General features: G+C 36.6%; 108 protein-coding genes, 3 pseudogenes, 3 CRISPR repeat arrays and 3 riboswitches (1 of these 117 cut by a window edge). Of the genes and pseudogenes, 29 read left to right on the forward strand and 82 right to left on the reverse strand.

Translation table 11 applies throughout. The features are described from left to right. Positions 1-167 precede the first annotated feature (167 nt). Positions 168-285: riboswitch (FMN riboswitch) on the reverse strand. A gap of 83 nt (positions 286-368) precedes the next feature. Beyond that, positions 369-486: riboswitch (FMN riboswitch) on the reverse strand. A gap of 572 nt (positions 487-1,058) precedes the next feature. Both TY13_RS05875 and TY13_RS05880 read right to left on the reverse strand, forming a co-directional pair. Beyond that, positions 1,059-1,577, reverse strand: coding sequence for a hypothetical protein (locus TY13_RS05875; protein WP_042473038.1), 519 nt, complete (start codon positions 1,575-1,577; stop codon positions 1,059-1,061). Then, positions 1,574-2,053, reverse strand: a complete 480-nt coding sequence (locus TY13_RS05880; protein WP_042473041.1) for an RNA polymerase sigma factor — start codon at positions 2,051-2,053, stop codon at positions 1,574-1,576. The genes TY13_RS05875 and TY13_RS05880 overlap by 4 nt, the downstream gene beginning before the upstream one ends. A gap of 232 nt (positions 2,054-2,285) precedes the next feature. Between TY13_RS05880 and TY13_RS05885 the strand changes: the two genes are divergently transcribed. The 3 genes from TY13_RS05885 (at position 2,286) to TY13_RS05895 (ending at position 6,698) form a co-directional block, all read left to right on the forward strand. Further along, positions 2,286-4,004: a hypothetical protein gene (locus TY13_RS05885; RefSeq protein ID WP_195891667.1), complete on the forward strand. Its 1,719-nt coding sequence runs from the start codon at positions 2,286-2,288 to the stop codon at positions 4,002-4,004. 329 nt (positions 4,005-4,333) lie between these two features. Further along, a complete protein-coding gene (locus tag TY13_RS05890) occupies positions 4,334-5,527 on the forward strand; it encodes a winged helix-turn-helix domain-containing protein (RefSeq protein WP_042473047.1) in 1,194 nt (397 codons plus the stop codon). Positions 5,528-6,065: 538 nt separating this feature from the next. Then, a complete protein-coding gene (locus tag TY13_RS05895; RefSeq protein ID WP_042473050.1) occupies positions 6,066-6,698 on the forward strand; it encodes a hypothetical protein in 633 nt (210 codons plus the stop codon). 4 nt (positions 6,699-6,702) lie between these two features. Here the strand turns inward: TY13_RS05895 and TY13_RS05900 are convergent, their stop codons facing one another. The 3 genes from TY13_RS05900 to TY13_RS05910 form a co-directional block, all read right to left on the reverse strand. After that, the gene (locus TY13_RS05900; protein WP_042473054.1) at positions 6,703-7,104 is read right to left on the reverse strand and encodes a hypothetical protein; all 402 of its coding nucleotides are present in this window, start codon (positions 7,102-7,104) and stop codon (positions 6,703-6,705) included. A gap of 474 nt (positions 7,105-7,578) precedes the next feature. After that, positions 7,579-10,602 (reverse strand): DEAD/DEAH box helicase, encoded by a 3,024-nt coding sequence (locus TY13_RS05905; protein WP_042473058.1) that lies wholly within the window; start codon positions 10,600-10,602, stop codon positions 7,579-7,581. Positions 10,603-10,991: 389 nt separating this feature from the next. After that, positions 10,992-11,717 carry a Fic family protein gene (locus tag TY13_RS05910; protein WP_042473061.1) on the reverse strand — a complete coding sequence of 242 codons (726 nt, stop codon included), beginning with the start codon at positions 11,715-11,717 and terminating at the stop codon, positions 10,992-10,994. A gap of 824 nt (positions 11,718-12,541) precedes the next feature. Here TY13_RS05910 and asnB point away from each other — a divergent pair. Together asnB and TY13_RS05920 are read left to right on the forward strand one after the other, a co-directional pair. After that, on the forward strand, positions 12,542-14,368 hold the full coding sequence (gene asnB / locus TY13_RS05915) for an asparagine synthase (glutamine-hydrolyzing) (protein ID WP_042473064.1): 1,827 nt from the start codon (positions 12,542-12,544) through the stop codon (positions 14,366-14,368). 24 nt (positions 14,369-14,392) lie between these two features. Then, positions 14,393-15,382, forward strand: a complete 990-nt coding sequence (locus tag TY13_RS05920) for a C39 family peptidase (RefSeq protein WP_052344241.1) — start codon at positions 14,393-14,395, stop codon at positions 15,380-15,382. 137 nt (positions 15,383-15,519) lie between these two features. Here the strand turns inward: TY13_RS05920 and TY13_RS05925 are convergent, their stop codons facing one another. After that, positions 15,520-16,482 (reverse strand): S41 family peptidase, encoded by a 963-nt coding sequence (locus TY13_RS05925; protein ID WP_042473067.1) that lies wholly within the window; start codon positions 16,480-16,482, stop codon positions 15,520-15,522. 1,052 nt (positions 16,483-17,534) lie between these two features. Here TY13_RS05925 and TY13_RS05935 point away from each other — a divergent pair. Continuing rightward, positions 17,535-17,759, forward strand: coding sequence for a hypothetical protein (locus tag TY13_RS05935; protein WP_042473072.1), 225 nt, complete (start codon positions 17,535-17,537; stop codon positions 17,757-17,759). Positions 17,760-18,412: 653 nt separating this feature from the next. Here the strand turns inward: TY13_RS05935 and TY13_RS05940 are convergent. After that, the gene (locus TY13_RS05940; RefSeq protein ID WP_042473075.1) at positions 18,413-19,117 is read right to left on the reverse strand and encodes a CPBP family intramembrane glutamic endopeptidase; all 705 of its coding nucleotides are present in this window, start codon (positions 19,115-19,117) and stop codon (positions 18,413-18,415) included. Positions 19,118-19,204: 87 nt separating this feature from the next. On the opposite strand from TY13_RS05940, the gene TY13_RS05945 reads away from it, so the two are divergent. Continuing rightward, positions 19,205-19,936 carry a MerR family transcriptional regulator gene (locus TY13_RS05945; protein WP_042473078.1) on the forward strand — a complete coding sequence of 244 codons (732 nt, stop codon included), beginning with the start codon at positions 19,205-19,207 and terminating at the stop codon, positions 19,934-19,936. A gap of 335 nt (positions 19,937-20,271) precedes the next feature. On the opposite strand, the gene leuD is transcribed toward TY13_RS05945, so the two are convergent. The 10 genes from leuD to TY13_RS05995 form a co-directional block, all read right to left on the reverse strand. Next, positions 20,272-20,862, reverse strand: coding sequence for a 3-isopropylmalate dehydratase small subunit (leuD, locus tag TY13_RS05950; RefSeq protein ID WP_042473081.1), 591 nt, complete (start codon positions 20,860-20,862; stop codon positions 20,272-20,274). Positions 20,863-20,875: 13 nt separating this feature from the next. Continuing rightward, positions 20,876-22,282, reverse strand: coding sequence for a 3-isopropylmalate dehydratase large subunit (gene leuC / locus TY13_RS05955; RefSeq protein ID WP_042473083.1), 1,407 nt, complete (start codon positions 22,280-22,282; stop codon positions 20,876-20,878). A 15-nt stretch (positions 22,283-22,297) separates the two neighbouring features. Continuing rightward, positions 22,298-23,398 (reverse strand): 3-isopropylmalate dehydrogenase, encoded by a 1,101-nt coding sequence (leuB, locus tag TY13_RS05960; protein WP_042473086.1) that lies wholly within the window; start codon positions 23,396-23,398, stop codon positions 22,298-22,300. Between the two features lie 62 nt (positions 23,399-23,460). Continuing rightward, entirely contained in the window at positions 23,461-25,002 is a 1,542-nt protein-coding gene (locus tag TY13_RS05965) for a 2-isopropylmalate synthase (RefSeq protein ID WP_042473089.1), read from the reverse strand. A 2-nt stretch (positions 25,003-25,004) separates the two neighbouring features. Next, the gene (gene ilvC, locus TY13_RS05970) at positions 25,005-26,018 is read right to left on the reverse strand and encodes a ketol-acid reductoisomerase (protein ID WP_042473092.1); all 1,014 of its coding nucleotides are present in this window, start codon (positions 26,016-26,018) and stop codon (positions 25,005-25,007) included. 51 nt (positions 26,019-26,069) lie between these two features. Next, on the reverse strand, positions 26,070-26,585 hold the full coding sequence (gene ilvN / locus TY13_RS05975) for an acetolactate synthase small subunit (RefSeq protein ID WP_042473094.1): 516 nt from the start codon (positions 26,583-26,585) through the stop codon (positions 26,070-26,072). Beyond that, positions 26,582-28,336, reverse strand: coding sequence for a biosynthetic-type acetolactate synthase large subunit (ilvB, locus tag TY13_RS05980; RefSeq protein ID WP_042473097.1), 1,755 nt, complete (start codon positions 28,334-28,336; stop codon positions 26,582-26,584). The genes ilvN and ilvB overlap by 4 nt, the downstream gene beginning before the upstream one ends. Positions 28,337-28,700: 364 nt before the next feature. After that, positions 28,701-30,371 (reverse strand): dihydroxy-acid dehydratase, encoded by a 1,671-nt coding sequence (gene ilvD, locus TY13_RS05985; protein ID WP_042473100.1) that lies wholly within the window; start codon positions 30,369-30,371, stop codon positions 28,701-28,703. Positions 30,372-30,777: 406 nt separating this feature from the next. Then, positions 30,778-32,094 (reverse strand): D-arabinono-1,4-lactone oxidase, encoded by a 1,317-nt coding sequence (locus tag TY13_RS05990; protein ID WP_042473103.1) that lies wholly within the window; start codon positions 32,092-32,094, stop codon positions 30,778-30,780. Further along, entirely contained in the window at positions 32,082-33,269 is a 1,188-nt protein-coding gene (locus TY13_RS05995) for an alanine racemase (protein ID WP_042473105.1), read from the reverse strand. Before TY13_RS05995 ends, TY13_RS05990 begins: the two co-directional genes overlap by 13 nt. 386 nt (positions 33,270-33,655) lie before the next feature. Between TY13_RS05995 and TY13_RS06000 the strand changes: the two genes are divergently transcribed. Both TY13_RS06000 and TY13_RS06005 read left to right on the forward strand, forming a co-directional pair. Next, positions 33,656-34,198 carry a cysteine hydrolase family protein gene (locus TY13_RS06000; RefSeq protein ID WP_042473107.1) on the forward strand — a complete coding sequence of 181 codons (543 nt, stop codon included), beginning with the start codon at positions 33,656-33,658 and terminating at the stop codon, positions 34,196-34,198. Between the two features lie 94 nt (positions 34,199-34,292). Continuing rightward, positions 34,293-34,550 carry a GlsB/YeaQ/YmgE family stress response membrane protein gene (locus tag TY13_RS06005; protein ID WP_042473109.1) on the forward strand — a complete coding sequence of 86 codons (258 nt, stop codon included), beginning with the start codon at positions 34,293-34,295 and terminating at the stop codon, positions 34,548-34,550. A gap of 185 nt (positions 34,551-34,735) precedes the next feature. On the opposite strand, the gene TY13_RS06010 is transcribed toward TY13_RS06005, so the two are convergent. Beyond that, positions 34,736-35,446: a lytic transglycosylase domain-containing protein gene (locus TY13_RS06010; protein WP_042473112.1), complete on the reverse strand. Its 711-nt coding sequence runs from the start codon at positions 35,444-35,446 to the stop codon at positions 34,736-34,738. A 186-nt stretch (positions 35,447-35,632) separates the two neighbouring features. Here TY13_RS06010 and mscL point away from each other — a divergent pair, with 186 nt between their 5' ends. The 3 genes from mscL (at position 35,633) to TY13_RS06025 (ending at position 38,690) form a co-directional block, all read left to right on the forward strand. Then, on the forward strand, positions 35,633-36,016 hold the full coding sequence (mscL, locus tag TY13_RS06015; RefSeq protein ID WP_042473115.1) for a large conductance mechanosensitive channel protein MscL: 384 nt from the start codon (positions 35,633-35,635) through the stop codon (positions 36,014-36,016). Positions 36,017-36,420: 404 nt separating this feature from the next. Next, positions 36,421-37,536 (forward strand): methionine biosynthesis PLP-dependent protein, encoded by a 1,116-nt coding sequence (locus tag TY13_RS06020; protein ID WP_042473116.1) that lies wholly within the window; start codon positions 36,421-36,423, stop codon positions 37,534-37,536. Continuing rightward, complete coding sequence (locus TY13_RS06025; RefSeq protein ID WP_042473118.1) at positions 37,536-38,690, forward strand: aminotransferase class I/II-fold pyridoxal phosphate-dependent enzyme; 1,155 nt, start codon at positions 37,536-37,538, stop codon at positions 38,688-38,690. Before TY13_RS06020 ends, TY13_RS06025 begins: the two co-directional genes overlap by 1 nt. 54 nt (positions 38,691-38,744) lie before the next feature. On the opposite strand, the gene TY13_RS06030 is transcribed toward TY13_RS06025, so the two are convergent. The 4 genes from TY13_RS06030 to TY13_RS06040 form a co-directional block, all read right to left on the reverse strand. Continuing rightward, on the reverse strand, positions 38,745-39,359 hold the full coding sequence (locus TY13_RS06030) for an SCO family protein (RefSeq protein WP_042473120.1): 615 nt from the start codon (positions 39,357-39,359) through the stop codon (positions 38,745-38,747). Positions 39,360-39,692: 333 nt separating this feature from the next. Beyond that, positions 39,693-39,824, reverse strand: coding sequence for a YvrJ family protein (locus tag TY13_RS20060; protein ID WP_074432933.1), 132 nt, complete (start codon positions 39,822-39,824; stop codon positions 39,693-39,695). 69 nt (positions 39,825-39,893) lie between these two features. Continuing rightward, complete coding sequence (locus tag TY13_RS06035; RefSeq protein ID WP_230199390.1) at positions 39,894-40,115, reverse strand: DUF2922 domain-containing protein; 222 nt, start codon at positions 40,113-40,115, stop codon at positions 39,894-39,896. A gap of 34 nt (positions 40,116-40,149) precedes the next feature. Beyond that, a complete protein-coding gene (locus TY13_RS06040) occupies positions 40,150-40,371 on the reverse strand; it encodes a DUF1659 domain-containing protein (protein ID WP_042473125.1) in 222 nt (73 codons plus the stop codon). A gap of 146 nt (positions 40,372-40,517) precedes the next feature. Between TY13_RS06040 and TY13_RS06045 the strand changes: the two genes are divergently transcribed. Further along, complete coding sequence (locus tag TY13_RS06045; RefSeq protein WP_195891668.1) at positions 40,518-40,943, forward strand: DUF2621 domain-containing protein; 426 nt, start codon at positions 40,518-40,520, stop codon at positions 40,941-40,943. A gap of 59 nt (positions 40,944-41,002) precedes the next feature. On the opposite strand, the gene TY13_RS06050 is transcribed toward TY13_RS06045, so the two are convergent. From TY13_RS06050 to TY13_RS06100, 11 genes are all read right to left on the reverse strand, one after another. Next, the gene (locus tag TY13_RS06050) at positions 41,003-41,506 is read right to left on the reverse strand and encodes a CDI toxin immunity protein (RefSeq protein ID WP_042473128.1); all 504 of its coding nucleotides are present in this window, start codon (positions 41,504-41,506) and stop codon (positions 41,003-41,005) included. Between the two features lie 87 nt (positions 41,507-41,593). After that, positions 41,594-41,824 (reverse strand): hypothetical protein, encoded by a 231-nt coding sequence (locus tag TY13_RS06055; RefSeq protein WP_042473130.1) that lies wholly within the window; start codon positions 41,822-41,824, stop codon positions 41,594-41,596. Positions 41,825-41,924: 100 nt separating this feature from the next. Next, positions 41,925-42,413, reverse strand: a complete 489-nt coding sequence (locus TY13_RS06060; protein ID WP_042473132.1) for a CcdC family protein — start codon at positions 42,411-42,413, stop codon at positions 41,925-41,927. 46 nt (positions 42,414-42,459) lie between these two features. Further along, entirely contained in the window at positions 42,460-42,828 is a 369-nt protein-coding gene (locus TY13_RS06065) for a response regulator (RefSeq protein WP_042473134.1), read from the reverse strand. An 18-nt stretch (positions 42,829-42,846) separates the two neighbouring features. Continuing rightward, positions 42,847-43,563: a cytochrome c biogenesis CcdA family protein gene (locus TY13_RS06070; RefSeq protein ID WP_042474165.1), complete on the reverse strand. Its 717-nt coding sequence runs from the start codon at positions 43,561-43,563 to the stop codon at positions 42,847-42,849. Between the two features lie 173 nt (positions 43,564-43,736). Beyond that, positions 43,737-44,642 carry an EamA family transporter RarD gene (gene rarD, locus TY13_RS06075; protein ID WP_042473135.1) on the reverse strand — a complete coding sequence of 302 codons (906 nt, stop codon included), beginning with the start codon at positions 44,640-44,642 and terminating at the stop codon, positions 43,737-43,739. A 234-nt stretch (positions 44,643-44,876) separates the two neighbouring features. After that, the gene (locus TY13_RS06080) at positions 44,877-46,379 is read right to left on the reverse strand and encodes an S-layer homology domain-containing protein (protein WP_042473136.1); all 1,503 of its coding nucleotides are present in this window, start codon (positions 46,377-46,379) and stop codon (positions 44,877-44,879) included. Between the two features lie 73 nt (positions 46,380-46,452). Beyond that, on the reverse strand, positions 46,453-46,875 hold the full coding sequence (locus TY13_RS06085) for a hypothetical protein (protein ID WP_042473137.1): 423 nt from the start codon (positions 46,873-46,875) through the stop codon (positions 46,453-46,455). Positions 46,876-47,370: 495 nt separating this feature from the next. Beyond that, entirely contained in the window at positions 47,371-48,732 is a 1,362-nt protein-coding gene (locus TY13_RS06090) for a DUF6241 domain-containing protein (protein WP_074432934.1), read from the reverse strand. Continuing rightward, the gene (locus TY13_RS06095) at positions 48,722-49,249 is read right to left on the reverse strand and encodes a sigma-70 family RNA polymerase sigma factor (RefSeq protein ID WP_042473138.1); all 528 of its coding nucleotides are present in this window, start codon (positions 49,247-49,249) and stop codon (positions 48,722-48,724) included. The genes TY13_RS06090 and TY13_RS06095 overlap by 11 nt, the downstream gene beginning before the upstream one ends. 465 nt (positions 49,250-49,714) lie before the next feature. Further along, complete coding sequence (locus TY13_RS06100) at positions 49,715-50,416, reverse strand: class I SAM-dependent methyltransferase (RefSeq protein ID WP_042473140.1); 702 nt, start codon at positions 50,414-50,416, stop codon at positions 49,715-49,717. Positions 50,417-50,729: 313 nt separating this feature from the next. On the opposite strand from TY13_RS06100, the pseudogene TY13_RS06105 reads away from it, so the two are divergent. Further along, positions 50,730-51,050 (forward strand): annotated as a pseudogene (locus TY13_RS06105) (IS3 family transposase); the annotation flags it as partial. A gap of 112 nt (positions 51,051-51,162) precedes the next feature. Here TY13_RS06105 and TY13_RS06110 read toward each other — a convergent pair. The 7 genes from TY13_RS06110 to TY13_RS06140 form a co-directional block, all read right to left on the reverse strand. Then, the gene (locus tag TY13_RS06110) at positions 51,163-51,675 is read right to left on the reverse strand and encodes a cysteine hydrolase family protein (RefSeq protein WP_042473142.1); all 513 of its coding nucleotides are present in this window, start codon (positions 51,673-51,675) and stop codon (positions 51,163-51,165) included. A 233-nt stretch (positions 51,676-51,908) separates the two neighbouring features. Beyond that, positions 51,909-53,681, reverse strand: a complete 1,773-nt coding sequence (locus TY13_RS06115) for an ABC transporter ATP-binding protein (protein WP_042473143.1) — start codon at positions 53,679-53,681, stop codon at positions 51,909-51,911. 1 nt (position 53,682) lies between these two features. Beyond that, positions 53,683-55,434, reverse strand: a complete 1,752-nt coding sequence (locus TY13_RS06120) for an ABC transporter transmembrane domain-containing protein (protein WP_042473145.1) — start codon at positions 55,432-55,434, stop codon at positions 53,683-53,685. 225 nt (positions 55,435-55,659) lie between these two features. Beyond that, positions 55,660-55,935 (reverse strand): hypothetical protein, encoded by a 276-nt coding sequence (locus tag TY13_RS06125; RefSeq protein ID WP_042473146.1) that lies wholly within the window; start codon positions 55,933-55,935, stop codon positions 55,660-55,662. Positions 55,936-56,019: 84 nt separating this feature from the next. Further along, entirely contained in the window at positions 56,020-57,252 is a 1,233-nt protein-coding gene (locus TY13_RS06130; RefSeq protein ID WP_042473148.1) for an ABC transporter permease, read from the reverse strand. Continuing rightward, complete coding sequence (locus TY13_RS06135) at positions 57,245-58,141, reverse strand: ABC transporter ATP-binding protein (RefSeq protein WP_042473150.1); 897 nt, start codon at positions 58,139-58,141, stop codon at positions 57,245-57,247. Before TY13_RS06135 ends, TY13_RS06130 begins: the two co-directional genes overlap by 8 nt. A gap of 84 nt (positions 58,142-58,225) precedes the next feature. Next, complete coding sequence (locus tag TY13_RS06140; RefSeq protein ID WP_042473151.1) at positions 58,226-59,869, reverse strand: MutS-related protein; 1,644 nt, start codon at positions 59,867-59,869, stop codon at positions 58,226-58,228. Positions 59,870-59,982: 113 nt separating this feature from the next. Between TY13_RS06140 and TY13_RS06145 the strand changes: the two genes are divergently transcribed. Beyond that, positions 59,983-60,846 carry a helix-turn-helix domain-containing protein gene (locus tag TY13_RS06145; protein WP_042473153.1) on the forward strand — a complete coding sequence of 288 codons (864 nt, stop codon included), beginning with the start codon at positions 59,983-59,985 and terminating at the stop codon, positions 60,844-60,846. A gap of 44 nt (positions 60,847-60,890) precedes the next feature. Here TY13_RS06145 and TY13_RS06150 read toward each other — a convergent pair whose 3' ends face one another. From TY13_RS06150 to TY13_RS06170, 5 genes are all read right to left on the reverse strand, one after another. Beyond that, a complete protein-coding gene (locus TY13_RS06150; RefSeq protein ID WP_052344242.1) occupies positions 60,891-61,418 on the reverse strand; it encodes an N-acetylmuramoyl-L-alanine amidase in 528 nt (175 codons plus the stop codon). 88 nt (positions 61,419-61,506) lie between these two features. After that, positions 61,507-62,100 carry a pyroglutamyl-peptidase I gene (pcp, locus tag TY13_RS06155; RefSeq protein ID WP_042473155.1) on the reverse strand — a complete coding sequence of 198 codons (594 nt, stop codon included), beginning with the start codon at positions 62,098-62,100 and terminating at the stop codon, positions 61,507-61,509. Beyond that, a complete protein-coding gene (locus TY13_RS06160) occupies positions 62,097-63,392 on the reverse strand; it encodes an SMI1/KNR4 family protein (RefSeq protein ID WP_042473157.1) in 1,296 nt (431 codons plus the stop codon). The genes pcp and TY13_RS06160 overlap by 4 nt, the downstream gene beginning before the upstream one ends. Before the next feature lie 29 nt (positions 63,393-63,421). Further along, positions 63,422-63,814 carry a hypothetical protein gene (locus TY13_RS06165; RefSeq protein ID WP_042473158.1) on the reverse strand — a complete coding sequence of 131 codons (393 nt, stop codon included), beginning with the start codon at positions 63,812-63,814 and terminating at the stop codon, positions 63,422-63,424. A 115-nt stretch (positions 63,815-63,929) separates the two neighbouring features. Then, entirely contained in the window at positions 63,930-65,078 is a 1,149-nt protein-coding gene (locus TY13_RS06170; RefSeq protein WP_042473160.1) for a toxic anion resistance protein, read from the reverse strand. Positions 65,079-65,346: 268 nt separating this feature from the next. Between TY13_RS06170 and TY13_RS21240 the strand changes: the two are divergent. After that, positions 65,347-66,318: pseudogene (locus TY13_RS21240) on the forward strand (cache domain-containing protein); the annotation flags it as partial. 132 nt (positions 66,319-66,450) lie between these two features. After that, entirely contained in the window at positions 66,451-67,278 is an 828-nt protein-coding gene (locus TY13_RS21245) for a methyl-accepting chemotaxis protein (RefSeq protein WP_407637712.1), read from the forward strand. Positions 67,279-67,618: 340 nt separating this feature from the next. Here TY13_RS21245 and TY13_RS06180 read toward each other — a convergent pair whose 3' ends face one another. From TY13_RS06180 to TY13_RS06230, 11 genes are all read right to left on the reverse strand, one after another. Then, positions 67,619-68,815: a serine hydrolase domain-containing protein gene (locus TY13_RS06180; protein ID WP_042473164.1), complete on the reverse strand. Its 1,197-nt coding sequence runs from the start codon at positions 68,813-68,815 to the stop codon at positions 67,619-67,621. A 53-nt stretch (positions 68,816-68,868) separates the two neighbouring features. Then, positions 68,869-69,303: a MarR family winged helix-turn-helix transcriptional regulator gene (locus TY13_RS06185; protein WP_042473167.1), complete on the reverse strand. Its 435-nt coding sequence runs from the start codon at positions 69,301-69,303 to the stop codon at positions 68,869-68,871. Positions 69,304-69,567: 264 nt separating this feature from the next. After that, on the reverse strand, positions 69,568-69,756 hold the full coding sequence (locus TY13_RS06190) for a hypothetical protein (protein WP_042473168.1): 189 nt from the start codon (positions 69,754-69,756) through the stop codon (positions 69,568-69,570). A 384-nt stretch (positions 69,757-70,140) separates the two neighbouring features. After that, a CRISPR array of direct repeats spans positions 70,141-70,713; the repeat unit is 33 nt. Positions 70,714-70,999: 286 nt separating this feature from the next. Further along, a CRISPR array of direct repeats spans positions 71,000-71,706; the repeat unit is 33 nt; unit sequence ATTTCAATCCATTCACTCTATAAAGAGTGAAAC. Between the two features lie 415 nt (positions 71,707-72,121). Then, complete coding sequence (locus TY13_RS06195; RefSeq protein ID WP_042473171.1) at positions 72,122-73,849, reverse strand: TIGR03986 family type III CRISPR-associated RAMP protein; 1,728 nt, start codon at positions 73,847-73,849, stop codon at positions 72,122-72,124. Beyond that, positions 73,839-74,396 carry a type III-D CRISPR-associated protein Csx19 gene (gene csx19, locus TY13_RS06200; protein WP_042473174.1) on the reverse strand — a complete coding sequence of 186 codons (558 nt, stop codon included), beginning with the start codon at positions 74,394-74,396 and terminating at the stop codon, positions 73,839-73,841. Before csx19 ends, TY13_RS06195 begins: the two co-directional genes overlap by 11 nt. Beyond that, complete coding sequence (locus tag TY13_RS06205; RefSeq protein ID WP_042473176.1) at positions 74,393-75,715, reverse strand: RAMP superfamily CRISPR-associated protein; 1,323 nt, start codon at positions 75,713-75,715, stop codon at positions 74,393-74,395. Before TY13_RS06205 ends, csx19 begins: the two co-directional genes overlap by 4 nt. Next, positions 75,702-77,780: an RAMP superfamily CRISPR-associated protein gene (locus TY13_RS06210; protein ID WP_042473179.1), complete on the reverse strand. Its 2,079-nt coding sequence runs from the start codon at positions 77,778-77,780 to the stop codon at positions 75,702-75,704. Before TY13_RS06210 ends, TY13_RS06205 begins: the two co-directional genes overlap by 14 nt. After that, the gene (locus tag TY13_RS06215; RefSeq protein WP_042473182.1) at positions 77,762-80,122 is read right to left on the reverse strand and encodes a DUF6602 domain-containing protein; all 2,361 of its coding nucleotides are present in this window, start codon (positions 80,120-80,122) and stop codon (positions 77,762-77,764) included. Before TY13_RS06215 ends, TY13_RS06210 begins: the two co-directional genes overlap by 19 nt. Then, on the reverse strand, positions 80,119-81,051 hold the full coding sequence (locus TY13_RS06220; protein ID WP_154661541.1) for a DUF6602 domain-containing protein: 933 nt from the start codon (positions 81,049-81,051) through the stop codon (positions 80,119-80,121). Before TY13_RS06220 ends, TY13_RS06215 begins: the two co-directional genes overlap by 4 nt. Positions 81,052-81,061: 10 nt before the next feature. Next, a complete protein-coding gene (gene cas6 / locus TY13_RS06225) occupies positions 81,062-81,967 on the reverse strand; it encodes a CRISPR system precrRNA processing endoribonuclease RAMP protein Cas6 (protein ID WP_042473187.1) in 906 nt (301 codons plus the stop codon). 261 nt (positions 81,968-82,228) lie between these two features. Next, positions 82,229-82,908: a CRISPR direct-repeat array (repeat unit 33 nt; unit sequence ATTTCAATCCATTCACTCTATAAAGAGTGAAAC). A gap of 301 nt (positions 82,909-83,209) precedes the next feature. Continuing rightward, the gene (locus TY13_RS06230) at positions 83,210-83,605 is read right to left on the reverse strand and encodes an NUDIX hydrolase (RefSeq protein WP_326583269.1); all 396 of its coding nucleotides are present in this window, start codon (positions 83,603-83,605) and stop codon (positions 83,210-83,212) included. Positions 83,606-83,895: 290 nt separating this feature from the next. On the opposite strand from TY13_RS06230, the gene crcB (TY13_RS06235) reads away from it, so the two are divergent. Then, complete coding sequence (crcB, locus tag TY13_RS06235) at positions 83,896-84,276, forward strand: fluoride efflux transporter CrcB (RefSeq protein ID WP_042473194.1); 381 nt, start codon at positions 83,896-83,898, stop codon at positions 84,274-84,276. Further along, entirely contained in the window at positions 84,273-84,620 is a 348-nt protein-coding gene (gene crcB, locus TY13_RS06240; RefSeq protein WP_042473197.1) for a fluoride efflux transporter CrcB, read from the forward strand. Before crcB (TY13_RS06235) ends, crcB (TY13_RS06240) begins: the two co-directional genes overlap by 4 nt. Positions 84,621-84,683: 63 nt before the next feature. On the opposite strand, the gene TY13_RS06245 is transcribed toward crcB (TY13_RS06240), so the two are convergent. The 6 genes from TY13_RS06245 to thiM all read right to left on the reverse strand — a co-directional run bounded on the left by TY13_RS06245 (position 84,684) and on the right by thiM (position 88,520). After that, positions 84,684-85,097 carry a hypothetical protein gene (locus TY13_RS06245; protein WP_042473200.1) on the reverse strand — a complete coding sequence of 138 codons (414 nt, stop codon included), beginning with the start codon at positions 85,095-85,097 and terminating at the stop codon, positions 84,684-84,686. A 27-nt stretch (positions 85,098-85,124) separates the two neighbouring features. Beyond that, positions 85,125-85,559, reverse strand: a complete 435-nt coding sequence (gene aac(6'), locus TY13_RS06250; RefSeq protein WP_042474177.1) for an aminoglycoside 6'-N-acetyltransferase — start codon at positions 85,557-85,559, stop codon at positions 85,125-85,127. After that, entirely contained in the window at positions 85,559-86,161 is a 603-nt protein-coding gene (locus TY13_RS06255; RefSeq protein WP_042473203.1) for a hypothetical protein, read from the reverse strand. The genes aac(6') and TY13_RS06255 overlap by 1 nt, the downstream gene beginning before the upstream one ends. A gap of 174 nt (positions 86,162-86,335) precedes the next feature. After that, positions 86,336-86,956 carry a thiamine phosphate synthase gene (gene thiE, locus TY13_RS06260; RefSeq protein WP_074432936.1) on the reverse strand — a complete coding sequence of 207 codons (621 nt, stop codon included), beginning with the start codon at positions 86,954-86,956 and terminating at the stop codon, positions 86,336-86,338. Further along, complete coding sequence (gene thiD, locus TY13_RS06265) at positions 86,953-87,768, reverse strand: bifunctional hydroxymethylpyrimidine kinase/phosphomethylpyrimidine kinase (RefSeq protein WP_195891669.1); 816 nt, start codon at positions 87,766-87,768, stop codon at positions 86,953-86,955. The genes thiE and thiD overlap by 4 nt, the downstream gene beginning before the upstream one ends. A 5-nt stretch (positions 87,769-87,773) precedes the next feature. Further along, complete coding sequence (gene thiM, locus TY13_RS06270) at positions 87,774-88,520, reverse strand: hydroxyethylthiazole kinase (RefSeq protein WP_042473205.1); 747 nt, start codon at positions 88,518-88,520, stop codon at positions 87,774-87,776. 87 nt (positions 88,521-88,607) lie between these two features. After that, positions 88,608-88,708: riboswitch (TPP riboswitch) on the reverse strand. 115 nt (positions 88,709-88,823) lie between these two features. Here thiM and TY13_RS06275 point away from each other — a divergent pair. From TY13_RS06275 to TY13_RS06285, 3 genes are all read left to right on the forward strand, one after another. After that, complete coding sequence (locus tag TY13_RS06275) at positions 88,824-89,396, forward strand: YdcF family protein (protein WP_042473207.1); 573 nt, start codon at positions 88,824-88,826, stop codon at positions 89,394-89,396. A gap of 115 nt (positions 89,397-89,511) precedes the next feature. Beyond that, positions 89,512-90,387, forward strand: coding sequence for a helix-turn-helix transcriptional regulator (locus TY13_RS06280; protein WP_042473209.1), 876 nt, complete (start codon positions 89,512-89,514; stop codon positions 90,385-90,387). A gap of 101 nt (positions 90,388-90,488) precedes the next feature. Next, positions 90,489-90,773 carry a hypothetical protein gene (locus TY13_RS06285; RefSeq protein ID WP_042473212.1) on the forward strand — a complete coding sequence of 95 codons (285 nt, stop codon included), beginning with the start codon at positions 90,489-90,491 and terminating at the stop codon, positions 90,771-90,773. Between the two features lie 324 nt (positions 90,774-91,097). Here TY13_RS06285 and TY13_RS06290 read toward each other — a convergent pair whose 3' ends face one another. After that, complete coding sequence (locus TY13_RS06290) at positions 91,098-91,631, reverse strand: NADPH-dependent FMN reductase (RefSeq protein WP_042473214.1); 534 nt, start codon at positions 91,629-91,631, stop codon at positions 91,098-91,100. Between the two features lie 360 nt (positions 91,632-91,991). Between TY13_RS06290 and TY13_RS06295 the strand changes: the two genes are divergently transcribed. Continuing rightward, the gene (locus TY13_RS06295) at positions 91,992-92,390 is read left to right on the forward strand and encodes a DUF4830 domain-containing protein (protein WP_042473216.1); all 399 of its coding nucleotides are present in this window, start codon (positions 91,992-91,994) and stop codon (positions 92,388-92,390) included. A 123-nt stretch (positions 92,391-92,513) separates the two neighbouring features. On the opposite strand, the gene TY13_RS06300 is transcribed toward TY13_RS06295, so the two are convergent. The 10 genes from TY13_RS06300 to TY13_RS06345 form a co-directional block, all read right to left on the reverse strand. Beyond that, on the reverse strand, positions 92,514-93,611 hold the full coding sequence (locus tag TY13_RS06300) for a C39 family peptidase (protein WP_042473219.1): 1,098 nt from the start codon (positions 93,609-93,611) through the stop codon (positions 92,514-92,516). An 896-nt stretch (positions 93,612-94,507) separates the two neighbouring features. Further along, positions 94,508-95,437: an ABC transporter permease gene (locus tag TY13_RS06305; protein ID WP_052344243.1), complete on the reverse strand. Its 930-nt coding sequence runs from the start codon at positions 95,435-95,437 to the stop codon at positions 94,508-94,510. After that, positions 95,415-96,338: an ABC transporter ATP-binding protein gene (locus tag TY13_RS06310; protein WP_042473221.1), complete on the reverse strand. Its 924-nt coding sequence runs from the start codon at positions 96,336-96,338 to the stop codon at positions 95,415-95,417. Before TY13_RS06310 ends, TY13_RS06305 begins: the two co-directional genes overlap by 23 nt. A gap of 1 nt (position 96,339) precedes the next feature. Continuing rightward, a complete protein-coding gene (locus TY13_RS06315; protein WP_407637707.1) occupies positions 96,340-97,050 on the reverse strand; it encodes an ATP-binding cassette domain-containing protein in 711 nt (236 codons plus the stop codon). Then, entirely contained in the window at positions 97,047-97,403 is a 357-nt protein-coding gene (locus TY13_RS06320) for a GntR family transcriptional regulator (protein WP_154661570.1), read from the reverse strand. Before TY13_RS06320 ends, TY13_RS06315 begins: the two co-directional genes overlap by 4 nt. Then, positions 97,397-98,173 (reverse strand): hypothetical protein, encoded by a 777-nt coding sequence (locus tag TY13_RS06325; RefSeq protein ID WP_042473230.1) that lies wholly within the window; start codon positions 98,171-98,173, stop codon positions 97,397-97,399. The genes TY13_RS06320 and TY13_RS06325 overlap by 7 nt, the downstream gene beginning before the upstream one ends. Positions 98,174-98,495: 322 nt before the next feature. Then, positions 98,496-99,182: a cyclase family protein gene (locus tag TY13_RS06330; protein WP_042473232.1), complete on the reverse strand. Its 687-nt coding sequence runs from the start codon at positions 99,180-99,182 to the stop codon at positions 98,496-98,498. A gap of 26 nt (positions 99,183-99,208) precedes the next feature. Next, positions 99,209-100,654: an aldehyde dehydrogenase family protein gene (locus TY13_RS06335; protein ID WP_042473234.1), complete on the reverse strand. Its 1,446-nt coding sequence runs from the start codon at positions 100,652-100,654 to the stop codon at positions 99,209-99,211. A 24-nt stretch (positions 100,655-100,678) separates the two neighbouring features. Beyond that, complete coding sequence (locus TY13_RS06340) at positions 100,679-101,422, reverse strand: SDR family NAD(P)-dependent oxidoreductase (RefSeq protein ID WP_042473236.1); 744 nt, start codon at positions 101,420-101,422, stop codon at positions 100,679-100,681. A gap of 19 nt (positions 101,423-101,441) precedes the next feature. Then, positions 101,442-102,527: a tartrate dehydrogenase gene (locus TY13_RS06345; protein WP_074432937.1), complete on the reverse strand. Its 1,086-nt coding sequence runs from the start codon at positions 102,525-102,527 to the stop codon at positions 101,442-101,444. A 187-nt stretch (positions 102,528-102,714) separates the two neighbouring features. Here TY13_RS06345 and TY13_RS06350 point away from each other — a divergent pair, with 187 nt between their 5' ends. Then, on the forward strand, positions 102,715-103,413 hold the full coding sequence (locus tag TY13_RS06350) for a FadR/GntR family transcriptional regulator (RefSeq protein WP_042473239.1): 699 nt from the start codon (positions 102,715-102,717) through the stop codon (positions 103,411-103,413). A gap of 158 nt (positions 103,414-103,571) precedes the next feature. Here the strand turns inward: TY13_RS06350 and TY13_RS21110 are convergent, their stop codons facing one another. The 4 genes from TY13_RS21110 to TY13_RS06365 all read right to left on the reverse strand — a co-directional run bounded on the left by TY13_RS21110 (position 103,572) and on the right by TY13_RS06365 (position 106,682). Then, positions 103,572-103,694, reverse strand: coding sequence for a hypothetical protein (locus TY13_RS21110; protein WP_268258003.1), 123 nt, complete (start codon positions 103,692-103,694; stop codon positions 103,572-103,574). Positions 103,695-103,916: 222 nt separating this feature from the next. Continuing rightward, entirely contained in the window at positions 103,917-104,387 is a 471-nt protein-coding gene (locus TY13_RS06355; RefSeq protein WP_042473242.1) for a dihydrofolate reductase, read from the reverse strand. A 213-nt stretch (positions 104,388-104,600) separates the two neighbouring features. Continuing rightward, on the reverse strand, positions 104,601-105,257 hold the full coding sequence (locus TY13_RS06360) for an exosporium glycoprotein BclB-related protein (RefSeq protein ID WP_042473245.1): 657 nt from the start codon (positions 105,255-105,257) through the stop codon (positions 104,601-104,603). Positions 105,258-105,596: 339 nt separating this feature from the next. Further along, the gene (locus TY13_RS06365; RefSeq protein WP_042473247.1) at positions 105,597-106,682 is read right to left on the reverse strand and encodes a hypothetical protein; all 1,086 of its coding nucleotides are present in this window, start codon (positions 106,680-106,682) and stop codon (positions 105,597-105,599) included. A 227-nt stretch (positions 106,683-106,909) separates the two neighbouring features. Between TY13_RS06365 and TY13_RS06370 the strand changes: the two genes are divergently transcribed. The 4 genes from TY13_RS06370 to TY13_RS06385 all read left to right on the forward strand — a co-directional run bounded on the left by TY13_RS06370 (position 106,910) and on the right by TY13_RS06385 (position 109,106). Beyond that, positions 106,910-107,563 carry a BMQ_0737 family morphogenetic spore coat protein gene (locus TY13_RS06370; protein ID WP_042473251.1) on the forward strand — a complete coding sequence of 218 codons (654 nt, stop codon included), beginning with the start codon at positions 106,910-106,912 and terminating at the stop codon, positions 107,561-107,563. Between the two features lie 80 nt (positions 107,564-107,643). After that, positions 107,644-108,219 carry a hypothetical protein gene (locus TY13_RS06375; protein ID WP_042473254.1) on the forward strand — a complete coding sequence of 192 codons (576 nt, stop codon included), beginning with the start codon at positions 107,644-107,646 and terminating at the stop codon, positions 108,217-108,219. Continuing rightward, positions 108,206-108,454, forward strand: a complete 249-nt coding sequence (locus TY13_RS06380) for a hypothetical protein (protein WP_042473256.1) — start codon at positions 108,206-108,208, stop codon at positions 108,452-108,454. The genes TY13_RS06375 and TY13_RS06380 overlap by 14 nt, the downstream gene beginning before the upstream one ends. Further along, entirely contained in the window at positions 108,444-109,106 is a 663-nt protein-coding gene (locus TY13_RS06385; RefSeq protein WP_042473259.1) for a coiled-coil domain-containing protein, read from the forward strand. The genes TY13_RS06380 and TY13_RS06385 overlap by 11 nt, the downstream gene beginning before the upstream one ends. Before the next feature lie 75 nt (positions 109,107-109,181). On the opposite strand, the gene TY13_RS06390 is transcribed toward TY13_RS06385, so the two are convergent. From TY13_RS06390 to TY13_RS21250, 5 genes and pseudogenes are all read right to left on the reverse strand, one after another. Further along, positions 109,182-110,123 (reverse strand): thymidylate synthase, encoded by a 942-nt coding sequence (locus TY13_RS06390; RefSeq protein WP_042473263.1) that lies wholly within the window; start codon positions 110,121-110,123, stop codon positions 109,182-109,184. An 85-nt stretch (positions 110,124-110,208) separates the two neighbouring features. Beyond that, the gene (locus TY13_RS06395) at positions 110,209-111,069 is read right to left on the reverse strand and encodes a DnaD domain-containing protein (RefSeq protein WP_042473265.1); all 861 of its coding nucleotides are present in this window, start codon (positions 111,067-111,069) and stop codon (positions 110,209-110,211) included. A gap of 240 nt (positions 111,070-111,309) precedes the next feature. Then, complete coding sequence (locus TY13_RS19735) at positions 111,310-112,359, reverse strand: DUF4352 domain-containing protein (RefSeq protein WP_052344244.1); 1,050 nt, start codon at positions 112,357-112,359, stop codon at positions 111,310-111,312. A 94-nt stretch (positions 112,360-112,453) separates the two neighbouring features. Beyond that, positions 112,454-113,164 (reverse strand): hypothetical protein, encoded by a 711-nt coding sequence (locus TY13_RS06410; RefSeq protein ID WP_195891670.1) that lies wholly within the window; start codon positions 113,162-113,164, stop codon positions 112,454-112,456. A gap of 113 nt (positions 113,165-113,277) precedes the next feature. After that, positions 113,278-113,352, reverse strand: a pseudogene (locus tag TY13_RS21250) (YpjP family protein); the annotation flags it as partial. 169 nt (positions 113,353-113,521) lie between these two features. On the opposite strand from TY13_RS21250, the gene TY13_RS06415 reads away from it, so the two are divergent. Further along, positions 113,522-115,343, forward strand: the 5' portion of a protein-coding gene (locus TY13_RS06415) for an MMPL family transporter (protein ID WP_042473271.1). 356 nt of this gene lie beyond the right edge of the window; 1,822 of the gene's 2,178 nt are visible here — the first part of the coding sequence; it begins with the start codon at positions 113,522-113,524; the stop codon falls past the right edge of the window.

A 115,343-nucleotide genomic window follows, 5' to 3' on the forward strand; every position in this document is an offset into this window, starting at 1 on the left:
CGGAATTTCACAGAATCCTGCTTTTAAAAAGCTCGCGGGCTTTACCGCCGATTGGGACTTACACCCGACCCCGAAGGAATATTATTCAATTAAAAAAAGACCTCACGTTTTTTGTGGGGTCTGAAAAAAGGCATCTTCAAATAAAGCCACTTTTATGTCGCTTTTTTGCCTACCTTCTCTCATCCAGACTGTTACTGTCGGCTTCGGAATTTCACCGAATCCTGCTTAAAAAAGCTCGCGGGCTTTACCGCCGATTGGGACTTACACCCGACCCCGAAGGAATATTATTCAATTAAAAAAGACCTCACATTTTTTGTGGGGTCTGAAAAAAGGCATCTTCAAATAAACCAGCATTATCGCCAGTTTTTGCCTACCTTCTCTCATCCAGACTGTTACTGTCGGCTTCGGAATTTCACCGAATCCTGCTTAAAAAAGCTCGCGGGCTTTACCGCCGATTGGGACTTGCACCCGACCCCGAAGGCAATATTCATGTTGCGTCTAATTATACAGCAATAATAAAAAAAATCTAGTCACTTAACAAGCAAAAAGTCTCAACAGTTTTCTGTACAGCCTAAATTTCCTCATATGAACTTCATCAAGTTACTATTATTTCAAAGAATTATATGCTTTTTTATTTGATAAAATGAAACTTCATTTAAGATTATATAAACTAACTCCGAGTATTTACCGTTAATTACCATCAATAAAAAAGAACGTTTGTACGCATAATAAATACAAACAAACGTTCCTTTTCTATGATCATGTTGTAAAAATTACAACTTAATGACGCAACTCAAAGACTAAAAGTTACAGACAGTATTGTTTTTCATCAATTTAATCATTACTTTACATTTCTATGTAAAAAGAACGGAGATGTTGATTATGACGGTATACGAATCATTAATAATCGCCCTAACTTTTGTTTCGGTAATTATTTCCTTGATTACTTTATCGTATAATTTTTCACGAAAGAAATAGTCATACCAATCGTTTTTCATGGTGAAAGAAAACAATCAGTAGGGGATGATACTCCCCACTGATTGAAGTTTCACTCGATCTCATCGCATAGGGTTATCAAAATTCCAGTTTGTATAAATAGCCGCTGCGCTAATAGGGTCTGAGGACGTATTTTCTGTAAAGCCAGCTATTAAATTGCCTACTCTAAATGTAGGCTCAAATAACTGCTCCTCCTTAGGTGCTGCTGTCGGTCCATTTATACCCAATTTTGTATCGTCTGTTACAACTACTTGCATTCCATTATCCAATGTAAAGCTCAGTCCATCTTCTCCGACTTCCGTTATGACCCCTTCTATATTGACAACTGCACTTGAAGCTGGAGCTGAGTGATCCACCACAATTCTGTCCGTCAAATCTAATGTTGCATCATTGTTTATAGTTATTAAAGCAACTACTGCAATTACTGCACAGGCTACTAAACCTCCAATTAGATACCTTATATTTTTCATAAAGCCCCTCTTTTCTTTTTGTTCATATCCCAGCATTTCTTTTTGCATTTTACTTTTAAATTCTTCAGAAGCATGAATCTGCTTCATTGCCTTCTTATAAGCATTCATCATACCTTACCCCCTTCATCTAAAATCACTTTTAACTTCATTCGCGCCCTTCTCAGCTTTGAGCCTACTGTATTTGCATTTATTCCTAACAGATTAGCAATTTCAGCAGTCGTGTAGCCCTCATAATAATGCAAATAAACAATGACTCTCTCATTTTCATTAAGTTCAAAAATTTCAGCGAGAACCTCTTGTTCCTCTTTGGCAATAAACGTCATTTCTTCTGTTATTGGTATTGTTTTCTTAACACGGGAGGACTTAAAGTAATCCTTGCATTTATTAAATGTCACTTTTATAAGCCAAGCCTTTAAATACGCTTCATTATCAAAGACTTTTTTCTGTCTCATTAGTGTCATATAAACCTCTTGCACAATATCCTCTGCCTCAGACATACTTTTTGTCTGCTGCACTGCAATTCGTATTAAGGTGTCGCTATATGTTTGAACAATCTCTTGAACGTCTAAACCCGCAAACTTTTTCATGTTTTTTATCTAACCTCCTTCACTTCATAATACGATTCATCTTTGTTTATTCGTGCAGCGGATGAATTTTTTCGTTGAATGTATTTTATTGCCGTTAAAACAGATATTATCTTCTTTAACATAAATGTTATAATCCAAATAGGACTCACCAAAAATGGTGAGCCCTCCCTTTGTTATTGATTCTTTAAATAGCGGAATTAAACAATGTATTAAAACGGACGGTGAATATTACATGCACTACCTTAAAAATCGCTGGGATTATTGGAAACTAGTGTTCATACCTATTCTAATATTTTTCTTCTTAATATACATAGCATTCAGGCCAGAAATTAATCCACCAATCATGCTCAATTTTTTTAAAGCAATTAAAGACCAAACAATATACCCTATTTTAGATAAGAAAATCAATAACTTCCTTAATTCGCAAAATTTACATTTTATGATTAATTATTTCGCTTTGTTAGTTAATTATCTATCTATAGTAAATATTTATGTTGTGTTGATATTTACCATTTCCACCTTAATATCGAAGCACCCTATTCTATTTATTAGTAATCTCTACCTGAAAATCAATTCATATTTTTTGAAATTTATAGCAGATTTTAAACAATCTCTTCCTATTGTCATATTTATCAGCATACCATTTTTATTACTTTTATCTACTCATAATGCAATGATTGCAATTATTATCATTTCTATAATTATTTCTTGGTTATTAAGTTTCATTCTTAGAAAAAAGAGTCCTTATTTTAATTGGTTCTTTCAGAAATGGCTATGGAAAAATCTAGTCATAACCATCATGCTAATATACACGATAAGTGCCCAAGTTATTGATTTTAAAAATCACAGTAAACTCTGGTTACCACTTTTTTTGAATTTATATCCATTTATATCGCTTTTAATGCTCACTTTCTATATGGTTATATTTCTAATTAAAATTGAGTTTATTCAAGCAAAAAAACATAAAGAATTCCTATATGAATTTAGTTCCTATTTATCATTTCCTAAAATCATAGAAAATGAAAATAAAGAAGATGTATCAAAATTGGTCGACACAATTAAAAATAAGGATATTTTCCATTCTAAATTTAATCAAATGACTCAAAAAGGTGACATTATAAAAGATAGAAATGTTATTAATTTAACGATTTCGTCATTTTGTACGTTTATTATGATAGCTATCGTGTTATATCAACTTTACAGTCCTTCTAGCAATGAAACTATTGATGAAGCAACACTTAAAATTATTGTGTTTTTTATTGTTATTTTATTAACTAGATTGCTGTCCCGTAGCTATGAAATAATAATGGCTTTTACAAGTGATGTACTATCACAAGCACCGAAAAAATCAAATCTTACTGGTAGCGACCGCATTAAGCTGATACTTAAAAGCCTTTTGGAAATAACAGTACTCTCATTTGGTTTAAAAATATTGTATCTTATTTTTTTAGATCCTTTATCATTACCATATACTTCTCTATCAATTAAAGACACGCTTCTTCGCTTCTTTGAAACATATGCAATTCAATTATTTAATGTTTCATTTGATAGAAAGTTTGGCCTTTTCTTTGCTATCATTCATATTATTCAAATTTCAGTCTCAGCAAGTTTGATTCTCCTTAGCCTCGCTATATACAGTGGTGGTAAAAGCAATCAAAGAATGTATGAGTTGAAAATAGAAAATGGCGAGTATATCTTTTCTGAAATAAATGTTATTAATAATAAAGCTTTTACTCGAACGATTTACTCAAAGAAAGATTTTAAAAGCTTTCAGGATGACTGGGAAAATAATTGTATTGATTCTGAAATGTTTGAGCAAATTCAAATCGCTTATCAAGAATTGCAAGAGAATAATGCCAAATATCAAAAGCAAACAGAAGATATTATTCAAATATTTGATAACTACAATAAAATAGAACGTTTCTTTAAAAAGATTTTAGGCCTTGTTTAAAAGGATTCGCCAGATTTGGCGGATTCTTTTTTAGTTATTTTAAATACTACCAGTACACTCCTATAACTCGTTGTTTTTGCTGCTATCACTAAGACTTGAACTGTTTAGTGGATATAGATGTTTTTTGTACACACCTACCAAGAACAAACGTTTGTATTTTTCCTTTTCTTTTGAGCAAATATTTTGTATGATAAAAGACAAGTAGATGATTTTTTAAGGAATGGGCAGTCGCAGCAAAAGGGATATTGCAAGTGTTATAAGCCGATAAATTATCACAAAACACTTTCCCCTACTGTAATAAAAAATCTAAACAAGAGGTAGGTCCAAATATGATTCAATTAACAAACCGTCAGGCACGGCAATTTCTGTTGTTAAAGCATGGGCTTTTGGGTGAACATAAATTTATTGGGAAGCAGGGCGTACTGGACTTTGCTCGACAGGTTAGCTGTATTCAATATGACCCCATTGATATTTGTGGAAAAAACGCCGAATTGGTGCTGCAATCGCGAATCAAGGGATTTATCAAGGAAATGCTCGCCGATTTGCTGTATAAGGATCGAAGCCTTGTCGATTATCCCGACAAAAACCTAGCCATTATCCCTGTCGAGGACTGGCCGTATTTTGAGCGTTACAGGCAAGCTGCCCGACAAAATGCTAGACGCTATCCCGAAATGGAAGCATTGGCAGTGCAAGTGCGGGCTCATATCGAAAATCACGGTGCGTTAAGTTCGAATGATTTAAAATTGGATGGGGATTTCTCTTGGCAATCAGCCATCCATTGGAGCGGTGGAAACAATTCATCTCGATCGGTGCTTGAGCAGATGTATTCGACGGGCGAGCTGATTATCCATCATAAAAAAGGAACGCGTAAATATTACGATATCGCCGAGAAGTTTATACAGCCAAATCTGCTAAATGCGCCAGAGCCATTGGAGGATGAGCTTGAGCACCATAAGTGGCGAGTACTACGTCGAATTGGCGCTGTTGGTCTCTTATGGAATCGTGCGTCAGATGCATGGCTGAACATATGGGGTTTGAAAGCAGCACAGCGCAACGAAGTTTTCCGCCAGCTCTTACACGAGGCTCGCATTGTTGCTATTGCTGTGGAGCAAATGAAGGATACACTGTACTGTCTTATTGAGGATTTACCGCTTATTGAAGCCGTTCTGCAACATCAGGAGCCGAAATTGCGTTGTGAGCTTATTGCCCCACTAGATAATTTTATGTGGGATAGGAAACTTATAAACGAATTGTTTGACTTTGATTACACCTGGGAAATTTACACACCTGCAAGTAAACGAAAATTCGGTCATTATGTGCTGCCCTTATTATACGGAGAGCGCTTTATTGGACGAGCTGAGATAATTGCAGAGCGAAAAACTAGAACGCTTATTGTTAAAAATGTCTGGTACGAAAACGGTGTGAAGCAAACTACACAATTGCGAAAAGCCTTAAACAATTGTTTTCAAAGGTTTGCGGTATTCAACGAGTGTAAGTCGATTTTAGTAGAGTCCATGAACTGATATAAATTAAACACCCAATAGCACGGCAAAATATTAAGCTTACTTCATGGTGAATACTTTATATCAAGCTTCAAAAGTTCAAGATGGACAACTTATCATATATTATTCGGAAAAAGAGGTACCTGATGTGAACTGACCCATAAAAGTTAAACATCAATGTAACTTTTACGGGGCAGTTCATCTTAGAAAAACAGTCTTCCCCCTTGTGCATCAAGAAGTTGACCAACAGCATAGTTTTTAGGCATAATAATTTACCACAGATTTTTGCAAAAATAGTATGCATTTTGTTCACAAATCATTCACGTTACCTTCGCAAATGCTGATTTTATATGGCTTTCCTCTCTTAGCAACGTGTTTTGCAAAATAAGAAACACATAAAAAAGGAATTAACATCATTTACATATCGTAGAATGTAAATAAAGCTACTCAAAATGAGCAGCTTATTTTACAACTATATGGATGAAAATGGGTCTAATTTCTCTTCTTTTATAACAAAACATACCATATAGTTCAATATACTTTCAAGGAGGTGTTTGTTTTGTCAAAGAAGAAATTGATACTTCTGTTAGGGATAATAGGTATCTTTTTTGTTTTGTTAGCCAATCCATTTCTTAACTTTGCTAAAGAACCTGAAACAACTCCATACACTTACAATGAATTATTACCCTACATTGAAAAATATAAAAGCCTAATTTTCTACATCAATAAAGATTTACGCGATCAAGGCTACCCTTCAATTGTAGACTATGCGCTGTTAAGTGATGAAAAAATTGAAATCCTCATTAAGTTAAAGGAAAACAATGAAAGAGTAGCCTCAAAAAACATCCAACAAATAGTTAAAAGCGTTATAGAGAAACAAAATTTTAATCCTGCCATATTTCAAATTAATATATCAAATATGAATAAGCCAACTGTAAAAAATGAAAATAGACTAAGTTATTATGATTTGATGGGTTATATCCTTTTAGATATGATGGAGAAAAACTTTGAAGCATTTAGTTTAGATTACGCAATTTTGCCAGAAAACACTGAAATCATAGTAAAACTAGCCGACACAATCGACGAAAACTCAAGAAAAGAAATCCAACAAATTGTCAGTAATATTTTAAAACAAAATAACTTTGATTCTAACATGTTTCAAATTAATATAACTAATTACAAAGCACAATAATCAATTAGATTACGAAGAAAAGTGGACCAGCTTGACTTGCACATGGGCTCATTTGTTCTACCGTTGCTTCATATGCCCCATCTACACTAATCTCGAATGTGACGTAAGCAACTCCACTTGTTGGAATAGTGGTATAGTTAAAGGATACCCCTCCACCACTTGCATATTTAAAAATACCTACCAATATATTATTTCCAGGATTTCCTGTTACCTTAAGTGTTATTACATTTGTACTGTTATTTTGATAATAGATAGACATACTTACATTTTGGCAAGTAGCTAATAAAGTAACTTCTTCTGAATCTTCAGCGTTAGAGATAGCAGTTGCACTCACTTCATTTCCAAAGAATAAACTAAAGTTCAGTAATCCAAGTAGACTTAATAAAACTAATCTTCTTTTTAACATAATAACACTCCTCAATATTTGTTTAATTCCATAAATTAGACAAATATTCTATAAATCCTCTTTTTTATAAATATATTTTTAAAAAGTTTAGAGTCTTGCTACATATAAAGCAGGACTCTTTAGTGTTTTTTCAAATTACCACCACTTTTAATACAATCGACAATAATATTTTCACTTATTGCTAGAATTAAATTGTTTATTGGATAAACTCCGAAATATTATGAAACAGCAAAAGTGAATGGTGTCGACTTTTATCAATACCTCATGATGTTCATGACAAAGTTACCAAATTTATCGCTCCATCAGCAGCCAGAAATTTTAAACGAATAAATATCTGGTCGAAAAAGATACAGTAACATATGCAAAATAGCCGCTTATATAAAAATTCCTTCAGGTAAACAGCTATTTGTTGTGTGTACCAAAAAGGGACATTTTTTATATTTCAGAGTACAGCAATAAAAAATAACAACCTCTCTAATTACTAAAATAACAAGTTAAACGTAACCCATAAGTATCTTTTAAATAAGTATCCGTGGCTAAAATTATTTGTTTCATTGAACTTGTAATCTTTGCTATCGAGACTCCAGGCTGAATAATTGATATTTCAAATTCTGTTTCAAAACCAGATTTCACAATCTTTTTTAACATATGCAGGATTTGTACATCTCCTTTTTCAAACCGTGTTTCATCATAATCTTTCTGTCTTATTTTTTCTCGTTCAATCATTCTTTGAATAATTTCTAAAACATTATCATTCCACATAATTGATTTTTCAGCTTGGCCACATACTTCATACAGGTCTAAAACCCGAGCACCAGGATGTTCTCCGTGGGAGTATTTACAATGATACAAGTGAAATAAGACTTTTTGCTGTTCCATATCAATTTTGATTGAAACAATATCTGCAATTTCACCTGATCCATCATCATCAAAGATAATGTCCGCTGTCTGATCTACAATATTATGTATCGTAGCGTATTGAATTGAATCAGCCTTTCTTTCTCTTCCTTGGGACTCAGATCTAATATTTACTCCCAATCCATTCCAATCGATAGCGAAAAAAGAATCCTGCGATAATTCAATACCACTTTTTGGTTTGATAACTGTTTTTAGATTTTCTTGGACCACAATAACAGTCCCATCACTTTGTATAAACGATATTTCTGGTGAATATTCGTACAGATAATCAGTCATTTTAACTGTTTTATTACTGTACTTTACTGTTAGTTCTTCACCCTCAATTTGTTTGAAACTATATGAGGTTTCACTAATAATCTGCTCAAAGATACATTTTCTTTCGTTTATCCAAAATTCAAAGTGAAGATTCCCATTAATTATGCTAGGATTCTTTATATTTGCTTGAAAGAATGGAAATGCTTTTTCTTCTTTAGAGATATACAACTGCTTTGAAGAAGAATTAGAAATTTCGATAATTTCCGGCAACAACATTTTATAAGGTACACCTTCTGGAAATTTATTAATTACTTCTAAAGTGAGGGAATTATTTAAGATATGATTTGTATTGATAGTATTATCTAATACCTTTTTCCCTATTTGCTGACACCAAGCTGTCCAAAAGTTTATCCGTTCTACCCAGCGCATCCACACTTTCCCTTTATATGAACAACCAATACTAATACGTGATCCATCTTGATATCCATAACCAAATAAATTAGATTTGGTTGAACCAGAAGCAATTGCCTCACTGATTCCAGATTTAATATCAGCCCCCGCAAACATTCTAAAGCTAATCCTCCCGCTAGGCTGCTGCTTCAATCCTAAAGTTCCAATCATTAATCGATTAATTCCATCTAAACTTCGATATATTGAATCACCTTTTATTGCCCATGCTGATGGGAATAAACTTTCCACAAGTCGATTTCCTTTTCCGGCATCAGTTTCATTTATATGAATGATGCCATTATCTTTATCAAAAAACAGTACAAAGAAATCATAATCATATTGCACAATATCTTTTTGATCTGACCAGACTACTTTTGTTTCAATTTCCTCGATGAAAATGTAAATGCCATCTTCTTGATTTATTAATGGCGTCGTTCTATCTGAATCCAAAACCTGTCTCCATCCATCGATAATAACTTTTTTTGAAGAGTATCGAAACATTCGTGTACTTATTTTCATCTTTAATTGCGATAAATCTATATCCTTCACATGGCCTTTTTCAAACTTACCAATGAATTCACCTAGTTCAACTTCTTTGTCAATAGCTTGATGTGAATGTATATTTAGAAGTTGATTCCAATCTGAATCTTGACGATATAATTCTTCAATCGATTCTTTCAAATCTTCCATTGCCACATTTGTAATGAGCTTTGCATTCCCCAAATTATTACCACTTGTTCTAGCGAATCTTCCAATGAATTGAAGTGTAATTGGAAGTGATTTGTATTTATCATGAATTGCTGCAATTTTCAGTGTTGGAATATCAATGCCTTCACCAAACATATCTACGCATACCACAATTTTTGCATTACCTTCTTTAACTTGCCTCAAGTATTTATTTCTTTGCGCAACTGGGATGCCAGTATGAATTACAACCGGATTATACTCTTTATACTTGGAATATATTTTTTCATATAACTCGTCCGCACGTTTACGGCTCTTTGCTCTCGCTAGAAGTACATGTTCGTATCCTTGTTTCAAATCTTCCTCCAAATACTGTATTGCTATTTTCGCGATTTCTTCATCAGATTTTCGTTCATCAAATTCTTGAATTGGATAAAAATCAATTGGTTTGAAATATCCAGCTTTTTGTGCTAACCCCAAACTATAATTAAAAATTATTTTACCATCAACCTTTTTACCGTCGTTTCTAAACGGTGTTGCAGTAAATTGTAGAATCTTTTTCCCTGCAAACTTTTCCTTTACCGTTGCCCACTCAGGTGCTGCAAGATGATGTGCTTCATCAAAAATTACAACTTCTACTTTTTCAAACAGTTTACCCCAAATAGATGAAGGCATATTTTTAATCATACCAGGGGTAGAAACAATTATATTTGCCTCCTCAAGTGCTCCAACCATAGCTATTTCATTCTCATCTTCTACCTTTGATTTATAAAGAAAAGTAGTAGGAAAAATAACTTCATCAGAAACCATCCCCAATTTTGGAAGTATCCCAAAATGACTCGCTCCTTCGAAGATTTGTTCCCTCAATAGATTAGATGGTACAATGATTAGTGTTGAAGATATCCTTTCAGAAATAATCGTGGCATACATTGTTTCAGACTTTCCTGTTCCAGTTGGTAAAACAATTGTTGCAGGAGAGTTTGATGTCGCCCAATGTGCACGAATTGCAGATAGTGCTCCAAATTGAGGCAAACGTAAACCAATCTCTTCTTTATTTCTAGATACTCTCTCTTGATACGATAATTTCCAACTTTCAACGACTTCTTCTCTACTAAAGATTCTTTCCTCATTGTCTTTATAACGGCTCAGCCTATTTCCCCGACCAATTGTTGAAATTATATTTTTATACATTACGAAACGCCTCCTTCTTTCTATTAATAAAATTTAACAACTCATTTATTAAATATATTTTAACATTTAAAAAAATTACTTCCATTTAGAACTATCACCATAAAAATCTTTTAATTTATCCTAATAGTCACCTACATTGAATAAAATACATGGATTTTATTGTTGTCCCATTCTTGTCCATGATATTATCTAATAGATATCCTCTAGAGTTTCAGGTTACAATAGTTATTCAAATGAGTAATATAGATTTCGATAAGATTGAAAACCCTGATAATTACTTGCCAATTTTAAAACCACCTGAAACTCATTATTCCAACGTTTCAGGTGGTTCTTTTCATTAATCAAGTTTACTTATGTTAAGGTTCACTGTAATATATCTAAGTGCGGTTTTAAATAGCACTTAAATATAAATCCAAAGAAGTTTCTACTTCTTTCGAAACAAGCTCTACAAAATCATGATAATCTTCTGTTGTGTGAGCCTTATCAAGTGCATTGTAGTAAGCTAATCGATTTTCTACCCGAATGATAATAGGTGGATACCCCACTTTCATAAGTTCTAAATTTAATAACAGTCTAGAAGTACGACCGTTTCCATCGATAAATGGATGAATGCCGACAAAAATCGCATGCAGCATTGCACCGCGTACAATCGGATGTAAACTTTGTGCTTCATCATCATACCATCTCATTAAAGCATCCATTTGTTCTTGAATTTTAAATGGCGGTGGCGGCGTGTGAACAGCTCCTGAAATAAATACTTGCTGATCGCGATATACACCTGCGTATCCATCATCAATACCTTTCAAAACAAGACGATGTAAGTTTTTAATTTGCCATTCTGAAAAAGGCTCTTCTTTATGAACAACGTCTTCAACATATGATATTGCATCTCGGTGGTTAATGACCTCTAAGTGCTCTCGCATTGTTTTACCGCCAACTGTAATACCCTCTAATACCACTTTTGTTTCGTTAATTGTTAAAGTATTACCTTCAATTGCATTTGAGTTATACGTCCATTCTAAAAATAGCTTTTCTCTTAAGCTTTGAGCTGTATATTTTGGTAAAGGGAGCTTGTCATCTAATTGGGCTTTTTTCTTATCAATCATTTTAAACATGACAACACTCCCTATTCAATTCTTTTTATATATTATAACGATTAAAATGAGCAACTGTATATTGATAATATTGTTTATCTGAAATAATTATTGCCTAACTTCTTTAAAACTAAATTGCTATACATAATACCAAGCTTGAAAAAGAATGATTAGGATGAGTTTTTTATATCTTCAAATTTATCCTTACTTTAACGCAAAAAAGCTGTGGGCTCTCTACATAAATAATATGATGTATCGAGAAAAGCAGTGTGAAAGCCCTATTTGAAGAGAAGGCTGCTCCGCTACGTAGTGTGTCCTAATTATTAAATAATTGGCTTGAAACCCCCTCGAAGCCTTCAACAATACTACAACACAAAACAACAAGTAATACGCCTGAAATAATTCACACAGTATACGGTCATGTAGTAAAAGAAACTGAAGATGTTTTTGTAAACGTTTTCAAACTTACTCTAAATGAAAGTAGGGCTAATACTTAATAAAACAGCCCCTCCCCTTACGCATCAAGCAGTTGACCAATGGCATAGTTTTTAGGCATAATACATAAAGTAAGCTTTTTATAAATTATGATAGATAGAAATATATTTATTAAACTATAAAATTGTAAAAATAGCGTGGAACCTCATTTTATAAATATTTAAAGATTTTGCGTGAAATTGACTGCTTAAAGGATAGATAATTTTATATTAAGTAAAATAAATATGTACAAACATTGCTTGCAATATATAAAGTGAAACTTCAATTAGTGGCGCTTCGCACGTCACTGTCAATGCTGACGAAACTGAGCTTTATTGAAAAAGATTAATTATTAAGGGAGATTATTAATTATGTGTGGATTTACTGGATTTATCGGTGAGGTTGAAAACGCCTCCTCCGTTTTAGAAAATATGATGAATCAAATTATTCACCGCGGTCCTGATAGCGGTGGCCAATTTAATGAAGGAATCGCAAACCTTGGCTTTCGTCGTTTAAGTATTATCGACTTAGAGCATGGCTCGCAGCCTTTATTTAATGAGGATGACTCGCTTGCATTAATTTTCAATGGTGAGATTTATAACTACCAAATGATTCGTGAAGATTTAATCGAAAAAGGTCATATTTTTACAACACAAACAGATAGCGAAATTTTATTACATGGCTATGAAGAATACGGTCCAAAGCTTGTGCAAAAGCTGCGCGGTATGTTTGCCTTCGTTATTTGGGATCGCAAAAAGCAAAAACTATTTGCGGCACGTGACCATTTTGGTATTAAACCATTTTATTATGGGCAAATGAACGGGACATTATTATTTGGCTCAGAAATTAAAAGCTTTTTACCGCATCCGCATTTTATCAAAGAGCTAAACAAAGATGCCTTAAAGCCATATTTAACATTCCAATATCCCGTGTTAAATGAAACATTTTTCAAGGGGATTTTTAAATTACCTGCAGCGCATCATATGACTTATGAGGATGGACAGTTAACAATTGAGCGTTACTGGGAGCCAACATATGCACCAGAAGAGCGTCCACTTGAAAAAATTATTGAGGATATCGATGATGCAGTGCGTGAATCTGTTGAGGCGCATACAATCGCAGATGTGAAGGTTGGATCATTTTTATCAAGTGGTGTTGACTCTAGCTATGTAGCAAGTGTGCTTCGTCCAGATAAAACATTTACTGTCGGCTTTAGTGCTGAAAACTTCTCTGAAATCGACAATGCTGTGGAACTGTCGAAGGAGCTTGGCATTGAAAATGTGAACGAAACTTTAAATCCAGATGAGTGCTTTGCTGATTTAGGAAAAATTCAATATATGATGGATGAGCCACATTCAAATCCGTCGATTGTGCCCCTTTATTATTTGGCACGTTTAGCGCGTGAGCATGTAACTGTTGTACTTTCTGGTGAAGGTGCTGATGAATTATTCGGTGGCTATGATGAATATACAGATACACCAAATATGAAGAAATTTAAAAGCCTGCCATCTCCAATTCGCGCTTTAGCAAATATAGCTGGTGCTATTATGCCAAATAGTAAAATTGGTGGTTTAGCGAGACGTGCACAGCTACCTGTTGAACAAACATTCATCGGACAAGCGCGCATTTTCGAAGAGCATGAATCAGCTGCTCTTTTAACAGCAGACTTTAATAACGCGCCTTCTGTTGCAGATATCGTAGGTCCTTACTATAAAAAATTCCAAGGTCACGACGATGTAACGAAGAAGCAGCTTTTAGATTTAAATTTATGGCTAGTGGATGATATTTTATTAAAAGCAGATAAAATGTCGATGGCCCATTCAATTGAGCTTCGTGTACCGCTTCTTGACCGCGAAATGATGGATGTTGCGGCATCTGTGCCAACTCGCTACCGCGTTAATGAAGAAAATACAAAATATGCATTCCGTCAAGCAGCACGCGAGGCATTGCCTGAAGCATGGGCGAACCGTAAAAAAATCGGCTTCCCTGTACCGATTCGTCACTGGTTGCGCGATGAAAAATATGTAGCACAAGTTCGAGCACTGTTTAGCAGTGAAGAAGCAGCGCAATTTTTCAACCGCGACAAAATTTTAGCGTTACTTGATTCACATGCAGCAGGCACAACAAATAGCCAACGTAAAATTTGGTCTATTTATATGTTCCTTGTTTGGCATAACGAATATTTCGTGAAGCAATAATTTTTTAGAAAGGATGACTACGAATTGAAACATTCAAAACAATTATTTTTAATGATGTTACTTTTCACTGTAGTCATCCTTGCTAGCTGTCAAAACGGCGTGCTGTTACCTGTAACAGTACAAAACCATGAGACAGCTAATTTTTCAGATGAGCTAACTATTTATTCAGTGGAATATTATAGCCGCGTAGCCGTTCCAAATGTGCTAATTGCAATCGAGCTTGCATCTACTGGCGAAGAAATTGCACGTGCTACAACATCTGTTGAAGGTGTTGCCACATTTGATAAATTACTAGAGTATGAAAAATATGAAGCAATCGTTTATCAGCCTGATGGTCAAGAACAATCACGAGTTGCTTTTACCTTTGATAAAAGTAAGCCAAATATATTTATTGAAACGCTCTACCCTAAATCTGAAACAGGTTTAGCTGTTCCAATCGTGCTACAAAATCCTGAGCTACCAAATGGCTGTGAAATTACTTCTTTAACGGCCATGCTCAATTATTTTGGGATAGCAACTGATAAAATGACAATGAAGCGCGACTATTTGCCACGGCAAGATACAGAAATTCGCAATGGTGTAAGATATGGGCCTAATCCAGAGCTTGCATACGCTGGCAATCCTGCTAGTTTAACAGATGGATTTTATGTATTTGCCAACCCTATTATGGAGGCGGCGAATACCGTTTTAACAGAAAACTCCTCTAATTTACGTGCTAGCAATATTACAGGTGCCTCGAAAAAAGACATCCTTGAGCTCGTAAAAAAAGGTTTTCCTGTTTTAGCATGGGTCACAATTGATTGGCAAACGCCACGCACAAATAGCTTCTGGATTGTCGAGGAAACAGGTGAAAAACACCCAATTTATAGCAATTTACATGCGGTTGTTTTAACAGCATCTAACAAAAATTCAGTTACGATTATGAACCCGTTATATGGTGATGAAACAATCGATATCAATACTTTCTTTTCGAGCTATGAAGCACTTGGCTCGCATGCGGTTGTGATACAATAAAAAAAGCCACTTCTTTTCAAATTAAAGAAGATTGGCTTTCTTTTCGTTGTTGTAAACTGATGTTATCTGAAATAAAGTTGTCTTTAAACGATTCGTAATTTACCTAGTTTCTCAGTCAAATAAGTTAAAAAGCTTTTTTATTCGCTTAACCACTTCATTGCTTCCTCTAGTGGAGAATCTGTTTCAACATCTGGAGGAACTGGATTATCATAAAATAATTCTCCATCTAATGTTTTATTATAAGCTGCTGTAATGTTAATTAATGTACCATCGTACAAAGAAAATGTCATATTTGCAGATGCATACCCTGCAGTAGGTTGACCAAATGTTTTTGTATTTGATAGCCCCATAAATGCCATTAATACGGCTTCCCCTGAACTTGCTGTTTTATTATCGATTAACACTGCTACTGGAACGTCAAGTTTAAAGGCTGGAGTGTCTGGTGTAATCTGTGTGCCACCTCCGATAGATTTTCCATCTTCTAATTTTACAGGCCATTCACTATCTATAAAATCAAAGTAAACAAGATCCCCATCTTTTAAAAATGGAGAAACCGCGGTAATCATTGGTCCCATATCCCCACCAGTATTTCCGCGAAGATCAATAATGGCTCCTTTTATGTTCATGTTGTTTTTAATCTCTTGTAGAACAGTGTCAGCATATTGTTTTCCGTTTGCAGCAGCATCTGCATGCCCCGGTAATTTTATAGTAAGTATGTCACCTTCACGTGTAATGGCAGGCATCTCATCTTCTGCAGAAAGAGCTTGACGTTTTTCTTCCGTTATTAAAAATGAATGTTTTCCCCCTCCTGCTTGTAACGCTTTTTTGATAACAGGATATGTATCTTCGTAATCAGAAGCATTTTTCAACTCATTTTTAAGTTCTTCTTTTGTTTTTTCCCACTGCTCACCATTTGCATAATAACCATTTAATTCAATTATATCGATTGCTATTTTTCCATATCTTTCGGCGCTTGGAGCGAATAGATAAATTGGTTTGCCAAATTGTGCGCCAACTGTTGGACCGAATAGATAAACTAAAAAAAATCCTACCATCGTGAAAATACCAAGTATAATAGCGATCCACTTTATAAATTTCAACAGTACCTCTTCCTTCCTCTGAATAAATTTTGCAATACTAATTATGCTCAATTCTCCTTATCTCGTTTATAGTGCAAAAAGTCGCTAAAGTGCTTCCTCCGTTTAGCAGCTATAGACACCTAAGCTAATCGAGCTTTAGTATATAACTTTATTACGTAATACCCCCAAAATAAGTTTCAAGTTTTCTCATTTTTTCCAGAAAGATTCCTAATACAAGCACTCAAGGTTTTTAAATAATTGTTTTCTTCTAACTAATTTTCGAAATACATATGGTATAAAATTCAATTATATTAATCTTATAGCAAAAATAGTTTAAAATATATTTACATGCAAATCAAAATAGTTTATTGTTGTATAAATTATATGAGTAAAAAAAGTAAAAATAAGGGATGTTTTTGGGAAGAAAATGTTTAAATTTTTATTTGCACTAACTTCTTTTATTCTAGTATTTGCTTCTATTCCATTTGCAAACAATGTTTCCGCAAGTACTATGCAAACAGTTAATAACATTTCACTCAAAAAAATGTTTATAGCAAACTTGATCTCAAAACAATATTAAACAATCAAGTTGATGATTGGTTGTTTAGTAGTAAACCGAACTAATTTATAAAAAATGAGGTGAACTTCTTGGATTTAAAATACCTCCCCCTGTTGCTCTCCTCTTTATTACTATTTGTATTTGCATATCGCGAAAGAAATAAAGAAAAAAAGAGCTTAAAAAACCCAATTATACTAGGTGTAATTGGGTTGCTCTATATCTCACTCATGTCTTTAGATTATAGCTTTATGGTATTACTCGTTGGTCTAGCAGGTTTGATAATTTTAATTATTAATATTTTTCGTTAGTATTTCATAAATTACGACTGCATTTTCAGTCTTATATTTCCTAATGTTTAACAAAAAATAACTAAGGTGATTTAAATATGAAAAAAGTTTTTATATTAGCATAGCAATACTTAGATTTTTTTGATATGGAAGACATTGGATATAGGCAAGGCATCTGCTCAAAATAGAGAACAAATGCGTATTACTCGAAAAGTGAGGTGAACTTCTTGGAAATAAATAACCTAGGGTTGTTGCTCGCTTCTTTAACACTATTTGTAATTGCATATCGCAACGGAAATAAAGAACCAAAGGAATTAAAAACCGCAATTTTATTAGGTATAGCTGGATTGCTTTATATCTTATTCAAGTATTTAGATTACAGTTTTATGGCATTACTCGTTGGTGTAGTAGGTGTAATAATTTTATTTATTCATGTATTTTCCCGCAAATGATGTAGATGCTTGTTACGCTTGTAATATAAACTTTGACGCATGCAACAGAGACTAAAAAACTGCATGAGGCCCTATCTCCTTTGATTTTTCGTAACTAAATGTTTGTTGGTTTCCATGTATATTTATCCATACGATTTGTCCTTTATAATGGATTGGGATAATTTCCTATCACAAACCATTATAAAGGCTTTTTTATGTGAATTTGTAATCAAACAATGCATATAAAACGCCAGATACAACGTATCATTCAAAGGAGGTACCAATCTTCTGTTCATATGAATATGTATTCCAATAAAGATGCTATATAAATTCATTGATATGAAAATATTAGCTAAGTTTGAAAAAGGAAAACCAGAGGATTACATAAAAAATTTTAAGTGAAGTTGAATTAAATTATATAACTTTATATTCCACTAATATCAATTCAAATTGATTGTAAGTAAGCATACGTTATGAAATTGATTAAATCAAGATAATATGGAGCTGTAAAGTAAATTTACTTACAGCTCCTTTATTTTATTTAATCCGTTTATAATAACCTCGTACTGGATAATAGCAGCTAAATCATAAACAGCATTTGCCACAATAAAATTTCACGGCTATTTGCTGTTTTCACTTAAAATTCCACATTTCAGCTTATCCTATCATCAATTTCATCCCGAAATTGTCAACAAAACCATAATTCCATTCGTTAAACCATGAATAATAACGGATGGCCATATCGAACCTGTTCGTTCATAGGCTAAAGCGAAAATGATGCCGCTGAAGAAATTTACTGGCATTGCATTATATGCTGGAATATGGACAATCGTAAATATTAGTGAGCTTATTAGAATAGCGCCAGTAAATCCTGTGCGTGTACGTAACCAGCGGTATAAAAAACCGCGATAAAAAATTTCTTCATATATTGGTGAGATAACTGCTGCGGAGATAAAGGCGATTAGAACCGTAAAGAAAGTTACATTTTGTTGTATGGCCTCTGTTTTGCTATTTTCCCACGAGTTCCCTAAAAAGCTAGTAAGCACTACAATTATCACTGCACCAACCATTAAGATTATAGAAAATAGAATAATGATTTTCCATTCCTTCACAGCAAATGGTTTTACCCCTACCTCACTCCAAGATAGTTTTTTTGGATATAGAGCAATAAAATAGACACCTAAAAGTAAAATTATCGCTATTGTTAGCCCCGTTAACGTTCCAGCGTATAAATCATTGTCAAGCCACCTTAAATAAATTGGTTTAACAAAAAATTTAATACATCCTATTACAAATACAAATTCAAGTAACATTAATAATATGAATTCTTTCCAACTCCAAAAGTCTTGCTCTTTCCAGTTCATTTGTTTTATTTCCATTTACTATTTCTCTCCTTATTTCTGGTATAATCAGAGTATATTAGATGACGTTACGTCACCTGCAATCTTTTTTTTGGAGGAAATGAAATGAAACAATGGACGACAGGTGAGGTCTGCAAACAGAGGGATATTTCCATTCGCACACTTCGTTATTATGATCAAATTAATCTCCTTACACCAAGTTTTAAGGATGCCAATGGACGACGCTACTATTCAGAAGATGATTTGTTTAAATTAGAGAAAATCCTCCTTCTAAAATCACTGTCACTTCCACTGGAAAATATACGCGATTTATTAGACAAATTATCCTATAAGCAAATTTTAGTTTCGCACCATAATTACTTACAAGAACAGCTCTCCAAACTACAATCAAGCATCTCCAATACAACTTCATTAATTAATATGATGGATTTGGAAGATTCTCTATCTTGGGAGCATGTCGTTAAGCTTGTTCAAAATTCACAAAATCCCCCTAAAAAATGGATTGACTATTTCCAAGAGGATGAAAAATCCTTTTTACAAGGGGCAATCCCTAGCATCAGTAACAATGATAAGACAACCCATCAATATATTTTATTGATACAACGAATTGAATGGTGCATTAAACATAATATTAAGGCTGAATCAGACGAAGGCCTTCAAATTGCTTCTGCGTTAATGGAGCTATCTAATGATACTTTTCAAGGGGATACAGAATTGATGGAGCAATTTTGGGAAGTTAGGAAACTACCCGCCGAAGAAACTGGATTCTATCCAATTTCAGAAGAAGTATTGGAGTTTGTGGAACGTAGTATTGCTTATGCAGAAACACTAGCGTAAGTGGATTAACAGTAATTTAAATGTATTCAGTATTAATAGTAACTAGCATGTAACGTAAGTTTATATTAGCAAATTAAAAACAACCTTTTGAGAGGATACCACTCTAAAAGGTTGTTTTTTATTAATCTTTATTCCGTATTAACAGGCTGTACTTTTGCGACGAGTAACCGCAGGAGCAGATGTTTTTTGCGACGAGTAACCGCAGGAGCACCAGACCCCCGCTTCAAAACAACAGATAAAATCGAGATGTTTAAGTGAGGGATCAAACAGCCTGTAAAAACTAAGGTTGGTGAAACTACCAATCCGTGAACCCCCCCACTGATTGAAGGTTCACTTTATTCAAACACCACGCGCTTCGCCTCATAGGCTGCAATCGCATCTTCATATTTAAACGTTAAGGCAATTTCATCCCAGCCGTTTAACAGCATTTCCTTGTAATACGGGTCGATATTGAAGCTGTATACTTTAGAAGGTGTTGTTACTGTTTGTGCCTCTAAATTTACTTCAATTGCTTGTGCTTCTTGTAAGCCTTGTTCTAACAGCTCATCACATTCTGCCTCTGTCAATTTAATCGGTAAAATACCATTTTTAAAGCAGTTGTTATGGAAAATATCTGCAAAGCTCGGTGCAATGACTACGCGGAAGCCGTAGTCTAAAATTGCCCAAGGTGCGTGCTCGCGTGAGGAGCCACAGCCGAAATTGTCCTGTGCAATTAAAATTTCTGCGTCTTTATATTGCGGCTTATTTAAAACGAAATCTGCCACTTCATTACCTTCTTTATCAAAGCGCCAATGGTAAAATAAAAATTGGCCAAAGCCTGTGCGCTCAATGCGTTTTAAAAATTCCTTTGAAATAATTTGGTCTGTATCTACGTTTTTTCGATCAAGCGGTGCATATACGCTTTTCACAATATTAATTGGTTCCATCGTTCTCTCTCCCCTACGCTTCTTGCTTCTCTAGTTGTCGCACATCGACGAAATGTCCATAAATGCCTGCTGCTGCTGCCATTGCAGGGCTTACTAAATGCGTGCGTGCGCCAGCTCCTTGACGTCCTTCAAAGTTGCGGTTTGATGTAGAGGCACAACGCTCGCCAAATGGAATAATATCCTCGTTCATGCCTAAGCATGCAGAGCAGCCTGATTCACGCCATTCAAAGCCCGCTGCTGTAAAGATTTTATCTAAACCTTCTGCTTCCGCTTCTTTTTTCGTTGAATGTGAGCCTGGTACGACAATGCCTTTCACATTTGGATGAAGCTTATTGCCTTTTACAACGCTTGCGGCTGCACGTAAGTCTGATAGACGAGAGTTCGTACAAGAGCCGATAAAGACGTGCTGGATTTCGATTGATGTAATCGGCTGCCCTTCCTCTAAGCCCATGTAAGCAAGTGCATTTTTCAATGCTTGTTTATCGGATTCGCTGACATAATCAGCAGTCGTTGGTACAGCTTTTGATACACCTGTACCCATCGCTGGATTCGTTCCCCATGTAACAACAGGCTCAATTTCATGTGCATCAATTTCAAGGACAACATCGTATGTACTGCCCTCGTCTGATGCAAGGCTTAGCCAGTATGCTGCTGCCTCCTCAAATTGCTTTTGTGGGGCAAAACGGCGACCACGTAAAAACTCAACCGTCTTTTCATCTGGTGAAATTAAGCCTGCTTTAGCACCAGCCTCAATCGACATATTACAAATGGTCATACGCTCTTCCATTGATAATGCGCGAATTGCTTCACCTGTGTATTCCACGATATGTCCTGTGCCTACACCGATACCCCATTTTGCAATAATCGCTAAAATAATATCCTTCGCCGTTACACCTACACCTAGCTTGCCATTTACGCGAATTTCCATTGTTGGTGGCTTCGTTTGCCATAGCGTTTGAGTAGAAAGCACATGCTCTACTTCCGATGTACCAATACCAAATGCGATTGCACCAAAGGCACCGTGTGTAGATGTATGTGAGTCACCACAAACAATTGTTTTTCCTGGCTGTGTTAAGCCTAGCTCTGGTCCAATCACGTGGACAATCCCTTGATCTGGATGTCCCATATCCGCAAGCTGTACACCAAATTCCTTGGCATTATCCGCTAAAGTGGTAATTTGTTTTTTCGCGATAGGGTCATTAATTGTCGGTAAATTTTTCGTTGGAACATTATGATCCATCGTTGCAAAGCATAAATCTGTTCGACGCACTTGACGATTATTTAAACGTAAGCCTTCAAATGCTTGTGGGCTAGTTACTTCATGAATTAAATGTAAATCGATATAAAGTAAGTCTGGCTTACCTTCTTCACGATGTACAATATGTGATTCCCAAATTTTTTCAATAATATTTTTTGCCATTGTACTCACCAATCCTTAAATATACGAAATCATAATGCTATCTGAAACGAAGCTCGTATCAATTTCATTAATTACTTTGTCTGTCCATTCATCTGTAGATAAAACGCGTGTACCATCTTGTGCTAAGTCTGCTGTGAAGTAGCCATCATCAAATACCGCACTTACTGCGCGCTCGATTTCTGCCGCCTCTTCTTTTAAACCAAATGAATATTGCAGCATCATTGCAACGGATAAAATCGTTGCAGCCGGGTTGGCGATACCTTGACCTGCGATTTCTGGTGCAGAGCCGTGGACAGGCTCATATAAACCGAAATTATCGCCGCGAATTGAAGCGGATGGTAGTACACCTAAAGAGCCTGTAATAACAGATGCTTCATCGCTTAAAATATCCCCAAACATATTTTCAGTTACAACCACATCATAATGACCAGGATTCGTAATCAGCTTCATCGCTACTGAATCCACTAAGTTATGCTCTACTTGCACATCTGGATAGCTTTTCTTCTTCTCTTCTACAATTTCACGCCATAAACGTGATGTATCTAATACATTCGCTTTATCTACAGAGCAAAGCTTACCTCGACGTAATCTCGCAAGCTCAAACGCATTATCAACGATACGTTCAATTTCCGCGCGAGAATATACACATGTATCAACAGCAGCTGTGTCTGTTTTTATGCGCGGTTCGCCGAAATAAAGACCACCAGTTAACTCACGTACAATCATTAAATCAACGTTTTCCGCAACCTCGCGCTTTAATGGAGAAGAAGCAAGTAAACTTGGGAACGCCTTCACTGGACGGAGGTTCGCGAATAAGTCAAAGTGTTTACGAATTTGTAGCAAGCCTTTTTCTGGTCGTAAATGTGATGGGTTATTATCCCATTTCGGACCACCTACTGCACCTAATAAAATAGCGTCACTCTCTTCACACATTTGAATCGTTTCATTTGGAAGTGGGTTATTAAATTGATCGATTGCTGCACCACCAATCGAAGCATAGCCTAAATGAAATGTATGATTGAAGCGTTTGCCAATCACTTGTAATACTCGAACTGCTGAAGCAATTACTTCAGGTCCAATACCGTCTCCAGGTAATACCGTAATTTTCTTTTCCATAAAAAACACCTATCCTTCTCGCGTATATCGTCGCGTTATTCTTTGATGAAACATACTATTTGTTATACGGTTGGTTGGTGTACGCGAATGCTTTGCTGAATTAATTGGCGATTAATTGCATTTAAATATGCTTTAGCAGATGCCTCTAAAACATCCTGTGCCGCGTCACGACCAGTTGTTGTGTAGCCGTTGTAGCGTAAATTAATAACTGCTTCACCTAAAGCATCGCGCCCTTTGCCAACAGATGTCACACGATAATCTAAAATATTTACTGTACCACCGACTACTTGCTCTAATGTGTTGAAAATCGCTTCCACTGAGCCTGAGCCTGTTGCGGCTGATGTTTGTATTTCACCATTTGGTGTCGTGACAGAAACAGTTGCTGTTGGAATATTTTCTGTTCCATATTGCACTTGTACACTTTTCAGCTCATATAATGGAACATCCTCCACTAAAACTTGTTGCTCTGTTAATAAAGTAACTAAATCTTCTTCTGTAATCTCTTTTTTGCGGTCAGCCAATTTTTTAAACTCAGTAAATGCTTTGTTTAGCTTTTCGTCTGATAGATCGTAGCCCATTTTCACTGCGCGGTCGCGGAATGCCGCACGTCCTGAATGCTTTCCTAATACTAACGGCACATCATCCTCACCAATTAATGCCGGGGAAATAATTTCATATGTTTCAGGATTTTTCAGCACGCCGTCTTGGTGAATACCTGATTCATGTGCGAAGGCATTGCGGCCAACGATTGCTTTATTCGGTTGAATAACAACACCTGTTAAACGGCTTACCATTTGAGATGTACGCTTAATTTCCTTTAAATTCAAGCCCGTTTCAAATGGATAAATATCTTTGCGAATATGTAATGCTACCCCAATCTCTTCTAAGGAAGCATTACCAGCACGTTCGCCAATCCCATTTATCGTACATTCCACCTGATCTGCGCCGTTTTGAATGGCCGCAATCGAATTTGCTGTTGCCATACCTAAATCATCATGGCAGTGTGCTGAAAATTTCACATTGTCTGCTCCATGAACATTTTCACGTAAAAACTTGAATAGTTCACCGTATTCTTGTGGTGATGCATAGCCGACTGTATCTGGCACATTAATTGTTGTTGCACCTGCTGCCACAACTTCGCTAATAATTTTCACAAGGAAGTCGCGATTCGAGCGGAAGCCATCCTCTGCTGACCATTGCACAAGTGGGAAAAATTTCTTTGCATATTTCACTGCCGCAACTGCCTGCTCCACAACTTGCTCAGGCGATTTTTTTAGCTTGTATTCCATATGAATTGGCGAAGTTGCTAAAAATACATGAATATGCGGCTGCTCGGCTACTTTAATCGCTTCCCATGTAGCATCAATATCCTTTTGAACGCAGCGAGCTAAGCCTGTAACAATTGAATTTTTCACCGTGCTTGCAATACGATTTACTGCGTCAAAGTCACCTGGGGATGAAGCAGGAAAACCTGCTTCAATAATTGTGACACCTAAACGTTCTAGCTGTTTAGCGATTTCGATTTTTTCTGCTGTATTTAAATTAATACCTGCTGATTGCTCCCCGTCGCGCAGCGTTGTATCAAAAATATCAATTTTTCGCACTACTATTTCACCACTACCTTCTCTTTACCTGCTTGAATAAATGGCATCATCGCACGTAGCTTGCGGCCAACTTCTTCAATTTGATGATTCGCGCCTGCTTCTTTATATTTTGTATAGCGAGGACGACCTGTTTCGTTCTCTTTAATCCAATCTTTTGCGAATGTACCGTCTTGAATGTCTTTTAATACGTCTTTCATATTCGCTTTTACTTCATCCGTAATGATACGTGGACCTGTTACATAATCGCCCCACTCCGCAGTGTCTGAAACAGAATAGCGCATTGTTTCCATTCCACCTTCAAACATTAAGTCAACGATTAGCTTTAGTTCATGTAATGTTTCGAAATAAGCTAATTCAGGTTGGTAGCCTGCTTCAACTAATGTTTCAAAGCCTGCTTGCACTAATGCCGTTGCACCACCGCAAAGCACTGCTTGCTCACCGAATAAGTCCGTAACTGTTTCCTCAGCGAATGTTGTTTCTAGTAAACCACCGCGCGCAGAGCCGATGCCTTTACCATAAGCAAGTGCTAAATCCTTCGCTTGACCAGTAGCATCTTGGTGGATAGCGAATAAGCCTGGTACACCAGCACCTTCTGTATATTGACGACGCACTAAATGACCTGGGCCTTTTGGTGCTACTAAAAATACGTCTACATCAGCAGGTGGTGTAATTTGACCGAAATGAATGTTAAAGCCGTGTGCAAACATTAACGCTTTACCAGCAGTTAAGTGAGGTGCGATTTCCCCTTCATAAACAGACTTTTGACGCTCATCTGGTAATAAGATTTGGATAATATCTGCTGCTTCTGCTGCTTCTGCAACGGACATTACGGCTACGCCATCTTCTTTTGCTTGATCGAATGATTTACCTGGACGTACGCCCACAACTACATCAAAGCCAGATTCTTTTAAGTTTAACGCGTGCGCATGACCTTGTGAGCCATAACCGATAATCGCGATTTTTTTACCTTTTAATACTGCATCATTGATATTTTGTTCATAGTACATTTTTGACATTGGAAGTTCCCCCTAAATTTTAAATGAATATTATATATGCAAACTATTTTGTTATTTCAAAATAGAGAGCTGCGGTACATCAGCTTTTTGAATTTCACGTACGGCAGCGGTTGCACCTGTACGTGTTAATTCCTTAATGCCATATGGACGAATTAATTCGATAAAGGCATCAATTTTTTCTGGATGCCCAACAACTTGATACGTCACAACATTTTTCGCTGTATCAATTATTTGTGGGCGGAATGGCTCGATAATCGAGTTCATTTCTAATCGCAAGTTCGGTGGCGAAATCACCTTTACTAATGCAAGCTCACGAATGACAATCGATTTATCCGTTATGTCATTCACCTTTAAAACATCAATTTGTTTCGACAATTGCTTGATAAGCTGCTCGATTTTATTCTCATCCTCAACGTTTACAACAAACGTCATTTTTGAAGAATTCGGCTGCTCTGTATGACCGACTGTAATGGACTCGATATTGAATTGACGTTTCATCAAAAGCCCCGTTACGCGGTTTAACACGCCACTTTGATTAAGCACTGTTACTGTAATAACACGTCTCATCCTTTTTTCACCCCAATCATTTCATGTAGCCCTTTACCAGGTGCTACCATTGGATAAACATTTTCGATTTGCTTGACGCGACAATCGATTAATGCTGGTTCATCTGAATTAATTGCCTCTGTAAAAATACGCTCTGCTTCGTCTAGTGTGTCAATGCGATAGCCTTTAATGCCATATGCATCCGCTAATTTTACGAAGTCTGGTTGAACAGGCATTAATGACGATGAATAACGCTCTTCGTAAAATGTTTGCTGCCATTGGCGTACCATGCCTAAGCAGCTATTGTTTAAAATAACTATTTTCACAGGCAAATCGAATTCTTTTAATAAGGCAAGCTCCTGTGCTGTCATTTGGAATCCTGCATCACCACAAATAGAGATTACTTTTTTCTCAGGCCTAGCAAATTGTGCGCCAATTGCTGCTGGGAAGCCGAAGCCCATCGTACCAAGTCCACCAGATGTTACCCAGTTATGACCATTATTTAATGCATAATATTGCGCTGCCCACATTTGATGTTGACCAACATCTGTCGTAACAATCGCATCGCCACCTGTAATGCGATGAATCATTTCTATCGCTTGCTGTGGCAATACTTCCTCACCAGCTTCTTCATACCATAATGGATACTCTGTTCTGTTGTTGTTTAAATAAGCAAGCCACTCTGTCACGTCTGGTGCATCAAAATCTTTTTTCAATAGCGCTTTTAATGCTTCCTTCGCATCCGCTACAATCGGAATATCTGTCGGTACATTTTTGCCAATTTCAGCCGGATCAATATCGATATGGACAATTGTCGCATTCGGCGCAAATGTTGCTAAATTTCCTGTTAGGCGGTCATCGAAGCGAGCGCCAATATTTATAAGTAAATCAGCATTTGTAATAGCATCATTCGCTGTAAATGTTCCATGCATCCCTGCCATCCCATAAAACAGCTCATGTTGACCGTGAATACCGCCTAAACCTAGTAGTGTATTAACCACTGGCAATTCGTACTTTTCTATAAATTCAGTTAATTCTTCGCGTGCATCTGCAAAAAGTACTCCAGCCCCTGCTAAGACAAGCGGCTTTTTAGCCTTTGAAATAGCTTGCATTGCCTTTTGAATTTGTAAGTAGTTCGGTTTATATGTTGGCTGATAACCAGGTAAATAAATTTCTTCTGGTGCTTCTGGCATATCACCTTCTGTAAAAATCGCCTGTGACACGTTTTTTGGGAAGTCGATAACGACTGGTCCTTTACGTCCCGTATTGGCAATATGGAATGCCTCTTTGACGATGCGCGGAATATCACGAATATCCTGCACCTGATAGTTATGCTTTGTAATAGGTGTTGTAATTCCCATAATATCTGCTTCTTGGAAGGCATCTGTACCAATGACAGATGTCGCAACCTGCCCTGTGAAAATAACAAGTGGCAAAGAATCAATCATCGCATCCGCAATACCCGTTACTAAGTTTGTTGCACCAGGTCCGCTTGTTGCAATCACAACACCCGTTTTATTTGTTACACGTGCATAGCCTTCTGCTGCGTGAATTGCGCCTTGCTCATGACGCGTTAAAATATGACGAAGTGGGTTGCGGTACATCGCATCATAAATTTGTAATACCGCACCACCTGGATAGCCGAAGACAATTTCAACGCCTTGATCGTGTAAAGCTTGAATTAAAATATCCGCACCATCTTTTGGTTTTTTTATTTGTTCAACTTGTGTTTCCTGTAGCCCGATATCGTTTACCGAAACATTTGCAGTCATAATAAACGCCTCCTATTTTTAAAATAAAAAAAGTCTTTTTTCTCCGCACGCAAAAGAACACCTCTTGCGTAGGGATGAAAAAGACTTTCCATGGTACCACCCTTGTTTATAGCATGACGAAATCATGCTACCTCAAGAATAGTGTTACTTCCTGTCATTCCACAAAAATTGTGTGCAACTAAACGACAGGACACTATTCATTAATAACGAGCACTTTGATTATGCCCGGAACTATCTAATGGCAAATTGCGTTTAATAGCTCACTCCGAGGGGATGTCGGAATTAGTTGTACCGCCGGCTTCCAGCAACACCGGCTCTCTGGTAGATACAAGTCTCTAATTCCTTTAACCTCATCAACGATTTGTTATATTTTCATCACGCCGCCTTGGGAAGCATTTGTTACTAATGCTGAGTAACGTGCTAACCAGCCGCGCTTAATTTTTGGTTCAAATGGTTGTAATTTTTGTCGGCGCTCCGCTAACACTTCGTCCGACACCTGTAAATTAATTGTTCTGTTTGGTAAATCAATGACGATTATATCGCCGTTCTCTACTAAAGCAATTGGACCACCTTCAGCAGCCTCTGGTGAAATATGCCCGATTGAAATACCACGTGATGCACCTGAGAAACGTCCATCTGTAATAAGCGCGACTTTTGTTCCTAAGCCTCTGCCTTGAATTGCAGAGGTTGGTGCTAGCATTTCAGGCATTCCCGGACCACCTTTTGGCCCTTCGTATCGAATGACTACGACATGCCCTTCTTTAACTGTTCCATTATCAATTGCAGCCTGTGCCTCTTCTTGTGAATCAAAGACGATTGCTTCTCCAGTAAATTCTTTGATGGAAGGATCTACAGCACCCACTTTAATAACAGAGCCTTCAGGAGCAATGTTGCCAAATAATACTGATAACCCGCCAACAGGTGAATATGGATTATCTTTTGTACGAATCACTTGGTCGTTCGTAATATGGTCATTTTTAACGAGTTCGCCCATCGTGACACCTGCAATCGTTGGACGATTAGGATGTATTGCACCTGGGATTTTTGTAAGCTCGTTAATAATCGCTTGGACGCCACCTGCTTTATTAATATCATCCATTGATATATCACTCGCTGGCATGATTTTTGCTAAGTAAGGTACGCGCTCTGCTACTTTATTAATATCTTCAATGTTATAGTCAATTTCCGCTTCGTTTGCAATAGCTAATGTATGTAACACTGTATTCGTGGAACCACCCATTGCCATATCTAGTGCAAATGCATCGTCAATTGCTTCCTTCGTAATAATATCGCGTGGCTTAATATCTTCTTTTATCATTCGCACTAAATGGTGCGCTGCTTCCTTAATTAAACGATGACGCTCCTCGCTTGTTGCGACGATTGTTCCATTGCCTGGAAGTGCTACACCGAGCATTTCCATTAAGCAGTTCATCGAGTTTGCGGTAAACATACCTGAGCAAGAGCCACATGTTGGGCATGCATTGTTTTCGATATCGAGTAGCTCTTCTGCTGACATTTTACCAGACTTATGTGCGCCAACTCCTTCAAAAACAGATGTTAAAGAAAGTTGTTTGCCGTTTGATGAAGTACCTGCCTCCATCGGCCCACCTGAAACGAAAACAGATGGTACATTTGTGCGAACAGCAGCCATTAGCATTCCTGGTGTAATCTTATCGCAGTTCGGAATATAGAAAACACCATCAAACCAGTGAGCATTAATAACTGTTTCAGCAGCATCTGCAATAATTTCTCGGCTCGGTAGCGAATAACGCATACCAATATGCCCCATCGCAATGCCATCATCGACACCAATTGTATTAAATTCAAATGGAATGCCGCCTGCTTCGATAATCGCTTCCTTCACGACATCTGCAAACTCACGTAAATGCACATGCCCTGGAATAATATCAATATAGGAATTACAAACACCGATAAAAGGCTTATCTAAATCTCTCGCTTTCACTTTTCCCGTAGCATAAAGCAAACTACGATGAGGAGCACGGTCTACCCCTAGCTTAATCATATCACTTCTCATTTTACAAACGCCCCTCACGTTTTTCCATTTGGTTATTTTGATTCAGTAAATGTTTTGGCATTTACTGAATTAAATTAAAGCTCCCGCATTACAGCGAGGCGTAATTGATTTATTGATTGTCGCTATCATAGTACGAAAAAATGGGGACGTCAACAGGGTTTTTCTAAATTTTTTAACAATTTAAAAAAATCAAACAATTGGAAAGCGTTTTCATTGCGATAACAGTGCGATTTATTGTATTCAAATAATTTTTTCGAAATTATGACAAAATAAAGGCAATTCTATTTTCCTTATAGATTGCTTTTACATTTACTAGATATTTTGAATTCCTGAAGGTGTTTTTCATCAACAATTTCTATACTAAAATTTTATATTTAACATGCTTGTTGATTAATTTCGGAACTATTTACTGAAAAATACGACGGAAATAGGTTGTAACGAAAATATTGTTTGGATCATGTACTTCTCTTATTGCTGCAAATTTATCAAAGTTTGGATAATAGTCACGTATATTTTCAGCATGGTAATCATTTACTTTGCCCCAGTGCGGTCTGCCATTATACTTTTTCATTAACGTGCGAACCCATTCAAAATACGGGGTTTCATCCATCCCTTTGTACATATGGAACGCTAAAAATGCACTTTCATTCCCTTGTGTAGGGCTGAGCATCCCAGCTTCTCCTTTTGTTGTACGGCATTCTATCGGGAAATGCACATCAAATTTTCCACTTTTCATTGTTACATGTATTTCCTCCATACAAGCTTCAAAATGCTGTAAAGGTATTGCGTATTCTGTTTCATTGAATTTTACGCTACGTGGTGAAGGAAACATGCGATAGCTTAAATCCGTGCGCACGCCTTCTGAAACAAGCTTCGAGCTAAGCTTGCTGACAGATGCGCTTGCCCTTGGCTGCCATTTACAAAGCTCTGATATCAAGTAAAATAAACCATTTTCAACGAGCTGTAAATTTGCCTCATTCAGACGGCGCTCCCATTTATTTTGCTCAACTGGCTCAACAGCATCCATCTTTTTTACTTGTATTAAATCGCTTCCGGGAAAATAAAACCATTCTACATGTCGATGTGCTTGAATTGTGTGCTGAAAGTTTTTAAGCTCCTCCATTAAATTAACTTTTTCTGACACATAATGTAGGCTATAAAGTGGCATTACTTGTATTGTTACGGTTACTAAAATACCGAGCAGACCAACTGATACATGGAGTGCCTCTGATAAATCATCCGTAGCTCGCTCATGCTCAATATATTCTCCTAAGCCGTTAATAAAGCCCCATTTTGTTACCATGGAGGAAAATGAGCCAAGTGTAATGCCTGTACCATGCGTACCAGTTGCAATAACACCTGCTAATGTTTGTGCTTGGATATCGCCCATATTAATTAAAGCTAAATTATGCTGTGCAAGCAGTGGACCTATTTCATATAAATAGGTCCCCGCATAAAAAGTAGCAGTCAAATTTTCTGTATCGACAGACAGCAAGCCGCGCAAATTATGTAATGTAAGCGCTGTCTCTTCAGGCATTGCAACAGGGCTAAAGGAATGAGCTGCTCCTGTAACACGCAATGTTTGCTTCGTTTTCATATTTTTAATAATTTCCCCGATTGCATCGATTGATGTTGGTGCAAAATATGTCGATGGATAAGAAACGATGTTATTCGACCAATTTGTCCACCTTTTACCTTCTTGCCAATTTTTCATAGAAAACATTGTTGTTCACCTCGATAAGTTAATATAGGTCCCGTATATGACATGCCGCGCGTGCCATGCAATACTGTAAAGCGCTCACATAGTTCTCCTGCTTTAGCGTGTCTTAAATAAACTGTATCACCAACTTGCAATGAGCCAGTCGAATCAATGAAAGGTGTTTGGACTTCCCCAGCACCTTCTAATGGCAGCAGTCGATAATTTTCATTTAAAAATACAGGGGCGCGGTCCTTACCAATTGCACCTGACGCAATATAACCTCCGCCTTGGCAAACAAACGTATGCTTGTCAAATTGCCTTGTCACTCGAAGTGCAAAACCGACAGCGGGCTGCAACTGCAAACTTACATAATCATCAAATAACGCAGGAGCAAAAAATGCAGAGCCGACTGTTATTTCTGTAATTTCCTGCTGCTCACAAGTGTATGTAATGCTTCCTGATCCGCCACCGTTAACAAAAGCCAAAGGGGCAACAGATTTCACATGCGCAACAGCAAGTCGTCTGAAAGATGTTACCTTCTCTACAGATTGCTTTTTCAACTGGCGCACTAATAAGCCTTTAGCTCGTACTTTTGCTGATGATGCCAAGGATAAATCAGGCACACCTGCTAATTGTGCTTCGTAGCCCATGGCAGCATGAATACGAACATTTGGGTAATCAATCATCGCGTCAGTTAAATTTTTTAATTTTTGAATGGAATTGAGCGGTGAGCGCTTTGTACCGAAATAGATCCATTTATAATCCGTTGAAACATTAATATCGATGCATACTTTTGCTGTTGTCTGCAAATGCTCTGCACAGCTTTGTAATAGCTGAATTTGCTCAAGCGCATCAACCATAAACGTAATATTTTTTCCTTCTTTACTGTATGTGAGTAATTTTTTTATTTTATTCTCTTCAAAGGTTGGATAACCGAGCAACAAATTATCCAATCCTTGCTCAATTAAATAAACGCTTTCTGCCGCTGTAAATGTCATAAAGCCTGTACAATTCGTTAATTTTTCTTGAATGTATTTCAGCATAGCTACAGAACGAATGGATTTTGTCGCGATTCTTACAGGCTTTGTTGCTAAACGATTCACAAAGTCAATATTGTTATCGAGCGCATTAAAATTTAACCAAGCGAATGGGCGCTCAATATGTTGAAAGATTTCTTCAAAGTTCTCCAATAAATTCATCCCCCTTTACAAAATTAGATTCGACTTTAGTGGAGAAAAATCCTACCATTCAAAAAAGTTGATGAAAAGCTACAATATTGCGCACTTTTCATCAACTTTTTCTGTTACATTTTTAGGATAAGTAAACAAAATCAACAGCAACGTTTAATAGTACTATGGTGTGCACTAACGCGAATAACAGTCCTTGGCGATCTAACTTTTTCATTAATTGTAAATCCATATTCATCACCCCGTTGCTTTTTTTATATTATACATTAAATATATAAAATTAGCAAAATATTTCGAATTGTCAAATATATCTTAATTTTACTTTTAAAAAGGAAAATTTACAGCTGTCATTACACATGGCATAATAATAACTATAGTATTGAAGGAGGTTAAAAATAATGACAAAAGCATTACTTATTATTGATTACACGTATGACTTTGTTGCAACTGATGGCAAATTAACTTGTGGTGAGCCTGGGCAGCAAATTGAAGGAAAAATGGTCGAGCTAATCGATAATTTTTTACAAAACGGAGATGCGGTTATATTCGCCAATGACATCCATTATGAAGGTGATACTTTCCATCCAGAAACAAAATTATTTCCACCACATAATATAGAAGGAACCGCAGGTCGCAAGCTGTACGGTGCTGTAAAAGCGATTTACGATGAAAACAAAGAAAAATGCATTTCTTTCGATAAAACGCGCTACAGTGCATTCGCTGGCACAAACTTAGCCATTTTATTGAGAGAGCGTAAAATTCAAGAGGTGCATTTAACAGGAGTTTGTACTGATATTTGCGTATTACATACTGCTGTTGATGCATACAACCTTGGCTTCGATATCGTTGTTCACAAGGACGCTGTAGCTAGCTTTAATCCAGATGGCCATGTGTGGGCACTTAAGCATTTTGAAAGCTCGCTTGGTGCAACGGTTAAATAACAGATAAAAAATGGATGTTTAAATTTTGATGAATCTGGTTATAACTAAATAAGCGCTATTATAACTTTAATGATCACAAAGGAGATGAACATCTATGATTAGCTTTATTTGGTATCTTATTATTGGGGGTCTTTTAGGTTGGCTAGCTGGGGTTATTTTAGGAAAAGATGTCCCTGGAGGCGTTATAGGTAATATTATCGCTGGTATTATTGGCTCTTGGGTCGGCAGCATGGTTCTTGGTAATTGGGGCTGGAGAGTTTCCAATTTTTACGTTTTCCCAGCACTAATCGGTGCTGTTATATTGATTTTTATTGTGAGCTTTGTGATGAAATCTATGCGTAAAGCTACGTAAATTTCCCAACCAAAACATTCGCTTTTATCCCGTATTAACAGGCTGTAAAACCCGATTGGTGAAACTACCAATCAGTGGGGACGCGCGAAAACCCCCACTGATTGAAGGTTCACTTTATACGAACAAAAGCTTCTTCATTTAGCACTCACCTCTCCTACAAAATGAGGTGGGTGCTTTTTAAAGAATTATTTTTTAGCGCTTACTTGCTGTAGTGCTACACGCTCTAGTTCCTCACTATGCTCTCGGTATTGCTTATAGTAAAACAAAATATCTTCAACATATTTTTGACTGTGATTGTATTGATAAATGGCTTTTTTCAACTCACCTTTTGTCACACCTGCTTTTGCTAAAAAGTTTGCAGCTGAGTACACAGCATCCTCTATATCATAAGGGTCTGCTAGGCCATCATTATTCGCATCAACACCATAGCCACCGTATTTTTTTATAATTTTAGGATTCGTTTTATCCTCTTGCTTTATTTCACCTTGTCCTAGGCCTGAGCATGTTGGATGCTGCCATCCGACAAATGTGCATGGCATAAATTGCATATGCCCTTCTGCCCCAACTGGTGATACTAATGTAGACATCGTTGAAAAACGTGTTTCCACACGATGATGTGCTGCTAATAACGTCCAAGGAACACCGAATTTTTCGCCAGCAGCCATATAAATAGGTATGTACTCAACAGGTATTTCTAAATCAAAATTCGTTTGCAATTGAAGCACTTCTTCTGTGGCAATTGGTGCATCAATTGCTGGTATTGGCTGTAATTCTTTCCATGCTAAATAAACAAAAAAATAAACTGTTATCGCAACAGGTACTAACAGTATAATAATCCATATTTGAATTTTTTGAGAAAGCAGCGGATCTTTTTTTCCTTTTTTCTTTTTAGCCATTTTCTCCCCCCACATGTACTTCTATCATTTAAAGATACAAGTTTATTATCGATAGAAAACTACTTTGTTTAATAGCATTCCGTGAAATTCTAATTCTATTCTACTATTTCATTTATTTCAGTTGCCAACTACAATAAAACAATATAGAATACGTTTTTGTATAATACATAAAAGGAGTGTTTTGTTATGTGGAAAGACTTTAAAGAATTTGCTATGCGTGGTAACGTTATTGACTTAGCAGTAGCCGTTGTTATTGGGGCTGCGTTCGGTAAAATCGTATCATCATTAGTTGACGATATTATTATGCCCATAATTGGCGTATTAACAGGTGGCATTGATTTTTCAAAAAGCTTCGCGTTCGGTATTGGGGATGCGCAAGTAAAAATTGGTGCATTTCTACAATCAATTATTGATTTCACATTGATTGCCTTTGCCATTTTTATGGCAATACGCATTATGAATAAGCTAAGCCGCAAAAAAGAAGCGGTTGTCGAAGAAGCTGCACCAGAAGTTGATTCAAAGGAAGAGCTTTTAAAAGAAATTCGTGATTTATTGAAGGAAAAACAATAGTGATAACAGGGACTGTCCGAAAAGATAAAACATTTTCGGACAGTCTTTTCTTTAATATTAAATATCAGCTGCTCTTGCGATAATTACAATCAATACCTTTGAATAACGATAGATCTAGTTTTACTTCTTCTTTTTAAAAGTGAATACAATGACATTAAATTCAGTGTTTTCAATATGCTCAAAAGAAATCCTCATTTTTCTAAAGGGCTAATATTTCAACCAAAAGCACAGCCGTTGTCTGAAAAGTGGTGCGTTAGGCTACTTTTCAGACAACCTTATTTATTGTTTAATTAATTAATTCATAGAAAATCTATTGATACGATACGTTATAAATGATAAATTTGTTTAATAATCGAAACATTCAACATGTTTCGAGAAATATCAACGAAAGAAAGAGTGAGTTTATGACAAAGCAGCGTATTGAAACGACATTAGTGCAACTAGGTAATCATAGCGACCCAAAAACAGGAGCTGTCAACCCACCAATTCATTTCTCAACAGCATATAAACATGATGGTATCGGAAAATCTACTGGATACGATTACACACGTACAAAAAATCCAACACGTACAATTTTAGAAGAAGGAATTGCGCAGCTTGAGGGTGGCGATGCAGGCTTTGCTTGTAGCTCAGGTATGGCTGCTATTCAGCTAGTATTATCCTTATTTAAACCGAACGATGAGCTTATTTTACCTGAAGATTTATACGGAGGCACGTATCGCCTGCTTAAAACGTATTCAGAAAACTACAATATTAAACCAGTGTACGCTACATTTACATCTGTTGAAGAAGTAAAGGCGTTGATTAACGACAACACACGTGCGTTATTTATTGAAACACCAACAAATCCATTAATGCAAGAAATCGATTTAGCTGCATATGCAACAGTTGCTAAAGAACATAACTTACTATTAATTGTAGATAATACATTCTATACACCATATTTCCAACGTCCAATTGAACTTGGTGCAGATATCGTTTTACATAGTGCTACTAAATACATTGGTGGCCATAATGATGTATTAGCTGGACTTGTTGTAGCAAAAGGACAAGAATTATGTGAGCGTCTAGGCTTTATCCATAATGGCGTTGGTATGACATTAGGGCCAATGGATGCATGGTTATTAATTCGTGGATTAAAAACATTGCATTTACGCTTAAAGCAGCATGATGCAAATGCCAAGAAAATTGCAGCCTTTTTAGAGCAGGAGCCACTTGTAACAGATGTGCTTTATACAGGTAAAGGCGGCATGCTGTCATTCCGTGTAAAAGACGCTGCAATGGTTGATCCATTCCTACAAAACATCAAGCTGATTACATTCGCTGAAAGCCTTGGTGGTGTTGAAAGCTTTATTACGTATCCTGCGACACAAACGCATGCTGATATTCCATATGAAGAACGAGTAGCGCGCGGTGTTTGCGACCGCTTATTACGTTTCTCTGTAGGTGTAGAGGAAGCGGAAGATTTAATTGCCGATTTACAGCAAGTATTCGATTTACTTAGAGAAGGAGGGTTTTAATGGCTAATCTTGAAACAGCGTTAATTCATGGCGCAATTCGAGAAGGCTATGCAGATAAAAAAGGTGCTGTTAATGTACCTATCTATTTAGCCTCAACCTTCCATCAAGAATCGATTGATGAATTTGGTGAATTTGACTATGCACGTTCAGGCAATCCAACACGTGATGCTTTAGAGCGCGCAATTGCTGAGCTAGAAGGTGGAGATCGAGGCTTTGCCTTTGCTACAGGCATGGCGGCAGTAACAGCTTGCTTAATGCTGTTATCTAGCGGCGATCATATCGTGATTACTGAAGATGTATATGGCGGTACCTACCGCTTCGTCACAAAGGTGCTTCCACGCTTTGGCATTACGCATACATTTGTTGATTTCACAGACTTAGAGGCGGTACGTGCGGCAGTTAAGCCTGAAACAAAGCTATTGTATATCGAAACACCATCTAACCCAACACTAGGTATTACTGATATTCGTGCTATTGTAGAAATTGCTAAGGAGCATGGCGCATTATCATTTTTAGATAATACGTTTATGACGCCTTTGCACCAACGTCCGTTAGATTTAGGCGTTGATATTGTTATTCATAGTGCAACGAAATTTTTATCAGGCCATTCTGATATTGTCGCAGGACTTGCAGTGACAAAAACATCTGAGCTAAGCGAGAAGCTATACTTTATTCAAAATTCATTTGGCTCTGTATTAGGCGTGCAGGATAGCTATACACTCATTCAAAATATGAAAACAACAGCTGTACGCTATAATGAATCAAGTCGCGTTGCAATGAAAATTGCAGAGTATTTACAAGCACATCCACTTGTTGAAAAGGTGTACTATCCAGGTTTACAAACACATCCTGGCTATGAAATTCATGCAGCGCAAAGCACCTCTACAGGTGCTGTCCTGTCATTCACATTGCCTAGCTACGAGGTGGCGAAAAAATTTGTTGAAGCGATGAAAATTCCTGTTTTTGCAGTAAGCCTTGGAGGTGTGGAATCGATTTTATCGTATCCAGCAAAAATGAGTCATGCGGCAATGGAGCCTGAAGAACGTTTGAAACGTGGCATTACAGATGGGCTACTTCGCTTCTCTGTTGGCTTAGAAAATGAAGACGACTTGCTTGCAGACTTTGCCCAAGCATTGGAAAAGGCTGCGCAATAAAAAATGGAGTGAACTGTGGAAGTTTTAGCTTCCACAATTTCACTCCATTTTAATTTAGTTTTTTAAACGCTCATCAATCAATGTTTCTAAATCAATTGCAACCGTGTCATAAGATACGCCATCTGCTGTTTCAGAGTAGCCTGAGTAGTTTTTCACCGCTACGCCTGTTTCATCTACTAAATAAAACGTATTCATATGCATGACTTGGTCATCGCCCTCTACTTTTTTAATAAGCGTTTTAAAGGAATTTAAACCAAATTGCTCAATAAATTTTTGGTCGTAGCCTGTTACCAGTTGCCATTTTGATTCGTCCGCAACACCGTAACGCTCTAAATAATCCGCTAATACTTCTGGTGAATCATTTTCAGGGTCAACTGAAAAAGCAACGATATTGTAATCTTCAACACCCTCTTTTGCAAGGCGGTCTTGAATTTCAGCCATATTACTTGTCATCGGCGAACAAATTGTTGTGCAGTTTGTGAAAATAAACATAGCAAGCCAAGGCTTCCCTTTTAAGCTTTCTAATGTTACCTCTTCACCACGATGATTAGTTGCTGTAAAATTGGATACTTCATAAGCTGTAGTCGGCTTAAACTTATAATTGCTACATGCCCCTAAAATCATCGTGAATAGCAATAGCCATACAATATGTTTTCTTTTTTTTATCATCTATCTCGCTCCACTCTCTCATCATTAATTTCATCTTAACGAATTAAGAAAGCGAATACAATAGCTTTGCTGGTGAAGACTTTCTGACGAATTTGTGAATCTTCATTTCACAAATATTGCTGAAAGAATAATAAGTTGGTAAGTGAATTGTATTTCACTTTTTATTTATAGAAAAGGCAAATAAGGCGTTGATTTCCGTGACGGTGGAAAGCAAGCCAATCGCAACGAGAATCAACTGAGTTTTAGCCTTTTATAGAAAATCTGAGCAAAAAAGCACACTTCCTTCTTTGTGCGAAATTGTATTTTAGTAACGAAGCTACTTTTATCCAATTCTTAGTTCATCAGTTTAATCGAAATAAGCACTTCATGAATCGCTTCAAGCTTACTTTCAATGCGATACAATAAATAAAATGAAACAAGTATCGGAAACCCTAAATCTTGAATCATCGTTACCCATTGCTCCATTTCCAGCCCCCCTTTTTTCATTAAAGAAAATTGCCCAGAAAGCAGAGCTCACTGGGCAACATGCAGACATTACATAATGTTAAATTCTTTTACTGTGCGGCTAATAAGGCGTGCGGCCTTTTTGGCTACAATCGTTGCACCATCTCGCATAAATATATTTTGCTCAACAATTGTTTGCATAGCAGATGCCACTTGAGCATCCGTTAAATTTTCTTTTGGCTCTCCTACTGACAATGTCAGTGTTTTTTCATTTGCTAATTGAAAAATAAGCTGTAGTGTAGATGTCATCATGCGCTCTCCTTTCTTCCCTAATTAGCATTTAGACTTACGCCATAACAATACGTTGTTTATCCGTGCGGCTAATTACCGCTAATGGATACACTGATAAACTAGCTAAAGCAGTTGCCACAGTGGCAAGTTGCTCTGGTGTTGCAGATGCTTGAATATTGCGGTAGGAAGCTGTTTTATACACAGCTTTACCATCTGCATTTGTACCAGCTTCAAATTGTAACGTAACTGTTGCTTGCTCAAATTCATATGCTGCCATTTCTCTCCCCCCTTTCACCAACCTATATAGCGCTTTGAAGTGGAGAAAGGGACAGGGCTTTAAAATAATAATTTAAAACATTTCGGATGCTAAATAAGAGAAAAGCTTTTATAATAGAGAAAGAGATTGTAAAGAGGTGAAATATTTTGCTAAATGGCTGGTTTTTATTATTTATTGCCTTTTGGGTTATTGTCATGATTAGTTTGCTTGGCATTGGCGGCTTTTTCATGTTCCGCAAATTTTTAAAACGGATGCCCAAAGAAGACGGTAAATCAGATTTAGATTGGCAAGAATACTATCTAGATAAAACGATACACTTATGGGGAGACGATGCTAAGGCATTGTTGAATGAGCTTACTTCTCCTGTTCCAGAGCTTTTCCGCCAAGTGGCAAAAGAGAAGATTGCGGGGAAAATTGGCGAGCTTGCGCTAGAGGAGCATGCAACTGCCATTGACCAAGATATACTTATTCGTGGCTATATTATCGCGACGCCAAAACGCGACCATAAATTTTTACGCAAAAAGCTTGATGAATTGAAAATTGATGTAACACCGTATGAGCACTTATTTTAGCTATGTAAAAGGGCCTGTCTGAAAAATTACTTCAAGACATGCCCTTTTTGTATGCTGACCTAAACCCATCCAAGCTGAATAGTATCATCGTGAAAAAATTCAACTACATATTTTTGTGTTGGACAATAAATGTATAAATCATTTCCAAGCCAGACGATGTCCTCAATATTGCTTAATAAATTTTCCGTCAAGTTCGTTTTTATACACGGATGATTATTGTACCCCCAAAAGATATAAATAGGGGTTGACGGATCAAACCCTTTAGAAATTAATAATAAGGGAATACTCTCAATTTCTCGCTCATCAATCTCAACACAACCGACACTAGTATCTCGCCAGTCAATTCTATTCCAATCAGAAAGCGGAAAGCTGCTGCAAAAATCATCTATAATTAAATTACTTTTATTCGAATCTAGAATTTCAAATGCTTCTGTTCCATTATACACTTCTTGTAATAGAGACCTTACTTCATTTTCTTTTCGGACTTCCTCTTGGATTATTTCTTTTTGTTTCCGTGCCTCTAGAATTTCATTTAATCTTTTCTGCCTTTCCTCTCTGTTCACGCTAATGTTTACCTCCTTCCTATATAACTAGGCTACTAAAGCTTTATCCCGTATTAACAGGCTGTAAAACCCCCACTGATTGAAGATTCACTTTATCATTTCACCCGAATATTCTCTTAAATGCTCTAAGGCTAGTATCTCTGCGCCTTCCGCCGTCTCAATTAAGGTCAATCCCTTTTTTATAGGGCTCCAATAACTATATCCGATGTCTTCTAGCCATTTGTATACCTCTGTAGTATAAAAACCATCTCTACGTTTTATAATTTGAACTTTATATTGATTACTCGGTGACAACATTTCTTTTAATACTTGTCCCATTTTTCACCATCTTTACACTATTCTCTTCAAAACAGGCCTTTCCACAAACAACAAAGGGCCAGCAAGAAAATTTTAGATTTCCTTGTAGCCCCCCCCTGTACTATACATATAAAGTTTTTTCAAGCTTTTTAAATTGCCAAAGCATTGCAATACGCCATGGAACAATCATGGCAAATGCCAAAATCCAAAACATACCGCCAAGCTCACCAACATCTAAACTATTAGAAAAAATTAATTTTAGTATTACTCGAAGTACAAGTAAGCCAACTAAAATAAAGAAAAATGCCTTTGAGCGTTTCAAAAAAATAGCACCTTCGCGTACTTCGAATTTTGAAGTAGCAATTAATACAGTTGAAAAAATTAATCCAATTACGGATGCCTCTACAATTTGTAGTGGTGCAACACGGAATTCCTCAAAAATAAACATTAGCGCTCCAGTTGACATGGCGACTGGTGGAATAATGATTTTTCGAGCATTCACAGGTTTTTTCTGTGCACGCAATCGAATAAACATGACAAATGTCCCCATTAAAAGCGCCATCACCGTTGAGCCTATTATTAAATATTGAGAGGGGATACTACTTAACATTATGTCCACCTATTTCTTTTAATCAATTACACCTTAGCTATCTTACTTAAGCTTTATTTTCAAAAAGTGTATCAACAATTTGTTTTAATTCCTCAGGTTTAAATGGCTTTACGATAAAATCTTTTACACCATATGCGAGCGCCTCTTTCACATGACGTTGCTGTCCTAATGCTGTAATCATAATAATTCGGGCATCTGGGAATTCTTCCATAATGTGCTTCGACGCTTCTAAGCCCGTCATCACAGGCATTGTTAAATCCATTGTTATTAAATCAGGCTGCAATTCTTGAAAAAGCGCTATCGCCTTTTTACCATTTGATGCTTGGGCTACAACAGTAAAGCCCCATTCCTCAAACAATTTGCTAATAAATGCGCGCATAAAAAGCGCATCATCAACGACCATAACTGTTGGCATAGCACTCCTCCCTTCTAGTTAAAACCCTGTGAAACCGCCAAAAAGTCCAGAGAAGATACGAATAATATACGTTAAGCCGTTAAAGAACAGTAAAATACCTACCGCAATCATAATATATCCGCCAATTTTAACAAATTTCTGGCTGTTTTTACGAATCCAATTCATTTTTGTTATAAAGAATGATAACACAAAGAACGGAATAGCAAAACCAAAATAATAGGCAAGCATATAGCCCATACCTGAACCTGGTTGCGTACTCGCTAATAAAAGAATAGAAGCTAAAATTGGGCCTGTACAAGGCGTCCACCCTGCCGCAAAGGCTAAACCAATTACCGCTGAACCAAAGTATCCTGATGGACGGTTTTTAAATTGAAATTTCCGGTCTTTCATTAAAAAGTCAATTTGTAGCCAACCAACGATAATTAAGCCAAATAAGACGATTAAAATGGCGCCGACTTGACGTAGTAAATCTTGATATTGTAAGAAAAATTCTTTGATAAACGAGGTACTAAAGCCAAGTGCAATAAAGATAATCGAAAAGCCGACTAAAAAGCTTAACGTATGTAAAATCGCCTGCTTTTGCATCATACCTTTTTCTTTTGTTAATTCATTCAAGCTCATTCCCGTTATGTACGATAAAAATGCTGGATAGAGCGGTAGCGTACATGGCGAAATAAAGCTTAAAAATCCTGCACCAAATGCTAATAGTACATTTAAATCTACACCTGTATTCATATTTCTTTTTCGCTCCCTTACTGTCATACATTCATCCTATCAAATTGTCTTGGAAAATGCGCTTGTTTCACCTGTGAAAGTTTTATGGCAAAAAAGTGAAACCGCTTTTCATATTAATTGTAGAGATAGAATACTAAATTTGCATGACTTTTAGAACAAACCTACATCCAGCTTTATGCTAGCTTGCGCTTTTTCATGAACTGCTCTCGCAACGTAGAAATGGAGAAAAGTGCGAGTGCCAACCAAATAAAGGAAAACGCCAATAGCTCCACCTTTGTAAATGGCTCCTTAAACAAAACAACACCTATAATTAACATCGTTGTCGGCGCGATATATTGTAAAAAACCAATTAAATAAAGCGGAATGCGCTGCGCCCCTTTCGCAAAGCAAATCAATGGAATAGCCGTCACAACGCCACTTGCGATCATCAATAAGTCTGTCGATAAGCTAATATGTAGAAACGAAGCCGTGCCTTGTTGGAATAAATAGGCATACAAAACAAGGGCAATTGGCAATGTAAATAATGTTTCAATTGCCAAACCGCGCAACGCATCCAGCGCAATTCTTTTCTTCAATACCCCGTAAATCGCAAAGCTCAAAGCTAAACAAAGCGCAATCCAAGGAAGTCGTCCATAATTGATTGTCATAATTAGCACACCCATTAGCGCAATCAGCACCGCACCAAGCTGTGCACGCGTTAACCGCTCCTTGAAAAACAGCATCCCAAACAAAACGGAAATCAACGGATTAATATAATAGCCAAGGCTCGTTTCAAGCATTTGATGGCTATTCACTGCATAAATAAAAATAAACCAATTCACCGCAATCATAAATGAAGCGGCTACTAGTGACACGAGCTGCTTTTTATGCTGCCATAAATACTGCAAATCCTCAAACAATGCTTTCCTCTGTCCAAACAGCAAAATGGCAAGCACCGTAAAAATAAACGACCAAACAACGCGCCCTAATAACACCTCTATACTATCAACATGCTCTAGCAGCTTCCAAAAAAGCGGCAGCACACCCCACATCGCATACGCTAAAAATGTATACACTATTCCTTTTCTCTCTTCGCTCATCTCAGGCATCTCCTATCTTCTCTCACGCTCCTATCATAACATAAAATATATTTGCCCCGCTTTAACATAGAAAAGTTTTTTAAACAGAAATAACAAAACGGATGAAGGAAGTCATTTATCTCCTCATCCGCGCTTATCATAGTTGAGTTTTTTAGTTTAAAAGTCGTAATTCGCCCAGCCAAGAGCTGACAGCGTAGGAAAACACTAGAGCAACCGCTTTGATTTTCATTTCAGTCACCTTGGTGCTATCGTTCTCTCATGCATCTTTAGCACATCACGCATAAATTGATCGAATGTCTCTTGTTTGAATTCAATCGGTCTAGGTGGTGCATTTTCAATGATTTTAAGCTGATCGGCTGTTGTAATAGTGAAATTATAATTCAATTTATCATCGAAAAAGGCTTGGCTACCTGTAATTTTTTTGTACACATCAATAGAGCCATTAACGGACACATTAAACTGAATCAAATAATTACCAAACTGTTTAGCAAAATAGCCTGACTGGCGATCTTGATGCATATAGAGCGGATTATAAAGTATTTTCATCTTTTTCTCGTACCAAGCAATGACCTGATCCGCGTTCTCTTTCATAATATAAGCTAAAAATTGGTTGAGTAAATCTTTATTATTATAGACAGAGCTGATTTGGATGTTGTTTGCCTGTTGCGCAGCATTCATTTTTGGTAAATTAATTGTAGCATATCCATCAGGTCTATCTAACGTAATGCCAAAGCGTTTTTGCGTTGGGTCACTATTTCGGAAAATACTATATGTATTTGCCCCTTCTTCCGCTCCCTTTAAGTTCAAATGTTTCTGCAAAAACTCCTCTACCTCGCTCGCAGTCAACATGCGATACGTATCCGCATTATTTATTTTTTGGGCGATATCTCGTGAGTAATAATACTCCTTTTCACCCGTTTTCATTAAATATTTCACGACCTTCATGTTATACTCATCAAATATTTTTCGCCCAGGGAACAGCGGATGCGGGAGAACGGGAAGCTCCTCATTCCACATCGTTATATATGCATGGGCGAGCGCAAATTGGCGATAATTCTCGCTTGTATAATTCGTTGGCAAAAAGAGGTCGCCATGGGAATCAGGCATTTCGACTGGTATTTCCCCAGCATCTCGCATCGCTCGATAAATAAAGGCGGTGTAATGCGCACGCGTCAAATACGTCTTTTCGCGGAATGTGCTATCCTCATAGCCCGACGCTATACCTGCCTCATAAAGCGCCGCCACATATGGATTGTAGGCCATTGATACATCATAAAATGGATGTGACCCTGTTGTATCTAACTGGTAAGCAATTGCAATAATCTTCGCCATCTCACCACGTGTTAACGGTGCATCAGGATTAATATTGCCCTTCTTATCTAGCTCTAATAAGCCTGCCTCCATCAATTTTTTAATGTCATGATAGTAGGCATTCTTTGTCGATAAATCTTTCGGGGCGTTGAAAGTCGTTGTTTTCGGGAGTATTTTAACAGCGCGCGTAATCAAGGCTGCTGCATGCTTGCGCGATATTGTGTCATTCGGCTTAAATGTGCCATCTGGATAACCACTAATAACCCCTTTCTCTGCCATCATATGTATGATTTCAAAATTCGCATTCTTTGATGTGACATCTTTAAAAAGCTTCGCCGCGTCTGCTGTTGTTGGTGCAACAATGACAGGCGTTGTTAAAGCAAGTGCCATCGCCATTAACGCGATTTTATTGTTGTGTAATTTCATGCTACAGCTCTCCTTTTTAGTCAATTATTAATTAGTACGACGTGTCATGTGCGAATCATTGCTTTTGGCTTGTTCAGTAGTACTGCCTTCTAAATATTTGCATTACTAAAAGCATACTCACTAAAGTTGTCACAAGTAGCAACACACCATCCACAATCAACACACTAAATTTATAAGTTATCCCCCAGCAAATTAAGCAGCCCAGTGCATTGAAAGCAAATAAAGCTCCCCACATCATTTCTTTAAACCGTTTATAGGTATGATTCCCAATTAAATGGTTGAGGTAAAAGAAACAAATTAACCCCACTCCCAAAATACTCATCAATAAAGTCAAAAAAGAATCACCGAGCGAAATAGGCTTCTCCCAAGGCATATCAACTGTAATAATATTCAGAAAGTAGATCAAATTAAAAATCGCCATTGCAATTGCCAAATAAAAAAACAAAATCCATTCTGTTATATACGCAAGCGGCTTTAGCTTAGATAGAATCATCATGTATCATACCTCCGTGATTACCTTCTTGACTATTTGACTGCAAAAACAAGTGAAAAGTTTCATATTTATTTGGATTGCATGTTAAAATAAGGTAAGGAGGAATTACATGGACAAAAAGCTAAATTTCATTACTCCTTATATACGTATCTATTAGGTTAGCTAACATTTATTCTATTTATTTTCGGTAGCCGTCCATTTTTTAATGAATTTAAATTATTACTCACTGGCACAATCATAATCGGTTTCCTTTTATTTCTCCTAGTTGGCTTAGAAATTTTTTGTCAATTAACAAAAAAGCTAAATATTGCGTTACATGCTTTATTGGTCATTTTAACGATTCCCCTAGTGATTTTAGCTATTTATCAAAATGAATTAATTTTTATTTTGTTCTCGCTTTTTCTACTCATCGTTTTTTTACTGAAAATATATTTATTATGTACAAAAGAGCCGCGTTATTAAGAAAAAGTCGATTGGGGATCAATCGACTTTTTGTCTTTATTCAGCACCCTCTTCTTCTTTGGCAAAGACTTGGAATAGATAGCGAGCTTCTTGTTCCTTTGAAGCGATACCTGTTGCGATGCCATCAGATGTTTTTGTTCCTTGCATCTGCATTAACACATTATGGTCAGCATCCACCGTTGAAAAATCACCTTTTTGCCAACGATTTAAAATGGCTAAATACGTTGCATGATGCGCATATAGCTCTTTGTTTTCCTCCACCATCTGTTGTAAAATAGCGATTCTTTCTGGTGTCAGCATAATCGCTCCTTTTTTATTGTCAGCGATAATCTTTTGTTGCACGAGCTGTTGCATCATTTCCTCTAGCAAATTATCAGCAAATGGTTTATCTCCATTTTTCCATTTATCAAGCTTGTTAGTATACAGCTTATTTTCCCAACCATCAGTCGTCAATACAGCACGATTTGATGCATCAAATGTCGTTAATTTTTCGCCAATATATTTTAAATAACCTTCCTCAAACGTCACATAATATTTTTCATCTAACGTTGTAGGTGTTAGTGCATCCAGTAATGAGAATCCTTGGATAGAGTCTATTTCCACTGGATTATCAAATGACATATTCGTTTCTCGTGGTGCAGTAAATGGCGTGTTTTTCGTTTGATCAATCACCGCATTCAAGAGTTTGACGAGATGTTCTCTGTCCAAAGTATCTAGCTCTGTCGTTGCCATCATTAAAACGACAACCTCTTCCCCATTTAAACGCTGCGACCCGCTTTCGAAGTCTATTCCTACTTGTGTAATGGCTCTTACGCGAATATCTTCCGGCAAATTATATTCGATCCCGCCAACTGAATCAATCCAAGTTGAAACTTCTGATAGATCCATGACCGCATAATAATCAATCGGCATATCGAATAATGTCGAAACTGTTTTTCTAACACTTTCAGCTCCCTCGGAACCATTCATATAAGCAAATGCCAATTTATCATAAGAAGCCGTCCCATCAATAGGTGCATACGTATCGCGTGGAATCGCTAGCACATTCGCCGTCTTTTTTTCTGTACTATAAGCGAATAAAAGATTCAAATGGATTCGATTCTCTGCATCTTTCACCGAAAATAGCGTTGTAATAACCTTGTCCTCTTTCACTACAGCATCGTTCGCATCTGTTCCTGTATACTCTTGCTGGACGTTTTCAGGTAAAATCAATGGCCTCAATAAAAGTAGACAAATACCTAGCGCGAGCAATGAAATTGTCAACGGCGCGAAAGATATGAAGGATTTCTTTTTTGGTTGATGAATTTGCTCAAATACTCGATTGCGGTCTTCTTGTGTAAAAATAAGCTCCTGTTCAGACTTCTTGAAAAATTGCTTTTTTATTCGCTTATCTTCCATTTAATTCAGCCTCCTTTATCACCGACTCTAACCTCTTTTTCGCTCTTCTTAATCTCGTTTTCACTGTATTCGCGGGGATATCTAAAATTTTGGCAATTTCCTCTGTATTTAATGATTCATAGTAATAGAGGTACACGACTTCCCGATACACTTTCGGCAAAGAGAAAATGACCTCTTTTAGTTCTTCATTTTCGTATTTATCCATTACTGTTTTTTCTGTTGATGGTAAGATGGCCTTGGCCGTTTCATTAATAAAGCTTTTTACTTGTACCATTTTGTAATGCCAACTTTTTAAATAATCCTTGCATTCGTTAATGGTGATACGATAGAGCCATGTTTTGATTTGTGCATCATATCGGAACGTATCAAGATGTTGGTAGCATTTAATAAACGTATTTTGCACCATATCCTTTGCAGTCTCTACATCTTTTACATAAGAAAATGCCAAGCGTACCAACTCATTACCATAGTCAATCATCATTTTTTCTAATATGTAATCTTTTTCTTCTCTATCCAATTCACTACCCTCCCTTTCAAATTCTGCTATTAGACGATTGCCAACTAAGAACGGGTTCAATTTTATAAAAAAATTTGTGAAATCCGCTAGAAGCTTTGAGGCAACACGATATTAGTCACTTAGTTGTTACCGTAGGAAGTGGCGTTTTCGGTTGAATCAAAATAAACCGTTCCACTACAGCTATTAATGCCTATTCACCAATTTTATCATTATGCTATTTGTAATCGCTTCATTTTGATGGCTATTGTTTACTAGATGTACGCATGTTGTATAATGGGTTTTCGCAATAGAAAAATGCTGAAAATCAAAAGGTAAACCTTGATTTTCAGCATTTTGTTGATTATTTTGAAAAACTTTTGATAACTATTAACCTACTCAATCTAAATCCTCTTTACATGCCCATGCATCAATCTCTACCTTTCATAAAAACCCTTTAATTATTCCCGATTTCTATTTATCAAATCCTCATTTTCGAAATATCCCTACAATAAACCCGTCTAAGCCAAACATCGCGCTCGGTTGTGCGATGGGTTGCATTGCGCGGATTTCAACTTCTTGCAAGTCTTTGAAAATCATCTGTAACTTTTCCTTGGTATAGCCTAAACCACCTTGCAAGCTCCCTTGACGATATACTTCCCAGTCAGACATCGCTGAACCGCCATATGCGCCATTTTCGGCGAAGCAATTGACCGCAAAATAGCCGCCCTTTTTTAATGCCCTTTGTACAATTTCAACATATTGCAAACGGCGGTGCGGCGCAATGTGATGCAAGCAGCCTGCATCATAAATGAAATCATAGTAATTGGCTTGAATAGGCATCTCAAATAGATTGGCCTGCTCAAAACGGATATGAGCCTGTTCCTCCGCCGCACGCTCTTTTGCCCATTGCAATGCGGCGCTGGACAAATCAACAGCATGCACATCAAATCCTTGCTTCGCCAAATACAAAGCGTTGCGCCCAGCTCCGCAGCCTAATTCTAATACCGCTCCTTTTTGCACGATTCCTTGCTGCACATAGTGCACTAAATTTTCATCTGGTGAATTCACAAAAAATGGTACCTCTTTTTCTCGGTCTGCATAAAATTCATTCCAAAATGCTGTCGGTTCACGTAGCATATCATCTAGCATCATCATTAGGTCTTCTTTTGTCGTCATTAAATTCATCATTATCATCCCCCTATAATTCAAGTATAGAGAAATGCCTTTTATGACATGTAACAGCATGGTTAAAATAAGATTAAATCCCCTAAAAACGAGAATGAAAAGACATGCTTATAAGCTTCTTTTTGGCCACTAGCATATCCATCCTTCTATAAAAAAGGAGCAATCGACCTGAGCTATTTATTTTTTAAAAAGCTCTTAGAAAGTCTTGTCGCATCAATTACGATGTGCGAGAAATTTAAATATCTTGCCGAATGTTACAAATATGACAAATACATTACACAGATATGTGATTATCCAATATTCACCAATAAAATGTCTACCAGAAGAGCACCCGCTACTAATGCATTCAGATCAAGGCTGGCACTATCAAATGAAACTATACCGCCATTCACTTCAATCGAAAGGGATTAAACAAAGTATGTCTCGTAAAAGAAACTGCTACGACAATCCCGTGATGGAGAATTTCTTTGGCATTATGAAGTCAGAATCTCTATACTTTAAAGAGTTTGAAAGTATAGAGCATTTTAAAATCGAGTTAGAAAAATACATTACGTATTTCAATACAAAACGAATTAAGGCAAAATTAAAAGGCATGAGCCCGATACAATATCGAACCCATGCCCAAACCGCTGCCTAATGAAATATCCGTGTCTAACTTTTAGGGGTCAATTCAAAAGTGCATAGGGTGGTTTTATAGTTGTTTTTCACTGATGAATCCTCGTTTTAGGATTTTTATATAATCATTTTTTCTAAGATTCATCTCCAATAAATTTCAAAAATCTATGGCTCCATATATTTTCATAAAAATCAATCGTCTCTTTTGCAGACATAAATGGATTATTCAAAGTAGAGGTTGCTTTCTGTACCATGAAGTTTTCGTATCCCAATCCATGAGCAAATTTAATCGTAGCATCCATACAGTATTCTGTTTGAGCACCGCAAAATTCAATACGATGAACAGCTAATTGGTCTAAGAGATTTTTTAAGTTCGTTTTGTAAAAAGAATTTGCATGTATTTTCCTTACAAAAAAATCTTGTTCTTGAACATCTAGATTGGCATTAATAGCCCATGGTTCTTCTTCAGGTACTAATTCTTCATCACAGTGTTGAACAAAAATGATTGGTTTATGTAATCCTCTATATAAAGCAATTCTATTATTTACTTTAGTGAGTAAACTTTGTAAATCAAATAAATGCTCTCCACTGTAACATACACCATTTTGTAAATCTATAACGATTAAAACATCTGCACAAGTCTCCATTATTTTTACCCTCTTTCATATTGCAATATGTTAATAATTCTATCATTTGAAGATGTATTATACATTCTTATTTCTCTACTAAACAAAATAAAAAGATAAAATGATTCTCCAATTTCATATCGTCTTTTTAAATAACTATTTTATTTGTTAAAGGACTTTATATTTTTTAACTAGAAAAGCGCCATTAAAAACAAACACCAAGGCTGTTGCGCCTTGGTGTTTGTTTTTTATTTCTATAAGCTTGTTATGCCATTTTGCAATAAATACATTTTATAATACAAGCCTTGTTGTGCTAGAAGCTCTTGATGTGTGCCGCGCTCTTTAATTTCTCCTTGATGCAGCACTAAAATTTGCTCAGCATCCTGAATCGTTGATAAGCGGTGGGCAATCGCAATCGTTGTACGCCCTTTTCGCATTTTTTCTAAAGAATGCTGAATGGCAACCTCGGTTTCCGTATCAATAGCAGCAGTCGCTTCATCCAAAACAAGCACTTTTGGATTCGTTGCGATTGTTCGCGCAAATGCAAGTAACTGGCGCTGCCCACTTGAAAAAGTCGACCCACGCTCCGTCACTTTTTGCTTGTATTTATCCGGCAATGTATTAATAAATTGATCCGCCTGCACAAATTCCGCAGCCTTCTCTACATCAATATCTGTTAATTCCTTGTTATACAAGCGGATATTGCTGTCAATCGTCCCATAAAATAAAAACGGATCTTGCAGGACAAGCCCTAGTTTACGGCGAAGCTCCTCTTGACTAAATGCTTTAATTGACTGCCCATCAATACAAATATCGCCCTTTTCAAATTCATAAAAGCGCATTAATAAATTGATGATGGAGCTTTTACCACTACCCGTATGTCCAACAAGTGCTACTGTTTCTCCTGGGTTGACAGTAAAGGAAATATTTTTTAAGACATCCTTTTGTCCATCATAGCTAAATGTCACATCTTTAAATTCAATGCGGCCATCTGTAATTGCCCCAGCCTTATTTTGCTGTGCAGGCTCCAGCTCTTCCTCATCCAATAGGATAAATACACGAGATGCTGCAACTAATGCTTGTTGGAAAATAGCTAAACGCTCCATCACTTGATTAATTGGCTCAAAGAAGCGGTTAATGTATGTAATAAACGCATACACTACCCCAACCTCAACCGCTGTTTCTAGCGATGTTTTCCCAAAATATAAAAGCAGTAGCACAATCGCTGCAAAATACACTAAATCTACAACAGGACGCAACAGCAAGCTATTTAATTTCGTATTGTCCATCATTGCTTTAAAGTGTTTTGCATTAATATCATCAAATTCATCGTTAAAACGCTTTTCTTGGCGGAATGCTTGCACGATGCTCATGCCTGATAATGATTCCGCAAGCTTCGCATTCAATTCACTTAGCTTTTCACGCATTTCCATATAAACAATCGAGCTATATTTGCGGTACAAATAAATAATGTAAATAACGATTGGCAATAGCACTAAAGCAAATAATGCGAGTATAGGATTCATTAAAAACATCGCAATATACACACCAACAATTAAAAAGCCTGCTTGCACAAAGCTTATTAAGACGCTAACGAACATATCTTTTATCGCTTCCGTATCGTTGGTAGCGCGCGACACGATTGAACCCGCAGGTACACGGTCAAAATAACGCATACCTAGTTGATGAATTTTTGTAAATACATCAATGCGTAGCTGCTGAATAATTTTCAGCGCAATTTCTTGGAATTTCATTAGCTGCAAATAGCTAATCACAACATTTAAAATCTGAATCGTCGCATAGCTAATCGCTAAAATTAGTATCGGCTTCGTCTCAAAGTCGCCCAATGCAACATGGTCATCTAAAAATATTTTAATAATGTATGGTCCTAGCACATCACCAGTAACTGTCAGAACGAGTAAAGCAAGTGCAATAACGACCGCCTTTTTATGTGGAATTAAGTAGCGCAATAAACGCTTTAAAATAGCAGCTTGCTCTTTGCGTGAAAAGGTTGCCTGTTTTTCCATGCTACATGCCCCCCTTTTCTACTTGTTGTTCTAGCTGCTGTAGCTCATACATTTCATAATAGCGACCTCGTAATTCCATTAACTCCTCATGCGTACCTTTCTCTACAACAGTTCCCTCATGCATAACGATAATGATATGCGCATGCTGGATTGCACTTAAACGGTGTGAAGTAATAATGGTTGTTTCATTTTCGCGTGAAGCTTTTAATGCTTGTAAAATCGCTTCCTCCGTTTTCGCATCAACTGCCGATAATGAATCATCCAAAATTAATAATTCTGGCTCCATCATCAATGCTCGAGCAATGGAAATACGTTGCTTTTGTCCACCAGATAAAGAAACGCCTCGCTCTCCGACAATTGTTTCATAACCATCCGTAAAGTGTAAAATATCGTCATGAATATATGCTAAAGTAGCAGCATGTTCCACTTTTTCCTTTGCTGCCTGTGGATTGGTAAAAGCAATATTTTTGTATATCGTTGATGAGAATAAAAAATGATCCTGCGGCACATAGCCAATCGCCTCGCGCAGTGCAAGCATTTTATAATCATCAATGCGAATATCACCATACGTAATATGTCCTGTATAGCCTTCGAACTCACGTAGTAACAGCTTTAAGATTGCCGTTTTTCCTGAGCCCGTCTTCCCTACGATACCAAGTGTTTGCCCCTGTTTTAAATCAAAATGCACATTCGTTAAAGCAGGCGTCGCATCACCTGGGAATGTAAATGAATCAACATGGAACGATAAATCGCCTTTTGGTCGCGTATTATATGCGCCCGTTTTATCCTTAATTTCAACAGGCTCATTTAACAATTGCTCGATACGATCATAAGAAGCTGAACCCCGCTCCACAATATTAAATAGCATCCCAATTGCCAGCATCGGCCAAACGAGCAATCCTAAATATGTAGTAAAGGCGATTAAATCACCGATTGTCATAGCATTTTCCGTAATAAATTTAGCACCGAAGCCTAAACTTAAGAAAAAGCTAACACCGATAACAAGGCTAATTGTCGGATCGAAAAGTGAATCAATTTTCGCAACGCGCATATTTTTTTCTACAACATCGTTGGACAAACGTGTAAAGTCCGCAACGTCATCCTGCTGCTGCCCAAATGTTTTAATAACCTTCATCCCTGAAATACTTTCCTGCGTTTTATCATTTAAATCAGAAAACGCTGCCTGCGCATGTCGGAAACGTTCATGCAATAGCTTCCCGTAATAATTTGTTAATAAGGCCATGACTGGCATCGGAATTAACGCAATTAGCGTCAAGCGCCAATCGATCGTAATAGCCATCGCTAAAATAACAAAAGTCCCTGTTGTAATGGAGTCAAATAATGTTAATACTCCACCACCAGCTGTTTGCTGCACAGCGGAAATATCATTCGTGGCATGTGCCATTAAATCCCCGACACGTCGTTGTTGATAAAAGGAAGGTGACATTTTTGTAAAATGGCGAAATAATTTTTCTCGTAAATTTTTTGCTAAATAGTTGGACGAGCCAAAAATCATTTGACGCCAATAGTAACGCATTATGTACATCAATATTGCGACTACTACAATAATCCCTACCCATTTTGTTAAAGAGCTTGCCGTTAATGTCCCATCACCGATTTCATCAATTGTATAACCAATTACTTTCGGTGGAACAAGCTGTAAAATCGCTACGAGTGTTAGCATTAAAAGGCCGATAAAATACTCACGTCGGCGCTCTTTAAAAAACCACCCGAGCTGTCGAAATACTTTCATTGTTTCCCCCACCTTCATAGTATGACTTGCCTATTTTAACAAATATTCGAACATTATTGAATAGTATTTCAACTATTTGTTTCGGTTTTTGAAATATTTCAGTCGAAGGGCTGAAATTTTGACTTTTGGCAAGGAAATGTAGAAATTGATTAGGCGAATTCACGTGTTGGATTGGCGATTTTCACACTTCGTAGGGCGAATCACAACTTTCGACCTATCCGTTTGTCAAAAGCCCGACTTCAGAAGCCTTAAAAACCCACTATCCTGCAACTCATATTGTGATTTTTGCACGTTTTTAAACGAATAATGCAGAAACTCATTGTCCTCAGCATCCAAATAAAAAACAATTTCATCAAAATGGGCTAAAATGTCTAGCTCCAGTTTCTGCTCCACTGCTTTTTCAATTGCGGCTTTCAACGCCACACAATCCGTCACCTCCACCGGTTTTTGACGCGGGGCATGTAATAGTTTTGCAATTTCCTGCTCGCTGAATTTTGTCATGTCCATGAATCCTCACTTTCTCTATTCTATCCCTTATCCTGAAAAAAAAGCTTGGAATCACGCTAATTCCAAGCTTTTTTCCGTTTATGTCGTTACTTTAAGTACCGTTTTAATTTTTTGGATTAAGCCACCTGTTGAATACGTAAGTACACTGCGTTTATAGAAGGATAGGCTTACTAAATACATAACAAATGTTGAAGCAGCTAAAATAGCTAAAGATATTAATGGCTCAAGCGCCCCTATATCTGTTGCACCGATACGCATTGGCATAACCATCCCTGCTGTAAACGGCACATAAGAGCCGATTTTCACTAGTAGTGTGTCAGGGTTTGATGTAGCTGTCACCATAATAAAGAATGCGATAATAACTAAAATCATTGCAGGCATCATTGCTTGCGAAGCTTCCTCTGGCTTTGATACAAGTGAGCCAAGCAAAGCACCGATAATTAAGAACAAGAATATCGTTATAAGTAAAAATGCTGCTACATAAAGCAAATATTGACCATGAAGCTCTGCTAAAATTTCACTTACCATTGCCCATTTAGCACCACCATCTGTTATTTTCAACAGTACAAATAAAGTGCCAAATAGCAAGGCAAACTGCGATAAAGCGACTAAAAATATGCTCGTAACTTTCGCTTTAAAATGCGTTTCTGCTTTGACGCTAACAAGTAGCATTTCTAATGCACGTGAGCCTTTTTCTGACGCTACATCAGAAGTCACAATCGATAAAAATGAAATAACGAATATATATACTAGGAAACCAGCAATATACGAAACAATCATCCCAGCGGATTTTTGCTCCTCTGATTTACCATCTGACGCAGCCTCATTTAATGTTTTCATCGAAATTTGAGGGGCTGCATTGACTAATTGCGCCGACTGCTCAGGTGTTAAATTTAATTGATCCATCGCATAAAATTGTCCAATTGTGTTAGCATTCGCCGACAACTCCTGCTGCATCATTAACGGCAGTGGATCAAGTGATAATAAATTTACTGCTAGTGTACTATTCTCTGCTGAAAAGACGATGGCAGCATCGTATTCCTCGCTTTTTAAAGCTTGCTCTGCATCTGAAGTGGATGCAAACTGCGTCCAGACGATATCTCCGTCCTCTAGCATACTACCTACATCAAAGCTTGTTGTATTGACGTAAATGATTTCATCAGGCTGCTCTGCAAATAGTGCCTCTTTTATATCAGACCAGAAGAAAAATACTGTAATACCTAAAATATAAAGAACTGTCGTAACAATAAAGGATTTTGCCTTCAGCTTTTGCTTATAGTTTTCCTTTAATAAAATTAAAAACTTAGACATGATTGCCACCTACCTTGTCTTTGAAAATCTCGTCTAGTGACAAGTAATCTAAACTAAATTTTTCAATATATGTACCATTCGATACAACATCAAAAATGCCCTCTGCATATTGTTCGCTTTCTAAAGTGAGCACATATTGGTCGCGCTCCTCTTTCACTGATTTTACGCCTTCTAGCTTTGCAAGCGCCTCCTTCGTCAACTGCGTACGAACCGTTAGCTTCGTTTTACCGTATTGCTTTTTCAAATCAAGAAGCGAACCTGAAAACAGTGAAACTCCGCGCTTTAACAAGCATAAATGGTCACAAAGCTCCTCGACATTATCCATTTGATGACTTGAAAATAATATCGTCATACCCTGTTCTTTTAATAATAAAATCGCGTTTTTTAATAAATCTTTATTCACTGGGTCTAGCCCACTAAACGGCTCATCTAAAATTAAAAACTTTGGCTTATGAATAAAGCTTGCAATTAACTGTACCTTTTGCTGATTTCCCTTCGATAATGTTTCCGCCTTATCATTGCGTTTTTCCCCTAACTCAAAGCGCTCAATCCAATAATCCGCTTCTTTTTTGCACTCTGCTTTCGACATGCCGCGCAGCTGTCCAAAATAAATCAACTGCTCCTCTACCTTCATTTGTGGAAAAATACCACGCTCCTCTGGTAAGTAGCCAAGTAAGTCTCGATTTACGCCTTTGATGGAAGCCCCGTCCCACATAATCGAACCTTCTGTCGTTTCCTGCAAATCTAAAATCATACGAAACGTCGTCGTTTTCCCCGCTCCATTTTGGCCAATTAACCCGAAAATCTCACCAGGTGAAATGGAAAAATTTAAGCTTTGAACGGCTGTAAAATCTTTATAACGCTTCGTAACATTTTGTAAAACTAACAAATAAGCCAACTCCTCTCTTTAACTCCAATAATCAATATACGGCTATATTGTGAAAATGTTTCATTTTTTTAAAAAACTTTTCGCTTACCACTGCCCTATCGCTATGTACGCGTTTGACAACCTTTGTGCATTGTCAACAACAGGCTTTGGAAAGCCTTTCAACTGCAAAAGCTCCAATGCATTTTTCACATAAGTACTGCCCTTGTTAATGCGATAAGTAAAACGCATTTGATTATTTTCAATTACACCCTCAAAATAATAGCCCTCATACATTTCACCGCAAATTTGATAAAGCTCAATATCATGTGAAGCAACAATCGATAAATTATTTTTCTGTTCGTATAACCATGTTAAAATAGCAGCCGATGCTGAAATGCGCTCAATTGTATTCGTTCCTTTGAGTATTTCGTCCACAAATGTAATACACGGGATGCCTTGCTCGATTGTATCTAGCATTCTTTTCAATGAATTCATTTCTGCCATAAAATAACTTTCACCTTGTAGCAGGCTATCATTAATCGCGAGTGATGTGAAAATAGCTGTTCGCTTCATTCGAAAATCATCCGCAAAAACAGTATGCAATGTTTGAGCTAAAATGCAATTAAGTGCCAAACTTTTAATAAAAGTGGATTTACCAGAAGCATTAGAACCCGTAATTAATGCACCATTTGCAGTTGAAAATGTATTTTTCACAGGGTCCTCCAGTAATGGATGATACAATTCTCCACACTCAATTACTAAATCCTCGGTAAATTTAGGTATGCTGTATGTATATTGCTCTCGCATATGTAAAATAGATAAGCATATATCAATTTCTGCAACAAATTCCCATGTACGCGTGTAGGCTTCTTGATTTTTTGTTAGATGCTTCATCATACGACTATATATTAGGAAATCGACTAAGAAAAATGTTCTTAAATAATCCATTACTATCTCTGCCGGCGTTTCCTTATTTTTCGAAATAAGATGCACATATTTATATAGCGGAGCTAGCTTTTTTATTTGAGGAATAAGCTCCTTCTTTTCCTCTGCTATTTCGGGTTGTTCTAGCTTTGTCATTCGTTTCGCACCAGAAATAATCGAAATCGTATAAAGCAATGAAAAAAATTCACTTTCATATTGATCTTTTATACTCATGTAAATAATTGTATTCATTATGGCACATCCGAAAAACAGGAAAATGGCTATTTTTACACTAAAAACAGCAACTAGTAAAGACAGCAATGGTAAGGCACTACATAAAGAATAAACCCATTTATTTTTGATTTCTTTTTCATCCGTACGATACATATAAGCGGAGCTATTCATATAGTTTTTCTTTCCTATTGCATGCAAAATAAACTGTAAGTCTTCCTTTAAAGCTAGGTTTTCTGAAAGTTTTTTTATCAAAGCTTCTCGCTTGCTATGCTGCTCACCTTCCAAATGAATTTCCCTTAATGTTGCATATAGTTTTTCTGATCCAGGACTTGTATAGGTGAATTTGATTTTCTTATATACCTCATCCATATTCAAATCATGCCATGTATAATCATCGATGATTTGTGATTTGCAGGCATCCCTCTTATTGCACCAGTAGCTCGCGACAGATTGCGGTGGCTCTTCTTCTGGCTGATGCTTTTGCTCCCAATCCTCCCTTATTTTCTTTATTTTTCGCCTGTTACTATTCAACGTAAGATTTATAATCGTTATAAGCACGAGAAAGCTGGCGATAATTAAAGTTATTTTCATTGTTGTCTCCTTTCTATTAAATTTGTAGCTAACAGCTATTGGACTTTTTTAGTATAATGTAAACAAATTGTAATATGACAAAATATACGAATCGGAATATTAGAAGGTGAAATATGAATTTCGGTGCAACATTGCAAAAAGTACGTAAAAATCGACAGTTAACTCAAAAGGAGTTAGCTCACGGAATAGTACAACAAGGTACATACTCACGAATTGAACGCGGACAGTTACCTATTAACGCAGAGCTACTTGTTCAGCTTGTCGAAAGGCTCAATATGACAGTTAATGAGTTTGTCTATATTCATCTCCATTACCAAATAAGCGAACATGAAAAAATAACTAGAGCTTTTGCAGATATGGACCTTACTACACCTACAGAAATAAAAAAGCATCTAGCTCATGCACAGCGCTACATACAACAAAATTCAGATGACTACATTCAAATGCTTGTTCAAGCATATCAATCATTACTTGTATTGACGGAGGAGGGTGATTTACAACAAGCACGCATTTTAGCTGAACAGATTTGGGCAAAAATGCAAAGGCTGGATCACTGGTATATTAATGACTTAGAGCTTTTAAATGCTATTATTTTTTTATTTCCCTTAGATACAGCGGTAGAAATTGTGAAAACAGCTACAAAGCGTCTTGATATGTATGAAAATTTTTATAAAGATTTAACCTATTTAAAAATTTATTTTCATTTAAACTTGAGCATCTTATATTTAGAAAGCAAGGAATATAATACTTGCATCGCAATGCTGGACTCTATTTATCAGCAATTTAAAAAAAAGCTAACTTATCAAACACTTGGCTTTATTTACACATACAAAGCCATTTGTCTTTTTCATTTAGGGCGCCAAAATGAAAAAGAAATTCATAATTTAACAACATTAATGCATTTATTTGATGATGAAGATAATTTAACTGCGCTTTTACATGTAATTTCCTCACAATGCCAATTAAAGTCCAACTAAAAAACGCAAGAAATCCATGTAGACAGTGGATTTCTTGCGTTTATTTATTTTCCTTCTAGGTTGTATGAAATTAAGCTTGAGGCAATTGCCTGACAAATTGCTGCAAAATGACACTCATAGCGAGCTACGTCCTCTTTGGAATTGACGAAGCATAATTCAATAATTATCGCTTTTTGTAAAGCATTTAATAAGGCTAAGTCGGTGCGTGATTTTGCTCCTCGGTTGAGTAAGCCGCTCTCCTTGCTGATGGCTGCACTTATTGTAGAGGCAAGCGGCTGCATTTCTTTCCGCGCATAAAGCACTTCTGTGCCTAACCCATTATTTGTTGCCTTGGTAGCGGCATTAAAATGGATGCTCACATGTAGCCCCTTGCTTTTTTGATGTGCTGCAATTAAATAATTTAAATTTTGTCGTTGATTCTTCGAGCTATTATCTAAAATAACTTGTACATTTACCTCAGCCTCCCGCAGCAAACGGGATACACGTGCTACAACGCGCCTTGCCTCTGTCACCTCATCAATAAAACCAGCCGCCCCTGTCCCTGCATGCCAATGCCCTGCACTTAAATTCATTGTAAATCGCCCCCTTTATTCACTTATATAGAAGACTTCACAATAAAAAGGGACATATAGAGCATTTATCTCTACATGTCCCAATATTTTAAGCTAATGTTTCAATGCACAGCTTGATTGCTGCATTTAAATCTGCTTGTGACCAGCTTGGTACTTTACCATGTTCAATCGCAAGCTGATGAGATGCTGGAATATGAATAAAGCCTGCTGGAATTGCACCCTTTGTTTCATGCAACAACGTATACATCAATAAATTACAAACATATGTACCGGCTGTATTAGAAATAGATGCAGGGTAACCCGCCTCTGTTAAACGGTTGACCATTTCTCGAATCGGCAGTGTAGTAAAATAACCATCTGCTCCGTCTTCTTCGATTACTTCATCCGTTGGTGTATGCCCTGAATTATCCTTTGCCCCGTCCATCACATTAATGGCGATACGCTCAGGTGTAATTTTGCTGCGTCCTCCTGCAAGTCCTAAAGCAATGACAGCATCAGGCTTTTCCTCTAGTAAAAGCTGACGAATATGGTCTTGTGCTGCCCCAAACTCTACAGGTAACACCTTCCCTACGATTTGATATTGCCCGATTGTTTCGCCGTCTAAAGCTTTTACAACCTCCGCTGTCGGATTTAATGTAAATTGTAAAAATGGCTCAAAGCCTGTCACTAATAATTTTTTCATTGTTGGTTCCCCCTTAGTTGTATATCCATTTGTAATAGCCAATTATCAAAACGGTTTAAAACTTGGCTAAATAGCTGTTTGTTTTTCCGTAATACCTCATGCTCCGCCCAATACGCTAATACTGGACGCCATTTTTCTGGTTCTGCGACAGTTGTTGGTATTATTCCTTGCCCTATCATATTATCGATTGCTCGAATGGCCGTAAGCCTCTCTACTTCAGAGCCATTTAACCACTCAAATATTAGCTCTGCACTTGGCTGAGATTGCGCTAGAAGCGAGTCCCAGCCATCAATTGGAAAGGCAATATAATTTTTCATCCACTCTATAATGCTTTGGTGATGAAAGTGTTGTAGGCGATGTAAAGCTGTATAACCATCAACTTTATTCGTTCCCATATCCTTTAGAATAATGGACAGCCCTTCTTCTATTGGCAAACAATTTGCAGTTAAATAATCGCGTAGTGAGCTAGCTATTTCGCTATTTTTTTGCCAAAGCTCTCTAATCCATTTTTCAGCCTCGCTTGAACAAACTGTTACTAGTATTTCACTCCATGCTTTTTTATTTGATAAAGATGGGTCTTGCACTATTTTATCGCGCAGAGCTCGATATACGTCCTCTTTATTAAATTGTAAAAAAGCCTCTAGCACATTTGCATCTTTTACGCCGTGCATGGAAGCATAAAAAAGTAAGGATTCTAAGCTAGATGTAGCTTGTTGTAAATCGGAGGTTATGTATTGTTCCAGCCAATTCAGCCATATTTGCGAGCTCGTTAATTGAAGGTTTAAGCCTGTTGTATCACAAAACTGGCGATGCTGCCCACAATCCACGCCAATACAGCCTAAAGCTGTTATATTGTCGATATAGGCTTGAAAGCTAGTGGCAAGTAAATCAAATTCATCCTCTTCATGACTCCAATACCAAATAGATTCATCCTGAAGCTTAATAACAACAGCATCACCATTGCCCGCTGTATAAAACTGCAAATATTGTTGCCTCCATGATTCTTCATCAGGAAAATATAAATCCCGCAAACTCCAACCAAAATCACCTGAAGGTACATCGGTCAATTGATTAGGAAGAATTACTTCTTCTGGAAGAGACCAATAAATGCTTACTTGCTGTGAACAATCTTTTAATATTTGACGAAATTCTGCGGGAATTTGTATGTCAAGCTGTTCCTCAACCTCTAGTAGCTCTTGCTCTGTTGCTGCATTTCGAATTTCCACTGGATGCACGTATGCCCCTTGTTGCTTTAACTGATTTATCAAACTGTGCCAACGCTCACTCCACAAAACAACTCACCCCCTGGTCACATCATTCGTTAAAATCCGTATTTTCTGAAAATTTTATGGAGCAGTGTTTTAACAAAATAAAAAATAATCGCAGCACTAGCTCCAAATAGCATAATCACAGATAATGGGCCACTTGATGTGGAAAAAACAAGGAAATAATATGGTAGCATTAAAACTGCGCCAAATGCTGCATAGGCTAAAATTTCAAGTGAAGGCCATTTCCAGAAACGATCAAGCATAATAGATACCGAAATTCCGCCTAAAATATAGGCTGGCGCACTTAATAATAAAAACATTTGGAAAAGCTTCGGAAACGGGAATAAATCGACTTCAGGTGTAAAGCCTGCATAAGCAAATATTAAACTAAATAGCAATGTTGCAATTACAGCAATCACGCTTTTTCGACCAATTTCTTTTAACATAACAACCTCTTTTAGCGTTTTTTTTATTTTACCATAGAAAAGAGAAATTTCGATAGATGAAAAAAGTGACGGGAAAGCAGGCTTGCGCTTGCATTTCCCGTCACCTCTCAATTATTTACATTCTTTTTAATTTTTCATATTCAAGTTGTAGCTGCTCAATGCGTTTTCTGCCTTCTTCGCGGTTGCGTATTGTCTCTTCTTGAATCTGCTTCGTTTCCTCAATACCAGCCATAATTGTTTGCCATGTCGTTTCAATCGTATCGATAGTAATGCTTGGGCTACCAGCCGTACGTGCGATATTGACAGAGTTTTGACGAATATTTTGCGCGTTGCGAACAAGCATTTCATTTGTACGCTTATCAAGCTCAATCATTGAATCTGCCACTAGCTTTTGGCGTTGCATCGTTACCGCATGCACAAGCCCCTGCTTAAAGATTGGAATCGTTGTAACAAACGCTGAGTTAATTTTAGCAATTAAATGGTTGTTACCTTGTTGCATTAAACGAATTTGAGGTGCAGATTGGAAAGAAACCTGCTGCGCCATTTCCAAATCGTAGCGACGTTGCTCTAATAGCTCCATTGCTCGCTGCACTGTTTCATATTCTAAAATAGCTACTTGGTCACCTGAATTTGCTTGCGCTTCAAGTGCTGGTAGCTGACTATTTAGCTGCTCAACTTTTACCTCTACAGCCGCAATATGCTCACTTAAACTATGGAAATAGTTTAAGTTTTCGTCATACATTTGCTCAAGCTCCATCGTATTGCGCTTCATTTCAACTTCATATTTTTGAATTTCGTTGTAAACTACATCGACTTCTTTATTCATTGTGTCGTATTTTGACAATAGTCTTTCTAGCTGCTCCTTGCTCTTTGAAAACAGACGTTTAAGTAAACCGCCCTTTTTCTCTTCCTTGTCAAAATCTTTCGGATCAAAGCGGTCCATAATCGTATTTAAGTTGCGCAGTAGCTCACTTGAGCGCTCTAGCTTACTCGTTTTAATTGTCGATAACATACGATCAGAAAATGTCGAAATACCGTGTGCCGTTTCCTTCCCAAACTCTAAAACTGCAATTTGATTGTGCACATCGATTTTATTCGCTAGCGCTATAACTTGTGGTTCAGACTTTAAGGCAATTTGACGCTGGCGAATTTGTGAATATTCCTCGTTCGAAACAAGCTGTTTCGGCTCAACCTCTACCAATTCGTTTGTCACCTTTTCTCGTGTATCTAAATCTTCAAATAATGGATTTTTAAATTCAGACATATATATCCCCCAATTCTAATAGTACTTCTTTTATTGTACATTATTTTTCTATACTTCCATATACGAAAAAAATATAGCGAAGGTTTCATTTTCTTTTTTCGACAAAATTTTCTGATTATTCTTCACAATTTAGTTTTTGTATATTATCATTGTACTAAATTCTCGCATTAAGGAAAGGGGCGAAAAAGCAATGAACATGAAAATTTCGCTAAAAGGAAAAATATTATTTCCACTATTAATTACACTAATTATTGCTTTTATCGCAATGATGCTTATTGTTTCAACAATTAATAGTAGAGCGTTAAAAAAAGAAGCAATGGAACAAAGTGAAACAACGTTAGATAGCACAACATCCATTATTCATTCTTATTTTGAGCGCTATAAGGACGGCTTAGCCCTACTTACAACAAAGGAACAGCTAATCGCATCCGCAACAAATTCTCTCGCTACATCTGAGCTTGAGGTGGACGCTATTTTTGAATCATTATTGCCGTTTACACAAATTTATGAAGGTGTGTCTAATGCATATATTAGCTTAACAAATGGTAAAATCGTTGCAACACCAGTTAATAATGTACCGGAAAGTGTCAATCCACTTGAACGCCCGTGGTACATTGATGCTGTTGCAGCTAAGGATACCGTTATCGGAGAACCCTATATAGATGCAATTTCTGGTGAGAAAGTAATTACAATTTCCCGACCACTGTATTCTAAAACAAATCAATTACTTGGCGTTGTTGGAGCTGACATTAGTTTATCTTATTTAATTGATACGCTTAATACAATTGATCCTGGCTATGATGGCGAGATTTTCTTAGTGAGCTCCATTGGAAATCCTATTGTTCATAAAACAATTCAAGATGACAATCTTTTTGAGCTCCCTGCCTATCAGTTTTTAGGAGCACTAGGTGCATCGGATTTCTCAATTAATCATAAGCAGCTTGATAATAAATTGGTCATTTATAAAAAAATCGACGGGCTGCAATGGCTAGTTGGTAGTGAATATGAAATGAAAAACATTAATGCCATGGCAAATTCTACAACGAAAATGTTACTTATTACATTTTCCGTCGTGCTAGTCATTATTACATTATTAATGCTGTTTATTGTTAGCCATATTATTCGTCCAATTAGAGCACTAGAAAAAGTGGCGCAGCAGCTAGCGACTGGTGATTTAACAGCACAATTGCAGGCAACATCTAATGATGAAGTTGGTAGCTTAACGACAGCCTTTGGTGATATGGTGCACAAAACGAGTGGAACGATTCATAATATCCAACAATCCATTCATAAATTGAGCCTATCCTCCAATAGTTTAACTGCCTATTCTGAGGAAATGAATGCAACAAGTGATGAAATCTCAACAGCTACAATGTCCATCTCTGATGATGCCGCGGTAGTTAATATGGAGGCAAATAAAGCAGTGGAATTATCCAATTCCCTACAACAGCAGATGCAGACGATACATGATAATACAACTGTACTGTCCACTACTGCCAAGACAGTTGACGACGTTGGCGCACATGCTATGCAGCAAATCGATTATTTAGATGAAACAAATCATACTATGCAAAATAAAATTCAGCATATGCAGCAAATCATGACGAAGCTAGAGCAAGACATGGAGAAAATTGAAAGTATCGCAACTTTTATTACGACCATTTCTGGTCAAACAAATTTACTCGCTTTAAATGCTTCAATTGAAGCAGCACGCGCTGGGGAACACGGAAAAGGCTTTGCTGTTGTGGCAGATGAGGTACGCAAACTCGCTGAGCAATCTGCTCAAGCAGCCGCAGATGTCCAGCTTTCGATTCAGGAAATTTTAAATCAATCGAAAGTTGCTACTTCTGAAATGCAAGCAACAAATGAGCAATTTGCGATTCAGATTAATGCCGTTGAAGAAACAACATCTGCTTTTCAGCAAATGTCGCAGCACGTAACAAATATGCTAACGGCAATCCATGCTATTAACGAAGAGATTTCTTCAGCAACGTCACTATCATCAACAATCCAGCAACAAATGCATGAAATTCTAATGGCTAGTGACCAAACCCTTGCTGCAACCGAACAAGTAACAAGCTCCACACTAGAACAAACTGAAGCAACCAAAACCGTCGCAACCGCTTCAGAAGAGCTACTTCTAATGAGTCAGGAAATGGAGAAGTTAATTGATCAGTTTAAAGTCGTAGGCGATCAATAAAACTACGGAAAAAATGCAAACACGATGATTGCAGCAAGTTAAGCAAAATTAATATTTATATGCATTAAAAAGGTATAAATTTTTAAAATGCTCGTAAAGCCTTATTCTATAGGCTTTCGGGCATTTTAATTGTCGGTATATATTTCACGTATCCTTATATTTTAGCTGTCAAAAGTGGTAAATTCATTTGTTACTACTAAGCAGCAAGTTGTTCCTCTTGTTTTCTTTTTCCAAACGTTCCACTTCTGTCATTGCGGAATCAAATATTGCGTGTGTAATAGTTCAATGTTGTGGTTATGTTTGCTTGTCCCATGATGTACACACAATTTTTATGACTATATCAATTTACTTTTTTATAAGGTACTTCAACACCTTCATCAATAAATAATTGATTTTCAACATCTACATAACTCAACGTATTGCGTATCCAATAATACGATTCATCTATTTTATAAAGAGGCACAGACAACTGATGTTCAAATAGAATCATAAATTGTCTATTTTTAATAATCGTAAATCTTGTGTTAAGTTCATCTGCTAATTCATATTGACCTGTAATATCATCCTCATCAGAGAGCGGTAAAATATCTAGTTGTTTTGGTGTTTCTACAGAATATTGTATGCCCATTAAGTAATTCATAATTTCTTGTTCATATTGCGGAAACACTTCTTGATTCGTTGCTAAAACAACAATATCCTTTGTGGATGTATGAATAAATGCTTGTGCTGAACAACCAATCCACCCTCCTGTATGACCAACCCAGCCATCCTGAATAATAAAACCGTAACTATAATGCTCAGAAGCTTCTGTTGGTGTTAACATGGATTGCACAATCTCTTTGCTAATATAGCGGCCTTGTAAAAAGGCATTTAAAAACTTTGCTACCTCTGACACTGTTGCATAGATACCCCCATCACCATATATCCCATTATATTTTTCATTTTTGCCTAAGTATGGATCGTTATTTGCCTTTTTATATCGTTGCTCCTCATAATCATACGTATGGCCTTCCGCTTCATATTGTTTCGTAGGCTGTGTCGTTGTATTAATAAGATTTAACGGCCCTGCAATATATTGTTGTAAATATGTTTCATACGATGCGCCACTGACTTTTTCAATAATTTTTGCAAGTAAAACATAATTGGTGTTGCTATAAGACCAAAGCTCATTCGGTGCATGCTGTGGTTGTGCCCTCTTGACAAATGATTCGACATTTATTGTAAAATCTTCAGCAATATACTCTGGAATACCAGATGTGTGTGAAAGTAAGTTTGCAACTGTAACATTTGTGAAATGAGGAACGTTATACCAATTTGTAATTTTATCTTCTAATTGTAGCTGTCCTTTTTCAATTAACTGAAATGTCATTACCGCTGTATACATTTTACTTAATGACGCAAGATTGAATTGCGAATTTTCAGTAATTGGATTTTGCTCTGAGATATCTTGATAACCAGAATAATACTGCTTGATTTGTTCATGTTTTTTATAATAAACTGCCCCATTAAACGATATTTTTTTAAGTAAATCCTGCATTTGTTAACCCCCTAAATAAATTAGATATCTAACATATTGGACATGAAGAAATTTTATAATTCCTTCACTGCAATCTCCTTTAATTTTTCAACAATTTGTTCTAATTTGTCTAGCTCATCGGCTGAAAGCTTGCTGTAAATTTTATCTGCGATTTGCTGTTCTACATAGTCTTGTTTCACAAAATAATCTAATCCCTTGTCAGCTAATGTTATAAATATTTCACGTCGATTTTGTAAATTAATTTCTCGCTTAACATAATTACTTTTTTCCAGCTTCGCTATTAATTGGCTAACTGCACTAGAGCTAACATTCATTTCAACAGCAATTCCACCAACCGTAATACGTTTTGCTAAATACACAATATCTAATACAACAGCTTGTTGTGTTGTAATGCCGCTATCTAAATATTGCTTATAATGTTTATATATTAAACGGTTTATTGTATATTCTGCTTCATTAATGCGTTTAACTTGTTTATATAAGGACAAAAAATCACCTACTAATATGTTAGATATCTAACATATTAGCAAATACCTTGTCTAACGTCAATCTTGTTTGAAAATGTCATAAAATAAAGACTGAAAATAGCGTGGATTAGAAAAGATTTTCTTATTTTACTTTTCCCTCTACTCCAATATTGTAACTTAGCAGAAAAAGTCGAGTTGCTTAAAGATTATTGGGTAGTATTTTCGCTGTTTTTATTTTATCAGCACTATTTGAGTTTAGTACGCAAATTGAAATTTGATAGCCTTTTATTTTTTGGGTTGACTGTCTAAAATAGAACCAACAACAATTCCTATAAGCATCCCAAATCCAGCTCCTAAAGGTAGACTAAACAAAAAATTACCGTTACTCATAATGATACCAATAAAAATCCCTACACAAGCACCAAAGATTAATCCAAATGAGATACCCATTCCTAAATACTTATTTTTCTTCATTACGACTGCCCCTATTTTTAAATTCTACTTTAATGGTATCATATTCCATCTTTTTTGAAAGTATAATCGGCTTATTTAGCCCTTGAAAAGGTTAGATATGTTCCATGTTTATGTGAATAATCTAAATTTTGTCCTGTTTGTTAAATTAAAAAACTGATAGAAATGAACTGTGACTGGGACATAACTAAATTGCAGCTTCAAAAAGCCGAATGATATTTTAGTAAAAACCATGTAATAAATAGAGAAAACCGAGCTATTAAGGAACACTTCACAATTGTTTCTTAAATAGTTCGGCTTTTTGATTGGCTAAAATACTTTTGTTACAGCCTCAAGTTATGTGGCGAGAATCATCAAGTTGAAGGTTTTAGTATGTATACTACTTTAATTTCGATCCATTTGCTCTATGTAGAGAGAAACGTGGATATGCTTGCTTATTACCTCACTAAAGAGATTTCAATCCATTCTCTCTATGTAGAGAGAAACTGGGCTTGAACGACATGAGCCTTGAAGAGCTTGCAATTTCAATCCATTCTCTCTATACAGAGAGAAACAATGGCTTGCTTATAGTCTTTTATAATCGCTTTTATATTTCAATCCATTCTCTCTATACAGAGAGAAACGATTGAGCGTTTTGTTCCAAACAATATGTCACGAATTTCAATCCATTCTCTCTATACAGAGAGAAACAGTAATTAATGGAACATACGGTTCCGTATGGGTATTTCAATCCATTCTCTCTATACAGAGAGAAACGATAATGGTAAATCTTCAGGTGCAGTTCATTTTATATTTCAATCCATTCTCTCTATACAGAGAGAAACCGACACCACCCATTAATAAATCCGTTGGACTGAAAATTTCAATCCATTCTCTCTATACAGAGAGAAACTACGATTTCGAAAAAAAAGACTTGTCCATTTTACATTTCAATCCATTCTCTCTATACAGAGAGAAACTGTAAAAAAACAAGATAAAAATAATATTTATCACTGTTTTTCACTAAAAAATAATTCTTTAAGGTTATTTTAACCTAAATCATCTTCCATTTAAATAGAAAATCCCATATATTCTTGGTGCGAATCCCCTTAGTAAATCATGTTTGCTTCACATTCGCACTAGCTATTAGTTACTCATGTAAATGTGATTTCACAAAACTATTTTTCCTTTTGCCCCAAAATTCAATTCCCATTCTCTATACAGAGAGTGATTCCTTTGAACACAACGCTATATTAAATGCTATGAAATTCCAATCTATTTATCCTATGAAGAGTGAAACTGAAATATAAAAAACTTAATCGAGAAAGTGAAAATTTCAATCCATTCACTTTATAAAGAGTGAAACCTAAATAATGGCTAAAGAAAAATTATATACAAAAATTTCAATCCATTCACTCTATAAAGAGTGAAACTACAATAACGGTGGAGTTATAACTTGCTTCTATTGATTTCAATCCATTCACTCTATAAAGAGTGAAACGATTAAAAACTATATTGATTCTTTACAGCTTAAATATTTCAATCCATTCACTCTATAAAGAGTGAAACATTAATTGATAAGGCGGTGGAGCTGTAATGTTTCCAATTTCAATCCATTCACTCTATAAAGAGTGAAACTAACCAATACATAAACTAAATTATTAAAAGGAGATTTCAATCCATTCACTCTATAAAGAGTGAAACCGTTCACATAGTTTCATAGTCTTATCCCTCCACTCATTTCAATCCATTCACTCTATAAAGAGTGAAACGCCGTTTACAATTCTATAACAATCAAAATTTAAGATTTCAATCCATTCACTCTATAAAGAGTGAAACGTTCGAAAATCGAACACTTTAGACACTGGAAGGAAATTTCAATCCATTCACTCTATAAAGAGTGAAACTTTTAAAGTGATGATTAATAGTGCCGTTGATGCTATTTCAATCCATTCACTCTATAAAGAGTGAAACTGTGAAAAACAAGGTAAAAATAACATTTATCATTCATTTTCACTATAAAACAAACCTATACAGTCATATTAACCTAAATAGTTTCTCATTTCACTAGAAAATCCTCTGCATTATTGGTGCGAATCCCCCTAGGAAATCATGTTTGCTTCACATTCGCACCTGATGTAAATCCTTCATATTTAGATAATTATTTTTTAGTTAATCAACCCGCTTTTCAGCTTTTCTAAAATTTAACTAACACGCTCATATAGAATGTGACCGAAAAATTTAGTAATCTCATTTATTTAGTGTACTACATTTACCAACTTTTGAAATCATCAGGCTAGGAATTAGTCTAGATTAGAGAGAAAAGTACACATAACATGCGCGAACCTTCTAGGGTCTTCATGTGCACTTGAGGTTCGCGCAACATTAATTATTTTTCAAGAATTTTTAGCCAAAGATATTTATTGTTAGATGTCTCTTCTTTAATTGTTGGTAATGTTCTCTTTATTTCCTTTTTGTTCTTATTATTTTTATTAAACCATTGATGTGATGCTATATCGTTTGGTTTTCCATTCGACTTCTTTGGAGCCACTTTAGGATAGGATATTGCACCTTTAGGTAAATTAGGTTCACAGGCAAGTATTTGTAATAAATCTGAGTGTTCATGAATATTGTAAAGTTTGTTGTCCACACGAGACTTTTCAGTGTAACTATATAAACCTGTAGCACCATCAATCGTTCGTACTTTGATAGAATTTACTTCGATACATACACTGCCAAATCCTAGAGGCTTTCCTCGCCCAATTTTATGTGCATGTTTTTTAGATGAATTAATATCTAACACATTACATAATTGATTTATTTCTTGTTCACTTAATTTTTCAAAATAAATATTAAAAGTGAATGAGCCGTTCCCTTTAATGGGCTTTACATCATATTCCATCTTACTTTTTTTAGTTTTTTTTGCATCTTCTTTATACTTTTCGGTATTAGGTTTATGGTGCCAATAAAACTTTCTTCCATTAAGCTTAATATCATTTGGAGCAATGCTATCTAGGGTTTCTTCAACCTGATTTGTTTTATAATCATATGTCCAGTACTTTGCACCAACTATTTTTTCTGCATAGAATTCTATTGTCCCTGGTTTAGGCTCACCTAAAGCTGGTAGTCTTATAATCTCCTCAAAACTTTCAACGCCTTCTCTAGGCACTGCATCACTAAAACGAATACGTGATGCTTGCATAAACTGTTCACTTACAAAACCAAATAGATGACATGCAGCACATATTTTTGATTGACAAGTACAAGGCTCATAATCACCTTGATGTTTCAAAATAGATAGCAGTGTGTTTTCAAACACTTCTTGTGAGAGCACAGCGGGTGCAAGATGACTAACTTTATTAGAAGTTATAACATAATATACAGGTAACTTCATGATACCTTCTGCTTTGTTGTCTCTTAAACCCATTAATATATTTTTATATTCTACGTAACCGCTATGGTCTCGAAATTTCCCTTTACTTTCTTCGCTATTTCTATTTTTTTGATAAATTTCTAATACTGTTATTAATGAATTGATATCCTTCTCTTCTAAATCATAAACTTTATCTTTAGGCTGAAATACAAATATAGGTTTTCCATGAATCCCCTGTTCACTTAAATGTACATATCCTTCTTTATAATCAATGTTTTCTTGTATATCATAAAACAACTTATTATTTTTACTATATAGTAATTGAGCTTCTTGTAATTTTTTAGATTTTGTTAAATAAGGTTTCTCTTTTAATTTCACTGGATCTGCTTCTTGCAATTTCCAAACTCCGTCTTTTTTATATAGCAACCCTGCTTGTTTTTTCTCCATCGAACGTCTATGAAAAGCGCCTTTATTCACTTGTGATAAACAACCATTAAATGCTGCTTCAAATACGCTACGAATCATTCCGCGGATTTCAGAGCCAGGGATAATTGGTTGCTTGTCCTGAGGATAATGAAAGAACTCTTGTGACGTTTCAATATTATTTGGAATAAAAGTAGGCGTTAAAGTTTGTAAATTGCATTCTATAACACCTGTGAACTCACCATTTCTCCGTTCTTGCTTATCACACTTTCCCTCTAAAGGTACAAAGTTATAGGGATTAATAAAATAACTATCGCTCATCTTTACCCTCCTTTAAGAATTTACCGTATTTAACTAGCCTTTCGTCTACCACACTATATGAAAAGGGTTGGTCTGTAGCAAAATCTTTATCTTGGAATGCTATATATTTTCGAAAAACGAGACTCACCTCATCACCGATTTCATATTTATGAGGGATTGCAATTTTTGTACCACGCTTTTCGTGCAAAATAGAAAAAGCACCTTTTACATCTACTACTTTCCCCCACAATTTGTGACATTCATCAATGAAATGAATTTTAGGCGCATCCTTCACCATATCTTTACGTTTCCGCCAAACAAAACGCTCCTCTTGGCGTGTAATTTTAATTTCTTCTTTTTCATTAAAAATACGTACTTCTTGAATAAATTCAGGATTAGGTTCATTCTCATTTAAAATCAAATGCTCTTTTGTCACTTTCCCTAACAAAACACCATAATCTGTAACAATGTACAACTCAAATCCATTGTGTTCTTTAATACAATCCATAATTTGTTCTTTATCTATAGTCCCTGTTATGACAAGCGAAGAAGTTTCTATTGCTTTCATATCAAGCTACCCCCCTTCAATTTAGTCATCGCAGCATTACAGCCTGCCTTTAGCTCATCTATAGGTATGTCTAGAGGTTTATTTAACTCAAATACCCCCCTGCCAATTGCTGTTTCGCCACCAATTGCTAAAAGGCCATAATGTAAATCTTGAATCAGCCAATATAAAATACCCTGAATTACCTGACTAGATATTCCTTTATCATCTCGCCAACGAATAATTAATTCTGTGTTGCCTTTACATATAGATTTTCCTGTAAATAGTGCACCATCAATGGTTGCACCAGAAAAACGATCAATTGCGTTACGTGTAGTGATTAATGAATTAGAGTTTTCGATGACAGATTCCTCAAATTGTAAGATTGAAGGCATTCCATTACCTTTATCATGTTTACTACCAAATAATTGCTCTACTATATTCTTTTGATTTTGTGCTATTTCTTCATTTCCTTGAGCTAAATCTTGTAAAATTTCAACAAAGCGCTGACGAAATGCGCCTGCCCATGTCGCGCCAGGAATGACTGGCTTCCCATTAGCTTGTAAATACGTATAATCTACGTCTTCTTTTGTTTTATAGTCACGAATAAGCAAAGTTTGCTTAATATTTAATGACACTTTTAACAATTGAAGTGTTTGTTGAGGATTTTCTAAAAGCGCTTTTTTCTCATCCTCTTCCTTCCAGCCCCAATGCCAATCAAGCCATTCTTCTACATCTTTTGGATAATCAAACATCTTCTCATATACTTTTTTAATTTTTAATTTTCCGTAGCCGCGATGGGTTTTACCACCAAACTTTAACTCTCCCAGATCAATCGCATCTAGCAAAGCTTTAATAAGGTCTTTATCTTGCTCTGCATTTGAACTTTCACGTTCAATATATTCTAAACGCATAGTAAATAAAGCACCTGTCTCAATAACTTCTGCCTCAAATTTCCCCATCTGTTCAGCAACTTTATTTTCTAATTTGACATGGTCACGTGTTTTAATTTTATAATCCGTAAAAGAAACATTTGAAATAAAAATACGGCTTTGTCTAAAATCTTCATGTTCTTTGGATTCCTTGGATTCTTTAGATTTTTGCTTTTCAGCACCAAATAGCGATGAAACCGCTTCATCTAAATCTTTATCTGTCAACCATTGCCGAAATGCACCCGCAATAGATGTACCTGCAATAAAAGGATTACCTTGCTCATCACGCAATACATCCATGTCAGTATTATTATTTTCCCCTGAGCCTGCAAGTAGTGGTGAGAGTAGCTCCCCTTCAATTTGAATATACGTTCGTTTCAGGAGTTTATTTTTTAAGCTATTCGTTGGCATTTTTTCGCACCTCCAGTCTTACTGCATGGAAGAAGTCTTTGACTAATAATTCTTTTATATCTTGATTTAAGGGCTCTTCATTAAATAATTCCTTGCTAATTAGTGAACCAATATGGTTTAGAATTTCTTTACTTTTATTTTCTAATTCCACTTTATATTTTGCTGGTAAATCGAACGCCTTCAAAATATATTGTTCTAATTGATATAGCTTTGTATTGCTATATTTGCTCAAGGCATTATACCCTTTAGCCAATGTCTGTATTTCTATTTGCGCAAGCTTTATTGCCTTAGCCTTCTTTATTGCAACATCTATCTCTCTAGTTAATGGTAGTTTTTCACCTCTACTGCTCTCTACATTATTATCTAAATTTTGAGCTGTCATTTCCTGAGTATCTACGTGTGCTAACACATAAACTTCACCACAACCTTGTGCTGTTTCTGCTCCCCAATGTTCATCCGTTAATTGTCCCCAGTCTACATCTTGCTGATTTGTTGAAACAACGAACACTGTACCTGCATCAAACGCTAAACGCTCTGGTTTAGGTAAACGCCATTTTGCATTATAACCCGTTAATGTTGTTTGCTTTAGATACATGTTTTCAATATTTAATGTTGTCCCAAGTTTCCGTTCAAATTGTTTAATTAAGAGTGCTGTATCAGCAACATAACGACCTGTTTCATTTTGCAATGTTAATGGCGTAGCTAAATAAATAGCCACTTTTGTATCACCTGTTTGCGCTTCTTCAAAACCTATAGACGGCAATTGTTCAATAGCTTCCAATTTAGCAGCACCGTATTCTGCTGTGCGGGAGCGCCCTAAATGAATTGCTCCATCATTATCTTTTAATAAATCAAACAATAGTTTAATATCTTCAGCTTCACCTTTTAATTCCCCAACGAATTGTTGTCCTTTTTGTAAAGCTGTGTAGTAATAAAACTGCCCTTTCTCTCCCTGAATCCCCTCTGTTCCCAGCGTATCATTAAGCGCTCGACCGTATTGACGGTCTTCTGGGCGAGCATGGTGCATACGAAATTCTTGCAAAGGCTCATATAAATAAAGGTTGTTATCCTCTTTATGTGCTAATGTACTTATTTTACGTAGTGTCTTATCACCTTTATTATTTCCTTCATACATCACAACATCTTTATTTTTAATTCGCTGTAAATGTGTTGGACATGGTATGAACTTTCTAGCATCTACTTCTGGATAGGCATAGCCGAAAGCAATACCACCTCGTAAAAATAAACGGGCAAATGTCTCGTCTTCATGCGCTTGTTGCCCAAGAGATTTATGCTTTTTAATATATAAACTAGCAAAAACGCCTAATAACGCACTTCCTGGAATAAAATTAGTGCAGCTATAATACAACCCTTTTTCACCTGCTAATAAAGCAGGCTGTTGTAAAGTAATACGAAAAGCACCTGTTCCCTTAGTTGCTATAGTTTTTTTGTTTGTATTTTCATCAATCAATTTTACTTCACAGTTTACTTCTCCTAAGCCTCTTGTTCGTCCATACCCTAAATGGCGTAATCCCTTCGCACAATTTTTTAAAAGTGTGCTTTGCTTATCACTATCTAATTCAATAACACTTTTAAATACAAGTCCCTTATTAATTACTCGAATAGTACGTAAAGAACCTGTTTCTGCCTTCCCTTGTGCTATAGCTGTTTTCGTATACAGCATTGTAAATAATGGCAATACCTCTTGCTCGTTGTGCGCTTTTATTTGCGTGATAAACTGTTCATATTCTTTAATAGTATAACTTTGATTTTTATTAAAATAATATGCAGGCAATCCATTTAAAGTCGCATCGTATATTTTGAACCCTGAGCTATCTTGTGATCCAGGTTGACCAAAAAGCTTATCTACTTCTTCTACTTCCACAAATCCCCACTCTACTAATTCCTTAGCTACGCCTCTTAAAGCCCCTTTAATACGCTTGGCAGGAATAATGGGGATACCGTGCTCATGTGTAATTTCTTGGTCTACTACACCTGCAATACTATCTCCACTTCCTGGACTCAAAGGACTTCGCAGCGTGATAATTAATTCATATTTTGACACTTTGCCCACTCCTCACCTTTGCCGAAATCAATTAATTGTAGTGCATCAAATAACATGCGTTCATCTTTATTTATTTCTTCATAACCTCTCGAGCTTGCTTCAGCTTTTACTATGCCCACTTCTTTTTCGTCTTGTAAATAAGCTTGATATAAGGCAATAAGGCGTGATTGTGGCCAAGAATCTAATGGTTGATTTAATTTATAAATTAAATCAATTAATTTCTTAAGCTGTTCAGTACTATATACTCGCGGTGACAAGTATGTTTGATTTTGACGTTGTTCATCCATTGTCTTTACATAACTACCTCGTACAAGATAAAAATCTAGATAAGAGCCCTGTTCTCCGTCATAATATTGCTTTTTTGCCTTCTGACAGCATTGCTCTGCAATCTCATAAGCTAATTCAAATGGGAAGTGACTATGCACAAAGGCAACACCTGCACAGGCTTCTATCACTACATCAAGTGCTTTACTCTTCTCTTGTAATTTTTCCATAAATACATGTGTAAATGGCAACGCTAAATCTGCTTGGCATATAAACGTAACATCATCGCCATCCAGAATAAGAGGTCTCATCGGTAATTGCTCGTTTTTAAATACATCTAATGCATCTCCAAAAACATCTCTAAAAAGTGCTGTTATATTTTGAGACAATGTTCTATGTTTTTGTATACTCTCTAGCATATTGGTATTCATATTACCTAACCCTTTTTTTATCCAATTACCTATACCATTTCCATCAATATGTACAACTGCAATATAGCTTTCTTCACCTCTTTCACGCTTTATATCCGTAGTTTCTTTTACAAAGCTCTTTTTATACTTTTCAAAAATAGTGTTTTCACTTGTAGCTTGACGTTTTAAATATTGCTCGGTTGAGACATTAGCTTTATCTTTATAATGTGTAATCGCATCACCTTTAAACGGCTCTTGAGCAAAAATAGGTAATGTTTGATTAAGCTTTGTGCGCAGTTGTTTAGATTTAGTCTCTGAAAGCTTTTGCATCAATTCTTTATATAATGCTGCATAGGTTCTTTCATCATCTTTTCTAAATGGAATAGCTTCTGTTACCATCGTTAATGATGCACTTTCTTCTAGTACCTTTAATGCAAACTTGCGATTGACTTTATGGTATAGATTCCAATCACGATAAATAACAAGGGCATTACCTCCACCAATATAGACTACCTCTGCTCCAATACTATTTTTGCTTAAAATACTCTCTTCAGTAGAGACTCCCTTCCACTCAACATTCACCTTTTTTTGGCTTGCACATTTTTCTAAAACTTTAACAAAATGATGCTCTACCATTGTTCCTACGATATATGATCCCCCCATATTTTCTTGCATACGATTGGAAGCAAAAATATACTCTTGGATACCTGTAATATCATAAACTGCTAATAAAAAATCATCGTTGGACTCTGCCATTTTTTTAATAGCCTCCTTCTTACTTTCAATTTCAAGTGCTTCGTTAAACATATTTACATAAGAAGCATGTGGGAAAAACATCGGGTTATTCACTAGCATTAATAGCTGATTTAGCTCAAATTTTAGCGAGAGTAAGGTGTTTAATTCGATTGTGACACTCTGTAATTTCCTAACTGTATCTTCCTCAGCTTTTGCCTCTGTATTTTTTTTAATGCCCGCCAGATCTTTTAGCTTTTGATAATCGGCACCATAACGCTCATGTCCATAATGATTTAATTCCTCGTACCATTCATCTAAGGTGGTTAAAGTTTCGGCATTACTTTTTGTTAGCTTTTGCTCTTTATTGAGATGCAAAATCATGTCAAAATCCACTTTTAAATCTTGAATCTTTTTTTCTTCCATACTAAAAGTGCATAAAATAATAATTGGACGTGTAGCCGTTTGTGATTGACTGCTTCTTAAATGTTTTAGGTTCGTATCCAGTAAAGATTGTTGTGTTCTTACATACGCGTTTAATACTGGTTGTAAATTTTTCACTGTTTTTACCCAAGCTTTTAAATTATCTTTATCAAGTGTTCGGCTTTTACTTTGCACAACAATCGCAATAGCCTCAATCGGTATAAACAAAATATTTCCATAATTAAAGATGTAAGGCGTATACTGCTCGTCATAAATCGCAATATCAACTTCTGCTGAAATATGACCAAATGAGTCAATAACAAATACGTTTTGTGCCAAAATATATTTCTTAGGTACAAGATTTCGAAAAACCTCATTCCAAATATTTTCTCTACTCGTACCTGATGTCACATGATGGTTTGGTGTTTCCAACGCTAACTGGCTTGTAACAGATTGCGCCACATGCTGATAATGCTTGAATAATTGCTTCAAAGTTTCTGTATCTTGTGTCATGCTTCTCCACCTACTTCGTTAAACGCTCTAACATAAGAGGCATGTGGGAAAAATATTGGATTATTGATTAACATTAATAATTGATTAAGCTGAAATGTTAAAGATAGTAAAACGTTTTGCTCCCCTTCTTTTTTAACCCCATTTTTATAAACATTTAGCTCCATTAAGGTGCGTTCAGTCTGTGTCTCTCCTTTATAAACTAATTGCTGTAATATTTCTGAAGTGCCTGTGTCATAATGTCCTATATTTACATAATGATTTAATTGCTCGTACCAGTAATCCAGAGACGCTGCCTCATTCGCTACTTTTTTTGTTAGTTTTTCATTGCCATCTATCTTTTGTACTTGTAAAACAATATCAAACTGTTCTGAATCTACCTTATCTGCAGCACATAGTATCGTAATCGGTCGTGTAGAAGTCTGTGTTTCTTTACGTGGCTCTTTATTAGACTCTTTTTTAATCTGATTTTGAAGTTTTTCATACAATTTATCAACCGTATTGTCCACTAACCCCTGTTGAATACGCACGTAAGCATTCATATCGGTTTTTAACTTTTGAATCTTATCTAACCAGTCTTTTGATGTATCAAATTCCTGCTTGGATTCATCACGCTCTTTCTCACACCGCACCACCGCGAACACCGCCTCAATCGGGATGTATTTCAGCGTGCCATAGTTGAATATGTAAGGCGTATACTGCTCGTCATATATGACAATGCTCACTTTTGGTGAAATTGTTTTATACGAATCAATGATACACACATTGGTTTCTAGATTATACTTTGTTGGTACCATCCGTCGAAACACAGGCAACCAAATATTTTCACTATTTTCTGCATCAATGTTTAACTGTGCGATAATGCCCTGCTCTAAGTTCATATAATTTTCAGATAATTTGCTGATGACCGATGTATTGCTCTTCTCCATCATTCCACCTCATTTAATTGTAATCAATCGTATATCGTCCGAAGCCATGTGTCGGGTTTCTACCAATATGTAATAATTGCCCGGCCTGTAATAACGGAGTAAATGGGGTAATATCCCCTTCATAACAAGCCCAGCCTGTAATCGTTTCCAATAATAATTCATTATTTTTTTGATTCATTGAGTATCTCTTAAATTCATCAACCTGCCACTTCGCTTTACTTGTTTTGACACCTCTTGCCTCTGTTAGCATAGCCTCGTTATCCCATTCTAGTTGATGCCCTGCATAAGCATGCGACAATAGGCTAATGCGCCTTGTCACAGCTCGAATAATATCCTCGAAAGAAGGCTCTGTAATTAATCGCTTGCTCTTTTGTAAACGTAACGGCACTGCAAATTGCATAAAAGCATGAGATGCTTGCTGTTCAGTACAATGCAACGGATGCCTTATAGCATTTTGTAACCATTTTTTATTGTCGTACCACACTAATTTATGATTTGTTGCATCGGAAATTTTAAGTAATTTAAAGGGGATTCGCTCAGCTCCCCAGCCAAACTGTTCCATTCTTCTAATCATCTCAACTATTAATTCCATCCGTTTATTCGCGTCGCCAAATAATGTAATTTCAAATTCGCAAATATCACCTATCTGCCAATTCGTTTTACCTGTTGTCAATACATGTAGCACAAATGGATTAATTGAGCCTGCCGGATTTTGAGGTGAAACAAAATGCTTAGCATAGGCACAGTCTTCTGCAAGTAGGCAAGTAAAGCATTTTACGTTTGGTGTGGGACATACCATTTTACGTAAACTATGACCCAATATTCCTCGTACAGTAGAGCCAAGATAAGGCGGTAACTTCCCACTATTTTGTGCTTCAAATGTTACACGCAACGTTGTCCAACTCATAAATGAAAACATCTACACACATCCTATATATTGTTCAAATAGTATAAAATACCTTATTAACTATATGATACATTTATAACATACTTCCTAGTAAATGAAAATATATTCCATACAAAAATTATTCTTATAAAAATAAAAAAACCGCATAATACAGGCACGTAGACCTGAAAATTATGCGGTATCTTTGTATTTTATTAGTGGTTTTGCAGCTCTAAAGTTTCTCTATGCAGAGTGAAACACTTAGGAAAAGGTCGCACACTTAAAGATATGACAATTTCAATCCATTCACTCTATAAAGAGTGAAACATTGTTGGTCATGCAACGCTTGTGAGGATTGTTTATTTCAATCCATTCACTCTATAAAGAGTGAAACTCCTGTTTCGATGTTAATTCCCGAACCTATAGGGAATTTCAATCCATTCACTCTATAAAGAGTGAAACTGTGAAAAACAAGATAAAAATAACATTCCCTCTTTGCAGAGAGACAATAACCAAATAATTATTGAGCAACGCAAGCAAAAAGTTCAATCCATTCACCCTACAAAGAGTGAAACGATAGAGGTATGGAGCACTTTATTAAATATCAAATTTCAATCCATTCACTCTACAAAGAGTGAAACGATGAGGCAGCTCCTGATATTTTCTATGACCCATTTCAATCCATTCACTCTACAAAGAGTGAAACACAGCTATCCTCTTTTTATTCAACACATAAGATGTATTTCAATCCATTCACTCTACAAAGAGTGAAACGCTGCAGCATCTTTTAGCCGTTCCATGACTTGCTATTTCAATCCATTCACTCTACAAAGAGTGAAACCGGAGAACAATCCAATGCATTAAGTATGACATCAATTTCAATCCATTCACTCTACAAAGAGTGAAACCGATATTATTAATCAAAGTATCAGCTGTTTGTTATTTCAATCCATTCACCCTACAAAGAGTGAAACTGTGAAAAACAAGATAAAAATAACATTTGTCATTGATTTTCACCAAAAGATAAATCTTTAAGATTATATTAGCCTAAATCGCCTTCCATTTAAATAGAAAACTACACCTATTATCGGTGCGAATCCCCCTAGTAAATCATGTTCGCTTCACATTCGCACCTCAATCCCATAGCTTAACTATAGCAAATAGAGAGTTACTATAAAATTTATTTATTCGTTTTAAAGAGATGGAACATCACATTTTCACATTGCCCTTGTGATGTTCACTGACGCTGCCATACTCGTTGCCTCTAAAGGCTTTTCACACAGTACTAACAATTAATTCCACTACCTCTGCTGGTCTTACATCCAATGATTTTAGTTCAGCTTTTGCTAGCCAAATTGGTTCAAATGTTCCTGTATATAATTCTGGATTGCTGTATTCTGGGCCGGTGCCTGTACCGACTTTGCCGCCAATTATTTTTGCACGGTAGTAGATTTGTTCGCCGTTGAATGGAAGCTTGCATAGTAATTCTGTTAGTTCAACTTGGACGCCTACTTCCTCCATTGCTTCTCGAACGGCTGCTTGTTCAACTGTTTCGCCTGGCTCTACCTGCCCTCCTGGAAAAACGAAATAGGTTTGTTCATTTTTCACACGTTTAATTAATAAAAAATGGTCATTTTCTTCTATCACCACTGCACTGCGAATTCCCATCATTGCGCCCCCTTTAGGTAAAGCTATTTTGCTTAAAGTAAGAAACGACTAGCATAATCATCATGATAAGAAAAAAATAGAGCATAAATAAAAAATTAATTTTACTACTGTAGACCAAACATAATACTGGGAAATAAATAGCTACAAATAACAAACACTTTTTGAAATGCCCTATTGTTGCAAATTTAGCTTGCAGGCAAATCATTGTTACTGAAAATACCATGACAAAATAAAACATTAGCCCACCCCATTTATTCGTATGATAAAATATAGTTTTAGAAGGACGTGATTTTATGCATTATTTGCTTATTGGTCTTGCGGGAGCCTTAGGAGCTTCTTTACGCTATGCTATCGGGATTCTTTTCACTGAATATTTTAATAGCAGCTTGCTAAGCGCTACATTGTATATCAATTTAATTGGCTCCTTATTACTTGGCTGGCTGACAAGCTATTTACCTCGCTTCCCTAATGTCAGCACGAATGTTTCAACAGCTATAACAACAGGATTTCTAGGTGCGTTTACAACTTTTTCAGCATTTAGTGTGGATAATATTACCTTATTAATGGATGGACAAGTTTGGGTAGCCTTTAGCTATATCATTCTTAGTTTAGTTGGCGGCTTTATTTGTGCGCTTATTGGTTTACGTCTTGGTGCAAAGGAGGGCGGATTATGATTTTTGTCGCAATCGGTGGCTTTTTTGGTGCCATCAGCCGTTTTGCCATTAGCAATTGGATAAAGCAGCATTTTCGTACATACTTTCCACTAGCTACATTTTGCATTAATTTAATCGGTTCCTTTTTATTAGGCATCTGTGTCGGCCTTGGACCTATCTCATCCTTACAGCTTCTTGCTGGTACTGGCTTTTTAGGTGCATTTACGACCTTTTCGACTTTTTCAGTAGAAAGTGTCAAGCTCTACGAAAGTCGGGGTTTGCTTGCGGCAGCTACTTATATGTGCCTTAGCTGCGTACTTGGGATATTGCTTGCATTTATAGGCTGGTGGTTAATGAGCGTCTAAAATTTTATAGACGCTCTTATTTTTTCGCCCTACCTGAATTCGAAAAATCCACTTCATAGCTCTTTACTGAATCAGCAGTAAAACAAGCAAGGGTATAATAATAAATGCACTAGTGAATAGTTTAGAGTTTTTTGCCATCGTTTGCCCTGCTAAAAAAATACCTGCTATTAAAGCACCTGTCACACCTACGATAATTGTATAAACGGAAATGCCAAAAGGTAAGAAAAAGAGCGCTCCTGCTAAAATATAACCTGCATTTTTATAACGTGTAAATGCTGCCCACTTTTCTGTAATACCATCAATAATACTTGTTATCCCAATGCCATAGCCGAAAGTAACTGCCCACAGCGTCCATGTATGTGCTACTTCGCTAAATTCAGATAAATTAAAGCTCTTTATCACAAGTAAATAGCAAAAAATAATGGTTATCGCAAAGCCTGCCGCCGCTAGTTTTTCTGTAATATATCTCCATACCATAGCGCTTTTCCTACTCTCTATCGGGTACTAAATTTTTTTAGTAAAACAAATAATGCGATTTGCTTCGATAAAGCCTAGTTGCAAATGCATTTTAAGGCTTTCTTCATTATTTAGCTCACAATCGCTTGCAAATTCTACACATCCTTGCTTGTGAGCCCATTCTTCACATGCCGCAATTAAGTTTTTGGCAACACCTTGCAGGCGCGCTTCTTCCTCTACATATACCCCTTCTAAATAACCAACAGGACTTGTTTCTGTCCCTTCTACATAGTCGTAGCGTAATTGACATTGTGCAAAGCCAATTGCGCGCTCCGCATCATATGCTAGCACAACCAATGCATCGTCCTTTTGCAAAAGCTCCTCTATTTCAATTTTCAGACTACTCACTTCGTTGTCTGGCCAGAGCTTTTGTGCGAGCAATGCAACTTGCTGTGCTTCTTCAAATATTGCCTGTTTTACAATCATTTTTTATTTTCCTCGATTTTTATTTTTAATAGTAAAACATTTGTGTCGTCTTCAAGCATTTGCTGAATTTCTTCTTCGTTTGTTAAATCATATCCTGATCGCAATGTATTATCCATCGTTTGTCGAAATGCGGCTAATACATATGGCGTGCCAAGCTCCAATGTTTGCTTCTTATCAAAGGCATAATGCCATGCGCTTAATCCTTCATTTAGCTTAAAGCTTGCTGCAATTTGTGGCTGTGATTTTACACCTGGTCCATAAAGAAATAGAGACGCCATTTCTCCATTTATTAAGCCCAAGCCTAGACGACCTTTTTCTTCATCAGTTGGACTATTTCCATATGTTAAGCTGGCTTCGAACTGCTCATCCTTTTTACCATCGCTATATTTTTCAACCCATAGATGAACTGATCGATGATTTGCTTCAGGTAAATAAAAATCAAAATCCCAAAGCTGCCCTAAATTCAGCTCCGAAAATGTACGTGTATAATCCGAATCGGTTTTTGGTTCAATTGTAATACCTCCTGCTTCAGATGAACAGCCTACACTTAATAATAATAGACCAGCCATTATCACTACAAGAATTATATTTTTCTTCATAGTTCCACGCCTTCCCACCATCAATATTTCCATTTTAATATAAATAGAGGAAAAAAAGAACACTAATTTTGATAAGGCTGTTAATATTAAAGCCCTCCTTTTAGCCGAAAAGGAGGGCTAGCCAAAAGCACTGGCTTCTCTAGTTTTTTGATTCTCAATAACAATAGCTTTATTTTACTGCTTAAAGTCCTTGATCGTTTGCGCTATATTTGCACTTTGGCAAATAGCTGAAATAACCGCTACACCATCTGCACCTGCTGCTAGCACTTGCGCCGTACGCTCTGGTGTGATGCCGCCAATAGCAACGATTGGAAACTCAGGGTATGTAGCTCTTGCCTCAGCTAAAAATGTAACGCCAGCTGGCTCTTTTGCGTCCGCTTTTGAAGCGGTTGCAAAAATCGGACCTATGCCAACATAATCAGCCTCACCCGCTACAGCTAATTGCATTTCTGCTGCATTATGAACAGATACACCGATTATTTTATTTGCTAGCTGCTGACGAATTTTCCCTAGCTCTATATCGTCCTGACCAACATGTACACCGTCTGCATCAATAGCTAATGCAAGCTCGATATTATCATTGACAATAAAAGGAACATTATATGTGCGACAAAGTGCCTGACAGCGCTTAGCAAACTCTAATAATGCTTCGCCTTCTAGTGCTCCTTCTCCCTTTTCACGCAATTGAAAAATGGTTACACCTGCCTGCAATGCTTCCTCTAAAATAACGAGTGGATCGCGCTGACAGTTTACTGTACCCATGATGAAATAAACAGCTAACTCCTCGCGTTTCAATGCAATTTCACCTGACCTTTCATTTGCGCTTTACGATAGGCAAAATGATTCGTCGGTCCATGTCCATTGCCAATATTTAATGGATGTGAAATGGCTGCTTGAATAAAATGCTTCGCCTCAATAATCGCCTCGCGTAAAGCATAGCCTTTTCCTAAAAACGCTGTTAATGCTGCTGAAAATGTGCAGCCTGTACCATGCGTATGCTTCGTGTCGATGCGCTCACTGCTCATTGCAAAGAAGGTACCATCAGCAAAAAAGACCATATCCACTGCTTCCTCGCCTTCTAAATGACCACCTTTCATCACAACACATTGCACACCAAGCTCTAAAATTTGCTTTGCAGCGGTTTCAATATCTGCAACTGTTTCAATACGAATGCCTGTTATTTCTTCAGCCTCTGGAATGTTTGGCGTAAGAACAGTTGCAATTGGTAGTAGCTTCGTTTTTAATGCATAAATTGCCTCTTGCTTTAGCAAGCTTGCGCCACCTTTTGCAATCATAACCGGGTCCACAACGAGCTGTACGCTGTGCTTTTGTAACTCTGCTGTAACCGCTTCAATAATTTCTGCGGAAAACAGCATCCCCGTTTTCACAGCCGTTACTTGTAAATCTTCAAAAACCGCATTCATCTGTGCGACGATAAATTCAGGTGAAGCTGCTAAAATATCTGCTACTCCAAGCGTATTTTGCGCTGTTAACGCAGTAATTGCAGATGTGCCGTAAACACCTAGCTCCTGAAATGTTTTTAAATCTGCCTGTATGCCTGCTCCACCACTACTATCAGAGCCTGCAATTGTCATTACAATATTCACTGTCATCAGCCTTTCGAATATTTTTCTAAGCCATTTACTATTTCCACTTGGAATGAACCAATATAAGTAGAATTGCGCTCCGCGTCCTCTGCAATTTTCTTATACGTTTGTAAAAGTGATGCCAAATTAGCAACTGGCTCTCCTTCCACTGCCAATGCAGCAGTACAAAGTGCGCTTAATAAACAGCCTGAGCCTGTAACATGTGTCATGCGCTCATGACCACCCGATACTTTTTTCACAACTGTCCCATCTGTTACGATATCAGTTGCTCCTGTTACAATTACAATTGTACCATATTTTTCTGCGACTTCTCGCGCTACAGAAATCGTATCAATATTTCCTTGCCCGCTATCAACACCTTTTGATTGCCACGCTACACCAGCGATGGCAGCGAGCTCTCCTTCATTGCAGCGAATTAATTTGAACTGCACTTGCTGCAATAAATCTTGAATAACTTGCCTCCTATAACTAGTTGCCCCAACTCCTACAGGGTCTAATACAACAGGAACGCCATGCTTATTTGCCGCTTTTCCTGCCACTAGCATTGCAGGTACTTTCGATTGATTTAATGTGCCAATATTTATAAGTAAGCCATTCGCTATGGATGTCATTTCTTCAACTTCGCTCACTTCATCTGCCATTACTGGCGAAGCGCCAATGGCTAAAAGTCCATTCGCTGTAAAATTTGCCACTACATAGTTCGTAATGCAATGAATAAGCGGGTGCTTCTGCCGAATTTTATTTATAGTCATCGTTTATAACCTCTTTTCCAAATATAACTCTAATAGTCGACAAAAAAGCTCCCTAAAAATAGAGAGCTTCAAATACAAGGAAAAATTGTTACCGTGTACTTTGCTCCCTACGCCAGTGTTAACTGAACAGGTTCTAAGGGTCAGGTTTTAACCTTCTCAACGCGAAAAGCGTCCCCCTGCAAATTATTGTCACTAATCATCCTAACACTATTTGTGCATCTTTCCAATAGATAATCTATTTTTTGTGCTAGACTTGAATCCTTTTATCTTCTCCAGTCGTTACATTGTATATGAGGTGATAACATGAAAAAGTGGATTGCAATTACAGCAGCTATCATTGTCATTTGCGGAGCAGGCTACTATTTTTTAGGCAATGAAATTGATAAAGGTGCTTCTCCAACAGCAAACGGCACAAACGATTATGTCATTATTCTTGGTGCAAAAGTGCGTCATACAGGCGAACCTTCCCTTTCATTGCGAAACAGACTGGAAGTGGCGGCCGATTATTTGCAGAAATACCCGCATGTACAAGTCATTGTTTCGGGTGGTCAAGGAAAGGATGAGCCCGCAACAGAGGCATCTGTTATGGCAGAATATTTAAGTAACAAAGGCATCGCAGTAGAGCGCATCTTGCTTGAGGAAGCTTCTACTTCTACATATGAAAATCTGCTTTTTTCAAAGGAGCTACTGCCTGAAAATGTTTCAAAAATCACGATTGTTTCCAACGACTATCATTTACAGCGCGCAAAATTTTTAGCGGAAACTGTTGGCTTAGAGGCGGATGTACTTGCAGCCAAGACACCGAAATCAGTCGAGGCAAAATCGAGGTTGCGAGAACGACTTGCTTTATTAAAAACATACGTAGTAGGAAAGTAAGGATTAAATTAAGATAATTTACGAAATATCCCTCCTTAGCAAAACATCGCAAAAAAAATCAAAACTTATTCCTAAGCGTTCTTTATGATTGTACATGTAAGGAAGGTGAATACCGTTGAAATATGAATGGGTTATTCAAAAAACAATAACTTGGGTCGAATCGCATTTACATGAACAAATATCTGCAAATGACATTGATGAAGTTACAGGATTTTCAAAGTATCATTTTCACAGAATTTTTCAATCCTCTGTTGGAATGTCTGTCTCAGAGTATATCCGAATGAGACGACTTACAAATGCGGCTAGTACACTTCTCAATACCGATGAAAGAATTATTGATTTAGCATTCTATTATCAATTTGAGTCACAGGAATCCTTTACTCGAGCATTTAAAAAGTTGTATGGTTTACCACCAGGACAATACAGAAAAGTAATGGGCATGATGAAAAAAAGCAAGGAGGAAGCAATAATGGAAGAGAAAATTAAAGGCTGGTTCATGAGTGGAAGCCATCCGTATAATTATGAAATAGGAATTGATCAAACGAATGTGCATCAAGGAAAGGCATCGGGCTATTTAAAGTCAAAAACTGTTCAGGATAAAGATGAATTTGCAACAATGATGCAACAATTCAAGGCTAACTCATTTAAAGGTCAACGAGTTAAACTTTCAGGCTTTATAAAAACAAATAATGTAAAACAATTTTCGGGATTATGGATGCGAGTTGATAGTGCCACCGAGGATATTTTACAATTTGATAATATGAGTGACAGACCCATACTTGGCACAAATAATTGGAATAAATATTCTATCGTACTTGATGTTCCGGAAAACAGTGCAACTATATCGTTCGGTATTTTATTAACAGGAAAAGGAGAAGTTTGGTTGGATGGACTTAGCTTTGAAATAGTAGATAAAGACACCCCTTCAACCAATATTAGTTTTGAAAACCACCTTTTAGAGGAACCAACGAATCTATCATTTGAAGAATAAAAAGAGAGAAATTCTATTATATTTATTTTATACACATAAAGATAGATTTATTAGTGATTTCTCTAGCAATAGTACCCGTTATTAAACCGAGGAGAAATGTTATGAAATTTGTCGATTTATTAGACCCTTTTGTAATGCAGTTGATTATTGTTCCAGTTATAGTAATTGGAATCGGACTATTAGTATCTTTTTTCACTAAAAAAGTGCTAGTCGCACCTTTAATCACGTTGCTTTTGAATCTTTTATACGAAACTTGGTATATGAAAAGCTATTATCCTGAGCTCGAAATGAGTTACACATCTTGGAATATCATTTTCCCTGTTATCTCATTAGTGATTTCTTTAGCAATAGTACCTGTTTTAAAGCATGAAGGTAAATATCATTAGGTTAAAAAGAGCTGATAGATAAGACCATCAGCTCTTTAAACAAGAAGCTCTTCAACTAATCAATCGCTATCACAATTTCTAACGCAGTCATCGGCTCTTTCACTTTATCCAATGTGAAAACTAGATTTTTCCTTTATTAAACCTACCAACAAACACCATCTTTTCATCCCATCATTCTCCCTATGCAAAATTACCTTGGCTACCTCATTAACTTTAAATGTTTTTTATCTCACAACTTTAAAATAGTAGGTAAAACCAAGACATCTCAATTGGGGGGAAACAACAAACAGCGGAGGATAAATATCCCCCGCTGTTTTCACTTAATTATTGTACCCAATGGATAAAATTATCCATTACTTTATCTAAAAATTGAATCGTGCCTTCATCTGTTAAGTTGCCAGCTTCGTCAAATTTCGTATGTGCTGCGCCGACATACACTTCGTTACCTTGTAGCACTGGTGATCCTAAGCCTGGCGCAAATAAAATATCACGTAAATGCATTTGTGCTTTTACCGTTCCTAAAACGCCCATCGATGCACCCATGATGAATGATGGTTTGCCAACCATTACTCGATCAACTCGTGATAGCCAATCAATTGCATTACTTAAAACACCTGGAATTGATGAATTATATTCTGGCGTCACCCAAAGTACTGCATCCGCAGCCTTTACCTTCGCCTTAAAATCAACAACTGCTTGTGTTGGATTGTGCTCTTCATCTTGGTTATACATTGGAATATCATGTAATGTTAAAATATCCACTGTTACTTTTTCTGCATAACGCTTTTGAATAAATTTTGCTAGCATCATGTTGTATGATGCCTCACGTAAACTACCTACGATTGCTACAATGTTCATAATAATTGCCTCCATATCAATTGCTTCAATAATGATAATAATGTATCCGAAAATAGCACATTTCAAACAAATTATTATTACCAATTAGCTTACTTGACGATATCGACATATGACAATTTTTTTGCTCACAGCTCACCTAAGCCATCACATCACGTTTTGTAAATGACCAGTAGCTAATTAATGAGGTACATTGATTGCTTATTACGATTAAATAGTCGTGTCATTTCACTGCTTGAAGCTGCAATATTGAAGTCCCTTAGATTTATAAGTTGACATTTGTTTACATTCTTTCATTTTGTTATAATGGATATAGTTAACAGGTTCTTTAATAAAAAGGGAGGGATACTTATAAAGAAATTAATGATTATTTTAAGTTTTACATTTTTCCTAGTTGCCTGTACTAATGAAAATATTGACAAAGAACATCTTGCCTATATAGAAAATTTAGGATGGACAATTAAATCATTTAATGCAAGTGAACAAATTGTGGTGGAGCCAGCACCAGAAACTATCGAAAACTATAAATCCTCTAATATAACATTTATTGAAAATTATATAGGGAAAGAACTAAATATAACTACGTATGAGTTAAAAGAGAAAAACCCTGAGGGAGATAATCTCCGCCTAATTATATATGAATATGAAGGAGAAATAGTTGGTTCTATCGGGGAAGTACCGAATTATACGCCAGGTATATTCAATCCATCAGATAAAAAAAGCCTAGAAGATATCTTTGATAGAGAGAAAACTTCAAGGTAAACAAATTAATTTACTAATGAAGCATCTGGGAATAAATATCATATCAGAACCTTTGTGCAATTAGAAAAAGTGCTAGAAACTAATGTTTCAGGCACTTTTTTGAGTTGTATAGCCTAAGTCTTTTTAATTGGACACTTCCCAAATATCTGTAACAGGTTCACTCGACCATTTTAGCCAAACTTGCGTTCCCGTTAAAGCCCAATTATCATGTACAATAAATTGTTGATACCAAGATGATGTCGATGTATCATAATAAGTTTCATAACCAACAAGCGTTACCATATGTCCTCCACTAACGCCAGGGTCAATAGTTTTATAATTATCCAATCGTAAAAGAGATGGATGACCTGCATTAATAATATTTCCAACATCCGTAAAAGTAGGTGAAGTATCACGAGATACACTAAAACCTGTATAACCTTTTTCATTAAAATAAGATTTCATTCCAGATGTCACATTTGAACTATTCACTCCGGACGAATTGTTATGGCTCATCAAAACACCCAATCTATCTGCTACATTAAGCCAATTATTTGATGAACTTAAATTAGGGTAGCCGTTTGCATCCCAATACATTATTATGGTAGCACCAGCAGTCGGCACACAGTCATTATTCATTGAAGGATTATTAGACTGTTGATAATCGGGAACATTATTAATATATTTGTATGCATAATTTATGATAGTCGCAGGAGAAACCTCAAACTCATCTGTAGATAGCTCTGCATCATAGGCTTCTAAATTATTAAATAGGGTCTGTTTATCAAACTCTTGGTTTAATATTAAATCTTGTAATTTTCCATTTCCAACGTCCTCAGCATAAGACAATGGACCAAAATAAGATACATTATGATTGACATTTTTTAATGGTTCTTCTTTCCCTAAGCCGAATTCAATAACTTCATAGTTGTTACTGCCATCTAAAACAGCATATCCAAGCGTTTCTTTATTGCTATCAACCACTGAAACATAATACTTGGTTTCTTTTGCTGTTTTGTCTTTCAGTTTCAATATTTTTCCGATTTCATAACCTTGAAGTTCTGAAAATCCATTAGTTATTTTAATATCTAAATAGTTTTGAAGACTGTTTGAAACTGATTTTTTCCAACTTTCGTTTGTCGTTTCAACCAAATCTGTACTTGCACTTGCTTCAAAAGGAATTACAGCATTAGAAACTAACATTGACGATAATACGATTGCACTAAAAATTTTCTTGTTCATCTTATATGTACCCCCCTTAGTTTTATTTATGGAAATTGCACAATTTCTTAATTCATATTCTAGTATATATATTAAAAAAAATCTGGACTTTTCGTTCTGCAAAATTAGTGATAAATCGACTTTTATCAAAAATATATAAAACAAGTTTATTTTTTACTATACTTCCTAAATTCGATAAAATATTAGTGATTATCACATAAAATATGTATTTTAAACATAAAAATATAGCGAAAAAAGGATTTATACATTTATAAATTTGTAATATTCCGTCGTAATCTCTGTTAAAAATAGGTATTTCCCATTATGTTATGTATAACAAATAACTAATATACAAAATCAATAAACATAGTACCAAATATATAAACAGACATGATTTTTTATATTATTCTTAAAAAGATTACACAAACAGATTTTGGATATGGATTTGTTCCTAAAGAATTGTCCGACCTTTTACCAACATCAACTGGTCGAAAGATGGAAACTAAGCAAAGCTGGAATATAAAAAAATACAGGGATCTATTCTATGTAGATAAAATCCCAAGTTTAGAGTCTGGATGGTACATTGAGTATGCAATAATTTTATTTTAAAGCAAGTATAGAAAATCAAATTATTTTTATCAAAATTATGCAATAAACCTTGATTTGAAATAAAAAATAAACAGAAATTTACAAGCAAAGTGATTGCACAGCAAACTAAAGCCTCCACTTTGCATAAATGCTAGTTAAAGTGGAGGCTTGCTATTTTCTCGCGTTTATTTCAAATTTACAGAATTCCATAATACAAGTACTAGCAAAAGAATTGAATGTTATATCTGTACTTATTTTTGGCAGCCAAGCCAGTTCAAAAAGCGTTGTACTTTCTCCAAAAAATCAGCCATAAATAAAACAACCCATACCTAAGCCGTTACATCACGCTTCATAAATGACCAGTAGCTAATCACAAGGAAAATGAGTGCGTACACTGCTAAAACTGTAATAGAGAATGGCATTGTAACGCCAGTTAGCATATGCTGACCACCATTAGCGTACTGCGTTAAGTCCGTATGTGCGAGCCAAATATATTTAGCAAATGAGTATTTGCTCAAAAGCATGACAACCATCCCGCCCATAAAGGATAAAAACATTGTAAGACCAATTGCTAAAGCACTTGAGCGGAACACAGAGCCTATCAAGAAGGCAAAGAGTACGGACATAATAAAATTACCTGCTGATAAACTTGAAACCTCCATTAGATTTTTCCAAACATTCACCTCTTGCACTTGACCATTTACAACCTCTAGTAAAGTACCTGTATTTCCATTAAATAAAATGAATGCGACGATCCATACTAATGCAAAATTAACCGCAAGCATAAAAAGACCATAAATAAATGTTGTAACAAGCTTTGAAGTTAAAATTTTTGCACGTGAAGCTGGGCGTGTTAATAGCATTTTAATCGTTCCAGTTGAAAATTCACTTGAGACGATACTTGCACCTACAATGACAGCAAATAGCGTAACTATAGTTATGAGATCCACGCCAAAATCCATAAAATCAGCTACTGTCATACCATTTGGTGGTGCGATATCATGCGCTAATCGGTATTCAGAAATTGTTATTTCATCTTGTATATAAGAATTAGATGCAGCATCTTCCTCAGCAAGTATTTGTGTGTACGTTTCAATTTGTTCTTTTTCTACTGTGTGCCAATCACGTGTTTCTCGCTCTTCATAGTACTTATTTAAGCCGCTAAATGCGATAATGATGACAACTAGAATACCAAGCATTGCCCATGTCGCTTTTTGATGCCATAATTTCATCCATTCATTTTGTATGAGATTCAGCAATTTGTCCGCCCCCTGTCATTTCTAAAAACTGCTCTTCTAATGTTTTTTGCTGTGGTTGAATAGCAAAAATATTGACTTGCTGTGCAACAAGTTCGTTTACAAGCTGTGGTACTTGCTCCTTTGGTATTTGAAGCTCCAAGCCCTTCGCCTGTACGATATATTCGATTTGTAGCTGCTGTGCAACTTCCTGTACCTTCGCTAAAGGCTCTGCCTCAACGTAATAAACAGTTTCAGCCTCATTATGCATCTCTCTAATATCAATCAACTGACCATTTTGTATAATCGCAATACGGTCACACATTAGCTCTATTTCAGAAAGTAAATGGCTCGATACGAAAACAGAAACGCCTTCTTCAGCCGCAATTTTACGCAAATATGTGCGGAATTCACGAATACCAGCAGGGTCTAAGCCATTTGTCGGTTCATCTAAAATTAAAAACTTCGGTCGGTGCAATAGCGCTTGAGCTAAGCCTAGGCGCTGACGCATCCCTAAAGAATAAGTTGATACCTTTTCATGGATACGTTTCTCTAGTCCAACTTGACGCACAACCTCATCAATTCGTTCTTTGCTAACTTGACGATGCATACGTGCAAAATGCAATAAGTTTTTATAGCCTGACATATATTTATACATCTCAGGATTTTCAACGATAACCCCTACTTTGCTAATCGCTTCCTCATAGTGCCCTTGAAGTGACTGCCCCTCAATTAGCACCTCTCCCTCTGTTGGGTGCATTAAGCCTGTCATCATACGAATCGTCGTTGTTTTCCCCGCACCATTCGGCCCTAAAAATCCAGTAATTTGCCCTGGATACAAATCTAAATTAAGACTATCAATCAGCTTTTTCCCACGAATAACTTTCGTTAAATTGCGTAGCTGTACAATTGGCTGTTGCGCCATATTAATTCATCCTCTCTTTATGCAATGCTTTCATCCACTGTACTGCATCTTGGTTATGTTCATCACGAATTACCTCTAGCTGTTCATGTGCAACAATGCGTCCACCCTGCAGTAATAATACCTCGTCTAAAATCGGTTCTACCTCATAAAGTTCATGTGTTGATAAAATAATTGTCTGCGTCTCCATATCCGTAAATCGAATTAATCCTTTTATCAAAGAATCCTTCACCATCGGATCTAATCCGGCAAATGGCTCATCCATTACATAAAACGGTACTTCACGCCCCAAAGTTGCTGCCATTTTCACACGACCGCGCTGCCCTTTTGATAATTGACGCAGTTTCCGACCGCGCTCAATTTGCAAAAATTCACCAACAATCGAGGCCTTCTCATATGAAAAATCAGCAAACTGTGTTTCGTAAAAGCGAAATAGCTGCTCAACCGTATAAAATTCATAAAATAAATCAATATCAGGTAAAAAGGCGATATTAGCAGCAGTCGTTCTCGTCACTCGTTTCCCATCTAATGTAATGTCGCCTTTCGTCGGTCGTAAAATACCTGTTATCAGCTTTAATAATGTCGATTTTCCTGTACCATTTTCCCCGACAACGCCTATTATTTTACCGAGCGTAAATTCACAGGATACATTTTGCAAAACAGGTCTATTTATATATGAAAAGCTAATGTTCGAAAGCTGTAGCAAACGTCTCACTCCTTTTGTTGTAACAGTTGTAGCATTTCCTCTTTCGTAAAGCCGAACGATGCAATCGACGCTAAAAAGCTTTCAGCAAGCTGCTCCTTCATGCTGTTTCGCAGCTCGTCAAGACGCTGTTCATCAGAAGTAATAAAAGTTCCTTGCCCTCTTTTCGTTTCCGTTAATTGCATCAGCTCCAGCTCCTTATAAACACGTTGTACTGTATTGACATTAACGCCACTTTGTACCGCATATTCTCGTACAGATGGCAGCTTATCACCTAAACGCAAATGTCCTTTTATAATATCTCCGCAAATCCGATCGACTAACTGACTATAAATCGGTTTATCGCGTGTAAAATCCGTCATGATTGCGATACCACCTTTTCGAGCCACTTGGAGCTCACTATAAATAAAACGGTAATACAAAGGGCATAAAACACGAGTTGGACTAAATAAATTGAGCCGACATAAAAGAAAACGTCATGGTTAGAAGGCTGTAAATAATTCTCAATTGGCTCTAATGAAATATAGCCATGCTGCACTATTGCACGAAACCATGCACTATCCTCTATTTTCGTTAATATATAGCCAACAAAAATTGCGAAAGGAACTGTAATGACCACCGCTAGCTTGCCAATATAGCACTTAAGCTGTAAATAGAAAATATAAAAAACATGCATATATGCCAAGATTAAAAGCTGTAGGCCTGTTAAGCTAATCGTCATCGCTATACTTGCAATAAACGCTTTAAATATTGGCCATTCCAATTGCGCTGATACCATGATAAATCCGCTACAAAAAACAACAAATGTAAAAATAATAAACATACATATACTGAATAATGCCTTTGCGCCAAGCAGGCAATAAATGGATTGCGGTGAATGCAACCACACTTCTTTACGGTTAACATCCATTCGTATGCTTGTAATATATTGGGTAGGCGTAGCCATAACACCTAATGAAATTGCAAAAAACAGAAACATAATTATTAATTCATTTAGCCCCATAGATGTCTCTACATTTTTATCTATAATATACGGTACTCCAAGCACTAATAATGGCCCAACTACTAATAATACAAAGACATTCCCACGCACAACTACCCACTCTTTTTGAAATAATGCTAAAAAGCTTTTCATTCATTTCACCTCGCGTTCTAGTGTAATAGTTAAATAGTACACTAAGATTAAAAAAAAAGCAAAACGAAAAGACATAATAAAATTAAAAAGTATCTATTATAAGCATTTTAGTTTAAACAGATTTCTTCTTCACAGACCTGTTTATTAAGCTTATTTTTAGTGTTCATCTGCGATTAAAATATCTCCATATCTCAAAATTATTTGCAGATGTTATTTTAATGCGATGCTAGTCGGCATCCATAATTAAAAAGTAACTTTAATAAACCCATTCAAGGATTCATAAAAGTTACTTTTTTACATTCATGTATTTTTAAATTAGCTTTTATTCTTCAACTTCAACAATGACATTGACGATTGATGCATCGTGATCTTTGATGCGAAGTGGAGCAGTGAAAGCAGAAAGCAGTTTTTTACCAATCAACGGCTCTGGATTGATGTCTTCATAAATAAGCATTGTTGGTTCTTCATATTTTTCATGGTCTAAAAAAGCATGATGAACAAAATAGCCGTTTCCTTTCGCTTCCGTTAAATTTTCAATACTCAATGTATCAATGGCAACCGCTTTGCATTTTGGCAATTTCGTTCGAATATATTCAGCAGCTTCTGGAGATACTGCTGGGAAGTTGTTCGAATACTTCTCGAAATCGGTATTTCTATATTGCCAATGACCCGTGTTGAAAATTAAAATATCTGCTTCCTTCAATTCTTCATATTCCTCTAGTTTTTCAACCGTAATAAAACCATTTGGACCTACTGGGCAATCGATTAGCAAAGGTTTTCGATAAATAAAGTCTTCAATTGGAATCGCATCTATCCCCTTACCGTTATTCATATGATGGCGCGGCGCATCAACATGCGTTCCTGCATGTAAATACATAGTCAATACACTACCATTCCAGTCATCCCCTTTATCCAAACGCTCTCTCGGTTCTAATCGCACTTCAGGTAAACCTGGATAAACTGGCATTCCTTCATAAATCGGGTAACCTATTTCAACATACTTCGACATAATAATACACCTCTTCTATTTTATTTTTAAATTTCGTATTTTATAGCGATATTTTTTATTTGCTGATAGTTCATTAAAGCAAGATGGCTTTTTTCTCTACCAATTCCGCTTTTTTTATACCCTCCAAAAGGCATTTGGATTCCTCCAGCAGCTCCGTAACTATTGATAAATACTTGTCCTGATTCTACCCGAGAGGCTGTGTAATGAGCCACATCAATATTAGCTGTCCAAATACCAGTGACTAACCCATAGTTGGTACTATTAGCTAAACGAATTGCCTCTTCTGGATTATGGAAGGTGAACACACTAAGAACAGGACCAAAAATCTCTTCTTGGGCTATCGTACTCTCATGGTTCAAGCCGTCGATAATTGTTGGCTCAATATAAAAGCCTCCTTCATATCCAGCTACTGTTATAGCATTTCCTCCTACCACAATCTGCCCTTCTTTTTTGGCTTGCTCCAATTTTTTCAGGATTTGCTCATATTGGCGCTTATTCAAAATCGGTCCCATATCCGGATTTTCTATACCAGCGCCGATTTTCAAAGTTTGGAACCGTTCCTTCAACATCGTCACAAACTTATCTTTTATTTGAGCTTCAACTAAAAGACGTGAGCCTGCGGAACAGGTCTGACCAGCATTTTGGATAATTGAGTTCAATACACCATTCGCCGCCTTTTCTAAATTGGCATCCGCGTAGACAATATTCGGTGACTTACCACCAAGCTCTAATGTTACAGGCACAATATTCTTTGCTGCTGCCTGCATAATCGAAGATCCCGTTTTTACTGACCCTGTAAATGTAATTTGATTAATTCCAGGATGCGATGCTAGTTTTGCCCCAGCTTCAGAACCAACTCCTGTGATGTGCTGAAATATACCTTTTGGCAGTTTACTTTCTTTAAACCATTCAGTAAGTGCGTGTGCTGTCATAGGCGTATCTTCTGCGCTCTTTACAATTACTGCATTCCCAGTGGCCAGTGCTGCTGCCACACTTCGGGAAATGATTTGCAACGGATAATTCCAAGGTACAATATGCAATGTTACACCCATCGGCTCTAGAACTGTCACATCTAGTAGCCCATCTTCAATCGGAATACTGTCTCCAAAACTTTTATCGGCAGCACCTGCATAAAACTCAAAATAACGCGCCGCTGCTTCTACATCCGATTCGGCTTGAAAAAGTGGCTTTCCAACATCCTCTGTTTCCAAGCGACTTAAACGCTCTTTGTTTGCTCGGATAAAAGCTGCCATTTCATATAAAAGCTGTCCTCTTTCATAAGGCTTGAACGCTCTCCATTCCGCGCTTTCAAAAGCCCTTCTTGCTGCTGCTACTGCCTCTTCAACCTGATTATCCGTTGCATTTACGATTTCTGCAATCATTTCTCCGTTAGATGGATTATAAACAGGCAACCATTCATCTGAATCTCCTCCGACCCATTCGCCATCAATTAACATAGGAATCTTTTTCATTTCCCTCACCTCCTTGAATCTTCTTTACAATCCTCTTCCTCCGTCAACATGGAGAGAAGCCCCTGTAACCATTCGTGAACCGTCTGACACAAGATAACTGACTGCTTCAGCAATATCGTCCGGCTGAATCAATTCTCCAAGCGGAACACTATTTTTGAACACCTCTTTATTCAGCCCACCCTCTTGCTGTTTAACCGAGGAGAACTGCCCTAGCATATTCGTATCTGCTGGGCCAGGGTGCAAGACATTCACACGAATTTTGTCGGGTGAAACTTCGATAGCAAGAGCCCGTGAAAAAGCCTCTACCGCACCTTTTGATGCAATATAACTTTGCAGACCTGGTCTTGGTCTTGCTACTGACACAGAGCCAACATTCACAATAACACCTGAACCGCCTTTTTTCATATAATGAACTGCTTCTTTACAAGTCAGAAATACTCCTGTAGCGTTGACTGACAAAATTCGGTTCCACTGCTCAAGTGAAACATCCCCAATCGATGTAGCCGATTGCGCAATTCCCGCAATATTGACTAAACCATCAATTCGTCCAAACTTACTGAAGGTTGCCTTAAATACATCACGAACTTGTTCTTCATCCAATAAATTTACTTGCTGTGAAACAAATTTGGAATCCTTAATATCCTTCATTGCCTCCTTGTTCATGTCCAATCCAACTATTGTAGAGCCCTCGCCTAACAACTTAGCGACTACTGCTTTTCCCATTCCTCCACCAGCACCTGTAACAATAATGACTTTTCCAGTATCCATCTTTACAATCCCCTTCCCTTTAATTAATCGTTTGTTTTCGGCTCAGTATCTTGCTCGTGATTTCATTGCCAACATCACTTGTGGTTGAATTTCCACCTAAATCTGGCGTCCGCACTTTTCCTTCTAGAAGCACCTCTTCTATAGAGTCGAGAACGATTTTCGCCAAATCTGGATAACCGAGATGCTCTAGCATGAGGCTCGTACTCCAAATTTGCGCAATTGGATTTGCTATCCCTTTTCCCGCAATATCTGGAGCCGAACCATGAATCGCTTCGAACATCGAAGGATACTCTTTTTCAGGATTGATGTTACCAGAAGGAGCCAAGCCCAGACCACCTGAAATCGCCGCCCCTAAATCTGTTAATATATCACCAAATAAATTACTTCCAACTACTACATCAAAAATTTCTGGTTTTGCTACAAAAAAAGCAACTAATGCATCAATATGATAAAATTTTGATTCGATGTCTTTATAATCTTTGCCAATTTCCTTTACTATGTTATCCCAAAACGGCATAGAGAAATTAATAGCGTTCGATTTCGTCGCTACAGAAAGTTGCTTTGATCCTCTTTTTCTTGCCAATTCATAGGCATATTTTATTACACGCTCACTGCCCATTCTTGTAAAAACACTATTCTGAATAACGACCTCATATGGAGTACCAACATGCAAATGACCTCCACTATTTGAATACTCGCCTTCTGTATTTTCACGTACTACGACAAAATCAATATGCTCTACTCCTTTATTTGCCAAAGGGCTTTCAACACCTTTTAGAAGCTTAATTGGTCGTAAATTGATATATTGATTGAATTGCTTTCGAATTGGCAGGATGAGCTCCCAGACAGAAATATGGTCAGGCACTTCAGGTGAGCCAACTGCTCCGAATAAAATGGCATCATAGGCAGCCAATGTTTCCAGACCATCCTCAGGCATCATGCGACCTGTTTCGATATAGCGCTTACAGTTCCAATCAAAAGAATCGATTCCAAAATGCAAGTTTCCGTGAATTTCCTCCACTGCCCCCAACACCTTAATTGCTTCCTCCATCACTTCTGGCCCAATTCCATCTCCCGGAATATTAGCAATTATGAATTTCTCCAAACAAAACACTTCCTTCCCAATCGACTACATACTACATATGATGTACTTAATTTAAATGATAACACCTCCATCATTCTTTGTAAATGTAATATTCTGATAATTGTGAATTTCATAAAATTTATACGAAACTTTGCCTATACGATATAATCTATAGAAAAGAATGTAAACCAATCGGAGGAACCACCCTATGCAATTTGAAAAACTAACAAGTTCTAACAAAATATCATCTGAAATCGTTTCTCTTATTAAAACTAAATTATTAAATGGAACCCTGAAAATTGGCGATAAATTACCTACGGAGTCCGAAATGGTTGAACAACTCGGCGTTAGTAGAACCCCAGTCAGGGAAGCAATAAAAATACTAGAATCAATTGGCGTTATTCATATTAAACGTGGTGAAGGTATGTTTATTACGAATAATCCTTCTCATTTTTCCTTAAATCCGTTAATTTTCAGTTTGATTATGCACAGCAATAATACACAAAAATTGATAGAATTTCGGCAACATTTTGAGATTCTTATGATTAATATTATTCGCACTAAATGCTCCGAAAAAAATCTTAAAAAAATTGAGGAAATCTATCTTAGTCAAATCGAACGCCTAAAGCCTGAGCTAAGCCCTGAAGAATTAGCCGATATCGATTTAGAATTTCACTATGCAGTTCTGGAAGCGACGGAAAATGCTTTTGTGATTGAAATCGGCAAAACAATCTATGAATTGTACAGACCTAAAATGATTGCCTCCAAACAATCCAGTAGTATCGAACGAACGCTTAATACCCATAAGCACTATTTAGACTTACTTTACCAGAAAGATGGAGCCGTTAGTGAAGAGCAAATCAACGCAATGATTTTAAATAATCAAGTATGGCTAGAAGAAGAGTGAGGGGTTATCTTCCACTTCCTTTCATCCAATTTACAATTTTCATGGTGTTGACCTAAAGTTATGGCAAATATTTTTCCCATGAATCTCAATTTATTAATTAAAGAATTATAAAAAAGGAGTAACAGGAAAGCATCTGCTTTTCCGTTACTCCTTTTTTATTATTTTGTATAAGATAGTACTGCGTTTTTGCTAAAGCTTTGTAATGCTATTGTTGCCTCTTCTTTGTTTGTGTACTCAAAAATACGAACATCCTGTTGCTCAAATACTGTAATTACCCACATATTAAAATCCTCCATTCAGTTTTTAGTATTATAACAGACACAAAATATTAACAACTGTTTTATAACAACTTCTTAATTAGTATTCTACACCTTTTCAGCAAAAAGAAAAGACCCTTTTTCCATTTTCACAAATTGTTCAAGGAATAAATGAATTTCTTGAACAAACCGTGACAGTCAAAAGGAGCTGATGAGAAAAGTATTCCTTCTCATCAGCTCCTACTGTTATTTTTCAAAAATACAATAAGTGAAATAATAGCCTTCTTCCGCTTGTACTGGCTCAAGTTTGCTGACAAGCTGCCAGCCCTCGTATGCGGGGAAGTATGTATCTCCTTTAAAGGCATAATCGATTTCTGTAATATATAAGCGATCCGCTACCTCCAATGCTAGCTTGAAAATTTGCTCTCCGCCAATAATCATAATTTCAGGCTCGTCCTTCACTAATTGCAACGCGTCATCTAAGTTAGTGACTACTTCAATATTCTCCGCTCCATAGGATGCATTGCGTGTAATAACAATATTACGTCTTCCTGGCAAAGCCTTGCCAATCGATTCAAATGTTTTGCGCCCCATAATAATTGGCTTGCCCATCGTCATTTCTTTAAAATACTTTAACTCACCAGGTAAATGCCAAGGCATCTTATTTTCATAACCGATTACTCGATTTTTATCATGTGCTACTATTAATGAAATCATTTGACCCCTCCTTCAATCCTTTTCTAAGCATATACTTTAAACGCTGGTACGGCAATATTTTGATGACTACTTCAGACGAATAAGCTACGCTTCAATTAAAACTAACAATCAGAGGGGATTTTCGCACGTCCCCTCTAACTGAAGTTCGACCTTATCATTCATTATCCTCTAGTAGGCGTGAAAATATACCGCATTTACCCATGCGTTTGTTTATTATGCGATATTTAAGCCTGCGCTAGCTGCACCTGTAATAATCGCTGTATCCAATAATCCTCCTGGACCAGTTACAGAGAATACCATAACTAATGTATCACCTGCTGCTACTGGAATTGAAGGTAAAGTCGCTGTTCCTTGCACTGTTTGCGCTAATGTTATAGGACCTACGATTGCTGGGTTCAATGTAACACTTGCGCCTGGTATAGCTGTGTAAGTTGTGCTACCAGCAGGGGCACGGTAAACTTGTGCAGTTACTGTAAAGCTTCCTGTTGCAGCAGCGACTGTTGCTGTAAAAGACGCTGAAATCGCTGTTAATAGGCCTGCGCGTGGCATAGAAAAAGCTTCTGTTACTGGTACAGCAGGTAGTGTACCTGTCGGAAGTGTAATTGTACCTCCAGCTAGTGAAACACCAGTCACAGATGTACCAAAACCAATCAAGCTACCTGTACCAACTAATCCACCTGCAATTGTTGTTAACACTGCCGGTACTGTACCAGAAGAAAACGGAATAATCGCTCCACTTGTAACAATAGGACCTGGTGGTGTTACAATACAAGCTGCATCAATCGCTTGAAATGGGCCGCTTGATACGCAGTTTTTAGAGCCTGATGAACAGCCACAATCTCTGTGACGCTTAAAATATTTATTTGTCATTGTTCCACCTCCTTTCGTCTTTATCCTATTCACAGAGAGAAAGGAGTGAAGGGCTAACAACTACGCTATTTTCATGTTTTATTTTAATTCAGCAAAAAATCCTCTATGGTGAGATGTTTTTCTTTGACTTTTATCGGGTGTTTGTACATCCAGTGAAATAGAGAAACCCCGCCATCTACACGCGCAACGTCTGAGTGGTCAACGTCGTGCTGCCCTATTTTTGAAAATGAGCCTGCGCGACGCAGGTCAGTTAATCGGTGACGCGTGTATTGACGGCTTAAGATTAACTTCCACTTAGCTCAAAAAAATTTGGATTAGAGTTAGCCAAGTTGGTTTTAATCATTTTTTTCTGAAAAAATCCAAGAATGCTGCGTATTTCCCTTTTTTCTTCGGGTTTGGTGTTTCCTTGTTTGATGATTCATATTGTTCGTGAGATGCAGTTACTCCTACTGTTTCGAGTGGAGCAATTTCATTCAGTGGCTCTGCATTTAATGTATTATTTTCATTTTCTGAAACAAACACCTCTACTTCCTCAATAGTAACCTCTTGTATTTGGAGGTTCACAGATTCGGCTTCTTGTTGTATTATCTCCATTTCTTCAATGTCAATATCTTCTGACTGAATGCTCATAGATTCAGCTTCTTGTTGTATGACATCCACCTCTTCAATGTCCTCTATTTGATGAACCATAGCTTCTGGTTGCATTACCTTCGCTTCTTCAACATTAACATCCTCTGTCTGAAGAACCGAAGCTTCTTGTTGTCTGACATCCATTTCTTCAAATGTCATCATTTCTTCAATTAACAATCCCTGATTCATTATTTCTGCTGTTTCAGTATTTTTTGGTACTTCAACTGCTACCTGCTGTGGAACTGGGGCTTGTTGCTGTATCAATGGCTTTTCATTATTTTGTGGAACAAATGATTCCCCTACATCTTTTAAAACCATGGCTCTATGTGCATTGCGATATAAGCCGTTATGCACATTGCTTGGGTATGTGTAGACGGATTGGAAATAATGCTCATTAAAATGCTTCGTCCCTAACACCACATTTTCCTGACTACTTATTTCCATATTCACCTTTTCCCTAATCTTTTTAGGATGTAATAGTTGCTGCAATTGTCGATAAGAAAGCTCTTGATCATTATCTATTTGTCGACCATTCATTTGTTTTAACTTATACATCATTAATTGTTCAGCCTGTTCGTTAAAATTCGGTATATATTCCTCTAAGCTTTCCTCTGTATCCACAAATTCTTTAGGTTTTTGCAACTGACTTTTTAAATTTGCGATTCGTTGTTTCATTTGTTGCAATTGCGCTTTTGCATTATTATTTTGCGCTTGTTCCAGCTTCTCTTTACATGCTGCAATTTTCATACGAAGCGCTTCAAAATCATGTTGTGTACCTTGACTATAGTCGTTCATTCGCTATCCTCCTTTCTATTTGTAAAGACCAACAACCAGTCGAAATGCACCAGTTGAAGTTTCACTTTATACCGTATTTTATTGCAATCATCAATAGATGTGACTAGAGTAATGTACTTGTTTTCAGTAAGTCTATTACAGCCCATTTTGAATGCCTATATACTACTGTTAGCGCGTCATATGATACAAACGAAAGAAAAAAACTTATATGGAGGTGTCAACAAAATATGCAAGAAAAAATGTCATCGCAAGTACGCGAGCTAATTTGTATCAATGTCGACAAAGTATACGATTGGATCGTTAAAGAGCTTACTTTCGAGCTTACGCCAACGGGAGCTATTGCTTTCCCAACACTACCAGCAGGTATTGATTTAACAACTGCGTCAATCCAATGTCGAGTAGTGCCGGACACATCAAACCCTGTTGTTATTTTAAGTCGTGAAAATCGTCAAGTTACACTTGCAGGAAGAACTGTTACGCTACAACAATTAACGATTCGAAAAAACTTCATCGTTACAATCGTAGTTAAAACAGCTAACTGTATGATGTTTGAAAGTGCACCATTCAACGTTTCTCGCTGCGAGCACGTTACGTTATGCGCACCTAAAGGTACAGAAGTTCAAGTAACATACACAGATTTAGATTGTTTCGTATGTTCAACAGGTACTGCAACAGCAGACTTCCCTGTAGGCGGTACACCAACAATCACATTTACTAACTTATCTTTAAATGTGACGGTTTGCCAAAGCATTCAATCTACTTTCCCAGTAACGGTTGAATTCTTAGCAGAGTACTGCGAGCCTCGAGCAGATTTCCATAGCGCTTGCTCACCAGCAGTTCGCCCGCAAAAATGTGGAAACATCTTCCCACATCACTGTTAATAGTGCTATTAATACTTTCTTCAACATATTGTAAAGAGAGGCTTCTGTCCTCTCTTTCTTTCATGTAAGGAGGTAATTATTTGAAAATTATAGAAAAAATAAAGCAATTGGAGCAACAAACGACTAATTATATAAACGCCGTTCAACAACAGCTTGAGCAAAAAGCTTTGGCTAAAGAAGTACAATTTATCAGCTATTTCACCTACGCTATGACACTCTCACATGACCCAGAGCAAGAAAATTTTTGCTTGGGCTCCTACCATATTTGGAATACTGGCGAACAACCTATTACGAATCCATCTATCTATTTACGACTACATAAAGATGCACCCTTCGCTTTTTCAGGGAAATATATTGTCGGTCAAATGAAGCAAGCATTTCGTGAGCAGCTTATATGGGAACGTTTTAAAGATGTCAAAAGCAAGCATGAGCTTTGGTTTAAACCAGTTAATAAAACGATTATTGCGCCAAAGGAAATGATTATTTTCCCACATTTCCAGCTTACTTGGACACATCAAAAGCCATATTTCGGGCTTTTAGAAGGCTGGACATACTGCGACGAGATGCCTGAAGGAAGCCCAGTGATAAATCCATTAGACATTTGTAGTGTAGGATATGCAGAGGAAGGGGCGAATGCACATAATGACCCAACATAATATGAAAAAAATAATTTCTGATAAAGTACAGCAGCGCGGAGATGCAAGCTTTATGTATTTAGAAAAAGACACGCTGCAAACCGTGCTTCAGCATCTGTTACAAAGCTCTCCTCCCCCATTAGTAGAGGTACAAGACGTAGCTACCGAGCTTGATAGGCTCATTGCACAGCAACAGCAGCAGTTTGAACGGTTATTAGCTAACTTGTCAGAAAAGGAGGCATATAGTGGAGAATGAAAATATATCCGAGCTTGAGCAAACAATTCGTTTGTTAGAGGAAGAATTAGAAAAATATCAAGATACAATGAACACGCAGGAATCCGCAAAAATTATTGAATTAGAGCAGGAAAATAAGCAGTTACAAGAAGAGAAAAAGGGGCTAGCCTTCGAATTAAAGAAAAAAGAAAAGGAATGGCAGCAACAGGCTTTGCTTTATAAACAAACAATCCAAGCTTTAAAAATTGAGCGCAGAAAGAAAATTATGCAAATTTCATCCTTGTTAGAGGAAAAAAAGAAACTCCGAGCGCTCAATAAACAATTAGCTGCATCAAAAAATCAATTCCAGCAGGCATCTACTGTCAAAGACTCAACAATAGCAAAAATCGAACAAAGGCTAGATATATTTATGGAGCAAACAACACGCCAACTAACAGCCACTACAAACAAACTTGAACGAGCCGCTAATACAATACAAAATCAGCTAGCCAAATATGAAGCGGAAGAATCCACTACCCTACCTGACGATTCACTCTCCACACTCGAAAGCCATATGCAGCAGCTTTTCGCTCAATCGGTCTATGTTGAAAAGCAGCTTCAAGCAAAACTAGCATTATTACAGGAAGTGGAGCAACAATTAGCTTTATTGTCCGATGATTTAGATCCATCATAATGACAAAACTTAAAAGCGCAAGAAATCGATTTTTGGAAAATTGATTTCTTGCGCTCTTCTTATGTGAAATTCATATTACACAGCAATCGGTGCTTTAATTGTTGGGTGTGGGTCATAGCCCTCTATCGTTAAATCAGCAAGCGTCATATCGAAAATGGATTTCCCTTCAGTCATACGCAGTGTAGGCAATGCGCGTGGCTCGCGGCTTAATTGTTCGTTCACCTGCTCTAAATGATTGCTATAAATATGCGCATCTCCTAAAGTATGAACAAACTCCCCTACCTCTAGCCCACACTCATTTGCGATTAAATGTGTTAATAGCGCGTAAGAAGCGATGTTGAAGGGTACGCCTAAAAATACATCTGCGCTACGCTGATAAAGCTGGCAAGATAGTTTGCCGTCAGCTACGTAAAATTGGAAAAATGCATGGCAAGGTGGTAGCGCCATATGATCCACCTCAGCAGGATTCCATGCCGTCACAATAAGCCTGCGTGAATCAGGATTCTTTTTAATTTGCTCAATGACATTGGCAATTTGATCAATCGTTTCGCCATTAGCTGCTGGCCATGAGCGCCATTGCTTCCCATAAACTGGCCCTAAGTCACCATATTTTTCAGCAAACTCCTCATCCTCAAGCATACGTGCATTAAATATTTTCATTTGCTCATCTAAAGTTTTAGCAAACTCTTCATCCTTTGCGGCACGCAATCCGAAATTCGCCATATCAGGTCCTTCATATTCCGATGATTGCACCCATTTTTCAAATGCCCATTCATTCCAAATATAATTGCGCTCCGCAATTAAAGTACGAACATTCGTATCGCCTTTTAAAAACCACAGCAGCTCTGACGCAATTAAGCGAAACAGCGTGCGCTTTGTTGTCAGTAAAGGGAATCCTTTCTGCAAATCAAAGCGCATTTGATAACCAAAAACACTAATTGTCCCTGTTCCTGTACGGTCTTCTTTTTTATTGCCATTATTTAAAATGTGCTGACATAGCTCTAAATATTGTTGCATGATTTAACCTCCATCTATTTCTTCCGTTTACTATTATAATGCAATTGGGCCTCGAATGAAAAAATCTTTGCGAATTACCCGTTTTTTACTTACCTCCCTCGCGAAGCTCTTTAATTAATCGTTGAAACTCTGCATCATAATTAATCACTTCATCTTTTACACTTGGTCGTGGTTCAGTAGGCTCTTGATGAAACCATGATGGCACAATTTCGACGTACTTCCCACGATTGCGCTGTCCTTTTTTACTTTTTTCACTAATGAAGCGCCTTTTTTCTGCATCGACTTGTTCTATTGTTTTGATTTGCTTCTGTGACCAGTCTTTTAAAATCGTTTCTACATAGTTCCAGCGAATCGCATTGTTATCAATTGCTAGTTTCATCGCGTAGATAACAAGCTCCTCCCCCATTACATCTATCCAAGTGTCAATTTTTTCTCTGGCATATGAGGACAGGACACCAAACCCATTTTCCTGATAAAAGGTAATGGCCGCAGCCTTTTCATTATCATCACTAGGTAAATCAGTATTTAATTTATTAGTAATTAATACATCAGTACTTAGTAGTTGGCGATTTTCCATTTGTGGCTTTTCCATGGATGGTGCAACCGTCGATGGATTTTCCATGCATGGTAAACTGGAGGATGGTTCATTTTCTTGTGGAACTTCATAAACAACAGTGACCCAGTCAAATTTCCCATCCTGACTGCGGCGGCGCTCTTTCTTTACATAACCATACTGCTTCAATTCCTTTAATCCCGAAGAGAAAGCATTCTCACCGTCTTTCGCCCAACGTAAAAGCTCCGTATTGTGAAACGTCCAGTTATCTGGCCTTGAAAGCATAAACACATGAATCGCTTTCGCCTTCCAGCTCAGCCGCTTATCATATAAAGATGTATTATTAACGACTGTATAGTCCTTATTTTTCTCTACTCTGACGATGGTTTTCATGAAGAAGCCCCTCTCTGAAAAAATTTGTAGGGATGTCCCTTTCATTTTATATGCAATGTTATAAATCTTGAGGGGACATGTTTTTCAAATATTTTATAGTGAATAATCGACTACCTAGCTTTCTCACAACGCTATTATTCTAATATTTTCAATGGGTGTTTAGTTTGATTTTCAACCATTGTAACGCGCTTTATAAACGATTAAAAAGCACTCTCAGGCGAGAGTGCTTCAACGTATTTATTATCTAATGATTAATTCATAATTATTGTTTTTGGCAGAAATGATGACTTTCAAAGGCTTTCCATCACTTTCTATTTCCTTCGGCAATGAAGCAAGGAAATGTAAAACACCTGTTTTTAATGGTTCAATAGAAGTTATATTCGTATAAGTGAAATCAGTTCCACCTCTCTCCTCGATCGTCGAGAATGTTCTATACTCATATTTATTATCATATACAACCTTCACATCAATAAATTCATCAGCACTTTTATTAGAAGTGAGTAAGCTCTTTATTGAAATAACCGTATCAAGGTATATTTCTCCATCCTCTTTATTTTCATAGTAAGTATGATAAGATCCTGGATTTGGCGGTGAAACTTTTTTGCCAAAAACGTTATCATTGACTGTAATTTCAGCATAATCATCAATAACTAATGGCTCACCCTTCGTTATTGTCAATAATTCTACGACAGGTTCGCTTTCTCCTTCTTTTTCAATGCTTCCCACTTGATCAGAGTCAGAGTTTGCACTTTTATCTACTGGAATTTTAATTTGTACTTTATCTTTTCCTAGCTCCATAAAGAGTTGGATACTTTCAGCTTCGTCAACTACTTTATCTGGTATAGAGATAACGACAAACCCATTCTTTGTTGCTAAAGGGTTTATACTTTCATGATGTAAATCATCATCAAGAAGTGTCACTACTACTCCATACTCATACTTTTCGTCATAAATAGCCTTTAGAGCTGTTCCGTTTTTTGCCTTGAATAATTTATTAGCTTCAGTACCATTATTAACAGCTTTATAATTTAGTATCAAATACTTATTACCATCATCAGCTGTACTTGACATGTTTCCTTTTGCAACAGTTGGATTAAACTCAAAAGACTCTAAAGTTACTTCCCAATCTTCTAGATTAAAAGTTTCCCCAATATTTTTTGTTACATATTCCTTATTTGTTTTTTCTACTTGAGATTCTTTCGAAGCGTTATCTGAACCACTTTTTTTATCTGCTTGTCCACAAGCTACTAATAAAATAGATACAAATAACAATACTACTATCTTTTTCATAAAATACCTCCCTATGTACTAATATATTACTATACATAGTAAATGGAGGAATTTCTATATTTGTTTTGCAAAAAGATGAAAATTTATACACAAATTATGAATTTTTTAAGCTACGAATATCATCTTCTATTTTGGAAATGGTTCTTTCGTAGTTGCTAGCAAAATTTAAATCACTTTCATACTTCTTCAGTAAATTTAGATGATTTTCAAATCTCTTTAGCTGCCCTTCTTTCGTTTTTAGTTGAAACGTATCCATTTTCATTTTTAAATATGAATCATTTATAATGACTGGCAGCAATTTTTCAGCTAATTCACGTACTTCCTTGAAGGATGGGATTTTTTCATCGATAGGCATATCTGGTGTTTTTGCCTGTTCGATACTAAGCGCCATTCTACAAGCTAGATTATTTCTTTCAATAAATGTGACCATGTTTTTCGTAGACTTCATCAGCTCCATTGTTTCTCGTAAAATTCTTAAATCATCCAGCACTTCAGCATACTGCTGCTCCATTTGCTTCAATTTTTCTGGCGGAATCTTGCTTCTTACTGCCCATCCATTCTTTAATTTTTCATATACTGATTTACTTTCACTTTGCCTCGTTATTTTAGATTCATTACCTTTAGTTACATTCCAAAATTTCACACATAACCAAGAGAAAAATATGGACACTGCAAACAAGAATATGGACAACCCTATAGATGAGGATTCTCCTTTTAAAGTTTTAATAGATGCAATTAAAAAACTACAAGCACCCGACCCTAAAAAAATCATTATGTATATCCTCAAAATCCCCTTTAACATCATACCTCCCCCTCTCTATACGAATATATACAATTTAGATAGCTACTTCCATATAAACTTACGTAATTTCTTTCAAGAAAAAAACACCCGTTTTTTCAACCAGTGTTTTGCAAGTTTTAAGCCAACCATTTTGGTGGTGTGTTTTTGGACCAGTAAATTTCACCTAAATTATAATGCGCCACAAAGCTGTCTTCCTTTGTTCAGATAAATCGACATGTACTCTTTAGTAGATTAAGGACTTTACATGTTGCATTACAGGAAATTTTTGAGCATTATTTCGAATCACATCTATTGTAGTTCATACTGAGTTCATATTCATTTTTTACAATTGTCACAGAATAAATGATAGGAGTTGAAAAAATGTTTAAACCGTTCCGTAGTTTATCAAAATTTTCCAGCAGTTCTAAGGGAGCTAAAATTGTTTTAATCGCTTGGATTTTGGCGGTTGTAGTTTTCAGCATATTTGCACCATCATCCAAAGAATTTTCTAAGAACAGTATGGAAGGTAGTATAAAAGAAAATACAGCTTCTGAGATTGCTAAACAAGTATTAGATAAAGAATTCCCGACAGACGATGGACTAACCGCATTACTTGTATTTCATCGTGAAGAAAAAATAACTAAACAAGACAAAGAAAAAATCACGGAACTTAGTCAATGGTTTGCTTCAGACAGTAAACCTCAACACTTAGCAAGCGCATTACCATACCATTCATTCCCAGAAAAAGTTCAAGATAAGATGTTTTCTGAGGATGGAACGACACTAATTTTTAACGCAGCACTTAAAGAAGGCATTGACTCAAATGAAGCGAACGAAACATTAGAAGCCATTAGAAATAAAGTAAAAGAAGTTGGCTTAAACGATATTCAATTTGAAATTACTGGACCTGCTGGTATATCTGCGGATACTATCAGTTTGTTTAAAAATGCGGATATTGTCTTAATGCTGGCAACAATTGTTTTAATATTTATTATCTTAATCATCATCTATCGTTCTCCATTACTTGCAATCACTCCATTAATTATTTCTGGAATTGTATATGGAGTTGTGGATCGAATTTTAGGTTTGGCTGGCAAGTATGAGTGGTTTAGTGTTGATAGCTCAGCCGTTTCTATTATGCTTGTTTTATTATTTGCTGTTTTGACTGACTATAGTTTGTTTGTGTTCTCAAGATACCGTGAGGAATTAAGAATGCATGAATCAAAATATAAATCAATGAGTGAGGCTATTCATCATGTTTCTGAACCAATTTTCTTTAGTGGTGGAACAGTCTTCCTAGCAATGCTAACTTTGTTTACAACAGTCTTTAAACCTTACAATCACTTTGGTCCTGTATTTTCATTGGCTGTAGTTGTAATATTACTTGCGGGATTGACACTTATTCCGAGTATATTTGCCATTATGGGAAGAAAAGCATTTTGGCCATTTATTCCTAAATTAGAACCCGAGCACAAAGTAAAAAAAGGAATTTGGTCAAAGATAAGTAACATTGTTCTAAAGCGTCCTGCTTTATTTGCAACTATCTTACTCGTAACTTTATTTGCTGGTGTATTCAATGCAACAGAAATGAAATTCTCATTTAATTTAATGAATTCATTTCCCGAGGACATTTCATCCCGTCAAGGCTTTGAGCTTCTTGCTGACAGATATCCAGCAGGACAATTGGCTCCAGTGACAGTTGTTCTGAAATCTTCAGAAAATATTGAAGTCAATGAGGAATTTTTACAAAGGGTCAATAAATTTAAAGAAGAATTATCTGCTCAAAATGGCATTAGTCAAGTAAATCCCGCTTTAACAGAAAAAATAATCCAAGGAAAAGCAGATTTGCCTCGCAACTTTTTATCAGAGAATGGCAAAGCCGTAAAATTACAAATTATTTTAACTAAAAATCCATATGATATTTCTTCATTAAATACTGTTGAAATGCTTCGAGATAAAACTGACTCATTCTTAAAAGAAAGTCAACTTTCTAAAGATGAATTTAAAGTACATTATGTCGGACAAACAGCTGAACAAGTCGATGTAAAACAAATGAACAAGCGAGATATGATTATCCTATTCTCCCTTGTAACTGTTCTGCTCACTTTTGTAATAGGTTTCCAAACAAAATCTGTACTTTTGCCAATATTGATGATGTCAACAATTCTTTTATCTTATTTTGCGACACTTGGTTTTGGTTGGT

This window comes from Bacillus ndiopicus (assembly GCF_000612805.1).
Classification (GTDB): domain Bacteria; phylum Bacillota; class Bacilli; order Bacillales_A; family Planococcaceae; genus Metasolibacillus; species Metasolibacillus ndiopicus.

Bases quoted from the DNA above. Each gene is read 5' to 3' on its own strand.
- TY13_RS06005 (WP_042473109.1), top strand. From the start codon at position 34,293: ATGATTAGCTTTATTTGGTATCTTATTATTGGGGGTCTTTTAGGTTGG.
- TY13_RS05910 (WP_042473061.1), bottom strand. From the start codon at position 11,717: ATGTTTAAAATGATTGATAAGAAAAAAGCCCAATTAGATGACAAGCTC.
- TY13_RS06410 (WP_195891670.1), bottom strand. From the start codon at position 113,164: ATGATGTTAAAGGGGATTTTGAGGATATACATAATGATTTTTTTAGGG.
- TY13_RS21245 (WP_407637712.1), top strand. From the start codon at position 66,451: ATGTCCATCTCTGATGATGCCGCGGTAGTTAATATGGAGGCAAATAAA.
- TY13_RS06365 (WP_042473247.1), bottom strand. From the start codon at position 106,682: ATGAACGACTATAGTCAAGGTACACAACATGATTTTGAAGCGCTTCGT.
- TY13_RS06115 (WP_042473143.1), bottom strand. From the start codon at position 53,681: ATGGAAAAACAGGCAACCTTTTCACGCAAAGAGCAAGCTGCTATTTTA.
- thiM (WP_042473205.1), bottom strand. From the start codon at position 88,520: ATGACTATAAATAAAATTCGGCAGAAGCACCCGCTTATTCATTGCATT.
- TY13_RS05900 (WP_042473054.1), bottom strand. From the start codon at position 7,104: ATGTTAAAAAGAAGATTAGTTTTATTAAGTCTACTTGGATTACTGAAC.
- TY13_RS06330 (WP_042473232.1), bottom strand. From the start codon at position 99,182: ATGTCGAAGTATGTTGAAATAGGTTACCCGATTTATGAAGGAATGCCA.
- TY13_RS05875 (WP_042473038.1), bottom strand. From the start codon at position 1,577: ATGATGAATGCTTATAAGAAGGCAATGAAGCAGATTCATGCTTCTGAA.
- TY13_RS06340 (WP_042473236.1), bottom strand. From the start codon at position 101,422: ATGGATACTGGAAAAGTCATTATTGTTACAGGTGCTGGTGGAGGAATG.
- TY13_RS06020 (WP_042473116.1), top strand. From the start codon at position 36,421: ATGACAAAGCAGCGTATTGAAACGACATTAGTGCAACTAGGTAATCAT.
- TY13_RS06370 (WP_042473251.1), top strand. From the start codon at position 106,910: ATGCAAGAAAAAATGTCATCGCAAGTACGCGAGCTAATTTGTATCAAT.
- TY13_RS06195 (WP_042473171.1), bottom strand. From the start codon at position 73,849: ATGAGCGATAGTTATTTTATTAATCCCTATAACTTTGTACCTTTAGAG.
- TY13_RS05995 (WP_042473105.1), bottom strand. From the start codon at position 33,269: ATGAATTTATTGGAGAACTTTGAAGAAATCTTTCAACATATTGAGCGC.
- TY13_RS06310 (WP_042473221.1), bottom strand. From the start codon at position 96,338: ATGGCGCAACAGCCAATTGTACAGCTACGCAATTTAACGAAAGTTATT.
- TY13_RS06255 (WP_042473203.1), bottom strand. From the start codon at position 86,161: ATGAAGAAAAATATAATTCTTGTAGTGATAATGGCTGGTCTATTATTA.
- TY13_RS06190 (WP_042473168.1), bottom strand. From the start codon at position 69,756: ATGAAGAAAAATAAGTATTTAGGAATGGGTATCTCATTTGGATTAATC.
- TY13_RS06230 (WP_326583269.1), bottom strand. From the start codon at position 83,605: ATGATGGGAATTCGCAGTGCAGTGGTGATAGAAGAAAATGACCATTTT.
- TY13_RS05880 (WP_042473041.1), bottom strand. From the start codon at position 2,053: ATGAAAAAGTTTGCGGGTTTAGACGTTCAAGAGATTGTTCAAACATAT.
- TY13_RS06205 (WP_042473176.1), bottom strand. From the start codon at position 75,715: ATGCCAACGAATAGCTTAAAAAATAAACTCCTGAAACGAACGTATATT.
- TY13_RS06110 (WP_042473142.1), bottom strand. From the start codon at position 51,675: ATGGAGACTTGTGCAGATGTTTTAATCGTTATAGATTTACAAAATGGT.
- TY13_RS06295 (WP_042473216.1), top strand. From the start codon at position 91,992: ATGATTATTTTAAGTTTTACATTTTTCCTAGTTGCCTGTACTAATGAA.
- TY13_RS05990 (WP_042473103.1), bottom strand. From the start codon at position 32,094: ATGTTTTCTATGAAAAATTGGCAAGAAGGTAAAAGGTGGACAAATTGG.
- leuC (WP_042473083.1), bottom strand. From the start codon at position 22,282: ATGGCAAAAAATATTATTGAAAAAATTTGGGAATCACATATTGTACAT.
- TY13_RS06060 (WP_042473132.1), bottom strand. From the start codon at position 42,413: ATGTTAAGTAGTATCCCCTCTCAATATTTAATAATAGGCTCAACGGTG.
- TY13_RS06325 (WP_042473230.1), bottom strand. From the start codon at position 98,173: ATGAAAAGCTTTTTAGCATTATTTCAAAAAGAGTGGGTAGTTGTGCGT.
- leuD (WP_042473081.1), bottom strand. From the start codon at position 20,862: ATGGAACCAATTAATATTGTGAAAAGCGTATATGCACCGCTTGATCGA.
- TY13_RS06150 (WP_052344242.1), bottom strand. From the start codon at position 61,418: ATGAATTTAAGTGCAGGGCATTGGCATGCAGGGACAGGGGCGGCTGGT.
- TY13_RS06100 (WP_042473140.1), bottom strand. From the start codon at position 50,416: ATGATGAATTTAATGACGACAAAAGAAGACCTAATGATGATGCTAGAT.
- mscL (WP_042473115.1), top strand. From the start codon at position 35,633: ATGTGGAAAGACTTTAAAGAATTTGCTATGCGTGGTAACGTTATTGAC.
- pcp (WP_042473155.1), bottom strand. From the start codon at position 62,100: ATGAAAAAATTATTAGTGACAGGCTTTGAGCCATTTTTACAATTTACA.
- TY13_RS06395 (WP_042473265.1), bottom strand. From the start codon at position 111,069: ATGAAAACCATCGTCAGAGTAGAGAAAAATAAGGACTATACAGTCGTT.
- rarD (WP_042473135.1), bottom strand. From the start codon at position 44,642: ATGAGCGAAGAGAGAAAAGGAATAGTGTATACATTTTTAGCGTATGCG.
- crcB (WP_042473194.1), top strand. From the start codon at position 83,896: ATGCATTATTTGCTTATTGGTCTTGCGGGAGCCTTAGGAGCTTCTTTA.
- TY13_RS06130 (WP_042473148.1), bottom strand. From the start codon at position 57,252: ATGTCTAAGTTTTTAATTTTATTAAAGGAAAACTATAAGCAAAAGCTG.
- TY13_RS21110 (WP_268258003.1), bottom strand. From the start codon at position 103,694: ATGTGGGTAATTACAGTATTTGAGCAACAGGATGTTCGTATTTTTGAG.
- TY13_RS06390 (WP_042473263.1), bottom strand. From the start codon at position 110,123: ATGCAACAATATTTAGAGCTATGTCAGCACATTTTAAATAATGGCAAT.
- TY13_RS06380 (WP_042473256.1), top strand. From the start codon at position 108,206: ATGACCCAACATAATATGAAAAAAATAATTTCTGATAAAGTACAGCAG.
- TY13_RS05885 (WP_195891667.1), top strand. From the start codon at position 2,286: ATGCACTACCTTAAAAATCGCTGGGATTATTGGAAACTAGTGTTCATA.
- ilvD (WP_042473100.1), bottom strand. From the start codon at position 30,371: ATGAGAAGTGATATGATTAAGCTAGGGGTAGACCGTGCTCCTCATCGT.
- TY13_RS06165 (WP_042473158.1), bottom strand. From the start codon at position 63,814: ATGTTAAAAGAAATTGGTCGAAAAAGCGTGATTGCTGTAATTGCAACA.
- ilvN (WP_042473094.1), bottom strand. From the start codon at position 26,585: ATGAGACGTGTTATTACAGTAACAGTGCTTAATCAAAGTGGCGTGTTA.
- TY13_RS06170 (WP_042473160.1), bottom strand. From the start codon at position 65,078: ATGTCTGAATTTAAAAATCCATTATTTGAAGATTTAGATACACGAGAA.
- TY13_RS06300 (WP_042473219.1), bottom strand. From the start codon at position 93,611: ATGAACAAGAAAATTTTTAGTGCAATCGTATTATCGTCAATGTTAGTT.
- TY13_RS06335 (WP_042473234.1), bottom strand. From the start codon at position 100,654: ATGAAAAAGATTCCTATGTTAATTGATGGCGAATGGGTCGGAGGAGAT.
- TY13_RS06080 (WP_042473136.1), bottom strand. From the start codon at position 46,379: ATGAAATTACACAACAATAAAATCGCGTTAATGGCGATGGCACTTGCT.
- leuB (WP_042473086.1), bottom strand. From the start codon at position 23,398: ATGGAAAAGAAAATTACGGTATTACCTGGAGACGGTATTGGACCTGAA.
- TY13_RS06010 (WP_042473112.1), bottom strand. From the start codon at position 35,446: ATGGCTAAAAAGAAAAAAGGAAAAAAAGATCCGCTGCTTTCTCAAAAA.
- TY13_RS06025 (WP_042473118.1), top strand. From the start codon at position 37,536: ATGGCTAATCTTGAAACAGCGTTAATTCATGGCGCAATTCGAGAAGGC.
- TY13_RS06215 (WP_042473182.1), bottom strand. From the start codon at position 80,122: ATGACACAAGATACAGAAACTTTGAAGCAATTATTCAAGCATTATCAG.
- TY13_RS20060 (WP_074432933.1), bottom strand. From the start codon at position 39,824: ATGGAGCAATGGGTAACGATGATTCAAGATTTAGGGTTTCCGATACTT.
- TY13_RS06145 (WP_042473153.1), top strand. From the start codon at position 59,983: ATGAATTTCGGTGCAACATTGCAAAAAGTACGTAAAAATCGACAGTTA.
- TY13_RS19735 (WP_052344244.1), bottom strand. From the start codon at position 112,359: ATGAAAAAGATAGTAGTATTGTTATTTGTATCTATTTTATTAGTAGCT.
- TY13_RS06090 (WP_074432934.1), bottom strand. From the start codon at position 48,732: ATGGAAGATAAGCGAATAAAAAAGCAATTTTTCAAGAAGTCTGAACAG.
- ilvB (WP_042473097.1), bottom strand. From the start codon at position 28,336: ATGACTGCAAATGTTTCGGTAAACGATATCGGGCTACAGGAAACACAA.
- TY13_RS06180 (WP_042473164.1), bottom strand. From the start codon at position 68,815: ATGCAGGATTTACTTAAAAAAATATCGTTTAATGGGGCAGTTTATTAT.
- TY13_RS06285 (WP_042473212.1), top strand. From the start codon at position 90,489: ATGAAATTTGTCGATTTATTAGACCCTTTTGTAATGCAGTTGATTATT.
- csx19 (WP_042473174.1), bottom strand. From the start codon at position 74,396: ATGAAAGCAATAGAAACTTCTTCGCTTGTCATAACAGGGACTATAGAT.
- TY13_RS06290 (WP_042473214.1), bottom strand. From the start codon at position 91,631: ATGAACATTGTAGCAATCGTAGGTAGTTTACGTGAGGCATCATACAAC.
- TY13_RS06040 (WP_042473125.1), bottom strand. From the start codon at position 40,371: ATGGCAGCATATGAATTTGAGCAAGCAACAGTTACGTTACAATTTGAA.
- ilvC (WP_042473092.1), bottom strand. From the start codon at position 26,018: ATGTCAAAAATGTACTATGAACAAAATATCAATGATGCAGTATTAAAA.
- TY13_RS06355 (WP_042473242.1), bottom strand. From the start codon at position 104,387: ATGATTTCATTAATAGTAGCACATGATAAAAATCGAGTAATCGGTTAT.
- TY13_RS06350 (WP_042473239.1), top strand. From the start codon at position 102,715: ATGCAATTTGAAAAACTAACAAGTTCTAACAAAATATCATCTGAAATC.
- TY13_RS06065 (WP_042473134.1), bottom strand. From the start codon at position 42,828: ATGCCAACAGTTATGGTCGTTGATGATGCGCTTTTTATGCGCGCATTT.
- TY13_RS06275 (WP_042473207.1), top strand. From the start codon at position 88,824: ATGAAAAAGTGGATTGCAATTACAGCAGCTATCATTGTCATTTGCGGA.
- TY13_RS05940 (WP_042473075.1), bottom strand. From the start codon at position 19,117: ATGGAAATAAAACAAATGAACTGGAAAGAGCAAGACTTTTGGAGTTGG.
- cas6 (WP_042473187.1), bottom strand. From the start codon at position 81,967: ATGTTTTCATTTATGAGTTGGACAACGTTGCGTGTAACATTTGAAGCA.
- TY13_RS05890 (WP_042473047.1), top strand. From the start codon at position 4,334: ATGATTCAATTAACAAACCGTCAGGCACGGCAATTTCTGTTGTTAAAG.
- TY13_RS06140 (WP_042473151.1), bottom strand. From the start codon at position 59,869: ATGAAAATAACTTTAATTATCGCCAGCTTTCTCGTGCTTATAACGATT.
- TY13_RS06245 (WP_042473200.1), bottom strand. From the start codon at position 85,097: ATGGTATGGAGATATATTACAGAAAAACTAGCGGCGGCAGGCTTTGCG.
- TY13_RS06120 (WP_042473145.1), bottom strand. From the start codon at position 55,434: ATGAAAGTATTTCGACAGCTCGGGTGGTTTTTTAAAGAGCGCCGACGT.
- TY13_RS06055 (WP_042473130.1), bottom strand. From the start codon at position 41,824: ATGGGACAAGTATTAAAAGAAATGTTGTCACCGAGTAATCAATATAAA.
- TY13_RS06000 (WP_042473107.1), top strand. From the start codon at position 33,656: ATGACAAAAGCATTACTTATTATTGATTACACGTATGACTTTGTTGCA.
- crcB (WP_042473197.1), top strand. From the start codon at position 84,273: ATGATTTTTGTCGCAATCGGTGGCTTTTTTGGTGCCATCAGCCGTTTT.
- TY13_RS06125 (WP_042473146.1), bottom strand. From the start codon at position 55,935: ATGACAAAATTCAGCGAGCAGGAAATTGCAAAACTATTACATGCCCCG.
- TY13_RS06030 (WP_042473120.1), bottom strand. From the start codon at position 39,359: ATGATAAAAAAAAGAAAACATATTGTATGGCTATTGCTATTCACGATG.
- TY13_RS05905 (WP_042473058.1), bottom strand. From the start codon at position 10,602: ATGTATAAAAATATAATTTCAACAATTGGTCGGGGAAATAGGCTGAGC.
- TY13_RS06360 (WP_042473245.1), bottom strand. From the start codon at position 105,257: ATGACAAATAAATATTTTAAGCGTCACAGAGATTGTGGCTGTTCATCA.
- TY13_RS06070 (WP_042474165.1), bottom strand. From the start codon at position 43,563: ATGAATACAGGTGTAGATTTAAATGTACTATTAGCATTTGGTGCAGGA.
- TY13_RS05945 (WP_042473078.1), top strand. From the start codon at position 19,205: ATGAAACAATGGACGACAGGTGAGGTCTGCAAACAGAGGGATATTTCC.
- TY13_RS06220 (WP_154661541.1), bottom strand. From the start codon at position 81,051: ATGATGGAGAAGAGCAATACATCGGTCATCAGCAAATTATCTGAAAAT.
- asnB (WP_042473064.1), top strand. From the start codon at position 12,542: ATGTGTGGATTTACTGGATTTATCGGTGAGGTTGAAAACGCCTCCTCC.
- TY13_RS06085 (WP_042473137.1), bottom strand. From the start codon at position 46,875: ATGATGATTCTATCTAAGCTAAAGCCGCTTGCGTATATAACAGAATGG.
- TY13_RS06035 (WP_230199390.1), bottom strand. From the start codon at position 40,115: ATGATGACATCTACACTACAGCTTATTTTTCAATTAGCAAATGAAAAA.